At 69.5% G+C, this 97,684-nt stretch carries 96 protein-coding genes and 2 tRNA genes (1 of these 98 running past the window's edge); 42 read left to right on the forward strand and 56 right to left on the reverse strand.

Annotation, left to right across the window (positions count from 1 at the left end):
- From ABZX12_RS40185 to ABZX12_RS40195, 3 genes are all read right to left on the reverse strand, one after another.
- Positions 1 to 186, reverse strand: the 5' portion of a protein-coding gene (locus tag ABZX12_RS40185; protein WP_355700731.1) for a TatD family hydrolase. It extends 726 nt beyond the left edge of the window; 186 of the gene's 912 nt are visible here — the first part of the coding sequence; it begins with the start codon at positions 184 to 186; its stop codon lies off the left edge, out of view.
- A 10-nt stretch (positions 187 to 196) separates the two neighbouring features.
- Positions 197 to 616 carry an SRPBCC family protein gene (locus ABZX12_RS40190; protein ID WP_355700732.1) on the reverse strand — a complete coding sequence of 140 codons (420 nt, stop codon included), beginning with the start codon at positions 614 to 616 and terminating at the stop codon, positions 197 to 199.
- A gap of 62 nt (positions 617 to 678) precedes the next feature.
- Positions 679 to 4,647 carry a WD40 repeat domain-containing protein gene (locus ABZX12_RS40195; protein WP_355700733.1) on the reverse strand — a complete coding sequence of 1,323 codons (3,969 nt, stop codon included), beginning with the start codon at positions 4,645 to 4,647 and terminating at the stop codon, positions 679 to 681.
- Between the two features lie 187 nt (positions 4,648 to 4,834).
- Between ABZX12_RS40195 and ABZX12_RS40200 the strand changes: the two genes are divergently transcribed.
- Positions 4,835 to 5,272: a hypothetical protein gene (locus ABZX12_RS40200; protein WP_355700734.1), complete on the forward strand. Its 438-nt coding sequence runs from the start codon at positions 4,835 to 4,837 to the stop codon at positions 5,270 to 5,272.
- Positions 5,273 to 5,378: 106 nt separating this feature from the next.
- Entirely contained in the window at positions 5,379 to 7,517 is a 2,139-nt protein-coding gene (locus ABZX12_RS40205) for a discoidin domain-containing protein (protein ID WP_355700735.1), read from the forward strand.
- On the opposite strand, the gene ABZX12_RS40210 is transcribed toward ABZX12_RS40205, so the two are convergent.
- A complete protein-coding gene (locus tag ABZX12_RS40210) occupies positions 7,489 to 8,406 on the reverse strand; it encodes a helix-turn-helix domain-containing protein (protein WP_355700736.1) in 918 nt (305 codons plus the stop codon). The genes ABZX12_RS40205 and ABZX12_RS40210 overlap by 29 nt on opposite strands.
- Before the next feature lie 76 nt (positions 8,407 to 8,482).
- Here ABZX12_RS40210 and ABZX12_RS40215 point away from each other — a divergent pair, with 76 nt between their 5' ends.
- The 5 genes from ABZX12_RS40215 to ABZX12_RS40235 are packed head-to-tail and all read left to right on the forward strand — an operon-like array spanning position 8,483 to position 13,702.
- Entirely contained in the window at positions 8,483 to 9,799 is a 1,317-nt protein-coding gene (locus ABZX12_RS40215) for a glycoside hydrolase family 36 protein (RefSeq protein ID WP_355700737.1), read from the forward strand.
- Positions 9,792 to 10,706, forward strand: a complete 915-nt coding sequence (locus ABZX12_RS40220) for a sugar ABC transporter permease (RefSeq protein ID WP_355700738.1) — start codon at positions 9,792 to 9,794, stop codon at positions 10,704 to 10,706. Before ABZX12_RS40215 ends, ABZX12_RS40220 begins: the two co-directional genes overlap by 8 nt.
- Positions 10,703 to 11,512, forward strand: a complete 810-nt coding sequence (locus tag ABZX12_RS40225; RefSeq protein WP_355700739.1) for a carbohydrate ABC transporter permease — start codon at positions 10,703 to 10,705, stop codon at positions 11,510 to 11,512. The genes ABZX12_RS40220 and ABZX12_RS40225 overlap by 4 nt, the downstream gene beginning before the upstream one ends.
- 13 nt (positions 11,513 to 11,525) lie before the next feature.
- The gene (locus ABZX12_RS40230; RefSeq protein ID WP_355700740.1) at positions 11,526 to 12,794 is read left to right on the forward strand and encodes a sugar ABC transporter substrate-binding protein; all 1,269 of its coding nucleotides are present in this window, start codon (positions 11,526 to 11,528) and stop codon (positions 12,792 to 12,794) included.
- Complete coding sequence (locus ABZX12_RS40235) at positions 12,791 to 13,702, forward strand: phytanoyl-CoA dioxygenase family protein (protein WP_355700741.1); 912 nt, start codon at positions 12,791 to 12,793, stop codon at positions 13,700 to 13,702. The genes ABZX12_RS40230 and ABZX12_RS40235 overlap by 4 nt, the downstream gene beginning before the upstream one ends.
- A gap of 30 nt (positions 13,703 to 13,732) precedes the next feature.
- On the opposite strand, the gene metG is transcribed toward ABZX12_RS40235, so the two are convergent.
- Positions 13,733 to 15,298, reverse strand: coding sequence for a methionine--tRNA ligase (gene metG, locus ABZX12_RS40240; RefSeq protein ID WP_355700742.1), 1,566 nt, complete (start codon positions 15,296 to 15,298; stop codon positions 13,733 to 13,735).
- Positions 15,299 to 15,327: 29 nt separating this feature from the next.
- Positions 15,328 to 16,170, reverse strand: coding sequence for a 16S rRNA (cytidine(1402)-2'-O)-methyltransferase (rsmI, locus tag ABZX12_RS40245; protein ID WP_355700743.1), 843 nt, complete (start codon positions 16,168 to 16,170; stop codon positions 15,328 to 15,330).
- A gap of 63 nt (positions 16,171 to 16,233) precedes the next feature.
- Here rsmI and ABZX12_RS40250 point away from each other — a divergent pair, with 63 nt between their 5' ends.
- Positions 16,234 to 17,916: a phospholipid carrier-dependent glycosyltransferase gene (locus ABZX12_RS40250; RefSeq protein WP_355700744.1), complete on the forward strand. Its 1,683-nt coding sequence runs from the start codon at positions 16,234 to 16,236 to the stop codon at positions 17,914 to 17,916.
- Between the two features lie 425 nt (positions 17,917 to 18,341).
- Here the strand turns inward: ABZX12_RS40250 and ABZX12_RS40255 are convergent, their stop codons facing one another.
- From ABZX12_RS40255 to ABZX12_RS40325, 15 genes are all read right to left on the reverse strand, one after another.
- Positions 18,342 to 18,821, reverse strand: coding sequence for a hypothetical protein (locus ABZX12_RS40255; RefSeq protein ID WP_355700745.1), 480 nt, complete (start codon positions 18,819 to 18,821; stop codon positions 18,342 to 18,344).
- 45 nt (positions 18,822 to 18,866) lie between these two features.
- The gene (locus ABZX12_RS40260) at positions 18,867 to 19,538 is read right to left on the reverse strand and encodes a DUF1707 domain-containing protein (RefSeq protein WP_355700746.1); all 672 of its coding nucleotides are present in this window, start codon (positions 19,536 to 19,538) and stop codon (positions 18,867 to 18,869) included.
- A gap of 62 nt (positions 19,539 to 19,600) precedes the next feature.
- Positions 19,601 to 20,818, reverse strand: coding sequence for an MFS transporter (locus ABZX12_RS40265; protein ID WP_355700747.1), 1,218 nt, complete (start codon positions 20,816 to 20,818; stop codon positions 19,601 to 19,603).
- The gene (locus ABZX12_RS40270; RefSeq protein WP_355700748.1) at positions 20,815 to 21,612 is read right to left on the reverse strand and encodes a DUF364 domain-containing protein; all 798 of its coding nucleotides are present in this window, start codon (positions 21,610 to 21,612) and stop codon (positions 20,815 to 20,817) included. Before ABZX12_RS40270 ends, ABZX12_RS40265 begins: the two co-directional genes overlap by 4 nt.
- A gap of 8 nt (positions 21,613 to 21,620) precedes the next feature.
- Complete coding sequence (locus ABZX12_RS40275) at positions 21,621 to 22,376, reverse strand: phytanoyl-CoA dioxygenase family protein (protein ID WP_355700749.1); 756 nt, start codon at positions 22,374 to 22,376, stop codon at positions 21,621 to 21,623.
- A gap of 9 nt (positions 22,377 to 22,385) precedes the next feature.
- Entirely contained in the window at positions 22,386 to 23,444 is a 1,059-nt protein-coding gene (locus tag ABZX12_RS40280) for a pyridoxal-phosphate dependent enzyme (protein ID WP_355700750.1), read from the reverse strand.
- Positions 23,441 to 25,006 (reverse strand): ATP-binding cassette domain-containing protein, encoded by a 1,566-nt coding sequence (locus ABZX12_RS40285; RefSeq protein ID WP_355700751.1) that lies wholly within the window; start codon positions 25,004 to 25,006, stop codon positions 23,441 to 23,443. The genes ABZX12_RS40280 and ABZX12_RS40285 overlap by 4 nt, the downstream gene beginning before the upstream one ends.
- Complete coding sequence (locus tag ABZX12_RS40290; RefSeq protein WP_355700752.1) at positions 25,003 to 25,806, reverse strand: ABC transporter permease subunit; 804 nt, start codon at positions 25,804 to 25,806, stop codon at positions 25,003 to 25,005. Before ABZX12_RS40290 ends, ABZX12_RS40285 begins: the two co-directional genes overlap by 4 nt.
- The gene (locus ABZX12_RS40295; RefSeq protein WP_355700753.1) at positions 25,803 to 26,741 is read right to left on the reverse strand and encodes an ABC transporter permease; all 939 of its coding nucleotides are present in this window, start codon (positions 26,739 to 26,741) and stop codon (positions 25,803 to 25,805) included. Before ABZX12_RS40295 ends, ABZX12_RS40290 begins: the two co-directional genes overlap by 4 nt.
- Complete coding sequence (locus tag ABZX12_RS40300; protein ID WP_355700754.1) at positions 26,742 to 28,274, reverse strand: ABC transporter substrate-binding protein; 1,533 nt, start codon at positions 28,272 to 28,274, stop codon at positions 26,742 to 26,744.
- A gap of 147 nt (positions 28,275 to 28,421) precedes the next feature.
- The gene (locus tag ABZX12_RS40305; RefSeq protein WP_355700755.1) at positions 28,422 to 28,901 is read right to left on the reverse strand and encodes a MarR family winged helix-turn-helix transcriptional regulator; all 480 of its coding nucleotides are present in this window, start codon (positions 28,899 to 28,901) and stop codon (positions 28,422 to 28,424) included.
- Between the two features lie 43 nt (positions 28,902 to 28,944).
- On the reverse strand, positions 28,945 to 29,940 hold the full coding sequence (locus ABZX12_RS40310) for a CopD family protein (RefSeq protein WP_355700756.1): 996 nt from the start codon (positions 29,938 to 29,940) through the stop codon (positions 28,945 to 28,947).
- Positions 29,940 to 30,446, reverse strand: coding sequence for a copper resistance CopC family protein (locus ABZX12_RS40315; RefSeq protein WP_355700757.1), 507 nt, complete (start codon positions 30,444 to 30,446; stop codon positions 29,940 to 29,942). The genes ABZX12_RS40310 and ABZX12_RS40315 overlap by 1 nt, the downstream gene beginning before the upstream one ends.
- A gap of 2 nt (positions 30,447 to 30,448) precedes the next feature.
- The gene (locus tag ABZX12_RS40320) at positions 30,449 to 31,138 is read right to left on the reverse strand and encodes a YcnI family protein (protein WP_355700758.1); all 690 of its coding nucleotides are present in this window, start codon (positions 31,136 to 31,138) and stop codon (positions 30,449 to 30,451) included.
- Between the two features lie 47 nt (positions 31,139 to 31,185).
- Entirely contained in the window at positions 31,186 to 31,704 is a 519-nt protein-coding gene (locus tag ABZX12_RS40325) for a hypothetical protein (RefSeq protein WP_355700759.1), read from the reverse strand.
- Between the two features lie 208 nt (positions 31,705 to 31,912).
- On the opposite strand from ABZX12_RS40325, the gene ABZX12_RS40330 reads away from it, so the two are divergent.
- From ABZX12_RS40330 to ABZX12_RS40340, 3 genes are all read left to right on the forward strand, one after another.
- Positions 31,913 to 32,749, forward strand: a complete 837-nt coding sequence (locus tag ABZX12_RS40330; RefSeq protein ID WP_355700760.1) for an ROK family protein — start codon at positions 31,913 to 31,915, stop codon at positions 32,747 to 32,749.
- Between the two features lie 217 nt (positions 32,750 to 32,966).
- Positions 32,967 to 33,629: a pentapeptide repeat-containing protein gene (locus ABZX12_RS40335; protein WP_355700761.1), complete on the forward strand. Its 663-nt coding sequence runs from the start codon at positions 32,967 to 32,969 to the stop codon at positions 33,627 to 33,629.
- Positions 33,630 to 33,680: 51 nt separating this feature from the next.
- Entirely contained in the window at positions 33,681 to 35,897 is a 2,217-nt protein-coding gene (locus ABZX12_RS40340; protein WP_355700762.1) for an NADP-dependent isocitrate dehydrogenase, read from the forward strand.
- Positions 35,898 to 35,947: 50 nt separating this feature from the next.
- On the opposite strand, the gene ABZX12_RS40345 is transcribed toward ABZX12_RS40340, so the two are convergent.
- Complete coding sequence (locus ABZX12_RS40345) at positions 35,948 to 36,961, reverse strand: metallophosphoesterase (protein ID WP_355700763.1); 1,014 nt, start codon at positions 36,959 to 36,961, stop codon at positions 35,948 to 35,950.
- Between the two features lie 154 nt (positions 36,962 to 37,115).
- Between ABZX12_RS40345 and proS the strand changes: the two genes are divergently transcribed.
- Complete coding sequence (proS, locus tag ABZX12_RS40350) at positions 37,116 to 38,528, forward strand: proline--tRNA ligase (protein WP_355700764.1); 1,413 nt, start codon at positions 37,116 to 37,118, stop codon at positions 38,526 to 38,528.
- Positions 38,529 to 38,536: 8 nt separating this feature from the next.
- Here the strand turns inward: proS and ABZX12_RS40355 are convergent, their stop codons facing one another.
- From ABZX12_RS40355 to ABZX12_RS40395, 9 genes are all read right to left on the reverse strand, one after another.
- On the reverse strand, positions 38,537 to 39,520 hold the full coding sequence (locus ABZX12_RS40355; protein ID WP_355700765.1) for a LuxR C-terminal-related transcriptional regulator: 984 nt from the start codon (positions 39,518 to 39,520) through the stop codon (positions 38,537 to 38,539).
- Positions 39,521 to 39,899: 379 nt separating this feature from the next.
- Positions 39,900 to 41,339: a GuaB1 family IMP dehydrogenase-related protein gene (locus ABZX12_RS40360; protein WP_355700766.1), complete on the reverse strand. Its 1,440-nt coding sequence runs from the start codon at positions 41,337 to 41,339 to the stop codon at positions 39,900 to 39,902.
- A gap of 46 nt (positions 41,340 to 41,385) precedes the next feature.
- Complete coding sequence (locus ABZX12_RS40365; RefSeq protein WP_355700767.1) at positions 41,386 to 42,216, reverse strand: NAD(P)-dependent oxidoreductase; 831 nt, start codon at positions 42,214 to 42,216, stop codon at positions 41,386 to 41,388.
- Positions 42,213 to 44,489, reverse strand: coding sequence for a hypothetical protein (locus ABZX12_RS40370; protein ID WP_355700768.1), 2,277 nt, complete (start codon positions 44,487 to 44,489; stop codon positions 42,213 to 42,215). The genes ABZX12_RS40365 and ABZX12_RS40370 overlap by 4 nt, the downstream gene beginning before the upstream one ends.
- Positions 44,486 to 46,783, reverse strand: a complete 2,298-nt coding sequence (locus ABZX12_RS40375) for a hypothetical protein (protein WP_355700769.1) — start codon at positions 46,781 to 46,783, stop codon at positions 44,486 to 44,488. Before ABZX12_RS40375 ends, ABZX12_RS40370 begins: the two co-directional genes overlap by 4 nt.
- Positions 46,780 to 47,646 carry a carbohydrate ABC transporter permease gene (locus ABZX12_RS40380; protein WP_355700770.1) on the reverse strand — a complete coding sequence of 289 codons (867 nt, stop codon included), beginning with the start codon at positions 47,644 to 47,646 and terminating at the stop codon, positions 46,780 to 46,782. Before ABZX12_RS40380 ends, ABZX12_RS40375 begins: the two co-directional genes overlap by 4 nt.
- On the reverse strand, positions 47,643 to 48,578 hold the full coding sequence (locus ABZX12_RS40385) for a sugar ABC transporter permease (RefSeq protein WP_355700771.1): 936 nt from the start codon (positions 48,576 to 48,578) through the stop codon (positions 47,643 to 47,645). The genes ABZX12_RS40380 and ABZX12_RS40385 overlap by 4 nt, the downstream gene beginning before the upstream one ends.
- On the reverse strand, positions 48,575 to 49,942 hold the full coding sequence (locus tag ABZX12_RS40390) for an extracellular solute-binding protein (protein ID WP_355700772.1): 1,368 nt from the start codon (positions 49,940 to 49,942) through the stop codon (positions 48,575 to 48,577). The genes ABZX12_RS40385 and ABZX12_RS40390 overlap by 4 nt, the downstream gene beginning before the upstream one ends.
- A 78-nt stretch (positions 49,943 to 50,020) precedes the next feature.
- Entirely contained in the window at positions 50,021 to 50,995 is a 975-nt protein-coding gene (locus tag ABZX12_RS40395) for a LacI family DNA-binding transcriptional regulator (RefSeq protein WP_355700773.1), read from the reverse strand.
- 160 nt (positions 50,996 to 51,155) lie between these two features.
- On the opposite strand from ABZX12_RS40395, the gene ABZX12_RS40400 reads away from it, so the two are divergent.
- From ABZX12_RS40400 to ABZX12_RS40420, 5 genes are all read left to right on the forward strand, one after another.
- Positions 51,156 to 52,295: a mandelate racemase/muconate lactonizing enzyme family protein gene (locus tag ABZX12_RS40400; RefSeq protein ID WP_355700774.1), complete on the forward strand. Its 1,140-nt coding sequence runs from the start codon at positions 51,156 to 51,158 to the stop codon at positions 52,293 to 52,295.
- Positions 52,296 to 52,631: 336 nt separating this feature from the next.
- Positions 52,632 to 53,012 carry a hypothetical protein gene (locus ABZX12_RS40405; RefSeq protein ID WP_355700775.1) on the forward strand — a complete coding sequence of 127 codons (381 nt, stop codon included), beginning with the start codon at positions 52,632 to 52,634 and terminating at the stop codon, positions 53,010 to 53,012.
- Complete coding sequence (locus tag ABZX12_RS40410; protein ID WP_355700776.1) at positions 53,006 to 54,016, forward strand: hypothetical protein; 1,011 nt, start codon at positions 53,006 to 53,008, stop codon at positions 54,014 to 54,016. The genes ABZX12_RS40405 and ABZX12_RS40410 overlap by 7 nt, the downstream gene beginning before the upstream one ends.
- Positions 54,017 to 54,041: 25 nt before the next feature.
- The gene (locus ABZX12_RS40415; RefSeq protein ID WP_355700777.1) at positions 54,042 to 54,530 is read left to right on the forward strand and encodes a hypothetical protein; all 489 of its coding nucleotides are present in this window, start codon (positions 54,042 to 54,044) and stop codon (positions 54,528 to 54,530) included.
- Entirely contained in the window at positions 54,527 to 55,156 is a 630-nt protein-coding gene (locus tag ABZX12_RS40420; protein WP_355700778.1) for a hypothetical protein, read from the forward strand. The genes ABZX12_RS40415 and ABZX12_RS40420 overlap by 4 nt, the downstream gene beginning before the upstream one ends.
- A gap of 50 nt (positions 55,157 to 55,206) precedes the next feature.
- On the opposite strand, the gene katG is transcribed toward ABZX12_RS40420, so the two are convergent.
- From katG to ABZX12_RS40435, 3 genes are read right to left on the reverse strand one after another with little or no spacing between them, the layout of a single operon-like run.
- Positions 55,207 to 57,420 (reverse strand): catalase/peroxidase HPI, encoded by a 2,214-nt coding sequence (gene katG, locus ABZX12_RS40425; protein ID WP_355700779.1) that lies wholly within the window; start codon positions 57,418 to 57,420, stop codon positions 55,207 to 55,209.
- Positions 57,421 to 57,456: 36 nt separating this feature from the next.
- Entirely contained in the window at positions 57,457 to 57,882 is a 426-nt protein-coding gene (locus ABZX12_RS40430; protein ID WP_355700780.1) for a Fur family transcriptional regulator, read from the reverse strand.
- 53 nt (positions 57,883 to 57,935) lie between these two features.
- On the reverse strand, positions 57,936 to 58,820 hold the full coding sequence (locus ABZX12_RS40435; protein WP_355700781.1) for an SDR family oxidoreductase: 885 nt from the start codon (positions 58,818 to 58,820) through the stop codon (positions 57,936 to 57,938).
- Between the two features lie 86 nt (positions 58,821 to 58,906).
- On the opposite strand from ABZX12_RS40435, the gene ABZX12_RS40440 reads away from it, so the two are divergent.
- The 3 genes from ABZX12_RS40440 to ABZX12_RS40450 all read left to right on the forward strand — a co-directional run bounded on the left by ABZX12_RS40440 (position 58,907) and on the right by ABZX12_RS40450 (position 61,580).
- Positions 58,907 to 59,482 carry a TetR/AcrR family transcriptional regulator gene (locus tag ABZX12_RS40440; RefSeq protein WP_355700782.1) on the forward strand — a complete coding sequence of 192 codons (576 nt, stop codon included), beginning with the start codon at positions 58,907 to 58,909 and terminating at the stop codon, positions 59,480 to 59,482.
- A gap of 64 nt (positions 59,483 to 59,546) precedes the next feature.
- The gene (locus ABZX12_RS40445; RefSeq protein ID WP_355700783.1) at positions 59,547 to 60,248 is read left to right on the forward strand and encodes a GyrI-like domain-containing protein; all 702 of its coding nucleotides are present in this window, start codon (positions 59,547 to 59,549) and stop codon (positions 60,246 to 60,248) included.
- Positions 60,249 to 60,341: 93 nt separating this feature from the next.
- Positions 60,342 to 61,580 carry an IS481 family transposase gene (locus ABZX12_RS40450; RefSeq protein WP_355700784.1) on the forward strand — a complete coding sequence of 413 codons (1,239 nt, stop codon included), beginning with the start codon at positions 60,342 to 60,344 and terminating at the stop codon, positions 61,578 to 61,580.
- A 13-nt stretch (positions 61,581 to 61,593) separates the two neighbouring features.
- On the opposite strand, the gene ABZX12_RS40455 is transcribed toward ABZX12_RS40450, so the two are convergent.
- The 8 genes from ABZX12_RS40455 to ABZX12_RS40490 all read right to left on the reverse strand — a co-directional run bounded on the left by ABZX12_RS40455 (position 61,594) and on the right by ABZX12_RS40490 (position 67,359).
- A tRNA-Ala gene (locus tag ABZX12_RS40455) sits at positions 61,594 to 61,666 on the reverse strand.
- 72 nt (positions 61,667 to 61,738) lie between these two features.
- A complete protein-coding gene (locus ABZX12_RS40460) occupies positions 61,739 to 62,521 on the reverse strand; it encodes a hypothetical protein (protein WP_355700785.1) in 783 nt (260 codons plus the stop codon).
- A 97-nt stretch (positions 62,522 to 62,618) separates the two neighbouring features.
- Entirely contained in the window at positions 62,619 to 63,236 is a 618-nt protein-coding gene (locus tag ABZX12_RS40465) for a GNAT family protein (RefSeq protein WP_355700786.1), read from the reverse strand.
- Positions 63,236 to 63,724 carry a MogA/MoaB family molybdenum cofactor biosynthesis protein gene (locus ABZX12_RS40470; protein ID WP_355700787.1) on the reverse strand — a complete coding sequence of 163 codons (489 nt, stop codon included), beginning with the start codon at positions 63,722 to 63,724 and terminating at the stop codon, positions 63,236 to 63,238. Before ABZX12_RS40470 ends, ABZX12_RS40465 begins: the two co-directional genes overlap by 1 nt.
- Complete coding sequence (gene moaC, locus ABZX12_RS40475; protein WP_355700788.1) at positions 63,721 to 64,203, reverse strand: cyclic pyranopterin monophosphate synthase MoaC; 483 nt, start codon at positions 64,201 to 64,203, stop codon at positions 63,721 to 63,723. The genes ABZX12_RS40470 and moaC overlap by 4 nt, the downstream gene beginning before the upstream one ends.
- Positions 64,203 to 65,423, reverse strand: coding sequence for a gephyrin-like molybdotransferase Glp (gene glp / locus ABZX12_RS40480; RefSeq protein ID WP_355700789.1), 1,221 nt, complete (start codon positions 65,421 to 65,423; stop codon positions 64,203 to 64,205). Before glp ends, moaC begins: the two co-directional genes overlap by 1 nt.
- A 77-nt stretch (positions 65,424 to 65,500) precedes the next feature.
- The gene (locus ABZX12_RS40485; protein WP_355700790.1) at positions 65,501 to 65,977 is read right to left on the reverse strand and encodes a GNAT family N-acetyltransferase; all 477 of its coding nucleotides are present in this window, start codon (positions 65,975 to 65,977) and stop codon (positions 65,501 to 65,503) included.
- Positions 65,974 to 67,359: a UTP--glucose-1-phosphate uridylyltransferase gene (locus ABZX12_RS40490; RefSeq protein ID WP_355700791.1), complete on the reverse strand. Its 1,386-nt coding sequence runs from the start codon at positions 67,357 to 67,359 to the stop codon at positions 65,974 to 65,976. Before ABZX12_RS40490 ends, ABZX12_RS40485 begins: the two co-directional genes overlap by 4 nt.
- 65 nt (positions 67,360 to 67,424) lie before the next feature.
- Between ABZX12_RS40490 and ABZX12_RS40495 the strand changes: the two genes are divergently transcribed.
- From ABZX12_RS40495 to ABZX12_RS40505, 3 genes are read left to right on the forward strand one after another with little or no spacing between them, the layout of a single operon-like run.
- On the forward strand, positions 67,425 to 67,985 hold the full coding sequence (locus tag ABZX12_RS40495) for a 5-formyltetrahydrofolate cyclo-ligase (protein WP_355700792.1): 561 nt from the start codon (positions 67,425 to 67,427) through the stop codon (positions 67,983 to 67,985).
- Complete coding sequence (locus ABZX12_RS40500) at positions 67,978 to 68,877, forward strand: phosphotransferase (protein WP_355700793.1); 900 nt, start codon at positions 67,978 to 67,980, stop codon at positions 68,875 to 68,877. Before ABZX12_RS40495 ends, ABZX12_RS40500 begins: the two co-directional genes overlap by 8 nt.
- Positions 68,877 to 69,941 (forward strand): serine hydrolase domain-containing protein, encoded by a 1,065-nt coding sequence (locus tag ABZX12_RS40505; RefSeq protein WP_355700794.1) that lies wholly within the window; start codon positions 68,877 to 68,879, stop codon positions 69,939 to 69,941. The genes ABZX12_RS40500 and ABZX12_RS40505 overlap by 1 nt, the downstream gene beginning before the upstream one ends.
- Here the strand turns inward: ABZX12_RS40505 and ABZX12_RS40510 are convergent, their stop codons facing one another.
- The gene (locus ABZX12_RS40510) at positions 69,942 to 72,482 is read right to left on the reverse strand and encodes a penicillin acylase family protein (RefSeq protein WP_355700795.1); all 2,541 of its coding nucleotides are present in this window, start codon (positions 72,480 to 72,482) and stop codon (positions 69,942 to 69,944) included. It abuts the gene before it with no gap.
- Between the two features lie 187 nt (positions 72,483 to 72,669).
- Between ABZX12_RS40510 and ABZX12_RS40515 the strand changes: the two genes are divergently transcribed.
- The 3 genes from ABZX12_RS40515 to mscL all read left to right on the forward strand — a co-directional run bounded on the left by ABZX12_RS40515 (position 72,670) and on the right by mscL (position 74,201).
- On the forward strand, positions 72,670 to 73,026 hold the full coding sequence (locus ABZX12_RS40515) for an FmdB family zinc ribbon protein (RefSeq protein WP_355700796.1): 357 nt from the start codon (positions 72,670 to 72,672) through the stop codon (positions 73,024 to 73,026).
- A gap of 57 nt (positions 73,027 to 73,083) precedes the next feature.
- Positions 73,084 to 73,698 carry an SAF domain-containing protein gene (locus ABZX12_RS40520; protein ID WP_355700797.1) on the forward strand — a complete coding sequence of 205 codons (615 nt, stop codon included), beginning with the start codon at positions 73,084 to 73,086 and terminating at the stop codon, positions 73,696 to 73,698.
- Between the two features lie 116 nt (positions 73,699 to 73,814).
- Positions 73,815 to 74,201 (forward strand): large conductance mechanosensitive channel protein MscL, encoded by a 387-nt coding sequence (mscL, locus tag ABZX12_RS40525; RefSeq protein ID WP_355700798.1) that lies wholly within the window; start codon positions 73,815 to 73,817, stop codon positions 74,199 to 74,201.
- A gap of 26 nt (positions 74,202 to 74,227) precedes the next feature.
- Here the strand turns inward: mscL and ABZX12_RS40530 are convergent, their stop codons facing one another.
- From ABZX12_RS40530 to ABZX12_RS40540, 3 genes are read right to left on the reverse strand one after another with little or no spacing between them, the layout of a single operon-like run.
- Positions 74,228 to 74,767, reverse strand: coding sequence for a GNAT family N-acetyltransferase (locus ABZX12_RS40530; protein ID WP_355700799.1), 540 nt, complete (start codon positions 74,765 to 74,767; stop codon positions 74,228 to 74,230).
- 4 nt (positions 74,768 to 74,771) lie between these two features.
- Complete coding sequence (locus ABZX12_RS40535; RefSeq protein ID WP_355700800.1) at positions 74,772 to 75,413, reverse strand: alpha/beta hydrolase; 642 nt, start codon at positions 75,411 to 75,413, stop codon at positions 74,772 to 74,774.
- Complete coding sequence (locus tag ABZX12_RS40540; RefSeq protein WP_355700801.1) at positions 75,410 to 75,550, reverse strand: hypothetical protein; 141 nt, start codon at positions 75,548 to 75,550, stop codon at positions 75,410 to 75,412. The genes ABZX12_RS40535 and ABZX12_RS40540 overlap by 4 nt, the downstream gene beginning before the upstream one ends.
- A 248-nt stretch (positions 75,551 to 75,798) precedes the next feature.
- On the opposite strand from ABZX12_RS40540, the gene ABZX12_RS40545 reads away from it, so the two are divergent.
- The 6 genes from ABZX12_RS40545 (at position 75,799) to ABZX12_RS40570 (ending at position 80,567) form a co-directional block, all read left to right on the forward strand.
- Entirely contained in the window at positions 75,799 to 76,410 is a 612-nt protein-coding gene (locus ABZX12_RS40545; protein WP_355700802.1) for a hypothetical protein, read from the forward strand.
- A gap of 142 nt (positions 76,411 to 76,552) precedes the next feature.
- A complete protein-coding gene (locus ABZX12_RS40550) occupies positions 76,553 to 77,863 on the forward strand; it encodes an alpha/beta hydrolase (protein ID WP_355700803.1) in 1,311 nt (436 codons plus the stop codon).
- A 92-nt stretch (positions 77,864 to 77,955) separates the two neighbouring features.
- A complete protein-coding gene (locus ABZX12_RS40555) occupies positions 77,956 to 78,474 on the forward strand; it encodes a SigE family RNA polymerase sigma factor (protein WP_355700804.1) in 519 nt (172 codons plus the stop codon).
- On the forward strand, positions 78,471 to 79,076 hold the full coding sequence (locus tag ABZX12_RS40560; protein ID WP_355700805.1) for an META domain-containing protein: 606 nt from the start codon (positions 78,471 to 78,473) through the stop codon (positions 79,074 to 79,076). The genes ABZX12_RS40555 and ABZX12_RS40560 overlap by 4 nt, the downstream gene beginning before the upstream one ends.
- A gap of 93 nt (positions 79,077 to 79,169) precedes the next feature.
- Positions 79,170 to 80,459 carry a hypothetical protein gene (locus ABZX12_RS40565; RefSeq protein ID WP_355700806.1) on the forward strand — a complete coding sequence of 430 codons (1,290 nt, stop codon included), beginning with the start codon at positions 79,170 to 79,172 and terminating at the stop codon, positions 80,457 to 80,459.
- A gap of 35 nt (positions 80,460 to 80,494) precedes the next feature.
- Positions 80,495 to 80,567: transfer RNA gene (locus ABZX12_RS40570), tRNA-Arg, on the forward strand.
- A 74-nt stretch (positions 80,568 to 80,641) separates the two neighbouring features.
- Here the strand turns inward: ABZX12_RS40570 and ABZX12_RS40575 are convergent.
- The 3 genes from ABZX12_RS40575 to ABZX12_RS40585 all read right to left on the reverse strand — a co-directional run bounded on the left by ABZX12_RS40575 (position 80,642) and on the right by ABZX12_RS40585 (position 84,711).
- A complete protein-coding gene (locus ABZX12_RS40575; protein WP_355700807.1) occupies positions 80,642 to 83,536 on the reverse strand; it encodes a sulfatase-like hydrolase/transferase in 2,895 nt (964 codons plus the stop codon).
- Positions 83,537 to 83,732: 196 nt separating this feature from the next.
- Positions 83,733 to 84,119, reverse strand: coding sequence for a hypothetical protein (locus ABZX12_RS40580; RefSeq protein ID WP_355700808.1), 387 nt, complete (start codon positions 84,117 to 84,119; stop codon positions 83,733 to 83,735).
- Between the two features lie 46 nt (positions 84,120 to 84,165).
- Positions 84,166 to 84,711, reverse strand: a complete 546-nt coding sequence (locus ABZX12_RS40585; protein ID WP_355700809.1) for an AAA family ATPase — start codon at positions 84,709 to 84,711, stop codon at positions 84,166 to 84,168.
- A 133-nt stretch (positions 84,712 to 84,844) separates the two neighbouring features.
- Here ABZX12_RS40585 and ABZX12_RS40590 point away from each other — a divergent pair, with 133 nt between their 5' ends.
- Positions 84,845 to 86,143, forward strand: a complete 1,299-nt coding sequence (locus tag ABZX12_RS40590; protein ID WP_355700810.1) for a S8 family serine peptidase — start codon at positions 84,845 to 84,847, stop codon at positions 86,141 to 86,143.
- Positions 86,144 to 86,186: 43 nt separating this feature from the next.
- Here the strand turns inward: ABZX12_RS40590 and ABZX12_RS40595 are convergent, their stop codons facing one another.
- The gene (locus ABZX12_RS40595; protein WP_355700811.1) at positions 86,187 to 86,858 is read right to left on the reverse strand and encodes a TetR/AcrR family transcriptional regulator; all 672 of its coding nucleotides are present in this window, start codon (positions 86,856 to 86,858) and stop codon (positions 86,187 to 86,189) included.
- Between the two features lie 117 nt (positions 86,859 to 86,975).
- Here ABZX12_RS40595 and ABZX12_RS40600 point away from each other — a divergent pair, with 117 nt between their 5' ends.
- The gene (locus tag ABZX12_RS40600; RefSeq protein ID WP_355700812.1) at positions 86,976 to 87,890 is read left to right on the forward strand and encodes an NAD-dependent epimerase/dehydratase family protein; all 915 of its coding nucleotides are present in this window, start codon (positions 86,976 to 86,978) and stop codon (positions 87,888 to 87,890) included.
- Here the strand turns inward: ABZX12_RS40600 and ABZX12_RS40605 are convergent.
- Positions 87,887 to 88,429: a GNAT family N-acetyltransferase gene (locus ABZX12_RS40605; protein WP_355700827.1), complete on the reverse strand. Its 543-nt coding sequence runs from the start codon at positions 88,427 to 88,429 to the stop codon at positions 87,887 to 87,889. The genes ABZX12_RS40600 and ABZX12_RS40605 overlap by 4 nt on opposite strands.
- Positions 88,430 to 88,567: 138 nt before the next feature.
- Between ABZX12_RS40605 and ABZX12_RS40610 the strand changes: the two genes are divergently transcribed.
- The 3 genes from ABZX12_RS40610 (at position 88,568) to ABZX12_RS40620 (ending at position 90,765) form a co-directional block, all read left to right on the forward strand.
- Positions 88,568 to 89,287, forward strand: a complete 720-nt coding sequence (locus ABZX12_RS40610) for a DUF2993 domain-containing protein (protein ID WP_355700813.1) — start codon at positions 88,568 to 88,570, stop codon at positions 89,285 to 89,287.
- Between the two features lie 75 nt (positions 89,288 to 89,362).
- Positions 89,363 to 90,082, forward strand: a complete 720-nt coding sequence (locus tag ABZX12_RS40615; RefSeq protein WP_355700814.1) for a PadR family transcriptional regulator — start codon at positions 89,363 to 89,365, stop codon at positions 90,080 to 90,082.
- Positions 90,079 to 90,765 carry a DUF1707 domain-containing protein gene (locus ABZX12_RS40620; protein ID WP_355700815.1) on the forward strand — a complete coding sequence of 229 codons (687 nt, stop codon included), beginning with the start codon at positions 90,079 to 90,081 and terminating at the stop codon, positions 90,763 to 90,765. Before ABZX12_RS40615 ends, ABZX12_RS40620 begins: the two co-directional genes overlap by 4 nt.
- 12 nt (positions 90,766 to 90,777) lie before the next feature.
- On the opposite strand, the gene ABZX12_RS40625 is transcribed toward ABZX12_RS40620, so the two are convergent.
- Positions 90,778 to 91,161, reverse strand: a complete 384-nt coding sequence (locus ABZX12_RS40625) for a VOC family protein (protein ID WP_355700816.1) — start codon at positions 91,159 to 91,161, stop codon at positions 90,778 to 90,780.
- A gap of 38 nt (positions 91,162 to 91,199) precedes the next feature.
- On the opposite strand from ABZX12_RS40625, the gene ABZX12_RS40630 reads away from it, so the two are divergent.
- Together ABZX12_RS40630 and ABZX12_RS40635 are read left to right on the forward strand one after the other, a co-directional pair.
- On the forward strand, positions 91,200 to 91,379 hold the full coding sequence (locus ABZX12_RS40630; RefSeq protein ID WP_355700817.1) for a hypothetical protein: 180 nt from the start codon (positions 91,200 to 91,202) through the stop codon (positions 91,377 to 91,379).
- A 13-nt stretch (positions 91,380 to 91,392) separates the two neighbouring features.
- Complete coding sequence (locus tag ABZX12_RS40635) at positions 91,393 to 92,214, forward strand: PhzF family phenazine biosynthesis isomerase (RefSeq protein ID WP_355700818.1); 822 nt, start codon at positions 91,393 to 91,395, stop codon at positions 92,212 to 92,214.
- On the opposite strand, the gene ABZX12_RS40640 is transcribed toward ABZX12_RS40635, so the two are convergent.
- Positions 92,198 to 93,247 (reverse strand): lipoate--protein ligase family protein, encoded by a 1,050-nt coding sequence (locus ABZX12_RS40640; protein ID WP_355700819.1) that lies wholly within the window; start codon positions 93,245 to 93,247, stop codon positions 92,198 to 92,200. The genes ABZX12_RS40635 and ABZX12_RS40640 overlap by 17 nt on opposite strands.
- Positions 93,248 to 93,303: 56 nt before the next feature.
- Here ABZX12_RS40640 and ABZX12_RS40645 point away from each other — a divergent pair, with 56 nt between their 5' ends.
- Positions 93,304 to 93,936 (forward strand): hemerythrin domain-containing protein, encoded by a 633-nt coding sequence (locus tag ABZX12_RS40645; RefSeq protein ID WP_355700820.1) that lies wholly within the window; start codon positions 93,304 to 93,306, stop codon positions 93,934 to 93,936.
- A 9-nt stretch (positions 93,937 to 93,945) separates the two neighbouring features.
- Here ABZX12_RS40645 and ABZX12_RS40650 read toward each other — a convergent pair whose 3' ends face one another.
- Positions 93,946 to 94,527: an adenylate kinase gene (locus ABZX12_RS40650; protein ID WP_355700821.1), complete on the reverse strand. Its 582-nt coding sequence runs from the start codon at positions 94,525 to 94,527 to the stop codon at positions 93,946 to 93,948.
- 124 nt (positions 94,528 to 94,651) lie between these two features.
- Positions 94,652 to 95,029 (reverse strand): YciI family protein, encoded by a 378-nt coding sequence (locus ABZX12_RS40655; protein WP_355700822.1) that lies wholly within the window; start codon positions 95,027 to 95,029, stop codon positions 94,652 to 94,654.
- Between the two features lie 160 nt (positions 95,030 to 95,189).
- Between ABZX12_RS40655 and ABZX12_RS40660 the strand changes: the two genes are divergently transcribed.
- Positions 95,190 to 95,939, forward strand: coding sequence for an NAD(P)H-binding protein (locus ABZX12_RS40660; protein WP_355700823.1), 750 nt, complete (start codon positions 95,190 to 95,192; stop codon positions 95,937 to 95,939).
- Here ABZX12_RS40660 and ABZX12_RS40665 read toward each other — a convergent pair.
- Positions 95,903 to 96,781, reverse strand: coding sequence for a DUF3800 domain-containing protein (locus ABZX12_RS40665; RefSeq protein ID WP_355700824.1), 879 nt, complete (start codon positions 96,779 to 96,781; stop codon positions 95,903 to 95,905). The two genes, ABZX12_RS40660 and ABZX12_RS40665, sit on opposite strands and share 37 nt — an antisense overlap.
- Before the next feature lie 233 nt (positions 96,782 to 97,014).
- Here ABZX12_RS40665 and ABZX12_RS40670 point away from each other — a divergent pair, with 233 nt between their 5' ends.
- The gene (locus tag ABZX12_RS40670; protein ID WP_355700825.1) at positions 97,015 to 97,557 is read left to right on the forward strand and encodes a dihydrofolate reductase family protein; all 543 of its coding nucleotides are present in this window, start codon (positions 97,015 to 97,017) and stop codon (positions 97,555 to 97,557) included.
- Positions 97,558 to 97,684 lie beyond the last annotated feature (127 nt).

Genomic DNA, 97,684 nt, shown 5'->3' on the forward strand with positions numbered 1-97,684 from the left:
CGCCTCCGCCGGGCTCAGCCAGTCCCCGTCCTCCCCGTCGGCGATGTCCAGATGGCAGTGCGCGTCGACCACGCTCATCGGCAACGGGTCCGGCACCGCCGGCCGGCTCCGGTCCCGCGACCGCCCGTCCTCCCCCACCGCCGCCCGCTCCCGAGTCGGCCGACCCACCTCCACACCATCACCCATGCGAGCCAGGTTACTGAGTCTCGGCGGCCTCCTTGACCTTGGCCACCAGCATCTCCCACATGTCCTGGGAGTGGTCGGCCTCCTCCTCGGTCGCGTTGTTGTCCTGCTCGAGTTTCAGGTGGGTGTTGCCGGTCAGGGTGTAGGTGAGGGTGTGGTAGTTCTCGGGGACGTCGTCCTGCCCGGTGAGCGGACTGAAGTGGGTGAGCTTCAGCAGGCGTTCGGGCTGCACCTCGAGGATCTCCCCCTTGTCCTGATAGGGCTTGCCCTCCCAGTCGCCGCTCCAGGTGATCGGGCTGCCCACCTCCCAGTCCGTCTCCACCTCGGCGCCGAACCACAGCTTCTTCAGCTCGTCGGGACTCGTCAGCACGTCCCACACCCGCGCCGCCGGCGCGTCGATATCGATCTCGGCCACGGCCAGATACCCAGTCATCATGAACTCCTTTCTCCCCTCGACCGTACGGTTCCCGACCCGCATGCGCTTGGAGAAAAGCGTCAGCACACCGGTTCGTACGGCACACCGGGCAGGTACTTCGCCCACTCGTCGCTCGACACCGAATCCCCACCGGCCGCACAGATCAGGTCGACGGCCCGGCCCGGCTCCGTCTCCCACAACCGGACTGTCCGGTCCGACCCGCCGGTAACGACGGTGTGGCCGTCCGGGCTGAACCCGACAGCCCACACCGCGGCCTGGGATGCGGACAGGATCGCGACCGTGGCCGGCACCTTCGGCCGGCCGATGTCCCAGAACCAGACCTGCCCGTTCCGGGTACTCGCGGCGAGCGTGTGCCCGTCGGGGCCGAACGCGACGCTGGTCACGGTGCCGTCCGGTCCTCTGAGAACGTCGCCGACCGGAGACAACCGCGCCGGGTCCGAGGCGTCCCACAGCTGCACCGTCCCGTCCGCGCTGCCGGTCGCGAGGATCTTGCCGTCGCGGCTGAAGGCAGCCGAGAACAGCAGGTCGGCGGAGCCCTTCACCGAGGGAAAGGCTCGCAACCGGCGCGGGTCGCTCATGTCCCACAAGCGGATCATGCCGTCAGCCGTGACCCCGGCCAGTGTTCGGCTGTCGGGGCTGATGGCAACCATATAGACGTAGTTGCTGTCCGGACCAGGAGCGGTCGGCAGCGGCGTGACGTGCTGTGGATCGTGGACGTCCCACAGGTAGACCTTGCCGTCGTCCGAGCCGGCCGCCAAGGTACGGCGGTCCGGGCTGAACGCGAGCGATTCGACCACCGCAGCCGGCCCTGTGAGTGGTGGCGGCAACACCTTCGGCCGGGCTGGATCTCCGACATCCCACAGAACGACCGAGTTCACCGTCGTACCGCCGGCCGCGGTCTTGCCGTCCGCGCTCAGCGCACCGGCGCCGCTGATCGGCTGGTCGGCAAGCGGCGACAGTAGCGGTGGCGCCAGCGCGGCAGGAGCTCGCGGGCGGGAGACGTTCAGCAGAAAGGCTCCGCCGCCGAACGTCACCAGCGACCGTCCGTCCGGAGTGAACGCGGCCGAGGCAACCGCCGCGGTCGGGCCGGTGATCACCGGCCCGGGGATCGTCCACAGCCGCGCCACGCCGTCGGAGCCCGCCGTCACCAGAGTCCGGTCGCCGTCGGCGAACCCCACCGACGACACCGGCTCCGGATGTGGCAGCGAGGCGACCAGCCGGCCGCTCGCCAGGTCCCAGACCTGGGCGACGTTGTCCGAGCTGCCCAGCGCCATCAGCCGGCCGTCCGCGGTGAGATCGACTGCGTTCACCCAGTTCTCCGGTACCTGGATCTGCACCGGCATCTTGGCCGGCGCCCCCGGCGTGGCCACGTTCCACCGCTGGAACAGACCTTTCGATCCGCCGACCAGCACCTCGTCGTGCCGCGGAACGAACCGTACGACGTTGATCTGGGTGGATCCCGCCTGTGTCCGGCTCAGCAGCCGCGGCGTACGACGATCCGCGACATCCCACAGGTACAACGCACCGGTCGCGTCACCGGCCGCGAGAACCTTGCCGGATGCGCTGAAGGTCACCGTCTGCACGAATCCGCTCAGCGCCGGAATCGCCGTGAGCGGCACGGGCCGGCGTGGATCGTCGACAGCCCACAGACGCACCGATTTGTCCGAGCTCCCCGCCACGAGCGTCCTGCCGTCCGGAGAGAACGCCAGCGAGTAGACCGTGCCGTTCGGACCACCGGGCAGAACCCCCAGGGACATCGGGTGTTCGGGCTCCGTGACGTCCCACAGCCGAATCGTCTTGTCCCGACCACCGGTCGCGAGCAGGCGACCGTCCGGGCTGACGGCCAGCCCGAACACCGGCAGCGTGTGCCCGGTCAACGGTCCGCCGATACTGCGTGGACGGCGCCGGTCGCCGATGTCCCAGATCAGGATCGCGGTGTCGCTGGGTCCGGTACCGGCGGCGTACAGGATGCGGCCGTCCGGGCTGAGTACGACGCTCTGTGCTCCCTTGGACGGACGCACGATCCGTGTCACCGAAGGCGAACCGGTCGCGTCGAGCAGACTCGACCGGGCCTCGACCGTCGGGGCGATCCGGTACGCCGCGAGCGACAACTGTGCCGCCAGTCCCGGGTCGGTCGTCCGCAACCTGTCGGCGGTGATCGCCACCTGGCGGGACATCGCCAAGTCGCGTTCGCGGTCGGCCAGCCGGCGTTTCCAGAACGCATAGACGGTCAGCCCGACGGCCACCAACGACAAGGCGGTCAGTGCCGCGACGAACTTCTGCAGCCTGCGGGTCCCGCGCCGGGCGGCCGCGTGCTCGGCCTCCTCCGCCCGCAGGCTGGCATCGAGAAACTCGGTCTCGAGCGTGTTCAGGTCGCGGTCGGCCATCGTCCAGTCGCGGACACCCTGCAGGTTGCCGCCCCGGTAGAGCGAGCCGGGATCCCGCTGCAGCTCACGCCACTGCCGGGCGGCGTCCGCGAGCTGCCGATGCCGCCGCAGTCCTTCGCGGTCGTTGTCGATCCATCGTCGCAGCCGTGGCCACGCGGTGATGAGCGCCTCGTGGCTGATCTCGACACTGTCCGCGTCCGTGGTCAGCAGCCGGGCTCCGACGAAGTGCTCGACCACTTCGCCGAGATCGGCGCCGCGGCCTTCGAGCTCGCTGCGCATGACCTTGCGCCGGCTGATCGCGAAGTCGTCGCCGAGATTCACCAGCCGGAGGAACAGCCGCCGGGCGAGCGTCTGTTGCGCCGGGTTCAAGTCGTTGTAGACGGCCTCGGCGGTCGCTGCGACCGCGCCCTTGATGCTGCCGGTCAGCAGGTACCCGTGGGTGGTCATGCGCCCCCGCTCGGCCCGCTGCCAGGTCGCGAGCAGCGCGTGCGAGAGCAACGGCAGCGATCCGGCCGTCGAGGGCGCGGCGTCGGCCGGCGCCAGCGCGGGTGACGCGTCCCGGATCAGCAACTCGACAAGCCCGTCGTCGAGTTGCACGGCGGCCTTGGCGGCCGGCTCGACGATCGCCCGGCGCAGTTCGTCCTCGGTCAGCGGACCGACCACGAACTGCGCGCCCTGCAAGGCGGCCGCGATCTCGGGGTACTGCAATGCCTGCGGGTAGAAGTCAGCCCGCAAAGCCAGGACGACGACGGTGGCCACCCCCGATCGCAGCTCCGTCGACTCCCGTGGCACAGGCGCCCGCGTGACAGCGTCCAACGCCGCGACGAAGGCACCGCGTTCCTTCTCGTCCGGACACATCGTGAACAGTTCCTCGAACTGGTCGACGACGATGATCAAGCGATCGAGCGCGGGCACAGCGGCCCCTTCGGGCGCATTGGTACGCGCCGCCTGCACGTACGCCGCCGCCTGCTCGACGACCGCGGCGGGATCACTCGACAACTGCTCGGCGAACACCTCGGACCCGACCCGCGTACCGGCGGTCAGCCTGGACGCCAACTGGCGCAGGGGTTCCGCGCCCGGCGCCATCAAGACGACGGGCCACGCGGGCCGGCCGGGGGCGGCCCGGTCGGTCAGCGCCGGGATCACGCCCGCCCGCACCAGCGAGGACTTTCCCGAGCCCGACGCACCGACAATCGTTTGCATGCCGCCGCCCGCGGCGTGCCGCGAGATGACCTGGTCGACGATCTGCTCGGTCAGTGCCTCGCGACCGAAGAACCACTCGGCATCGGCCGGCTGGAAGCTGCGCAACCCGCGGTACGGCGGGCTTCCGCCCTTCGGCCCGGGCAGCTGCCGCACCCGTCGGCGCGCTTCAAGCCAGCGCTCGATCTCGTCCTCGTCGGTGACCCCGCAGATCCGCAGAACCTCCACGAACAAGGCCTTCGACGCGTCCGACGGCACGCTGCGGCCGGCGAACCACTCGCCGATCGTGCTGTGCGGCTGGGCGCCACCGACCATGGTGGAGATGTTCCGGACGGTCAGGCCCGCCCGGGTTCGTAACACGGTCAGCTCGTCGGCGAACTGCGTCCGGGTCTGGACATGATCCGGTGAAGCTGTCCGCGGCTCGACCATTGGCTCGTCCATGGTGCCCCCCTCAAAGCCCCAACTCCCACAGCGAGTAGTCACGACGCTACACGACGGTGACCGCCGGCGCTGTACGCCGATCTGTACGGCCTTGTACGGAGATCTGCGCGCGCCCGCACGACGTACCGCCTTCGCCGGACCGTGAGAGCTAGACCAGTTTCAGCGCTCGGATGCAGGGGGAATTCACATGGGAGCGATCCAGCCACGCCCACCCGAACCATCCACCAGCCCACGCCGGCCTCGCCGCTATCCAGCCGCCTATCACGGCCGCGCCGTGGTGCGGCAGGCCGCGGACCGGCCGGTCGGACCGCCGATCCGGTTGGTCGTCGGGCCGCTGCCGGTGCGCGTCCTGCGCGCCATCACGCGCGGCGTCCGCCACCTCTTCGGCGGGCCCGACCTCGCACCTCCGGCGCGGGTCGTGCAGGACGCCCCGCGGTGCCTGCACTGCAAGGGACGGATGGCCGAGAAGTACCGCGAACTGCCGGAGCCGTACGGCGTCTGGGCGGTCTTCACCTGCAGCGCCGGCGGCTGCCCGGTCTGCCAAGGGCCCTGCCGGAGCCAGTCCCGGATGTTCCTGCCGGCGCACTGGCAGTCCGGGCCGCCGGGACAGATCACCTATCTCTGATCGACAGCCGGATCGTGCAGGAAGTCAGCATTCGGGGCCATGTTCCGCGCCGGGCGGTGGACAGTAACTTGCAGCGAGGTTCCGCCCCGATCGACAGGAGCAGTCGATGTCCCGGATCAGCTCAGTTCTTGCCCTTCTCGGCCTGGTGGTCGGGTCGACCACGCTGCCGGCCGAGACGTCCGCGCCGATTCCCGTGCAGGTCTTCAGCCTGACGGACCTGCACGGCTATCTGTCCGAGACCGAGAACCTGACCATCGCCGGCCCGTCGGGCACCCAGCAGGTCGGCGGTGCCGGGTACTTGAAGGCGCACCTGGACCGGCTCCGGAAGCCGAACAGCTTTCTGATCGGCTCGGGCGATCAGTTCAGCGGCTGGCCTGACTACACGCAGGCGTTCGCGAACGAGCCGACCATCGAGGTGCTGAACGCCCTCGGGATGGACTTCGACGCGGCCGGCAACCACGAGTTCGACCGCGAGTTCCCGTTCCTGCGGCGGATGACCACCGGGGCCTGCTACGGCAAGCCAGGTTTCGACAGTTGCTTCAAGGACTCCACCGGCCGCAACTTCCACGGCACCGACTACGCGTACCACGCCGCGAACATCGTCGACCCGCGGACCGAGCGGCCGGTGCTCCCGCCGTACTGGATCGCCCGGGCGGGATCGCAGCGGATCGGGTTCATCGGGCTGGGCTTTCCGGGCACGCCGACCGAGACGCTGTCGATCGAAGGCTCCGGATTCGAGTTCCAGGGCGTCGTCGAGGCCGCGAACCGGGCCGCGGCCGAGCTGAAGGCCCAGGGCGTGAACGCGATCGTCGTCAGCATGCACGAAGGCGGGCAGCAGGGCGGCCTGTACGACGAGTGCAAGAACCCGACCGGACCGATCTTCGACGCCGCCCGGACGATGTCGCCGGACATCGACGTGATCCTCGGCGGCCATTGGCACACGGCGTTCAAGTGCATGATTCCGGACCCGAACGGCGTACCGCGTCCGGTCCTGGAGGCGAGCAACCACGGGCGGGTGCTCGGCGAGGTGAACCTCTCGCTCGACCCGTCCACCGGCGAGGTCATCCGGGACGCGACCACCGCCACCAACCACGCGGTCACCAAGGACATCACACCGGACGCCGGGGTTCAGAAGATCGTGAAGTACTGGACGGACAAGTGGGCGGCGCGTCAGCAGGAGCCGCTCACGAAACTCGACCGCGACCTCGACTTCGCACGCACCGCCGAGAGCCGGACGGGCAACCTGGTCGCGGACCTGTACAAGTCGGAGGCGGACGGCGACTTCGCGCTGGTACCGGCCGACCTGGGCGTCGACGTGATCGCCGCCGGGTTGCAAGCCGGGACGGTGACGTACGGCGAGGCGTGGCCGGTCGCCGGGATCTCGCCGATCACCACGTTGTCGATGAAGGGCTCCACGGTCGAGGCCGTCCTGGAACAGCAGTGGATCCCACCGGCGTACGGCTGCAGCCGGCTGTCATCGCTCGCGACCTCGGCGAACTTCCGCTACACCTACGATCTCGGCCGGCCGGTCGGCGACAGGGTCGATCCCGCCAAGGTGCTGATCGACGGCAAACCGCTGCAACTCGGCACGACGTATCGCGTGACGACGAGCGCCGCGATGCCGTTGCACGGCACGCAGTACGGCTATCCGGGCTTCCAGCAGTACACGGATCTCACCAGAGCGCCGCGGATGGGCCAGGAAGTGTTCCTCACCTACCTGCGCACCCACCCGTTGCTCAAGGCACCCAGTCTGGGCCGGGTGACCGCGATCCCCGGTACGCCGCCGCCGGCCGACGGCCCGTTCGGTCCGCTGACGCTGCTGCCGCAGAGCGCGATGACAGCCACCGCCACGAGCCAGGGCTCGGCCGCGTACAGCGCATCGGCCGCGATCGACGGCAGCTGTACGACGATGTGGCACTCGAACTGGAGCCCGCACGCCCCGCTCCCGCAGTACATCACCCTCGACCTCAAGACACCCCGGGCGATCGAGGCGCTCGTCTACACGCCACGCCAGGACGCCGACGTACCGAACGGCCGCATCTCGTCGTACGACGTCCAGACGAGCACCGACGGCGTCACGTTCACCTCGGCGGTGCAGGGGTCGTGGGACGGCACGGTCGACGCGAAGATCGCCCGCTTCCCAGCTGGGACGACGGCACGCTACGTGCGGCTCGTCGGACTGGCCGGCGGTGCGGACTACGCGGCGGCGACCGAGCTCAATATAGCTCTAGCTCCGGCTTCCTGACCGCGTTGCGATGGGCCGTCGGGGACATCCCGTACCGGCGGCCGAACTGCCGGCTCAGGTAATGCGGTGAGTCGAACCCGACCGCGGCCGCGATCTGCGCGACGGACATGTCGGTGGCGCCGAGCAGCTCGGCGGCGCGCTGCAGCCGGAGGGCAAGCACGACGTTCATGATCGAGTCGCCGACCTGCTCCTTGAACAGATGCGCGAGGCGGGACACCGACACCTGCGCCAGCCCGGCCAGTGAGGTCAGGGTGTGCGGGCGGGCCGGGTCCGCGGTGATGGCCTCGAGCACCAGGTGTACGCGCGCGTCCAGGTGCTGCGTCTCCCGGCGCAGGCTGGCGACGGCGGTCAGCAGCACTTCCTCGATACCGTTCATCGTCAGCTCGGTCGCGACGCTCTTCTCCAGCAGGTGCAGCTCGGTGTCGCCGGTCGGGGACAGGCCGGCCCGCTGCGCGTCGCGATGCAGGCGGTCGAACGCCGACACCACGCGATCGGTCTCCGACGACCGGGTCAGCCGTACGTACGACAATCCCGGCATTGCCTGGGGCAACGACAACCACGAGTGCCATGCGCGGCGCGGCTGGAAATGCGCCCACCAGGACTCCGAGTAGGTGCCGACGGTCCCGTAGTCGTGCGGGGTGCCCGGGCTGACCAGTACGACGTCCCCGTGCCGCAGCATCAGCTTGTTCTGGCCGATCAGGTACCGGCCCGTGCCGGACGCCGTGTAGAGCAGGTACCAACTGCCCACACCGTCCGGCCGCACGACCCGGTAGTCGCCGCCGCTGTGGAAGTGGCCGGTCACCAGCTTGCTCGGCGGCGGGATCTCGCTGTACAGCTCGATGAGCACCTGGGTAGCAAGATCGTGCTCGAAGTCAGCAGGCTCCGTCATGGTGGATCCCCTCGTCGGCGCTCCAAGATTAGCGGAACCACAGCAAGATCCTGCACCCGAGCGAATCGAGGATCCCGTGCCCTTCCGCCCCGTCGCCGAGCTCGACCACGACACCGGCACGCTGGTCTTCGAGCACGGGTGGCAGTCGTGGAGCCCGAGCGGCTGGTATCAGCTGGACGGCCGCCCGCCCCGCCCGACTGCGCCGAACCATCACGTGATGGCGTACCGCCCGGGGGTCGAGGCCGGCCGCTTCCAGGGCGAGGGCCTGCTCGCGGTCGCGACCGCCGGCGAGACGGTCGTGGTCGCCGCGCAGACTCCGGATTCCGTCCCCTCGGTCCGTGCCGAAGTCCGCGGCGACACGCTCGTGATCTCGGCCGACGGCGAGGTCGACGTCACGACCAGCACGCCCACCAACCCCAACCAGGCGCTCGCCGACTGGGCCGACGGGTTCGCGGCCGGTGCGCCGCCGGTGCGCGTGTTCGGGCCGTCGTGGTGCAGTTGGTACGCGTACTGGGGCAAGGTCACCGAGCGCGACGTGATGACCGACGTACGCCAGTTCGACCAGCACGACCTGAGCGTCGACCTGGTCCTGCTCGACGAGGGCTATCAGGCCGCGATCGGCGACTGGCTGACACCGCGCGACGACTTCGGCTCGACCGTGCGGCTCGCCGCCGACATCCGTTCGAGCGGCCGCCGGGCCGGCATCTGGGTGGCGCCCTTCCTCGTCGCGAGTGGCAGCGAGACGGCGCGGAAACACCCGGAATGGCTGGTTCCGGGCATTTCCGCCGGCACGAACTGGGGCCAGGAGCAACTGGTCCTCGACGTGACACACCCCGGTGCCATGCGGCACATCCAGGACGTGTTCACCGAGCTGTGCCGCCAGGGGTACGACCACTTCAAGCTCGACTTCCTGTACGCCGGTGCGATCGAGGGACCGCGGCACGAGCCGCTCGGCGGCATCGCGGCGTACCGGCTCGGGCTGCGGCTGCTGCGCCAAGCTGTCGGATCGAACCGGATCCTGCACGGCTGCGGCGCCCCGATCCTCCCGAGCCTCGGACTCGTCGACTGCATGCGGATCTCCCCCGACACCGATCCGTTGGTCGAGCCGCCGTCCGGCGACATCAGCCAGCCCGGCCAGCGCGGGGCCCGGTCCACCTCGGTGGCGCGCGAGTTCCTGCACGGCCGGTGGTGGGCGAACGACTCCGACTGCCTGATCGTCCGGCCCGACGTCCAGGAGCGCGAGCTGTGGGCGCAGCACATCGAGCAGGGCCCCGGCCTGCGGATGTCCAGCGACCCGATCGGCGCGCTCGACCGGTGGGGCATCGACCGCACCCGTGAGCTGCTCGTCCCGAGCTCGCCGCGCCCGCATCCGCTGAAGGATCCCGATGCTTAGGCCGGCACCCCGCCGTACCCGGCGGATCGGCCAGGCCCGGCAGACCGCCGCGGCGTACGCCCTGCTCGCGCCGAGCCTCGTCGGCGTACTCGGGTTCCTGCTCGCGCCGGTCGTCATCGTGCTGGTGGTCAGCCTGTTCGACTGGAAGCTGCTGTCGACGCCGGAGTTCATCGGCTTCGCCAACTACCAGAAGCTCTTCGCCGACGCCGACGTCTGGCACTCGCTGCTGGTCACCTTGTACTACGTGCTGATCTGCGTCCCTGGTACGACGATCCTCTCGCTGCTCCTGGCGCTCCTGGTCGACCGCAAGCTGCGCGGCATGAAGTACTTCCGGGCGCTCCTGGTCATCCCGTGGATGGCCACACCGGTCGCTCTCGGCCTGGTATGGAGCTGGATCTTCGACCCCGGCCGCGGCGCGCTGAACCAGTTCCTCGGACTGTTCGGGATCGACGGCCCGGCATGGCTGTCGTCGCCGGTGCTCGCGATGCCGAGCGTGGCCGCCGTCCACATCTGGCAGTTCGCCGGGTACAACATGCTGTTCTTCCTGGCCGGGCTGCAGAACATCCCGCGGTCGTTGCGCGAGGCGTCGGCGCTGGACGGCGCGTCACCGGTCGCGCACTTCTTCACGATCACGCTCCCGCTGCTGCGGCCGACGATGCTGTTCGTGCTGATCACCAACGTGATCGGCTCGTTCCAGGCCTTCGACACGGTCTTCGTGATGACCGAGGGCGGTCCCGGCGACAGCACCGAGGTCGCGACATACCTGATCTACGACGAGGCGTTCCGCAAGTTCGACTTCGGGTACGCGTCGACGATCTCGGTGCTGTTGTTCGCGGTGGTGCTGGTCGCGACGATCAGCCAGTTCGCGTACTTCGAACGCCGTACGACCTATGAGGTGTCCGGATGAAACTGCGCGTCTTCACCTACGCCGTGCTGGTGATCGGGTGCGTGTTCTCGATCTTCCCGTACTTCCTGACCGTGCTCACCGCGTTCAAAGGCCCCGGGCAACTGTCCGAGACGATGCCGTGGGAGCCCGGACTGCCACCGAGTACGGCGGCGTTCGACCGGCTGTTCGGCTCCGGCTTCGGCGGCTACCTCGTCAACACCGCACTCGTCACGGCCGGCATCACGCTCGGCCAGGTGGTGTTCGCGATCCTCGCGGCGTACGCGTTCGCGCGGCTGTCGTTCCCGGGCCGGGACGCCCTGTTCTGGGTGTATCTGTCGACACTGATGGTGCCGCCGGTGGTCACGATGATCCCGCTGTACCTGATGATGCAGAAGCTCGGACTGGTGGACACCTGGGCCGGCCTGATGCTGCCGACGATGCTCGGCACGCCGTACGCGATCTTCCTGCTCCGCCAGTTCTTCCGCGGCATCCCCGCGGATCTCGAGGACGCGGCCCGGATCGACGGCGCCGGGCGGGTCCGGACGCTGGTGTCGATTGTGCTGCCGTTGTCGAAACCGATCCTGGTCACGGTCACCACGCTCGCCGTGGTGGCGAACTGGAACAGCTTCCTGTGGCCGCTGATCGTCACCAGCAGCGAGGACAAGCGGCTGCTGTCGGTCGGGATCGCCTTGTTCAAGGGGGAGATCGGCGTCGACTACAACGCCGTGATGGCCGGCAGCCTGATCGCGCTTGCGCCGCTGCTGGTGCTGTTCGTCGTCTTCCAGCGTTTCATCGTCCGCTCGGTCGCCGTTACCGGGCTCAAGTAGGTCGGAGACTCTCATGTCGTTGTCCAGGAGGACATTTCTGATCGGCGCCGGCAGTGTGCTCGCGCTCGCCGGCTGCGGCTCGTCCGACGACAAGGCCGCCGGCGGCGGCAAGGTCGAGCTCGTCTACCGGCTGTGGGACGAGCAGCAGGAGGTGGGCTACAAGACCGTCTTCGCCGAGTTCACCAAGGAGAACCCGGACATCACGGTCCGGATGGAAGTGCTGCCGTGGGACCAGTACTGGACCAAGCTGACCACCGAGCTGGCCAGCGGGAAGGCACCGGACGTGTTCTGGCTGACCGTCGACTACTTCCCCGACTTCGCGAGCAAGGGTGTCCTGACGCCGCTCGACGACCTGATCTCGAAGGCCAGCCTGAAACTCGACTCGTACCACCCGAACGTCGTGCAGTCGTACAAGTTCGAGGACAAGCAGTTGGGGATGCCGAAGGACATGGGCATCGTCGGCCTGCTCTACAACAAGGATCTGTTCGCGAAGGCCGGCGTCACAATGCCGGCCGAGCTGACCTGGGCGCCGGACGGCTCGGGCAGCTTCCTCGAGGTCGCCCGCAAGCTGACCGTCGGCAAGCAGTGGGGCTTCTGCTCCTGGAACCACAGCCAGACCCAGTGGCTGAACTGGATCGCGTCGAACGGCGGGCACGCGATGGACAAGCCGTACGGCAGCTTCGACTTCGCCGGGGACAAGTCGGTCGAGGCGCTGCAGTTCGCGGGCGATCTGGTGTTCAAGTGGAAGGTGTCGCCGGACGGCACCCGGACCAACCCGCCGACCGGCCAGGCGACCGAGATGTTCTACCGCGGCGAGGTCGCGATGTTCCCGGCGAACAATGCCTTGCTGCCGTTCGCGCTGCCCGAGGTGAAGTTCCCGATCGGGGTCGCGGCGATGCCGGCCGGTCCGGCCGGCCGGACCGTGGTGATCAACGGGCTCGCCGAGGCGATGTTCGCGAAGACGAAGCACCCCGACGAGGCCGGCAAGCTGGTCGCCTACCTCGGCTCCGAGAAGGCCCAGCGGCTGATGGGCGACGCCGGCTACATCATCCCGGCGCTCAACGACGCCGGCGCCGGGTACCAGGCGTTCTGGAAGAAGAAGAACATCGACGTCCAGCCCTTCCTCGAATCGGCCGCCGGCAGCACCGTCAACCTCCCGATCGCCGAAGGCTGGACCGCGAAGTCCCCCGAGATCAACAAGACCGTCAACGACCTGTACCTGAACAAGCTCGGCGTCGCCGACATCGCCGCCGCCATGGACAAGATCGGAAACGACAATTGAAAGAACTGACGGATTCGTCCGGCGACGTGCTGGATGCGGGCGTACTGCGGGAACGGCTGGCGAGCGACGGATACCTGTTCTTCAGGGGGCTGTTGCCTGCCGATGTGGTGCGGGAGGTGCACGAGCAGCTCGCGCGGATTCTGTACGACAGTGACTGGTTGGCGCGGGATGCCGATCCGTTGGAGTTGGTGGCGTCGGGGCGGGCTGTCGAGGAAGGGTCGGCGGGGTTCTTCGGGGCCTATACGGCGATCCAGAGCACCGAGGCTTTTCACCGGTTGGCGGTGCGGCCGGAGCTGTTGTCGTTGACCGCGCGGCTGCTGGGTGAGGAGACGTTCGCGCATCCGGCGCACATCTGCCGGATCGCTCCCCCGTCGCCGGGCGCGAATCCGACGCCGATCCATCAGGACTACCGGTTCATCCAGGGGTGTGTGGACACGCTCACCACCTGGCTGCCGTTGAGTGCGGCGCCGCCCGAGATCGGCGGGTTGCGGGTGCTGGCCGGGTCGCCGCGGCTCGGCGTGCTGCCGGTGAAGGCGTCGGACGGGCCGGGGATGATGCGGGCCGAGGCCGACGAGAACCATCCGGAGTGGCGGACCACGTCGTACGAGCCCGGTGACGTACTCCTGTTCGGCAGCCTGACGGTGCACGGCGCGATGCCGAACCGGACGAAGCGGCTGCGGTTGTCGGCGGACTTCCGGTACCAGGCGGCGAGCGCACCGATGGCCGTCGACCTGCTCGGCACCGGGAAGCCGCACTACCACCCGGAGGTGCCGGACTTCCCCACCCTCACCCGCGGCTGGACCTCGACGGACTGCGTCGAGATCCCGGCCGGGGTGCGCTTCGTAGATCGCTGGGACCCACGTGTCGACGAGGTACCGACACCGCGGTCCCGGTTCGCGTACGTCTGAGCGCCGGGCCGCCGCGCTCTACCTCGCGGTTCAGGCCTCTTCGAGGCGGGGGAAGAGCGGGTCGCCCTTGGTCAGAGTGGCGCCGGGCGGGAGCTGGCCCCAGGTGCCGGCGTCCTGGACACGCTGGTCCTTCAGGGCGCCGAGCTTCTCCTCTGCGCCGAGCAGCGTCCACAGCTTCGCCGACGTCTTCGGCATCGTCGGGTTGTGCAGGACGGCGACCCCGCGCAGCACCTCGGCGGCGCTGTAGAGGATCGTCGCCAGCCGGGCCCGCTGTGAGTCGTCCTTCGCGACCTTCCACGGCTCCTGCTCGGTGACATACCCGTTGACGGCGCCGACGAGCTCGTTGATCGCCGCCAGCGCGTCATGGAACGCGAGCGAGTCCAGAGCCTTGTCCGCGGTCGCCACGGTCTGCGCGAGCTTGTCCGCGAGCAGCTGCTCGGCCGGTCCGTGGTCGGTCGGCTCCGGCAGCGCGCCGTCGAAGTACTTGCCGACCATGGCCGCGATCCGGCTGGCCAGGTTGCCCAGGCCGTTCGCGAGCTCGGAGGTGTAGACCGCGCTCAGGTGCTCCCAGGAGAACGAGCCGTCCGACCCGAACTGGATCGTGCGCAGGAAGTAGTACCGGAAGGCGTCGGAGCCGAAGTGGTCGGTGATCTCGTGCGGCGCGATCGCGGTCAGCTTCGACTTGCTCATCTTCTCGCCGCCGACGAGCAGCCAGCCGTGCGCGAACACCTGCTTCGGTACGGCGACCTCGGCGGCCATCAGCATGGCCGGCCAGATCACCGCGTGGAACCGGAGGATGTCCTTGCCGACCAGGTGCACGTTCACCGGCCAGAGCTCCTCGAACCGCTCCGGGTCGGTGCCGTAGCCCGCGGCCGTCACGTAGTTGAGCAGCGCGTCGATCCACACGTAGAGGACGTGGTCCTCGTCCCACGGGACCGGGATGCCCCAGTCGAACGTCGAGCGGGTGATCGACAGGTCCTGCAGACCTTGCTTGACGAACGCGATCACCTCGTTGCGGGCGCTCGACGGCGCGACGAAGTCCGGCTGCGACTCGTACAGCTCGAGCAGCTTGTCGGCGTACGCCGAGAGCCGGAAGAAGTAGTTCGTCTCCGAGACCGTCTCCAGCTCGGTGCCGTGGATCATGCACCGCTGGGTGCCGTCGGAGTCGGTGCGGATGTCAGCGGGGAGCTTGAACTCCTCGCAGCCCACGCAGTACAGGCCCTCGTACTCGCCCTTGTAGACGTCGCCCTTGTCGTAGAGCTTCTGCCAGAACTCGCGGACCCGCTCGGTGTGCCGCTGCTCGGTGGTCCGGATGAAGTCGTCGTAGGCGATGTCGACGTCCACCCAGGCCGGCTTCCAGGCCTCCTCGACGAGCTTGTCGGTCCACTCCTTCGGGGTCATGCCCTGGGCCTGCGCGCTGCGCATCACCTTTTCGCCGTGCTCGTCGGTACCCGTCAGGTACCACTTGCGCTCGCCGCGCTGCGCGTGCCAGCGGCTCAGGACGTCCCCGGCCACCGTCGTGTACGCGCTGCCGATGTGCGGCGCGGCCGTGACGTAGTAGATCGGGGTGGTGACGTAATAGACCTTCTCGGACATGTCAACAAGGGTAGTGGCGCGCGCCAGTGCTATTCACCGGGGTCCCGAGCCGCGAGTACGGCGTCGTACACGGTCCGTTTCGGCACGTTGAAGCGCTTCGCGACGTCGGCGATCGCCTGCTTGCGCGGCGTCCCCGCCTCCTCGTCCACGGCCACCTCCCGCGCCAGGTCCTCCGGCGTCATGACCCGGTGCGGGTCGGCGCCCGACACGACCACGGTGATCTCGCCCCGGACACCGTCCTTCGACCACAGGACGAGATCGTCCAGAGGGCCGCGCTTGACCTCTTCGTACGTCTTGGTGAGCTCCCGGCACACCGCCGTCCGCCGATCGCCCCCGAACGCCTCGGCCATCGCCTCCAACGACTGCGTGAGCCGGTGCGGCGCCTCGAAGAACACCATCGTCCGCTGCTCGTCCTTCAGCTCGCCGAGCCGTCGCCCGCGCTCGCCGGGTTTGCGCGGCAGGAATCCCTCGAAGGTGAACCGGTCGACCGGCAGCCCGCTGAGCGCGAGCGCCGTCAGCACCGCCGACGGGCCCGGTACGGCGGTCACCTCCACGTCGGCCTCGATCGCCGCCGCCACCAGCCGGTACCCGGGGTCGGACACGCTCGGCATCCCCGCGTCCGTGACCACGACCACCATCTGCCCCTGCTGGAGCGCTTCGAGCAGTTCCGGGGTCCGCTCCCGCTCGTTCCCCTCGAAGTAGCTGACCACCCGGCCGGCTACCTGGATCGCCAGCTCGGACGTCAACCGCTTCAGCCGCCGCGTGTCCTCCGCGGCCACCACGTCCGCCTCCGCCAGCACCCGCCCCAACCGCGCCGACGCGTCCCCTACGTCCCCGATAGGGGTCCCTGCCAGCACCAGTCGCCCGCTCATCGGCCCATCATCCCAGCCCGCTGCGGGGATCTGAGGAGGCGGTGTGACCGCCGCGTCCGTACGATGGCGGGCGTGGCTGCTGTGATCGAGGACGGTACGGCGCGGCGCAGTGACGCCGGCGCGGAGCGGGAGACGCTCGGGCGGGACGTGCTCGGACGACGGCTGCCGCCGCTCAAGGAGCGGTTGTACCCGGCGATGCCGCGGGACTTCGACGGGGGCTGGATCGCCACCCTGGCGATCACCCTGCTGGCCGGCGTGCTGCGGTTCTGGCACCTGAGCAACCCGGTGAAGTTCGTCTTCGACGAGACGTACTACGCCAAGGACGCGTACAGCCTGCTCAAGTTCGGCTACGCACGGCAGTTCATCGACCAGCCCGAGGGCGCTGCCGACAAGGCGATCCTGGCCGGCAACCTGGACGTCTTCAAGGACACCCCGAGCCTGACCGTGCACCCCGAGGTCGGCAAGTGGATGATCGCGGCCGGTGAGCAGCTGTTCGGGATGACCCCGTTCGGCTGGCGGTTCATGCCGGCCCTGTTCGGCACCCTGACCGTGCTGCTGCTGATCCGGACCGTCCGCCGGATGACCCGGTCGACCCTGATCGGCTGCATCGCCGGCCTGCTGCTCGCGGTCGACGGCCTGCACTTCGTGATGTCCCGGGTCGCGCTGCTCGACATCTTCCTCGCGTTCTGGCTGGTCGCCGCGATCTCCTGCCTGGTCGCCGACCGGGACTGGACCCGCCGCAGGCACGCCGAGACGCTCGACACGCCGACCCCGGACGGCGAGCGTCGAGGTGTCGGCCGGTGGCTGCTGATCCGGCCGTGGCGGCTCGCTGCCGGCGTCTGCTTCGGTCTGGCGCTCGGCACCAAGTGGTCGGCGATCTGGGTGCTCGCCGCGTTCGGCGTGATGACGTTCGCCTGGGACCTCGGCGCCCGCCGCGCCCTCGGCGTCCGGTTCGCGTTCGTGAAGTCGGCGCTGGTCGACGGCATCCCGGCGTTCGTCAGCCTGGTGCTGGTCGCCTGCGTCACGTACGTCGCCACCTGGACCGGCTGGCTGCTGCACGACAACGCCTACGACCACAACTGGGCCGCGAGCAATCCGGCGCACGGGGTGATGAAGGTCGTGCCGGACGACTTCCGGTCGCTGGCCTACTACCACAAGGAAGTGCTCGCCTTCCACACCGGCGACTACATCAAGCACGCCACCCACCCGTACGCCTCGAACCCGGCCGGCTGGCCGATCATCGCCCGCCCGATCGGCTTCGACGCGGTGAACGACATCAAGCCCGGTACGCCGGGGTGTGACGCGCCGGCCGGCACCAACTGCCTGCAGGTGATCTCTGCCCTCGGCACGCCGTTGCTGTGGTGGGGCGGTGCGCTCGCGCTGATCGCCGCGCTGGTGCTGTGGATCGGCGCGCGCGACTGGCGGTTCGGGGTGCCGATCGTCGGGTTCGTGACGTGCTGGGTGCCGTGGTTCGCCTTCGACGACAGACCGATCTTCTTCTTCTACGCCGTCACGATGATTCCGTTCACGGTGATGGCGCTGGCGCTGGTCCTCGGCAAGATCCTCGGCCCGGCCCGCGCCGCGATGAGCACCGCCACGCCGCGCCGCCTGATCGGCAGCGCGGTCGTCGGCGCCTTCGTCGTTCTCGTCGTCCTGAACTTCGCCTACATCTGGCCGATCCTGACCGACAAGGTCCTCCCGCACCCCGACTGGCTCAGCCGCATGTGGTTCAAGTCCTGGATCTAGCCTGAGCACCCCGGACGGGGTGACGTGAGACAAGACGTGGTGTGTGGGGACCTGATATTGCCTGTTCCAGGTCACCGTTGCCTGTTCCGGGTCCCGGGTCGAGGCATCCCGTCGCCCAGCCTGGCCCGCACAGTGCCACCGCTGCCGACCCGCAGCGTCGGGCACAACCCGGCGCGGCCCGGGCCACCAGGTCCGCGCTCCGCACGGAGGCTCGCTACTACGAGCAGGTGAGCAGACCGCAGACTGCCCCCGGCCTCCGCACGGCTCAGGGGTTGACCCCTCAGCTCGCGGGTTGGCCCCTCGCATTCCGAGGGGCCAACCGGCCAGCTCAGGGGTCAACCCCTCGAATGGCCGACTCCGCTCGACCGCCGGAGGCCGGACGTGCGGGGCCGGACGAGCGGGCCCGACGAGCGGGGCCGGGCGGCTCAGGACCTGGACGGGTCTGGGAGCGGCTCTGGTGAGCGGGACGCGTAGTCGATGGATTCGAACGGCCAGTCCTGCGTCAGCCAGGTGCGTACGGTGTCGTGCAAGGGCTTGTCGAGCGCGGCACGGTCGCCGCGTACCCAGGAGCGGACGGCGGCGATCCGCTCGTCCTCGCGGGACGGATAGATGTACACGCACCCGATCACCTCGCCGGTCCCGGGCTCGAGCACCGTGAACGTGAAGCCCCGGCGTCCGGCGAAGTCGTCGGCGTGACGCTGCAGGTCGGCGAGGTTCCGCTCGAGCGACATGCCGTCGGCCGGTGGCCAGCTCCCCTGGAACCCCGGGGTCGCGCGGACGTGGTCGATGCTGCCGGTCCACGCGGCGTGGTCGGAGACGTTGTGCTCGGGACCGAGCGGTTCGAGGCGGAACCGCGGCGTGATCAGTTCGGTGGGCACGTCGAAATCGGCCGGCACGAAGTCCATGGCCGAAGGTTAGGTCGCGTCGGCGCCGGGCCGCACCCGAATTGCTCAGTGCAGCTCGTGGTGGCCTTTGCCCTTGTTCTTCTTGCCGTGGCGCTTGACCGAGGACTGGCCGCCGACACCGCCGAACAACGCCAGGCCCTTGACCACCACGACGGGAGCGTTCGGGTCCGGGTCGTCGCTGCCGCGGGCGCCGAAGCCGCCGAAGATGCCGACGCCCTCGTTGCGCACCGTCACGCCCTCGGGCACGGTGATGTCGATCCCGCCGAACACCGCGAACGCGTAGATCGTGACCTCGCGGCCCTCGAAGACCGCGTTGGTCATGTCCAGGTCGTGCCCGCCGAAGACCGCGAACGCGTTCGTCCGGCGCTTCACCCGCCAGCGGCCCTTCCGCTCACCGCCGCCGAAGATCGCGACCATGGTGTCGAAGCTCTGCGACGGGTCGGCCGGCTCCTCGATCGGGACCAGGCTGGTCGACGCGGCCGGCACCGGCTGTGCGGCGGGCAGCGGCTGACCGGGGACGACGAGGTCGCGGGTGATCGGCTCCAGCTCGCCGAGGGTCTTCGCCCCCAGCGTCTGCTCGAGCCGCTCGGCGTGCTCGTCCTGCGTCAACCGGCCCGACATCAGGGCCTCCCGCAGCACGTCGACGACCTGGTCACGATCGGTGTCGGACGCCCGCAGATGCGCGTGCGGGTGCGGGCGGTCGGGCAGGTTCTCCATAAGACCGAACGATATATCGTCAGCGGCTCGGTGAGGACCCCGATTGATCCCGGAACCGGCCCCTACCTGGCGATCTTCCGGCGCTGTACGCGCAGTGCGCACCCCACCGCGACGAGTGTGATCGCGGCGAACGTGATCGCCGTACCGGGGTAGCCGCCGAGGCCCAGGCCGAGGCCGCCGATCGCGGCGCCGAGGAACGTGCCGAGGCTCATCCCGGCCGCGTTGACGCTGAGGGCGGAACCGCGCAGCGCACCGCTGCGGTGGACCAGCAGGGTGGTGACGCAGGCCGCAACCGTCGCGTGACTGGCGCCCATGACGGCGGTGAGCAGCAAGGTGAGCGGCAGTGTCGGTGAGAAGTAGAACGCGGACACAGCGATCAGCGCGACGATGATCCCCGCGAGGAGCAGCCGCTCAGGGACGATCCACCGGCGTGCGGTGGCCAGGTACCGGCCGGCGAACAGGTTGCCGAGGAAGAACGACGCGCCGCTCAGCGACCAGACCAGCGCGAACCAGCCGGGCGCGAGGTCGAACTTCTCGTCGTAGAACGCGGCCAAGTACGCGAGGTAGCCCATGAAGGCGGCCGTCCTGAGCATCGCCACGGCCAGCAGCGGCAGCGCACCGGGGATCCGGGCGAGCTCGCGGTACGTCGCCAGATAGCTGACCCGCTCCTTGCCGGTGATCGGGGCCTTCCGGCCGCGCCCGCGCCAGAAGAAGGCCGCCGCCAGGGTGAGCGAGATCGCCGACGCCGCCAGCAGGTTGCCACGCCAGCCCCAGATCAGCCCGGGTCCGGCCAGCACCGGAGCCGCCAGCATCGCCATCGCCGAGGTCGTCGCGGACACCAGCGTCGCCGCGCGCCCGGCCGCGGCCGGCGACCTGAAACGGTCGGCCGCGGCGGCGCCGATCGACGGTGCGAGGATCGAGGTCGAGGCGCCGATCAGCAGACAGAACGCGGCCAGCGCGAAGACGTTGCCCACAGCCCCCAATGCCGCGGAAACACCGAGCAGAGCCAGGCCGCCGGCCGCCACCAGCTCGCGCGGCGCCCGGTCCATCAGCGGCGCGAGCAGGACCCCGACCGCCAGTGCCGCCAGCCCGCCGAGCCCGCGCAGGCCGCCGATCTCCGCCACGCTCCCGCCGGCGGCATCCGCGATCGGAACCAGGTACATCCCGAACACCGTGAACGGGATCAGGCTCACCGTCGAGGCCAGCAGGAACGGCCACAGCCGCTTGGCCATCCGGAGGTCACCCGGCACCTCGGCGGTGACCGGCTGGGTCTGTGTCATGTGTCCGTCCTGTAGCGATAGAGGCTGCTCGGGCGGGAGCTGAACTGGGAGAAGGGAAACGGCTCCGCCGACAGCGCGGTGACGCCCGCCCCGAGGAACGCGCGGGCCACGGCGCTGCCGGTCTGAGCGTAGACCGCGAGCGGCTTCGATTGCTCACGGCAACGAGTCAGGAGGAGATCGAAGCTGCCGTTGGACAGCGTCATCCCGGTGGCGACGACCGCGTCGGCGGCGTCGACCACCTCGGTCATGTCACGGGAAACGGGCAGGCCGGACGCGGTTTCGCGCAGGTTGAAGTCGCACGGCAGACAGCTGCCGCCGCGCTCGGTGATCGCGTCGACGAGCGGGTTGACGACGCCGATCAGCGCGACCTTGGTGCCTTCGGCAACGTCGAGCAGTCCGGCGACGGCGGCGTCGCGGGCCCGGGCGCGGACATCCGGCGTCCCGGCGGGCAGGACGATCTCCTCGGCGTACGGCGAGGTGTAGTGCGGCTCGACCGCGGCCAGGTACGCGTCCAGCGCCGCGATGCGGACCGGGAGTGGATCGCCGGACGAGAGTACGTCGGCGAGCGTGCGGCCGGAGGTGTCGGCGCAGTACGCCGGGTCGAGCTCGCCGGCCTCGAACGAGCAGGCACCGAAGACCTCGCCCACTCGCAGCAGCACGTAGTAGTTCCGGTAGGTGACGTCGGCGCCGGGCAGCCGGGTGGTGTGGTGCAGCCAGAACGCACTGGTGACGTCGAACTCTGCCGGTGAAGGACCACGCGATCCGGCCAGAACGGAAGCGATGAGATCAGCCACGTGAGCGGTCATGGGAGATCGGCCAGCCTTTCGGGGTTGTGGTGCAGGGCGTACAACTCGGGACGACCGGCGGGCTGGAAGCAGTAGAGGAGCGAGCGGCGGTCGGTGGGTGTGCGGTTCGGGGCGGATCGGTGGACCATCAGTCCGGGAAACATCAGGACGGAACCAGCAGGCGCCTCCACGGTGACCGCGCAGCTCTCGTCGACGGCCGTCGGGTCGACCAGCAGACCGGTCGGGTCCAGCGGGTTCCGGCGGACCGGGCCTTCCGACGGGCTGCCGGGGATCAGCGTCATCGCGCCGTTCGCGGCGGTGTTGTCGTCGAGCATCACGATCGCGGTCGCGATGTCGTACGCCGCCGCGCCGCAGCAGCCGTACCAGTACGGGAAGTCCTGGTGCCACGCGAACCCGGACCCGACCCCGGCCCGCTTGAAGTTCAGCTTCGCGACGAACCGCCCAGCCGTTGCCCCGATCAACGAATTCATCGGCCGGGTCAACCGCGGCTCCGACCACAGCGCCTCCAGCGCCGGATGCAGGTGCGCCACCGGCGACAGACTCCGCACCGCCTTCCCGACCGCGCCCGGCTCCCAGTGGATCGTTGTCCCGCGCACCGTTTCCAGCCGGTGCCCGTCCGGCCAGACGTTCACGGTCGTCTCGCCGGCCTCGGCCGCGAACAGGACGTCCGCATGCACCTGCTCGACAACGTCCCGCAACCGGTCCACCTCGGTCGCCGTGAACAACTCCGGCAGCAGCAGGTACCCACTCACAGGACCACATTAATGCGACGGGGTCGCAGATGGAAACTCCGCGCGCCGAGCCTGCGCGGACTCCCGCCGGTCCCAGGACATCGCCGACCAGGGCACCGCGAGTTCGTCCAGCGAGTCGATCTCGCGCGGCCGCATCGACGCCAGCGGCCGCGCCTCGGCGTGCCGCGCGAACGCGGACTCGACGTACCGCGTCCCGGTGTCCGCGGCCAGGAAAACGTGTTTCCGGCCGCGGTCGCAGCTGTGCTCCCACAACGCCGACAGGTACGCCGCACCGGCGGAAAGTCCCGCGAAAACGCCGGACGTGCGGAGCAGATCCACCGCCGCCGACATCGCGTAGTCGAACGAGACCCAGTGCAGCCGGTCGTAGAGCTCGTGCCGCACGTTCCGGAACTCGATCGAGCTGCCGATCCCGGCGATGATCATCTCCGGGTCCTGCGTGTGCCCGGCCCCGAACGTGACGCTGCCGAACGGCTGCACGCCGACCAGGTTCACGTCCCGCCCGCGCTCACGCAGGTAGGCGGCGATCGCGCCGGTCGAAGCTCCGGTCCCGACACCGCCGACCAGGCACAGCGGCCCCGCAGGAACCAGCCGCGCCACGAGATCCGCGACCGCGCCGTAGCCGAGATAGTGGATGTCGTCGTGGTACTGCCGCATCCAGTGGTACGACGGGTTGTCGCGGAGGATCTCGCCGATCCGCCGGACCCGGAGGTTCTGGTCGAGCTGCAGGTTGTTCGACGACGGCACCTGCTCGACGGTCGCGCCGAGGATCTCCAGCTGGATCCGCAGCGTCCGGTCGACCGTGGTCGAGCCGACGATGTGGCACTTCATCCCGTACCGGTGGCAGGCGAGGGCGAGCGCGTGCGCGTAGATCCCGCTCGAACTGTCGATCAGCGTGTCGCCGGGCCGGACCTGCCCGGTGTCCAGGAGATGGCGTACGGCGCCGAGCGCGGAGTACACCTTCATGGTCTCGAACCGCAGGCAGATCAGGTCGTCGCCCGCGGCGGAACCGACCCGGATCGGATCGGGATCCTTGATGGCCTCCGCCAGGTGGTCGTGCAGTCGCGTCATCGGCGCGGTTCGCTCCTTGTGTCGATGGATGGCACGGGCGGAGCTGAGGGGTGACCGATCCGGGCAGCCGCGACGAGTTGGCGGGTCAGGGCGTGGCGCGGTTCGGTGGTGAGGGTTTCGGGCGGGCCCTGCTCGACCACGCGGCCGGCGTCGAGGACCATGACCCGGTCGGCGACGGCCGCGACCAGGCGCAGGTCGTGACCGATCCAGATCAGCGCCGTACCGCGCTGCTTGAGCTCGGTCAGGAGGTCGAGGACCAGCTCCGTACCGCGATCGTCGAGGGCGGTGGTGATCTCGTCGCAGATCAGGACGTCGGGGTGCGCGAGCACTGCGCGCGCGAGGGCGGCCCGTTGCAGCTCGCCGCCGGACAGACGGCTCGGCGGACGGGCGGCGGTGATCGCGGCGACGCCGAGCCGGGCGAGCGTGGCGACGGCCCCGGCGTGGGCCCGGTCCGGCGCGAGTCCGCGCAGGCGTTGCGCCGTACGGGCGACCTGCTGGTCGACGGGACGGCGTTCGTCGAAGGAGCCGCGGACCTCCTGCCAGACGTACTGGACGCGGCGGTGCTGGTCGCGGGTGCGCTTGCGCAGGACGGGCAGCGGCTGGTCGTCGAGCAGGATGCTGCCGGTGTAGCGCTCGTGCAGTCCGGCCACGCAGCGCGCCAACGTGGTCTTGCCGCTGCCGGAACGCCCGACGATGCCGAGGCAGGCGCCTGCTCGGACGGACAGATCGGCCTCGTGCAGGACGACGTCACGGCCGCGCGGACGCAGCGAGGCAGACAGATTCATTGCCGTTAGCAACGGATTGCCAGCGGTGGAGGTTCCCGGGATGCTCAGGTCCGGCGTTCGCGGGAGTACGTCGGGGGTGCCGGCGGCGATCACCCGACCGGCGTCGAGGAGGACCACGCGAGTGGCGAGCGCACGGACCAGGTCGAGATCGTGACTGAGCAGCAAGATGCCAAGACCGGTGGCCATGAGCCCCCTCAGCTCGTGGACGAGCTGCAGCCGGGTGACCGAGTCGAGGCCGGTGCTCGGCTCGTCGAGCACGAGCACCTCGGGGCGGCAGGTGAGCGTCTGCGCGAGCGCCACGCGCTGCCGCTGACCGCCGGAGAACTGGTGCGGAAAGCGTTTGAGCACGGCGTCATCACCGGGCAGCTGCGCCTGGCGGACAGCCTCCTCGGGATCGCCGCCGTGCAGCTTCGCCAGCTCCCGCAACGTCGCACCGATCCTCCGCGCCGGGTTGAGCGCGCTGCCCGGGTGCTGCGGCATATAGGCAACCACCCGGCCACGCACCGTCGCCGCGGCAGCAGTCACGCCGTTGCCGTCGACAACCACTCGCCCACCGACTTCGACCCGCCCGCTGAGCCGGACACCGTCGCCGTGCTCCCCCAGCAGTGCGAGCGCAGACGTCGTCTTGCCCGACCCGGACGCGCCGACGAGAGCAGTCACCTCCCCCGCGACAACCTCGAACGACACCCCGTCCACCAACACCCCCGAGCCGGCAACCGCGGAAAGCCCGACCACCGTCACCAAGGCTTGATCGACAGCCGACTTCTGCGGATTCATGCGGCGCTCCGGGCCGGGCGGCGGGAGCGGTGGACGAGGCGGTCGGCGAGAAGGTTGAAGCCGAGGGTGAAGGACACGAGGAGAAGGGCGGGGGCGAGCACCGACCAGGGCTGGACGAGCAGGCCCTCGCGGTTGCGGGAGACGCTGACCGCCCAGTCGGGCGCGGTCGGACTGAGGCCGAGGCCGAGGAAGTTGACCGAGGCGACGAGGAACACCGCGAGCGTGATCCGCGTGCCGAGATCCGCGGCGACCGGCCCGAGGACCGAGCGGCCGACGTACCCGAGCTGGATCGTGAACCACGATTCCCGCTGCATCCGGAGCGCCTCGACCACGGGTCCGCTGGCCGCGTCCAAGGCCGCTGCCCGGACCAGCCGCGCGACGGTCGGCACGTTCACCATGGCGACGGCCACTGTGATCGCCGGCGCGGACGCCTGCCAGCCGACTGCGACCACGCTGATCACAAGCAACGACGGAAGCGGCAGCAGGACGTCGAGGGGCCGCATCATCCCCTCGTCCAACCAACGGTGCCGGGTCGACGCGGCCGTCAGGCCGACCAGCCCGCCCACGACGTACGCCAGCACCACCGCGCCGAACGCCATGCCCAGCGCTGTCCGCCCACCGGCCAGCAACAATCCCAGCACGTCGCGCCCCAGCCCGTCCGTCCCGAGCAAACCCTCGGAGGAGTAGGGCAGCCCAGCGCGCGCCTCGTACGGCAGGAACGGCCCCACCACAGCCACCGCCAACGGCACCGCACACAGCGCGATCGCCACCCATCCCGCGGCCCCGCGCAGGACGCTCATCGGAGCGCCTCCGTCCGGGGTACGAGCCGGTTGCAGACGAGGTCCGCACCGAGGTTGATGAGCAGCGCGGCGACGGCCAGCACAAGCGTCAGGCCCTGCACCGTCGGGACGTCCCGCGTCTCCACACCGTCCACGAGCGCCGTCGCGAAGCCCGGGATCGCGAAGATCGCCTCGACCACCAGCACTCCGCCGAGCAGCGTGTCACCGGTCCGCGCCAGCTCCTGTACGCCGGGAACCGCCGCGTTCGGCAGGACGTGGCGAAGCAGCAGCTGACGCCGCGGAACGCCCAACCGCCGGGCTTGTGCGACGTACTCCGCGTTCAGCGCCGCGACCGTCCCCGCCCGGACCTGACGCGACAACAGGCAGACCGTCCGGCCGAGGAGCACCCCGACCGGCAGGATCAGCAGAGCGGGCGCGGCCAGCAGATCCCCGCCGACCCAGGTCGCGGGCAACCAGCCGAGTTTCAGCGCGAACACCGCGACCAGGACCACCGCGATCACGAAGTCCGGAATCGCCGACAACGCCAGCGTGACGGACGTGATCGCCCGGTCCAGGCGCCCGTTCTCGCGCGTGCCCATCACGATGCCGAGGGCAACGGCCAGCGGTACGACGACAGCGAGCGTCGTCAGCGTGAGCACGAGCGTCGCGCCGATCGAGTCCCGCACGATGCCGGCCACCGGTCCCCCGCTGATCAGCGACGTCCCGAGATCACCCGTCAGCACGTTCCCCAGCCAGTGCACGAACCGCTCGGCCGGCGGCTGGTCGAGACCGAGCTCGGCCCGGAGCGCAGCGACCTGCGACGGCGTCAGCGTCTCGGTGAACCGCATCTCCGCCGCATCCCCCGGCAGCAACGAGGTCAGCACGAACACCAGCACGGACAGCACGGCCAGCTGCACAACCGCGAGCCCTGCCCGCTGGACGGCGTAGGACCGCATTCAGGCCAGCCACACCTTGTCGAACCGGCCTTGGTCCAGCGTGTTCGGTGGCACCGCCTGCACCCCCTGGACCTTGGCCGACACCGCGATCAGGTAGTCCGGCAGGCCCCACGCGAGGATCCCGCCCTCGTCGCGCACCGTCTTCTGCAGTACGCCGTACTTGGCCGACCGCTCGGCCTCGGACGTGACCGCCCGCGCCGCCGCGAACGCCGCATCGAACGCGGGCCGCCGCCAGTGCGTCACGTTGAACGGCGAGTGCGACAGCAGCCGGTCGGTGACGTACTGCGGGATCGGCATCGCGCCGGACCGGTGGTTGCCGATGGCGCCCTTCGTGAGCAGGTCCTTGGCGTAGGTCTGCGGACTCCCGGTGGTCACCTTGAGCCGGACGCCGGCCTCCGCGACCTGCTCCGCGAACAGCGTCGCCGCCTCGACGAACCCGGCCGACGCGTCCGCGGTGAAGATCTGGACCTCCTTGCCTGCCAGCCCAGCCTTCGCGAGCAGCGACCTCGCGCGGTCGACGTCCCGCTCGAGCTGCGGCAGGTCGGCCGGATAGTACTGATATCCCTTGCCGAACAGGTCGTTCCCGACCTCGCCGCGCCCGGCAAGCACCACGTCGACCAGCCGCTGCCGGTCTGCCGCCAGCTTGAACGCCAGCCGTACGTCGGGGTTGTCGAACGGCGGCCGGTCGACCTTCATCACGAACGCCTGCATCGTGCTGGCCTTCGACGCCACGATGCGGACCGTCTTCCCGGCCTCCGCGGTGCGCGCGAACGTCGCGGTCATGTCGTTGGCATATTCCGCCTGGCCGCCCTGGACGGCGTTCGCCCGCGCCTCGGAGTCTGCGGACAGGATGTGCAGCTCCTCGATCCGCGCGGGCTCGTCCCAGTACCCGTCGTACCGCGAGGCGACCAGCGAGCGCCCGGCCTCGAACGACACGTGCCGGAATGCGCCCGTGCCGATCGGCTTGGCCGGATCCTTGAACCCGGCCCGCACGATCTGGGTGCCGATGCCGGCCAGCAGCGCGGGGAACTCCGCGTTGGGCTGCGTCAGCACCAGCTCGACCGTGGAAGGGCCGATCGCCTTGCTGCGCTTGAGATCCAGCGTCGCGAGCGAGGACTGCGCGACCCGCTCCGGCACGGCGGGATCCACGATCCGGCTCAAGCTGTACAGCACGTCGTCCGGGACCAGCTTGGCGCCGTCGTGGAACGTCGCGTCCCGCAGCGTGAACCGCCAGGTGGTCGCCGTGGCGTCGTGCTCCCACGTCGACGCCAGCCGGCCCACCGGCCGCAGATCGGGCCCGAGCTCGACGAGCTTGTCGTAGATCGCCTTGTGCCGCGCGATATCCACGAACAGGCTCTGCACGTGTGGGTCGAGCACCTCCTTCGCCCCGCCACCGGCGTACACAGCGCGTAGCCGCCCGCCCTGCTTGGGCTGCGCCGCCACACCCCCGTCCGCCCCACAGCCGGCGATCGCCGCCAGCCCGGCACCCCCGGCCATCCCCAGGAACCCACGCCTACCCAAAGCCTCGGACACGCGCCACATCCTCACCTTAGTGAAAACGATTGTCAAATCCAGCGCGCATCCGAACCCGACGCGATCATTCTTTCGGGGGCATGCCGGAACCCGCCCGCCGTAACGGCGTGTCACCGGTACGGAAGCAGAGAAGGTGCAGAGTCCGCGTCAGTCGCAGTCGGGCGTGGCGCACGTGCTGGGGATGCCGGCGGAGATGCGGGCCAGGAGGGTGGCCAGTTGGGCCTGGTCCTCGGGGGTCAGGCGGTCGACGAAATAGGCGCGGACCGCGGCGACGTGGTCGGGGGCCGCGGAATCGATCGCCTTGCGGCCGAGCGGGGTGAGGCGGACCATCGACCCGCGGGCGTCGGAGGTGCACTCCTCACGGCAGACCAGGCCGCGTTTCTCCATCCGGCTGACCTGGTGCGACAGGCGGCTGCGTTCCCAGCCGACGGACCGGCCGAGGTCGCGGGTGCGCAGCACGCCGTCCTCGGCCTCGGACAGCGGGTGCAGCAGGGCGTAGTCGGCGCCGGACAGTCCCGAGTTCGTGATCATCCGCGCCTCGAGGGCGCGCATCAGCTCACGATGCGTGTCGCGGTACGACTGCCAGAGTGCGGCCTCCTGCTCGCCGAGCCACCGCGGTTCCACCATCTGCCCATTGTACGGACAAAAGTTGACATGTCATCGACTCGCGCTAGGGAGTGCGCGAGAGGGCAACGGCCAGGCCGACGGTGCCTGCCATGACGAGGAGCTCGACCGCGGCCAGCCGTCGGAACGCGGCCGGGTTGCCGGCGGTGAGCTCGGGCAGCGTCGTACGGCGATGCCACCAGCCGATCGTCACCAGGATCGCGAACGCGACGGCCTTCGCGAACACCAGCGCGCCGTACCCGGTCGTCACCCACTGCGTGACCAGGCCCCAGCCGCTCTGCCGTCCGTCGAGGTGGATCTCGGCGGTGAGCAGTCCGGTGATGCCCATCGTCACCGCGCACCCGAGGGCGAGCGTGCTGAAGATCTCGACGGCCTCGCGCGAGCGGGTGTAACGCAGCACCGCAGCCAGACCCCCGATCCACGCGGTCGCGGCGACGACGTGGACGACGAGCGAGGATGTCGCGAGGACGGACCACAGGTCGGTGCGGTCGAGCGCGCCGTGGCCGGTGAGCAGGGGGCCGGTCAGAGCCGCGATCGTGAGTACGGCGGCCAGCCGCGCGGTACGGAGCGTCTTGGTTCCGCTGAGGACGACGGCGAGTACGGCGGTGAGCACGACGGCCACCGCGAGCGCGCGGACCTGGCTCAGCCGGCCGGCCGGTTCGGCGTGCTCGGCGAGGTGGGACAGCGGGATGCCGAGAATCACCGTCGCGGTCGCGACCAGGCCGCCGATGCTTGCGACCGCCCAGATCCCGGCGGCCAGCGCGGCGTCCTGACAGGCGCGGATCGCCTTCGCGCCGAGCATCCCGTCCTTCGCCGGCAGGAAGAGGATCACCGCCACCACGGCCCCGCCGGTCGCCACCGCGGCCGCGTCCGCGAGGAACCGCAGGACCGGGACCGCCCAGGAGACACCGAGCGAGGCGCCGAGGAGACCGTCGGACGGCTTCCTCGGCGCACCGCCGGCGGCGAGCAGCGCGACCAGCATCACACCGATGCCTGCAGCAACCATCGCCAGAACGAGCAGTCGGGGACGTCTGATCTCCATCAGGCGGCCGGGCGGCGGCGGACGATCACGACGGCCAGCGCCACGACGACGAGCATCACCAGGCACATGGCGACGATCGTCACGACGTTGGAATTCCCCTCGGCCTGGGGCGGGGCGCCGGCCGGCTGGGTCGCCGGGTGACCGGCATGCGTGACCGTGAAGGACCCGGAAACCGTGATCGGGTGGCCGTCGGCCGAGACCACGCGCCCCTCGACCGTGTACTTGCCGGCCTCGATCATCGCGCCCACCGGTTGCGTGACGGTGTTGTCGACAACCTGGACGTCGCCGGTCGCGACGTTCGTGCCGCCCGGCGACTTCACCTGGACCTGCGTCCCGGTGGCGCCGACCGGTTCGTTGAAGGTCAGCACCACCTTCGTCGGCGGCGCGGCCATCGACGAACCGTCGGTCGGCGTCATCGACTCGAGCTTGGCGTGCGCCGCCGCCACGCCGGTGGAGACCACCAGCGCGACCAGCGACGCGACCAGTACCGCGATCAGTCGGCGCACGGCTACCGCTTCTCCCCTGCGACCGCTGCGGGCCGGCGGGACCGGAGCCCGAAGGCGAGACCGAGCAGTCCGGCCACCAGTCCGCCGATGCCCAGCCACCGCGCGACAGTGTCGGAGGAATCGGTCGACGTCGTCGCCGCGACCGGCGTGACCGCCGCGGTCAGCTTCAGCGCCGGCGCCGGGTGCTCCGGCTCGTCGGCGCCGTCCTTCGCGACGTCGGCCCATTTCAGCAGCTCACCGTCGCTGTACGTCTGCTCCGCCGGGAAACTCAGCGAGTCCACCCCTTCGGGCAGCTTGCCGACCGACAAGGCGAACTCGTCGAAGTCGTTCGCCGGGATCCCGCCCGCGGTCGCGGTCCAGGTGACCGTGGTGATCGCCTTGGTCAGCGTGACGTCTCCGACCTTCACCGCAGCGGGCAGTTTCGTCTCCTTCTTCTCCACCTTCCACCCGTCCTTCACCTGCGCACCGACGTGCGCGAACGGATGGTCCGTGGGCAACGAGACGACGAGTTTCGTGGTACTGGCGTCGTCGGACTCGGTCGGCACGCGGAACACGAGCTTGGCGTACCCGCCGGGCCTGGCGTCCGGCGACGACACCGTGACATGGGCCGACGCCGAACCGGCGGCGCCGATCACGACGAGTGCGGACGCCGCGCCGATCGCGGCGGCACGCAGGGCGAATCTCCTGGGCATGAGAGAACCTTTCGGGGCATACGAGTAGTCCGGCGCTGTCGGCCGGTTCAGGCAGCAGCAATTCCTCGTACGCCGGGAGGCCCCCGCCCGGACAGGCTCGTGCCGAGCGTGGATCCGCTCGGCGTCCAGGCCGCGAAGAAGCCGTGTTCCGCCGCGATCCGCCGTACTGGGCGGAGCACCGGCAGTTCGGGCAGCAGGCGCGCGAACACCCGCCGTACCCGCTGCAGCCGGCTGTGCGCCCCGCCGATCGCGAGAACGCCCGCCAGCAGCGCGGCGAGATGCGCCGCGGTCATCAGCCCGCTGGTCGCGAGAGACATGCCGTGGTGCATGGTCACCGAGTCCAGCGTGACGTGGACGAACAGCTGCACCCCGGCGAGCACCAGGCCGGTCAGCAACCGCTCGCCTGCCAGATACTCACCCAGCAGCCAGCAGACACCGGCCAGCGCGGCCAACGGAGGCACGACGCCGAGCGGCACGCCGCCGCCCCCGACCAGGGCATGACCGACCACCGCCACCGCGACGCTCAGCGCCGCGACCACGGACGTCGTCCTGCTCTCGGTCGGCATCTCATCCCCTCGCAGCCACTGTACGGTCGGGAGCGCGCGGGACTATGTCGAGTTCGCGAACCCATCATGCCCACTCTCTGTGCCGAACTGCTTACCTTCTGCGCGGGCCTGGCACCGGCCTCGGACAGCACGCGGACATCAGCATGGACGACGGCGCCGGGAAGCAGGTGTTCCGGGCGGAGTACTGACCTGCTGCGATGATGTGCGGATGGACGTAGCTGTGCTGGAGATCGGGGGAAGCCACGTCACGGCGGCCGTGGTGGCGCCCGGAACGTGGGACGTGACCGAGGTGCACCGGGCCGAGCTCGAGTCCCGGGCCGCCGCCGGAGCGGTGGTCGCGCAGCTCGCGGACACGGCCCGGAAGTTGCCGCTGGCAAACGGTCTGGCGATCGCGCTGCCCGGCCCGTTCGACTTCGCCACCGGCGTCGCGTGGTACCGCGGGCAGGGCAAGTTCGACCAGCTGTACGGGTTCAACCTCGGCGCCGCCCTGAGCGACGAGCTGGGGATCGACCGGCTGCTGTTCATGAACGACGCGGAGGCGTTCGCGGTCGGCGAGTGGACCGCGGGCGAGGTCCGCGGCGCCGCACGCTGCCTCGGCGTCACGATCGGCACCGGTATCGGTACGGCGTTCCTGGCCGACGGCCAGGTGGTGCGCGAGGGCGACACGGTCCCGCCGGGCGGTGAGCTGTACAAGACGTCGTACGCCGGGAAGCCGCTGGAGGACTCGATCTCCGCCCGCGCGATCCTGCGCCGGTACGCCGAGAGCACCGGCACCGAGGCCCCCGGCGTCAAGGAGATCGCCGACCAGGCCCGCGCCGGCGACCAGGCCGCCCACGCAGTGCTGACCGCGTGCTTCACCGACCTGGCCAACGCACTCCACCCGTGGCTGGCAGTGTTCGGAGTGACCCACACCGTCCTGGGCGGTTCGATCTCAGGCGCCTTCGACCTGGTCGCCCCAGCCCTCGACTTCCCAGCCTCCCCGACCGAGGACACCGAACACTCAGCTCTGATCGGCGCAGCGGCCCATTACCTGCGCAGCGTTTGACGGATCGCCACGCCATCACAATCCGCCGCCCCGGGCTGCGGCCCGCTCGCGACCGAGGCGGAGCCCTGATTGTGATGGGCCGGCGGTCCGGCACCACTCAGCAACCAGGGCCGAAGGCCGGTTTCTGGGCCGGCCGAGCGTCAGCCGGGCGGGCGCCGGCTGGTTGGTGAGCTCTGGACGTCTGCCCTTGTCGGTGCCCCCCGCTACGGTCGGTGGCGTGAAGATCGCCGCACCCCGCCTCCGTGCCCAGCTCGAGTCCACCGTGCCGGACGAGATCGAGGACGAGGAGCGTCTGCTCGACCTCGAGCTGGACGACGTGGACCTGAGCGACCTGGAGGCCGAGCACGTCGAGATCGGCGGCTGCCGGCTGACCCGGAGCAAGCTGGCCGGGTCCGACCTGGAGAAGCTGATCCTGGTCGACACCGAGCTCACGCAGTGCGACCTCGCGAACTCCAGATGGGCCGATGCCGCCCTGACCCGGGTCACGATCGCCGGCTCGCGGATGATCGGGTTCGCCGGTCCAGGCGCGGTCCTCCAGCACGTGACGATCCGCGACACCGTGCTCGACTTCGCCTCGTTCCGGTTCGCGAAGCTCGCCAAGGTCGAGCTGAGCGACTGCCGGTTGCAGAACGCCGACTTCGTCTCCGCCGACCTGACTGGGGCGGTGTTCCGCCGCTGCGACCTGTCCGGCGTCGAGTTTTCCCAGGTCAAGGCCGCCAAGGCGGTGTTCGTCGACTGCAGCTGGGACGGCGCCAAGGGCCTGGCCTCGCTGACCGGGGCGACCGTGGCCGCCTCCTCCCCCATCGACACGCTGGCGTTCACCAGCGCGGTCACCGTCGCGACCGGCATCACCCTGGCGCATCCCGACGACCTCGAGTGAGCGTGATCCGGCCCACGGCTGAGTCCGATGTCCGCCGGATAAGGTGGGCCCGTGACTGACTCGACGATCATCTACACCCACACCGACGAGGCTCCGGCGCTCGCCACGTACTCGTTCCTCCCTGTCGTCCAGGCGTACGCCGGCCAGGCCGGTGTCGGCGTGGAGACCCGGGACATCTCACTGGCCGGCCGGATCCTGGCGGTGTTCCCGGAGTACCTCCGAGACGACCAGCGGATCGCGGACGCGCTCGCCGAGCTCGGCGAGCTGGCCAAGACGCCGGCCGCGAACATCATCAAGCTGCCGAACGTCTCGGCCTCGATCCCGCAGCTGAAGGCCGCGATCGCCGAGCTGCAGTCGCAGGGCTACGCGCTGCCGGAGTACCCGGACGAGCCGAAGACCGACGAAGAGCGGGAGATCCAGGCCCGCTACGACAAGGTCAAGGGCTCCGCGGTGAACCCGGTGCTGCGCGAGGGCAACTCCGACCGCCGCGCCCCCGCCTCGGTGAAGAACTACGCCAAGACCCACCCGCACCGGATGGGCGCGTGGAGCGCCGAGTCGAAGACCAACGTCGCGACGATGGACACCGACGACTTCCGGGCCACCGAGAAGTCCGCGGTGATCGAGGCCGACGGATCGCTGCGGATCGAGCTGGTCGGCGACGACGGCACCACGACGATTCTGCGCGAGTCCGTCCCGGTGCTCGCCGGTGAGGTCGTCGACGCCTCCGTCCTGCACGTGGCCGCGCTGCGCGAGTTCCTCACCGCACAGGTCGCCCGGGCGAAGGCCGAGGACGTGCTGTTCTCGATCCACCTCAAGGCCACGATGATGAAGGTCTCCGACCCGATCATCTTCGGCCACGTCGTCCGGGCGTTCTTCCCGGAGACGTTCGCGCAGTACGGCGATGTGCTCGCCAAGGCCGGCCTGACGCCGAACGACGGCCTCGGCGGCATCCTGCACGGCATCGCGTCGCTGCCCGAGGGGGCTGCGATCAAGGCCTCCTTCGACGCCGAGCTCGCGGCCGGCCCGAAGCTGGCGATGGTCGACTCCGACAAGGGCATCACCAACCTGCACGTCCCGTCGGACGTGATCGTGGACGCGTCGATGCCGGCGATGATCCGGACGTCGGGTCACATGTGGGGCCCGGACGGCGCGGAGCACGACACGCTCGCGGTCCTGCCGGACCACAGCTACTCGGGCATCTACCAGGCGGTCCTCGACGACTGCCGCGCCAACGGCGCCTTCGACCCGGCCACCATGGGCTCGGTGCCGAACGTCGGCCTGATGGCGCAGAAGGCCGAGGAGTACGGCTCGCACGACAAGACCTTCGAGATCCAGACCACCGGCAGCGTCCGCCTCGTCGACACCGCGGGCACCGTCGTCCTGGAGCAGGCCGTCTCCGCGGGCGACATCTTCCGGGCCTGCCAGACCAAGGACGCCCCGATCCAGGACTGGGTCAAGCTGGCCGTCAACCGGGCCCGGGCGACCGGCGACCCGGCGGTGTTCTGGCTGGACGAGACCCGCGCGCACGACGCGAACCTGATCACCAAGGTGCAGAAGTACTTGTTCGACCACGACACCGAGGGCCTGGACATCCGCATCCTGGCGCCGGTGGACGCGATCACGTTCTCGCTGGAGCGGATCCGCCGCGGCGAGAACACCATCTCGGTGACCGGCAACGTGTTGCGTGACTACCTGACCGACCTGTTCCCGATCCTCGAGCTCGGCACCAGCGCGAAGATGCTGTCGATCGTCCCGCTGATGGCCGGCGGCGGTCTGTTCGAGACCGGCGCGGGCGGCTCGGCGCCGAAGCACGTGCAGCAACTGGTCAAGGAGAACTACCTGCGCTGGGACAGCCTGGGCGAGTTCTTCGCGCTCGCCGCGAGCTTCGAGCATCTGGCTCAGGCGACCGGCAACGCCCGGGCGCAGATCCTGGCCGACACGCTCGACCGGGCGACCGCCACGTTCCTCAACGAGGACAAGTCCCCGACCCGTCGCGTCGGCGGGATCGACAACCGCGGCAGCCACTTCTACCTGTCGCTGTACTGGGCGCAGGAGCTGGCCCAGCAGACCGACGACGCCGATCTGGCCAAGGCGTTCGCCCCGCTCGCCGAGACGCTCGCGGCGAACGAACAGACCATCGTCGACGAGCTCCTCGCGGTCCAGGGCACCCCCGTCGACCTCGGCGGCTACTACCAGCCCGACCCGGCGAAGGCCGCCACCGTCATGCGGCCCTCCAAGACCTGGAACGACGCGCTCGCTTCGCTCTGACGTAGTACGGCAAGACGCCCGGCGACCTGCTCGCCGGGCGTCTTGCCTTGTCAGGAGGTGAACGGGACGCGGGTCCAGCTCAAGACCGCGGGGTTACGGGAGTCGATCGTGACGCGGAGGTAGTCGTTGTCACCGGTCGAGCCGTCGACGGTGATCCGGGACAGGTTGTCCACCGGCGCGGTCACACCGTAGAACTTCGTCCACGCCGACGTGGCCGCGAGCGGCTTGTCGCTGTTGTAGACGTGGCTGTCACCGTTGAACAGGTACACCGGGCCGCGGAAGTTCGCCGCCTCCCGGGCGATCTCCTGCACGATCGGCTGGAACGCGTAGTAGTCCGCGAACGACGGCGACGTCACCGTCGGGTCGAACATGTCCGCCTGGGTCAGCAGTACGACGGCCTTGTCGTGCTCGGCGCGCGCCTGGGCGAACGTGTCGCGGATGCTCTGCATGACCGCCGCCGTCCGGTTCAGCACCTCGGCCGTCTGCTCCGGCGTCGGCGCCGTCCTGCCGGTCCACGGCGCCATACTGTTGTTGCTGCCAACGATGTGCAGGGCGGCGAACGCCACGTCGCCGCGGGTGAAACGGACGTCTTCCGGAATGCCCTGCGCGACCTGGCTCTCGACCTTCACCGAGTGCCGCCCGAGAGTGCGGCCCGGCTCGGGGAAGAACACCTTGCGAATCCTGGCCAGGCGCTCCAACGGGTTGTAACCGCCGTTGTTGACGCGATGGCAGTCGGTCCACTCGTTGTCGCCGACGGTGTAGACGAGCGGATCCGCGAAGCGGTCGAACTGGGTCTTCACCTGCGCGAAATACTCGTCGCTGCAGACCGAGGAACCGTCCTTGATGTCGCCGAGATGCGTCACCAGCTTCACCGGCCGGTCCGCGTTGATCTGGTCGACGACCGCCGGGAAGCGGGCGATCTGCGCCGGGCCGTACGGGATGTCGCCGATCACGGCGAAGGTGTAGGTCTGCGGACCGCTGTCCGCGGCGGCGGCGGGACCGCCGAGCGCGAGCCCGATGAGCGCCAGACAGACGGAGATCACCGGCGTACGACGTACTCTCACAACTCCTCCAAGTCCACGGGGAACACGCGCCAACTTTTCGGCCCGACGATGAACGACCGTGGACCGCGACGTGAATTCCACCGACTGAGTTTCGGCTGAGCGGCCGGCGGAAATGCGTGGCCGGGCCCACGATCGAGTTCCTACACTGGCCGGCATGACAGCTTCCCGTTCCGTTCTCGCATCGCAGGAGACGGACTACCCACGATGGTTCCAGGACGTGATCGCCAAGGCCGAGCTCGCCGACAACGGGCCGGTCCGGGGGACCATGGTCGTGCGACCGTACGGGTACGGGATCTGGGAGCTGTTGCAGGAGGCAATGAATCGGAGGATCCGGGCGACCGGCGCGCAGAACGCGTACTTCCCGCTGCTGATCCCGCAGAGCTACCTGCAGCGCGAGGCCGAGCACGTCGAGGGATTCAGCCCCGAGCTCGCGGTCGTGACGCACGCCGGCGGCAAGCAACTCGAGGAGCCGGCGGTGATCCGGCCGACGTCGGAAACCGTGATCGGCGAGTACATGGCGAAGTGGGTGCAGAGCTACCGTGACCTGCCCCTGCTGCTCAACCAGTGGGCCAACGCGGTCCGCTGGGAGCTGCGTCCGCGGCTGTTCCTGCGGACCACGGAGTTCCTGTGGCAGGAAGGCCACACCGCCCATGTCTCCGCCGAGGACGCGCGCACCTTCGCGACCAGGATCCTCTACGACGTGTATCGCGACGTCATGGTCAACGTCCTGGCGATCCCGGTCGTGGCCGGCCGGAAGACCCGGCGGGAGCGGTTCGCCGGCGCGATCAACACGATGACGCTCGAGGCGATGACCGGCGACGGCAAGGCGCTGCAGATGGCGACCTCGCACGAGCTCGGGCAGAACTTCGCGCGCGCCTTCGACATCGGCTACCTGTCGGGCGAAGGCCGGCGTGAATTCGCCTGGACGACCTCCTGGGGCAGTACGACGCGCATGGTCGGCGGACTGATCATGGTGCACGGCGACGACGCCGGCCTCCGGGTCCCGCCCGGCGTCGCTCCGGTACAGGTCGTCGTCCTCGCGGTGAAGGACGAGGCGACCGCCGCCGCCCGGCGGATCGCCGACGAGCTGAGCGCGGCCGGTCTGCGGGTCGGCCTGGACGATCGCACCGACCAGCCGTTCGGGCGACGCGCGGTGAACTGGGAGCTGAAGGGCGTCCCGGTTCGTATCGAGCTCGGCCCGCGCGATCTCGCCGCCGGCACCGCAACCGTCGTACGGCGCCTGCGCGACTCCGCCAAGACCGCGGTCGAGCTGTCGGGGCTCGCGATGACGGTGGTATCGGCGCTCGAGGCTGATCAGGCGCACCTGCTGGCCGAGGCGACCGCTCATCGGGACGCTCGTATCACGGCCGTCTCGACCGTGGACGAGGCGATCGAGGCGGCCGCGTCCGGCTGGGCGACCCTGCCGTACGACGCGGTCGGCGAGAAGGGCGAGGACCGGCTGGCCGAGTCCGGCGTCACGGTCCGTTGCCTGCAGCGGGCCGACGGGGCACTCCCGTTGAGCGACGACGAGCCCGGTGTGGTCGCGTACGTGGCCCGCTCGTACTAGGGCATGCCCTAGCGGGCGAGGTACTTGCGGACGTCGTCGGCCACCTGGGACCGGCTGTGGAAGTCGTACTTGCGGAGGATCGCGCTGAGGTGGGTCTTGACGGTGTTGAGACTGACACCGAGCTCGACGGCCAGCTGGTCGTTGTCGAGCCCGTCGGCCAGCAGCAGCGCGACCCCCTGCTGCGCCTTCGTGAGGCTGGTGAACCGGCGTTCCGGCGCCTCGTCGGTCTCCATCAGCATCTCGATCAACTCGGACTGGATGTGCTCGGCGGTGTCCACGATCCGCTCCAGATGAGTGCGGACCGGTGTCCCGACATCCGGCTCGTCCAGCGCCTCGGTCGCGATCTCCCGGATCGACGCGACCCGGTGCGTCAGGTACTCCATCACATGGTCGGACGTCAGCAGGTTCGGGCCGACATCGCCCGCGGGCAGGCGGCGCAGGGCCTCGCGGTCCTCGCCCTCCCGGGTCAGCACCCGTTCCACCACCTCGCACAGCCACTCGAACGCCCGTACCGCGTTGTCGTCGTACGACTTCGAGATGTAGCTCTGCATCGAGAGCAGCCCGAACAACTGGTCGGGCCCGTCCTTGGCCGGCCGGAAGATCGGTACCGTGACCGCGTCCCGGGACCGTCGGGCCGGGTCGCCGACCGGGACGCCGGCGTTCAGCGCGGCACCGTCGTCGTAGGCGAAGCGGTACGTGTGCCGGTGCTTGAGCAGCCAGGCCGTCTGCCCGTCCGGACCGAAGATGTGGGTGTCCGGTGTGACGTAGTCGCCGTCGTCGTACCCGTACGGGTACCGCACCCGGTTGCTGCCCTGGAGGAAGCCGACGAAGAACGCGTCGACATGCGCGATCTTGCCGGCCACCACCCGGACGTAGTCGTACAGGCCGTAGTGGTCGGATCTGAACAGCGCCTCGATCTTGTGGTACGCCTCGCGCAGGATGATCGCCGTCTCCGCGTCAACCCGCAGCGGGACGGCCCTTTCTCCCTCCACGACGGCGACTCCCCACAACCCGTGCGGTATCGATCACTCGACTATGCGCCGTCACCCGCAGGTGATCAAGGGCCGTCCACCGCACAGCGGTCGCGGGCGGTGGATACGGGCCCCCGAGTCGCCCTCCCAAGCCTCGGTCGAACCTCTGCCACCACCCGCGACCACGAGCAGGACACCGGTGACTGTTGAGCCCCCGCGTCGATCGGACCCGCTGCCCCCAGCGAGATCCCCGACCCCCCGACGGATGGTTCCGGTGCCCTTCCTCCCCCTGTTGCCTACAAGGTCCCACCGATCGCCGACCGTCACCATCGCCCGGGGCATGATTCCGGCGGGCCCGCGATCTCATCCTGGGGATGAGGGCGGTGCCCACGGTTCACGATTACAGCCAGCTGGTGTCGAGCGGCTTGCCCTCGGCGTACCCGGCGGCCGTCTGCAGGCCGACCACCGCACGCTCGTGGAACTCGGGCAGGGTGGCGGCGCCGACGTACGTGCACGAGCTGCGGATGCCGGAGACGATCGAGTCCAGCAGGTCCTCGACGCTCGGCCGCTCCGGGTCCAGGTACATCCGGGCGGTCGAGATGCCTTCCTCGAAGATGGCCTTGCGGGCCCGCTGGAACGCGGAGTCGTCGGCCGTCCGGGACCGGACGGCGCGGGCCGACGCCATCCCGAAGCTCTCCTTGTAGATCCGGCCCTGGCTGTCGCGGTGCGGGTCGCCGGGCGACTCGTAGGTGCCGGCGAACCAGGACCCGATCATCACGCTCGACGCGCCCGCGGCCAGCGCCAGCGCGACGTCGCGCGGATGCCGGACGCCGCCGTCGGCCCAGACGTGCTTGCCGAGCTCCCGCGCGCGGGCCGCACATTCGAGCACCGCGGAGAACTGGGGCCGGCCGACCGCGGTCTGCATCCGCGTCGTGCACATCGCCCCGGGCCCGACGCCGACCTTCACGATGTCCGCGCCGGCGTTCACCAGGTCGGTGACGCCTTCGGCGGTGACGACGTTGCCGGCCACGATCGGCACCCGCGGCCCGAGGGCACGGACCTGTTCGACCACCTCGAGCATCCGTTCCTGATGGCCGTGGGCGGTGTCGACGACCAGGACGTCGATCCCGACCTCGAGCAACGCCTTCGCCTTCTGTTCCGCGTCGCCGTTGATCCCGATCGCGGCGGCCACCCGGAGCTTGCCGTTGCCGTCGAGCGCCGGGTCGTACAGGGTCGCCCGGAGCGCGCGCTGGCGGGTGAGGATCCCGACGATCCGGTTGCTGGCATCGACCACCGGGGCGAGCCGGTGGCGGCCGTCGTGCAGCAGCTCGAACGCGGCCTCGGGATCGATCCCTTGGGGCACCGTCAGCAACTCGCGCGACATGACCGCGTCGAGCTGGGTGAACCGGTCGGCCCCGGAGCAGTCGGCCTCGGTCACCACGCCGACCGGCCGGCCCTGGTCCACCACGATCACCGCGCCGTGGTTGCGCTTGGGCAGCAGGTTCAGCGCCTCGCCGACGGTCCCGGTCGGCGGCAGCGTCAGCGCGGTGTCGTGGACCGGGTCCCGCTCCTTGATCCAGGCAACGACCTCGGACACCACGTCGACCGGGATGTCCTGCGGGATCACCGCGAGGCCGCCGCAGCGCGCGATCGTCTCGGCCATCCGCCGCCCCGACACCGCCGTCATGTTCGCCGCCACGACCGGAATCGAGGCTCCCGTCCCGTCACTGGTGGAGAGATCCACATCCAGTCGCGACGTCACGCCGGACCGGTTGGGAACCAGGAACACGTCACTGAAAGTGAGGTCTCCCGCCGGCTCCCGATCATGGTGAAACCGCATGTCAGACCCCTTCCGCCCGTGTCCGAACGCGACCAGCGTAGCGCCGTTACACCGTGTGTTCGGCGGTGAACCCGAGCAGCTCGCGCGCGGGCCCGAGGTCGAGCGGGGTGGTACGGCCGGGCAGGTCGGCGCGGATCGCGGTGCTCGGGTGGTAGCGGCGGAGCAGGTCCAGGGTCGGGTACGGCGCCAACGTGTCCGGGGCCGCGACGTGGAAGACGTGCGAACCGCCGTGGACCCCCAAGGCCAGCACGGCGGCGCGGGCGGCGTCGCGGGTCTCCAGGTACGACCACAGGTCGGCGGCGCCGAGTGCCGGGTCGGCGGCGACCTTGCGGGCGTGCTCCTCGAGGCGTTCGGCGAAACCGCCGACGAACGGGTACCGCAGCGCGACCACGGTCGTCCCGTGCCGCCGCGCCATCATCGCGGCGGTCTGCTCGTCGGCGAGTTTCGACAACGCGTACGGATCCTCGGCCTGGCTCGGCACCGCCGCGTCGAGCGGGACGTACGCCGGGCTGAGCGGGCCGGCCGCGAACGGCAGCCCGTTCGCGGCCAGACTGCTCGCCACCACTGCGTTCCGGACCCCGGCGCGCCCGGCCTCCTCCAGCACCGTGAACGTGCCGAGGGAGTTCTCGCCGAACACCTCGTACGGCGTCCCGCGGTGCGGCGCCGGCCGCGCGGCGAGGTGGACGACACCGTCCACCCCGGCCATCGCGGCCCGCACCGCGGCCACGTCGCACACGGACCCCTCGACCAGTCGATCCGCCTGGCACGGCGTCCCCGGCAGGACCAGGGCGGTGACCGCGACGCGGCGTAGCTGCAAGGCGTCCACCACGGCTCGCCCGATGCGGCCGCCGGCTCCGGTGACGAGGACCCGGTTCACGCGAGCCGGAGCTGCTGTTCAGGCTGCGCGGACAGCCCACGGTACAGCTTCGGCGCACCGTCGAGGGTGAGCATGATCCGCGATCCGCTCAGGGTTCGGCGGCGTCCGATGCAGTCGATCTCGACCAGTTCGCCGCCGCGGACGGTGAGGTGGGTCTTGGTCGGCCAGTCGTCCTCCCACACCTCCGGGTGCGGGTAGTACGCCTGCCCCTCGGTGTGATCGACGTTCAGCAGGTACCCGTCCTTGCGGCTCCACAGCACCGACAGCGGCCCGTCCGGCGTCATGAACAGCAGGCCCTGCAGGTGCCGCTCGACCTTGGAGAGGTCCAGCCAGCGCACGAACTCGGCTTCCTCCAGCACCCGGGTGCCGGTCGCGAACGCCAGCAGTGACGGCTTGGCCGACAGGTCCCGGTTCATCAGGCCGAAGTGGTACTCCGGGTTCGCCGGATCGGCCTCCTGCGGATGGTGGATCGTGCTGTCGTACAGCTGGTACCAGTTCACGCCGTCGACGCCTTCGGCCTTCGCCAGCGCCATCGTGAGCAGCACGTTCTCCGCGGCCTGGCGCATGGTGTCGTTCCACCACTGGTTCGGCCGGGTACACGCGTACGCCTCGGTCAGCCACAGCTCCTTGCCCCCGCCGTACTCGCGGATCCGCCGCTTCGCCTCGCGGACGCCGCCGAGGAAGTTCCAGTAGCTGCCGTTGGACCCGGTGACCCACTCGTCCGGGGTCGGCGCGTAGTCCGGCGTGAAGTTGCCGCGGCCCGGGTGGAACGCGAACGCGTCGATCAGGTCCCAGCCGCCGTGCGCGTGGAAGCTGTCGACCCAGTTCACGTCCATGCCGCCGAGGCCGTTGTTCATCACCTTCACGTCGGACCCGACCTCGGCGAGCCGCTCGACCACCGGGCGCAGGCCGTCGCGGATGTACTTGTCGGCGTACAGGCCGGACATCCACGGCTGGTTGCGTTCGTTGTCGACCTCGAAGTACCGGGCGCGGGCGTCCACGACCACGTCGACCAGCTCGGCGGCCCAGGTTTTCGCCTGCTCCGGGGTCGCGTCGAACACCACGTCGCCGTGCTGGATGTTCGGCGTGATGCCCAGCGCCTCCAGCTCGGCCGGCGGGATGCCGGGCGCGCCGTTGTAGGCGATCCGGACCGACGCGACGCCGATCTTCTGCAGCAGCGTCGCCACGTCCGCCTTGCTCGGCTCGAGCAGCCAGGGATAGTTCGCGATCCCGAACATGCCGCCGCCCTGGTAGTCGTACGACGGGAGCACGGAAAGCGTGGTCCGCGCGAATGTCTCGCCCGCCTGCACCTCCAGGAAGGCGACGCCCTGCTGCTGCAGCGCCGGTACGACGATCCTGTGGTCGGCGCTCTGGCCGGGCGCCAACGTGAGCACGGTCGATCCGCTCGTCAGCGTCGTACCGTCGAAGTCGCGGGCGAACCAGCTCAGCGTCACCGGCGCGGTGACAGTGCTGCCGGCAACGACCTGCACGTTGACCGGCATCGCGTGGCCGGTCGCGTACCAGAGGTTGAACGGCTGGTCGGTCCACACGTCGAGGCCGACCGGGCGACCGAGGGCGGCTGCGTTGGCGGAAACTTCGCGGAGGTTTCCGAACACGAGATCCGCCTCGTGCCGCAGGACGCCGAGCGCGTCGTACGTGCCGACGATGTGCATCCACGAGGCCGTCGTCCAGTCGGGGCGGCTGGACTGGAGCCGGAAGTACGCCTTCGTGTCGGACCAGGTCTCGGTGTAGAGGATGCCGTCGTTGGTCTCGTACGGCACGCCGCCGCCGGCGTCGCGGTTCCAGCGGGTGACCGCGGTCGAGTACTCCGCCTCGGCCGGGCTGATGACGGTGCGGGTGAACTGCGAGTTCAGGTACATCTGGTTCGAGCTGGTCGCGTCCCAGCGCATGTGCAGCCGCCGGGCGGTGACGTCGAAGGTGCCGGTCACCGTGATCGTCTTCGCGGCGGCGCCCATCACGTAGTCGACGCGGATCGCCTGGCGGCCGTCCGGGAGCGTGACCAGCGACGGCTTGCCGCCGAACGTGCGCTGCCCGCCGAGCACGGTGTCCTTGACCTGGAAGTGCGCGATCCGGATCCGCTCGGTGCCGTCGCCGACGACGATGGTGCCGTCGGTCTCGGCGGACACGGTGATGCCGTCCGCGGTGATCGTGTACGCCGTCGCGGCGCGGGCGACGCCCGCGGGGAGCAGGCCGCCGGCCACCCCCGCGGCTGCGAGCGATCCGGCGACGAACGTCCGCCTGGTGGGTTTCATGACAATCCTCCGGTGGTCTGGAGAGGCAGGGAGAGACCGATGAAGATCCGCGGTGCGCCGTCGAGGGCGACGGTCACCTGCGAGTTGCTTGCCTGATGCGTGCCGACGTCCATGCCGAGGCAGTTCAGCTCACGGACCGACGTGGTCGCGGCCGGCGTCGGGACGGTGACGTTCGTCTTGGTCGGCCACAGGTCTTCCCAGGCCTCGGGACTGCGGTAGTAGGCAGGGCTCGCCTGACTGCGGCGGACCGGGTCGTTGTTGAGGATGTAGCCGTCCTTGCGGGACCAGAGCAGGTTGACCTTGCCCGACGGGGTGTTGAACACGAGCCCGAACAGGTCCGGATCACCCAGGTCGGCCCAACCGGCGAACGTGGACCGGTCGAGCCACCGTGCGGCGGTTGCGAAGGCCAGCAGCGAGGGTTTCGCGCCGAGGTCGCGGTGCAGCAGCCCGTGGTGGTACTCGACGCTGTCCGGATCGGCTTCCATCGGCTGTTGCTGGATCGAGTCGTTCAGCGTGTACCACGTCACGCAGCGGACGCCGTACGCCTTGGCCAGCGCGAGTTGGAGTAGAACGTTTTCCGGGGCGTTCCGGTGGTTGTCGGTCCACCAGCGGTTCGGCTGCGTTCCCGCGTACGCCTCGGTGAGCCAGAGCTCTTTCGTGCCTTTGGCGGCGATCGCCTTCTTCAGCGTGCCGAGGAAGTTCCAGCGGGTCTCGTTCGTCCACGGTTCCGCGGGCTGGTAGTCGGCGGTGTAGTTTCCGCGGCCCGGGTGGTACGCCAGGACGTCGACGTGGTCCCAGCCGCCCGCGGCGCCGAAGTCCTGCACCCACTGCTCGGGGTATCCGGCAAGGCCGCACGTCATCACCTTGAACGTGGCGCCCTTGGCGGTCATTGCCGTGCGCAACGGTTCGAGGACGTCACTCACGTACTGAGCCGGGGTCTTGTCGGACGCGGTCAGGTTGAGCTCGTTGGCGCATTCGTAGTACCGGGCGCCGGAGTACGTCGCCCGGCCGACCATGTCGTCGGCCCAAGCGGCGCCGTCCGCACCCCATGGGAGCGTGCCGGCGAGCTGCATGTTGTGCAGGAAACCAGCCTGGTCGAGCGCTTCCACGGTCGGCCCGGGCGAGGCCGGCAGCGTGTTGTACGCCCGGTACGCCGTCCGGATCCACTGGATGCCGGCGAGCTTCATGAGCCCGAGGACGTCCGTGCTCGACGGCTCCGCAAGGTAGGCGAAGTTGCCCATCCCGAACATGCTCTGCTCGGAGTCGCCGTAGGTGTGGGCCGACAGCACGGAAAGCGTTGTTCGGGCGAACGCCGCCTCGGTCGCGCCGTCGGACACGACCGCCTCGACGAAACGGATGTCGCGGGCGCCGAGGGTGACGGCGAAGTTCCCGGTCCAGACCGCACGCGGCCCGACCGATGCACTCGCCGTACCGCTGGTCGAACCGCCGTTCCAGTCCCGCGCGACCCAGTCGACGCGCACCGTCCGGGTGCTCAGCGCCGCGTTCACCACCTCGAAGTTCACGGTTCTGGCGCCGCCGGTGTTCCAGAGGCCGAACGGCTGGGTGGTCCACAGGTCGATCCCGAGGTCGCCGTCACGCGCGATCACGCCGGCCGAGTGCGGCCGCATCGGGCCGAGCACGACCGTGCTCTCCAGGAAACCGCTGTCGTCGCCGATCGCGTGCAGGTAGCCGTTGTTGCTGAAGGCAACTGTGCTTTGCGGAAAACGGATGACGGCACGGTTGTCGGCCCAGGCGTAGGAGTAGCAGATACCGTTCGTCGTCTCGTACGGCACACCGCCGCGCAGCGCGCCGGTGCCCGGATCCCGGTCCCGGTTCCACAACACGACCGGGTCGAAGTGCTCGGTCGCCGTACCCGTCACGACCCGCGCGACGCGGAAACTGTCGGTCCGCAGCTCCGTCACGCCGGTCACGTCCCAGCGGATGCGCGCTTTCCGCAGGCCGACCGTGAATGTGCCGACGACCTGGCCGACCGGCGCGCCGTACGTGACCGTGAACTGCTGCCCGCCGTTCGCCTCGATCTTCGTGATCCCGGTGGTCCGCACGACGACCTTGCTCGTGCCGGTCCCGTACGCGTATTCGAACGTCGTCAGGGTGAGGCGCTGGATCCCGCCGCCGTCGAGCACCTTGACCTCACCAGTGTCAGGTGCGCCGATCAGCGTGATCGTGTTCGCGGTGTCCGTGATCTGCAGATCGGCCGCATACGCCGGACTCGTCGCACTCCCGGCGGCTGCCGCGGCCACGGCGCCGCCGAGGACTGCTCGCCGGCTGATCATCCCTTCACCCCCGTGAATCCGAGGCCCGCGACCACGTAGCGTTGCAACACGAGGAAGACCAGCACGGGCGGCGCCAGTGCCATCGCCATCGCCGCGATCAGCTCGTCGAGCGGCGCCGAGTCGACCAGGTTCGCCAGCGCGACGCTGATCGGTTGCAGCCGCGGGTCGGAGATCACCACGAGCGGCCAGATGAACTCCTTCCAGGAGTGCATGATCGCGAGCAGGCTGATCACCGCGATCACCGGCCGGCTCATCGGCAGCACGATCCTCGTGAGCAGCTGCCAGGTACTCGCGCCGTCGACCTTCGCGGCGTCGTACAGCTCCTGCGGCAACGCCTCGAAGAAGCGCGTCGCGAGCAGCACGTTGAACGCGTTCGCTCCCGCGGGCAGCCAGATCGCCCAGTAGGTGTCGAGCAGGTTGACGTCCAGCACGGTCAGGAACAGGCTGACCAGCGAGACGGTGTACGGCACGAACATGGTCGCGAGAATCGCGCCGTACACGTACCGGCCGATCCGCGGGCGGATCACCGCGAACGCGAACCCCGCCGTCATCGCCACCAGCAACTGCACCGCCCAGGAGCCGATCACCACCGTCACCGTGTTGGCCAGGTAGCGCCCGACGTGGAGCTCGGTGAAGGCCCGGGAGAAGTTGCCCAGCTCGGCCTCGGCCGGCCACAGCCGCAGCGGGTTCGTGACCATCTCGGTCGGCGACGACACCGCGCCCTTGACGGTCCAGTACAGCGGCCCGATCCCGATCGCCACCAGGCCCAGCAGGGTCAGCACCTGGACCGCCCGGAGCGCGAACGCCGTCCCCGGTCTGCGCAGGTCGTTGCTCGACGTGAACGTCGTCATCGGTTCGCTCACTTGGCGCTCCAGCTTCGGGTCAGGCGGAGGTAGACCGCGGACAGCACAGCGAGAACGAGCGCCAGCAGGACGGACAACGCGGCGGCCTGCCCGTAGCGGCCGTCCTGGAACGCATACCGGAAGATCAGCAGCAGGATGGTCAGCGTGGCGTCGTCCGGACCGCCCTGCGTGAAGATGTACGGCTCGGTGAAGACCTGGATCGTGCCGATCAGCTGCAAGAGCAGCAGCAACCCGATCACCGGACGCAACTGCGGCAGCAGCACGTGCCAGATCCGCCGCCAGATCCCGGCTCCGTCGCTCTCGGCAGCCTCGTAGAGCTCTGCGGGGACGCCGGTCATTGCCGCCAGGTAGATCAGTGCGGCACCGCCCATCCCGGCCCACGTCGCCTCGAGCACCAGGCTCAGCATCGCCGTGTGCGGCGACTGCAGCCACGGGTACGGGCCGAGCCCGACCAGGCCGAGAAGCTGGTTGAACAGGCCGCTGCCCGGGTCGTAGAACCATTTCCAGAGCAGGATCGCGACCACCGGCGGTACGACGACGGGCAGGTAGACGACGACGCGGTACACGCCGGCGAACCGCCGTACCGTCGACATCACCGCGGCCAGCACGATCGGCGCGGGGAAGCCGATCACCAGCCCGAGGCCGACGAACAACAGGGTGTTCGTCATCGCCTTGCCGACCAGCGGGTCGGTCAGCACGGCCTGGAAGTTCTCCAGGCCGACCCACACCGCCGGGTCGACGAGATTGGTGTCCTGGAACGAGATCAGCAGACCGCGCACGATCGGCCACCAGGAGAACAGTCCGAAGACCAGCAGGGCGGGCGCCAGGAAGAGCAGGCCGAGGAGTTCCCGGCGTACGCCCGCCCGCCGCCGGGAGGTCACCGCCACAGGTTCGGCTTTGGCGACCTCCGGGCGCTCGAGCAGTGTTGTCACTTCTGCTCCGCGGCGAGCATCTTGTCCGCGTCCGCCTGCGCCTTGGTGAGCAGCGCGTCCACGTTCGCGTCCTTCTTGGTGAGCACGGACTGCACGACGGTGTCGAGGATCGTGTAGAGCTTCTGGGCGGCGACCGGCGGCTCGGGCTTCAGAGTGAGCTTCGGCGTACCCTCCAGCCAGGGCCGGAAGTGCTCGAGCTCCACGTTCACGTACGGCTTGATCGCCGCGTCGATCTTCTGCTGCTGCGCGGTGCTGAACATCGGCAGCGTCGGTACGCCGACCGCGGCCTTCGGATCCTTGGCCAGCTCCTTCGCGCGCTCGGCCGCGACCGCCGGCTCGTACTGCGCCTCGGCCTGGGCGAACAGCAGCCACTTCACGGCCGCGTCGACCTTCTCCTTCGGCACCGACGCCGGAACCATGAACACCTCTGCGCCGCCGAGTGTCGCGTTCCCGCCGGCCTGCGGCAGTGACGTGACGCCGTAGTCGGCCGTGCTCTTCATGCCGAACTTCGTCTTGGCCAGCTTGTACGTGCCCGGCGTACCCATGAACATACCGACCTGACCGGCCGCGAACTGCTTGACCACGTCGTCCTGGTCCATCAGCTGGTTCTGGCCCATCGAGTTGTCGGTCCAGCGCATCGCCTTCAGCAGCTCGAGCGACTGCTTCGTCGCCTGGTCGTTGACAGCAGCAACGGCCTTGCCGTCCCGCTCGGTCTCCATCGAGCCGCCGTGGGTGTAGGTCAGCATGGTCAGCTGCCAGCCGCCCGTGTTGCCCTTGGACTCGTGGACGAACCCCGCCTTGCCGGTCTTCACACTGATCTGCTTGGCGGCCGCACGAACCTCGTCCCAGGTCGCCGGCGGTTTGTCCGGGTCCAGACCGGCCTGCGTGAACAGCTTCCGGTTGTAGACGAGCCCCTGGGCGAACGGCGCCTGCGGGATGCCGTACACCTGCTTGGCGTCGTCACTCAGCGGCTGCAGGACCTGCGGGTTGAACTCCTGGTAGTGCGTCCACTGCTTCAGCTGCTCGGTGATCGGCTGGACGTGCTTGCGGGCGATCAGGCCCTGCGGCTCGGTCAGCGGAACCTGGATGACGTCCTCGATCGTCTTGCCGGCCAGCTTGGCCGAGAACGTCAGCGGATCCCAGCGGTTCTCGCTGCCTTCGATCGTGATGCCGGGATTCTTCGCCTCGAAGTCCTGCACCAGCCGGTTGAACTGGGCCAGCGCGGCACTGTCCGTCGGCGCCGGCATGCCCTGCACCCGCAGTACGACGTCGGCGCCGGCATCGTCCTCGGCAGGGGTGAGTCCCGCACAGCCGGTCAGTGCCAGCCCGGTCGCGGCCGCCACCAGGGCAGCACGAACACGCATGGGTGTAGCCATTGAATGTCTCCAGGAGGGATCGGTACGGCGGGGCGGCGCGCCGTACTGTGGTGGGTCCTGCTCGGGTCAGGCGCGGTGTGGCGCGGGACCTGTGGAGGCGCGGGGAATGAGCCGCGAGCCGACCTCGGCGGACTGCGGCTCCGAGCCGTTGATGGTCTCGACGATCAGATCGGTGGCGTGGGTGGCCACCGTCTGCGGCGAGATCCGGATCGTGGTGAGGGCCGGGATCGACATCGCGGCCAGCAGCGTGTCGTCGATGCCGATCACGCTGACCTGACCGGGCACGTCCACCCCGGAGTGGGCGAGTTGGTGCAGGATGCCGATCGCGACCAGGTCGTTGTGCGCGAGGATTGCGGTGGCGCCGTTCGCCACAGCCAGGGTCGCGGCGTGCAGTCCGGTCTCGAAACGCGGCTCGTACGGGCCGAGCTCGACGACCGACAGCCCCTGGGCGTCGAAGGTTTCTCTTATCGACTTGCCCCGCAGGTGCTCCGGCCGCGAGCAGTTGACGAAGACACAGCTGGTGTGACCGAGCGCGCGCAGGTGTTCGGCGGCCTGGCTGATCCCGGACGTCAGCGAGATGTGCAGCTCGGGGATCCCTTTGACCTGCCGGTTCACCAGGACGAGCGGGATCTCCCGGGCCAGCTCCTGCAGCCGGCCGTCGGACAGGGTCGAGGCCCACAGCACCAGACCGTCGACCTTCTTCACGATCGCGTCGATGGTCTCCAGCTCGTCGGACTCGCGCTCGTCACAGTCGGCGACCAGCAGCGTGTAGCCGTGGTTGCGGGCCCGCGCCTGCATCGCCTTCACGATCGGCGGGAAGAACGGGTTCGCGATGTCCGGGACGACCAGGCCGAGCGACTCCGTGCGGCCGCTGCGCAGCGTCCTGGCCGCGGGGTCGGGCCGGTACCCGAGCTGCCGCGCGGCGTCGGTGACCCGCTGCCGGGTCGCCTCCTGCACCTGGTCCGGCGCGGTGAAGACCCGGGACACCGTCGACGGGGACACACCCGCCAGTTGCGCGACTTCCCTGACCGTGGCGGCCATCCGGATCTCCTTGCTCTCGGACTCAGCGTTGAAACATGTTTGCAATCGTTCCTGGTTGTGTCAACAGCTCGTTTCTGTTTCCTCACAGAGGCTCTGGCGTACGCCTGAAATTCTGGGATACGGTGCGATGACAACGTTCCTGAAACAAGGCAGAGGTCAGATGAAGATCACGGGCTGGGAAGTGCTCACCCTCCCCGACCGGGGCGACGCGATGATGCTCGTCGTGGTCGACACCGACGAGGGCATTCACGGCATCGGCGAGGTCGGCCTGCGGTCCCGGCAACAGGCCGTGGCCGGCGCGCTGTCCCATCTGGGCGGCCTGGTGCTCGGCGAGGACCCGCTGCGCACCGAGCGGCTGTGGCAGCTGATGTTCCGGTCCGGGTTCTACCCCGCCGACCGCGTGATCGCGTCCGCGATCGCGGCGATCGACGTCGCGCTGTGGGACATCCGCGGCAAGGCGTACGGCGTCCCCGTGCACGAACTGCTCGGCGGACAGGTGCGGGAGTACGTGCCGTGTTACGTCCACCTGGGCGACGGGATGGCGGACCGGCCGCGCTTCCTCGAACGGTGCCGCACGCTCGTCGCCGACGGTTGGACGCACCTACGATTCTCGGTGCCGCACGACGGCGACGTCCTCGACGAGCGCCGGACGCTGCGGGACGGAATCGCGCTGTTCCACGAGGTCCGCGACGTCGTCGGCGACTCCGTGGAGCTGATCCTCGACGTCCACACCCGGCTCGACCCGCCCGAAGCCGTCACCCTGTGCCGCGAGATCGAGTCCGCCCGCCCGTACTTCGTCGAGGACGCGCTCCGCGCCGAACACCCCGACTCGTACCGCATGCTGCGCGCGCGAACCGGCGTACCGCTGGCGGCCGGCGAACAGTTCGCCTCCAAGTGGGAGTTCGCGCCCCTGATCGAGAACGAACTCATCGACTACGCCCGCGTCGACATCGCCATCGCCGCCGGCCTGACCGAAGCCCGCAAGATCGCCGCTGCCTGCGAAACCCACTACATCAAACTGGCCACCCACAACCCCCTGGGCCCCGTCACCGCCGCCTCATCCCTGCACCTCAACCTCACCACCCCCGCAGCCGCCATCCAAGAACACCAGTCGGACCCCGACGACGCTCTGGCCCGCTTCTTCACCCACCGCCCCACCATCACTCCCGGCCGAGTACTCCCCTCAACCACCCCCGGTCTAGGCATAGACATAGACCGCGAGCTAGCCCGCTCCCAGTCCATCCCCTCCCGCCCCGTCCCCACCGTCCACAGACCCGACGGCTCTCTCACCAACTGGTAACCCGCAACGACGGTCGCCGCCGACGATGCTTGCAGGAACCTGCAGCTCTGTGGATATCCGGCCCGGCGAACACCCTCCGTATGCGACGCTTACACCACCAGCACCCAGAACGGAGCCTCCATGCCCCGCCATCCGGCCCTCGGACCCACCGCCGCAGCGCTCAGCGCCCTCCTGGCGCTGACCGCCTGCCAAGGCTCCCCTGAAGCCGGCCAACCGAACACTGCCCCGCCGTCGCCTACCTCGTTCCCTGCCTCGCCTCCCACTCCTTCTCCGACTCCCAGCGACACTCCTGAGGAAGCAGCCGTGGCCGCAGCTTCGGTCGCGTACCGAGGATTCGTGGCCGCGACGGACGCCATGTACAGGAGCGGAGGCCGCAACGTGACAGGGCTGAGTAGGTACGCGAGCGGCGTCATGCTGAAGGCCGAACTCGTCGAGGCAGAGAAGTTCCGAGGGTACAAATGGCACTCCGTCGGAAGCCTGCAGGTCATGTGGATCAAGCCGCTGAGTATCGGCAAACCGAATGCCAGTGGTCAGATCGACAACCTGATCCTCAGCGCGTGCGTCGACTCCTCGAAGGCCGGCGCCGTGGACTCCACAGGCAAGAGTGTCAGGGTTCCCGGAACACCGAACCAAACTGTTGACGAGATGCGCATGCGCCACGTCCAAGGCACTTGGAAAGCTGACTTCGCGCAGAGCAGGAAGCCTGCGACATGCTGATACGCAAACTCCTCGGCGTCGCCGCGATTCTGTCCGTCATCGGATCACCCGTTGCGTTCGCTGACCCGACACCCGGCTCACCCGGCTGCGTCATCGGCTGGAGCGCTGGACAATGCGTCTACTCCGTGGGCGATGACGGCCATCCGCCGACCACCTCCGTCAAGACGACCCCCGGAGCCAAGAAGACCGGTGAGTCTGCCTGCGTCTGGGAAGGGCAGGTTGTGCCGTGCCGGGACGCAGGCGGGTTCTTTGACGCAGCATCAGGATGCTATCTGCATCCGATCGCCGGGCCGCAGTCTTTGGTCTCCCCGAGCAAGGTCAGCGATTATCCGCCGGGTACAAGGTTCTACGAGTGCTGGCTGATTCTTGCAGTCGACGACGGGTGGCCAGTCATCCAGGTGGTGCCTGAGTCTGTGAACCGGCCGCCAGGTGAGACGCGGACGATCGATCCCCGCGTCGCGGCTCGGCAGGTGGTGGAGACGATGAGCTTCGTGGCGCCGCAGCTGGGTGTCTCGCCGTATGTGCAGAGTGCGAATCGTGTCGGCATCGTGAATGTGCCGATCTGGATGTGGGTCACGGATCCAGGGCCGACGACGACCGGACCGCAGACGAAGACTGCGACGCTCGGCGGTGTCTCGATCACCGCGACCGGCACCGTCGACCGGATCGAATGGTCCATGGGCGCGGGCGAGACCGTGTCGTGCAAAGGCGCCGGCACGCCGTTCACTCGCGAGATGGCAGCCGGCAAGTCCCTGAAAGACATGCCCGCTTCACCGACCTGCGGGTTCCGATACGCCAAGTCCTCCCGCTGCGAGAAGTCCGGCACCTATAACGTCACAGCAACGGCGTACTGGACCGTCCACTGGACCGGCGGCGGCATGCAAGGCGACATCCCGCTCGACTTCAGCCGCTCCATCCCTCTCCAAGTGACCGACCTGCGGCCCGTCCTGGTCGACCCCAACGGCAGCCCGCCCTCAACCGCGCCCCGCACCTGCAGCGGCTGACTCCAGATCTGGAACAGGTTCAAGCATGAGCAACTGGCCATCAGTCGACGCGATCCGATCCGATCTCGCGGAGGTCCTCGCGAGGTTCCGCAGGGGACAGACGCGCGCGTTCAGCTTCGGCGACCGCGGACCCGAGGCGGTCATCCTGACGTACGACGAATTCGAGGACCTCGGTGGCGAGCACAGGTTCACCGGTCTCGACGCCGTAGTGGATCCGGAGGCGCTCGCCGCGCGGCTGACTGGTTTGCTCGCCGCGCCGACCGGTCTCCCTGTCGTCTGGGGCGAACACGGCGAGCCAGAGGCTGTGGTGATGTCGACGACGCAGTACAGGGATCTCCGCGGGGACGACCAGCCGCCCGCCGGAGTCGTCGACGACCCGACCGTCCGCACGTACGCCACCGAACCGCTGCCCACCAGCACGCCTCTCGACCTGGACGACTGGGCCGCCCGCATGGGGCCGGAGACCCAGGAACTGCTGGAGGAGCTGCGCCGCGAGGACCGCGAGGACTCGTGAGCCGCGGCGTCGGGTACCGGTTGGTGGCAGGACCTCAGTTCGACCTCGATTATCGCCGGATCGACGCCGCAGCACGCAAGAACCCATCGGGCCCCGCAGCCGCGCTCCGGCGACAGGTGCTGCGGACGATCCTCGCCCTCGCGAGTGGCAAGTCCGATGGTCACCACGCGCTCAGCTACGCACCCGGACAGGGCGATCTGCGGGACTGCGTGACGGCGTACATCCGATCGGATCCACAACGCCCCGCGGACTACAGGCTGGTGTTCCGCGAGATCGCTTCGGAAAGACCTGGCGAACTCGCGCGCCGTGAACTACTGGCCGTTCAACCCCGACGCGGGCGAACCAACGTATACGTCCAGGTCTGTGCCCGGCTCGCGCGTCATCCGCAGGATCGTCAGCCCGGTCTCAATCGCTTCGACGAGGGCAACGATCCCAACAAGCAGACAGAGCTTGATGCCAAGCGCGCGATCGCTCATGCGTGGAGCGGTCAGCAACCGCTTCGCGCTGCACGACCGCTCGTCGTCGGAGCACCGCCGGGTTCCGCACCGGCGATGACGACCACCAGGATGCACGGATCCGTCCGCGGACGACCAGGTCCTACCGGCTGGCCGGAGCGCAACCGGTAAAACTGAACCGGCTCCCCCTGACGGAGGAGCCGGTTCGGGGTTGTGGTGGGTCAGCGGTGCAGGTCGAAGCGGTCGAGTTCCATGACCTTGTGCCAGGCGGCGACGAAGTCGTTCGCGAAGCGCTCCTTGGCGTCGTCGCTCGCGTAGACCTCGGCGACGGCGCGGAGTTCGGAGTTCGAGCCGAAGACCAGGTCGGCGCGGGTGCCGGTCCACTTGACCGCCCCGTCGACGGTGGCCTCGAACGTCTCCTCGCTCTCGTCGGTGGCGTGCCACTCGGTGCCGAGGTCGAGCAGGTTCACGAAGAAGTCGTTCGTGAGCGTGCCCGGGTTCTCGGTCAGTACGCCGTGCTTCGAGCCGTCGTAGTTCGCGCCCAGGACACGCAGGCCGCCGACCAGCACGGTCAGCTCCGGCGCGCTCAGGGTGAGCAGGTTCGCGCGGTCGAGCAGCAGATACTCGGCCGGCAGCCGGTTGCCCTTGCCGTAGTAGTTGCGGAACCCGTCCGCGACCGGCTCGAGCGCGGCGAACGAGTCCGCGTCGGTCTGCTCCGCCGAAGCGTCGACCCGGCCGGGCGTGAACGGTACGACGACGTCGTACCCGGCGTTCTTCGCGGCGATCTCCACACCGACACCGCCGGCCAGGACGATCACGTCCGCGAGCGAGACAGGCTTCGCGAACGACTGCTGGATGCCCTCGAGCGTACGCAGTACCTGCGCAAGCTCGTCGGGGTTGTTGACCTCCCACCCGCTCTGCGGCTGCAGGCGGATCCGCGCACCGTTGGCGCCACCGCGCTTGTCGCTGCCGCGGAACGTCGACGCGGATGCCCACGCGGTCGAGACCAGCTGCGACACCGACAGGCCCGACGCCGCGATCGCGGCCTTCAGCGCGGTCACGTCGGCGTCGGTGATCAGCTCGTGGTCGACGGCCGGGAGCGGGTCCTGCCAGATCAGCACCTCGCTCGGTACCTCCGGGCCGAGGTACCGCACGATCGGGCCCATGTCGCGGTGGGTCAGCTTGTACCAGGCCCGCGCGAACGCGTCCGCGAACTCGTCGGGGTTGTCCTTGAACCGCCGCGAGATCGGCTCGTAGATCGGGTCGAAGCGCAGCGACAGGTCGGTGGTCAGCATCGTCGGCAGCTTCTTCGGGCCGTCGTACGCGTCCGGGATGATCGCTTCGGCGTTCTTGGCGACCCACTGGTTCGCGCCGGCCGGGCTCTTGCTGAGCTCCCACTCGTAGCCGAACAGGATCTCGAAGAAGTCGTTCGACCACTGCGTCGGCTTCGAGGTCCAGGTGACCTCGAGGCCGCTGGTGATCGCGTCCTTGCCCTTGCCACTGTTGTACGTGCTCTTCCAGCCCAGGCCCTGCGCCTCGATCGGCGCGCCCTCCGGCTCCGCGCCGACGTTCTCGGCCGGGCCTGCGCCGTGGGTCTTGCCGAACGTGTGGCCGCCGGCGATCAGCGCGACGGTCTCCTCGTCGTTCATCGCCATCCGGCCGAACGTCTCGCGGATGTCGCGGGCCGCCGCGACCGGGTCCGGGTTGCCGTTCGGGCCTTCCGGGTTCACGTAGATCAGGCCCATCTGGACCGCGCCGAGCGGACGCTCGAGGTCACGGTCACCGGAGTACCGCTCGTCGGCGAGCCAGCTCGTCTCCGGGCCCCAGTACACGTCGGTCTCCGGCTCCCAGACGTCCTCGCGGCCACCCGCGAAGCCGAAGGTCTTGAAGCCCATCGTCTCCAGCGCCACGTTGCCGGTGAGGATCATCAGGTCGGCCCAGGAGATCTTCTGGCCGTACTTCTTCTTGACCGGCCACAGCAGCCGGCGGGCCTTGTCCAGGTTGCCGTTGTCCGGCCAGCTGTTCAGCGGCGCGAACCGCTGCTGACCGGCGCCGGCGCCGCCGCGGCCGTCGTGGATCCGGTACGTGCCGGCGCTGTGCCAGGCCATCCGGATCATCAGCGGGCCGTAGTTCCCGAAGTCGGCCGGCCACCAGTCCTGCGACGTGGTCAGCACCTCGGCGATGTCCGCCTTGACCGCGGCCAGGTCCAGCGTCGCGAACTCGGCGGCGTAGTCGAACTCCTCCCCGAGCGGGTTCGACACCGGCTGGTTCTTGGCCAGGATCTTCAGGTTCAGCTGGTTCGGCCACCATCCGCGGTTGGCGTTCCCGCTGGTCGGGTGGACGCCCTGACCGTGGTTCACCGGGCAGCCGCCGGTCTCGGTGCCGCGGCTCTCCGCGGAGGCTTCGCCGGGCAGGGGCTCATGGTTCTCGGACATCGGATTCCTTCCAGGACTGGACGTTTGCAAAGGAAGTCAGGTACGTCGTGCGCAGTCCGCGCACAGGCCCCAATAGATGACCTCGGCCTCGTCGATGACGAACCCGTGGTCGTCCGACGCGGTCAGGCAGGGCGCATGCCCGACCGCGCAATCGACATCGGCGATGGCGCCGCAGGAGCGGCAGACGACATGGTGATGGTTGTCCCCCACCCGCGATTCGTACCGCGCCACCGACCCCAGCGGCTGGATCCTCCGCACCAGTCCCGCCGCGGTCAACGTGTGCAGCGAGTCGTACACCGCCTGGTGCGACGCCTGGGGCAATTCGTTGCGCACGGCACCGATAATCGAGTCGGTGTCCGCATGTGGATGCCCGTACACCGCGGCCAGCACAGCCAGCCGCGGCCGAGTCACCCGCAACGACGCTCCACGCAACAACCCCTGGAGCTCATCCACTGTCGGCACGCCCGCAGTCTTCCGCGTTTTCTGGAATGAGTCAAGATTAGCTGCCGCGTTTCCTATCCCGGCTGGATGTTCTCCAGGTCCTTCAGCAGGCTCGGGTGCCGCGGCTGCCAGTCGAGCGCCTGCCGGGTGTGGGCGCTGGACGCCGACTGGTCGGCGGCGAAGATCGGGCCGAGCGGGCCGAAGGTCTCCTCGGGGACCGGCTGGACCGGGAGACCCAGCCGCCGACCGATGACGGTTGCGATGTCGCGTACGGCGTCGCCTTCGTCGTCGACGGCGTGCCACGCGGTCCCGGCCGGCGCGTTCTCGAGGACCAGCCGGAAGAGTACGGCGGCGTCGAGCGCGTGTACGGCGGGCCAGCGCTGCGCGCCGTCTCCCGGGTAGCCGGAGACACCCGTCTGGCGCGCGATCTGCGTCAGCAGGCCGGCGAATCCTCCGTCGCCTTGGTTGTGGACCGTGCGCGGCATGCGTACGGCGGCGCTTCGCACACCGCGCTCGGCCAGCGCGAGGGCTGCCATGACGGACCGACCTCGCCCGCCGACAGGCCCCTCGGTCGGCAGCGGATCAGTTTCGGTCGAGGCGCGGCCGGGAATCCACGGCGTACCCGACACGGTCACGAGCGGACGATTGCTGCCCACCAACTCCTCCCCCATGGCCGCGAGCGCGGCACTCTCCTCCGCGATTCCCGCCGCGAGCGCCTCCGGGCTGCTGAAATCGTTGCTGAAGGCAAGATGGATCACGCCGTCGGACTTGGCCGCGCCGGCGCGCAGAACGTCCAGGTCGGCGAGCCCGCCACGGACGGCGTCCGCGCCGGCGGCTTTCAGCGCCGCTTCGGACGCGCCGGAACGCGCGAGCCCCAGGACCGTGTGGCCGTTGTCGAGCAGTTCGCGGACGACGGCGGACCCGATCAGCCCGGTACCGCCGGTGATGAAGACCTGCATGGAGATGCTCCTCTGGAGTGATGAGACCTTTGTCCCATCACGGTAGCACCTGACGGGACAAAGGTCCCATCACCTAGAATGGCCGCATGGCTCGATGGGAACCCGGCGCGCGCGATCGGCTGGTCCTGGCCGCGGTGGACCTGTTCGCCGACCAGGGCTACGACGCGACGACGGTCGCCCAGATCGCCGAACGCGCCGGCGTCACCAAGAGCACGTTCTTCCGTCACTTCCCCGACAAGCGGGAGCTCCTGGTAGCCGGCCAGGAGACGTTGTGCCGCCTGCTCATCGAGGGCATCGCCGAAGCACCAGAGACAGCCAGCCCTCTCGAGGCGGTCGCCGCGGGCCTCGAACGCGCCTCGAACGCCATGGGCCCGATGAACCGCGAGCTCGGCCCGCGCCTCAAAGCCGCCATCGCCGCCAGCACCGAACTCCAAGAACGCGACACCCTGAAACGCGTAGGCCTCGCCACCGCCATGACCGAGGCTCTCCTGTCCCGAGGCGTCCCCGACCCCCTCGCCCACCTGGCCGCCGAGCTAGGCGTCCTGGCCTTCAAACGCGGTTACACCGACTGGACCGATCTGGACCACGACGACACCGGCCTGGCCCCACACGTCCTAGCAGCCCTGGAAGACCTCCGCGCCGCCACCACCTCACTGACCTGAGCCCCAGCGCCGAGCCGGTCTTTAGCCCCTGGCCGGCCGCCGTCGGCACAGCCAGGCTGATGTCATGGAGACCTACGAGATCCTCGACGAACTGCGGCGGGAGCAGCACACAGCCGTCGCATCCGCGACGCTGGACGTGACGGAGATCGGCCCTTGGTTGTCCACCGTGTACGACGCCGTCGCCCGCACGATCATCACCCAAGGCACCTCGATCACCGGCCCCCCGTTCGCCCGCTACCACGCACTGGGCGACGCCCGCTTCGACGTAGAAGCCGGCTTCCCCGTCACGGCACCCATCAACTCGACCGACGAGGTCCACCCCTCGTCCCTGCCCGGCGGCCCGGCCGCCTGCACAATCCACGAAGGCCCGTACGACTCGATGGAGCCCGCCTACCAGGCCCTGACCACCTGGCTGACCACCCAGAACGCTGCGGCCGCCGGCGACCCCTGGGAGATCTACTTCAGCGACCCCACCACCAACCCAGACCCCAGCACCTGGAGGACCGAAGTAGTCCAGCCCTACACCCCCACTGACCCCTCCAGAGCCAACCGAACCACCAGTCCCGCGCCGACTGCCCAACCCAACCCAGTCCCGCGCCGACTGCCCAACCCAACCCAGGAGCCGAGCGAAGCGAAGGCGCAGGGGGTGCGGGTGGCGGAGCCCCCGCCCGCGGCAAGCGAAGCGCAGCCGCACAACACGACGAAGGCGAGGCGGCCAGCGCAGGAACTGCGCGGCACACCTCGCCTATCGTCTTCGTGGAGCTGAGGGTGTCCTCCGTCAGGACATACCGGACAGATCTCTCAAGACATGCCGGACTGGTTCTGAGGGTTTGGTTGGCGTGGTGTTGAGGCTGCGGATGTGTCCAAAGCCCGGCTGGTTGTCACCGCGATCGAGATCGAAGGACGTAGCGTCGCCGAGGTCGTTGCCGCGTACGGGGTGTCTCGCTCGTGGGTCTACGAACTGCTGGCCCGTTACCGCGCCGAAGGACAGGCGGCGTTCGAACCACGCTCACGCCGACCCAAGACCAGCCCGACCGCAACACCGCAGTCGACGGTCGACCTGATCATCACCGTCCGCAAACAGCTGACCGAGTCCGGCCTGGACGCCGGCCCGGACACGATCGCCTGGCATCTGCGGCACCGCCACCAGGTCACCGTCTCGGTCAGCACCGTCGCTCGCACCCTGACCCGCCAAGGCCTGGTGACACCGGAGCCGAAGAAGCGCCCGAAGAGCTCCTACCTGCGGTTCGAGGCCGAACAGCCCAACGAGACCTGGCAGTCCGACTTCACCCACTACCCACTCGCCGACGGCACCAACCACGGCACCGACACCGAGATCATCACCTGGCTCGACGACCACTCCCGCTACGCCCTGCACGTCTCGCCCCACCGCCACGTCACCGGCCAGATCGTGCTCGCCACGTTCACCGAAACCGCAGCCCAGCACGGCTATCCGGCCTCCGTGCTCACCGACAACGGCTTCGTCTACACCACCCGCTTCGTCGGCGGCCGCAACGGCCTGGAAACCGAACTCCGCCGGCTCGACATCATTCAAAAGAACTCCCGGCCCAACCACCCCACCACCTGCGGGAAAGTCGAACGGTTCCAGCAGACGATGAAGAACTGGCTGGCCGCACAACCCGACCAGCCCGCCGACCTGGACGAACTCCAGGCACTCCTCGACACCTTCGTGCAGATCTACAACCAGGCCCGCCCGCACCGGTCACTGCCTCACCGCGCGACCCCGGCCACCGCCTACCAGGCCCGCCCCAAGGCACGCCCCGGCGCCGACCGAAGCACCGACACCCACTACCGCGTGCTCCACGACGTCGCCGACCCAGCCGGCAAACTCACCCTGCGCCGCGCCGGCCGTCTCCACCACATCCCCATCGGCACCGAGCACGCCCGAACCCCCGTCCTCAAGCTCGTCGACGACCTTCACATCCGCATCATCAACGCCGCCACCGGCGAACTCCTCCGCGAGCTCACCCTCGACCCCACCCGCGACTACCAACCCCTCGGCCGACCCCCAGGCCCACCACCCAAAAACAGAAAACCGGACCCCCGACAGGGGTCCGGTCCGTCCGGGATCTCTTGAGAGATCACATTCGTGGAGCTGAGGGGATTCGAACCCCTGGCCTCTTCGTTGCGAACGAAGCGCGCTACCAACTGCGCCACAGCCCCGAGCTGGTCACCTGGTTTCCCTGGCGACCGCGAAACTCTAACACGTAGAGGCCCGCAGACTAAAACCGGATATCAGTCGCCGACCGCGCGCTTCACCTCGGGCAGTTCTTCGGGCTTGGGGGCGACGGTTTCGGCGATCGCGGGCTTGTCGGCGGGGTCCGTCGTGCGGGCGCTGGAGAAGACTTCGTCGTCGGTCAGCGAGATCGTCCGGACGGTGCGGTCGGGGGCCTTCTCCTTGAGCACGTACGTCGGCAGCGTCACCGGCACCGGGTCCCACAGGCCCTCCGACGGCTGCTTGACCTCGGGCTCCGGAGCAGGCTCGGCGGGGAGCTTGACCTCGATGGTCATCTCCTCGTCGGGTGTCGGCGCGGGCTTGCCGGCGGGACCGCGGTCGTGGCGTGCCTGGGCGCGGGCGCGCCGTTCCGCGGCGGCTTCCGCGCGGGCGCGGGCCTGGCGTCGCAGCTGCACCCTGGTGAGGACCACGAAGGCGGCGATCGACGCGCCCGGGATCGCCACCGACCACCACGGCAGCATCGCCAGTCCGGCAAGGGCGACGACGGACAGCAGCGAAAGCGTCAGGATCGACAGCACCCGCCGACGGCGCATCGCGGCCACCCGGCGGGCTCGGTTGGGAACGTACCGCTTGGGTGGCGACGGGTCGTCGGCGGCGGTCGAACCGGCCGGGCGTACGACGTACCGCGGCCGCGACGGGTCACGGGACAGGACGCGCGCTTCGGCGGACGACGGCACCACCGGGCGGCGCCGCGCTTCGTCGCCCCGCTTCAGCCACATCGGGACGAGGTAGGCGGCCCACGCGGCGACGATCGCCACATAGATCAGCCCTGTCGTCCCCATGCGACGACGCTAAGGCGCGGCGGGGGCCAGATGAGGTACGTGAGTCGGTGTGTCGCAAGAAGACTCGTGTGACTGATGTGAATAGCACGCAGGGTAATCAGCGCAGTCGCGCTACGAGACCGGGTCCGACCTCTTCGACGTTGAGCGCGAAGATGCGGTGATCGCGCCAGTCGCCGTCGATGTGCAGGAACCTCGGCCGCTCGCCTTCGTACCGGAAGCCGAGCTTCTCCACGACGCGCAGGCTGGCCTTGTTCTCCGGACGGATGGCTACTTCGATCCGGTGCAGGCCGAGGGTGAACCAGCAGTGGTCCGCGGCCATCGCGACCGCGGTCGGCACGATCCCGCGACCGGCGTACTGCTCGTCGACCCAGTAGCCGAGGTTCGCCCAGCGCGCCGAGCCGTACGTGATCCCGGACACGGTGAGCTGCCCGACCAGCGGCCATTTCGCCCGCGCGCCGGCGCCCGCGGCACCGCCGTACGTGATGACGAACGGCAGCATCCGCCCATACCGCGCCTGCCGGTTCCAGTCGCGTGCCATCGCGCGGAACGTCCGCGCACCGTCGTCCGCACCCGGCGGCTGCGTCGCGTCCCACGGCCGCAGCCAGCTGACGTTTCGCTGGCGTGCGGCGGCCCACTCGCTACCGTCGGCGGCTCGCAGTGGTCGCAGCCCGACCTGGCCGTGCTTCAGCTCGACGGGCCACTGGACAACTGCCATCAGTCGCCGTCCGTCCGGACGTGGTCGCCGCCGTGCACCTGCTCGACCGCGTGGCGCAGCAACGGCTCCAGCACGGCGAGGCCGTCCTTCACACCACCCCGTGAACCAGGCAGGTTGACGATGACCGTGCGACCGGCGACTCCCGCCAGCCCGCGGGACATCGAGGCCGTCGGTACGCCGTTGGCCACGCCGTACGCCCGGATGGCTTCGGCGATGCCCGGCACGACCTTCGTCAGCACGGCAGCTGTCTGCTCGGGTGTCTCGTCCGTCGGGGAGATCCCGGTGCCGCCGGTCGTCAGCACAACGTCGTACGAGGCCTCGACGGCCGCGCGAAGCGCATCACCGACCGGCGCGCCGTCGGGCACGACCTCAGGCCCTGACACGTCGAAACCCCACGATGCGAGCCGCGACGCGATCAGCGGACCCGTGGTGTCGGTGTAGACCCCAGCGGCCGCCCTGTTGGAGACGCTGACGACGAGAGCTCTCACGGCCGCTCCCAGTGCCCGGTCTTACCGCCTTCTTTCAGCTCGACCCGCACGTCGGTCAGCACCGCGGCCGGATCCAGCGCCTTCACCATGTCGATGACAGCCAGCCCGGCGACAGCGACCGCGGTCAACGCCTCCATCTCGACGCCGGTCCGGTCGGTGGTCTTCACCTGAGCCTGGATCAGCACAGCGTCGTCGGCGACCTCCAGGTCGACCTTGGCGCCGGTGATCGCGATCGGATGGCACAGCGGGACCAGATCGGGTGTCCGCTTCGCGCCCATGATGCCGGCGATCCGCGCGACCCCTAAAGCGTCGCCTTTCGGTACGCCGTCGCCGCGCAGCGCCGCCACCACCTCGGCCGAGACCAGAACCTTGCCGCTGGCAACAGCTCGCCGCGCCCCGGTCTCCTTCGCCGACACGTCGACCATCCGCGCGGCCCCGGTCTCGTCGACATGGGTCAGGCCCGTGGGCGGCTCGGTCATCAGACATCCCCTAACAGCATCAGCTCGACCTGATCGCCGGCGCGGACCGAGGTCACGTCCTCGGGCACCACGATCAGCGCGTTCGCCCGGCTCAACCCGCCCAGCAGGTGTGAGCCGTGCCCGCCGACTGTACTGGCCATCCAGCCCTCGTCGCCGGACGTGGCCGCCGCGCGGACGAACTGCCGCCGCCCCGCGGGCGAGCTGAACCCGTCCAGCGTCACGCCCGGGACCAGCGCCCGCCGGTACGGCATCTGTCCCATCATCTTGCGCAGCGCGGGCCGCACGAACACCTCGAACGAGATGTACGCCGAGACCGGGTTGCCGGGCAGCGTGAAGATCGGGATCTCGTCCTCCCCGATCACCCCGAACCCCTGCGGCTTCCCCGGCTGCATCGCGACCTGCGGAAAGTCGACCGTGCCGAGTTTGGAGAGCTCCTCCTTCACGATGTCGTACGCGCCCATGCTGACGCCGCCGGTGGTGATGACCAGGTCGGCGCGGACCAACTGGTCGGACAGCGTGTCCATGATCCGTTTGGGGTCGTCGTCCACGATGCCGACGCGATACACCACCGCCCCGGCGTCCCGCGCGCACGCTGCCAGGGTGTAACTGTTCGAGTCGTAGATCTGCCCATCGCCCAAACGGCTGCCCGGCTCGCGCAGCTCGGCGCCGGTCGAGATCACCACGACCCGCGGCCGCGGTCTCGCCTTCACTCGCGCCCGGCCGACCGCGGCGAGCACGGCGATCTGCCGCGGGCCGAGGACCGTGTCGCCGTCCAGCACCTGCGCCCCGGCCGTCACGTCCTCGCCCGCACGCCGCACCGACCCGCCGAGCGGCGGCTGCTGCGTGATCCGCACGCTGACCGTCCCGCCGTCGGTCCACTCGACCGGCACCACACTGTCCGCCCCGCGCGGCATCGGCGCACCGGTCATGATCCGCACACAGGTCCCGGGGGTGACCACGATCGGCTCGCTGTGCCCGGCCCGGAACTCCCCGACCACCGGCAGGGTGATCGGGTTCTCGTCCGAGGCGCCGGCCAGATCGGCCGCCTGAACGGCATACCCGTCCATGGCGGAGTTGTCGAAGCCCGGCAGGCTCACCCCCGAGACGATGTCCTCGCAGAGCACCAGCCCGACCGCGTCCATCAACGGCTGGTCGAACGCCGGCAGGGCCGCGACCCGACCGAGTACGACCTCTAGATGCTCATCCACACTTCGTCTCACGAGCTCGACCCTAATCCACGGATCCGCCGTTCCAGGGGATAGTTCCGGGAGGGTGCGCCAAGAAGTCCGGCCGGGTTCTAGGTCCGGTCCGCCTCCGGGTGGCGACCCCACACCATGCGGATGTCCGGGGCGCGTTCCTCGTTGGCCGCGCCGTCGGTACGGCGAACCTCCTGGAAGCCGTGCCGCGAGTAGAAGGCCTGTGCGCGCGTGTTGCTCTGGAACGTCCACAACGCCAGACCGCCGGGCCGCAGATCCTTGGCCAGCTCGACGAGGGCCGAGCCGATGCCCTGGCCGGCCGCCTCCGGGGCGACGTACAGCTGGTCGAGGTCGTCGCCGTCGAGCGTCAGCACCGCGACGATCCGGCCGTCGTCGAGCGCGAGCCACGTCTGCCCGTCCGGCAGCAGTACGTCGGCGAACCAGGTGGCGACCTGCTCCGCGGTATGGATCGCCGGCGGCAGCTGAGCCCCGTCGGCGTGGCGGGACCGCCACCACAGCGCGGCCGCCTCGCCGGTGTCGGACGGCTCCAGCGGACGCACCAGGAGGTCGTCGATCAACGCAGTTCGGTTCCGTCCGGGATCACCCGGCGCTCGCCGTCGGGCGCGGTCACCTCGACGTCCCCGACCACCACCACGTCCTTGCCGAAGGCAACATCGCCGCGGACCTCCAGCCGGTCGGCGCGGACCAGCGACGGCACGCCGGCCGCGAACCGGGCGTCGAAATCGGCGAGGATCTTGAAGTACTCGGGGTCCAGGTCGACGTACGGCTCGTCGCCCTCGTGGGTCGTGGTCAGGTCGCCGGCCTCGTCGAGCTCGTACACGTCCGAGCGCAGCACCAGCAGGTCGTTGGTGGTCTTGACCGGCTTGAACCTGCTGCGGTCGACGACCACGGCCTGCGATCCCTCGAAGGTCTCGATCGCGGTCCCCATCCCGGTCTCCAGCTGGATCACCTTCGGCGAGGACGGGTCGGCCGGGTCGACGGTCTTGCGGTTCACGATGATCGGCAGCCCGAGGATCCCGTCGTGCCCCGCCATCAGCTCGGCGAACCGGTCCAGGTCGATCCAGAGGTTGTTGGTGTTGAACATCTTGTGCCGGGTGATGTCCTGGAAGTACTGCGTGTCCTCGTCCGCGACCTGCGCGCTGTCGCGCAGGATCAGCCGGCCGTCGGAGGTGCGGACCGCGACGTGACCGCCCTTGCGGTCGGACCGCGTCCGCCGGCAGACCTCCATCCCGAACGGCACGTCGTGCTCGGCCATCCAGGCCGCGATCCGCGCGTCCGGGGTGGCGCCGAGGTTGTCGGCGTTCGAGATGAACGCGTGCCGGAAACCGCGTTCCCGCAACGCGTCGAGGGTGCCGGAGGCGACCAGGGCGGTGAACAGGTCACCGTGCCCGGGCGGGCACCAGGCGAGCTCCGGGTCCGCCTCCCACTCGGCCGGCGTCAGGTCGTCGGCGAGCAGCTTCGGCTCCATGTTCTGCAGGAAGTCGAGCGGCAGGCCGTCGACCGCGAGCCCGTCGTACTCGCTCAGGATCTGCAGCGACTCGGTCCTGGTACGGAACGAGTTCATCAGCACCAGCGGCAGCGGTACGTCGTAGGCCCGCCGGGTGCTCAGGATCTGGCGGGCGATGATGTCCAGGAAGCTCAGCCCGTTCTTCACCGGCAGCGCGGACTTCGGGCCGGTGACGCCCATCGACGTACCGAGGCCGCCGTTGAGCTTGATGACCACCGTCTCGGCGAGCGCGGCGCGGAGCGCGTCCGGATCGGTGTCCAGGTGGTCCAGGTGTGGCAGCTCGCCTACCGGCTCGATGTCGGCCTCGCGGATCTTCCCCTGCTGACCGGACTCGAGCAGCTGGTAGTAGTGCGTGAAGACGCGAATCGCGACGTCGGCAGCGCCGGCCGCGCGCATCTTCTCCTGCGCTTGTCTGAGACCCACCTCACCCATGCACCAACCCTAGGGGACGCACGGTAATCCCAGTGTTGCGCGCGTCACGCTCATACGATCGGACTGTGTTCCAGACGAAGGCCGTGGCGCGGCAGCATTTCCTGGCGGCGCGGGGGCAGCGGCCCCGCGCGGAGGGACTGCTGGCGAGCGCCCAACAGGTGCTGCCCGAGGTGTACCGAGTCGCGCTCTACGTGTCCAGGGGGCCGGAGCCCCAGACCGGCGCACTGATCGACTGGCTGCTCGCGACGCACCGCGAGGTGCTGCTGCCGATCCTGTACGCAGACAACGACCTGGGGTGGGGCGTCGCACCCGGCGCAGCTGATCTGGTGCCCGGTCGGCTCGGTCTGTCCGAGCCGCCGATCGACCTGGGCTCCGACGCGATCGCCACCGCCGACCTGGTCATTTGCCCGGCCCTGGCAGTCGCCCGCGACGGCGCGCGCCTCGGCCGCGGCGGCGGCTCGTACGACCGTGCGCTCGCCCGCGTCCGCCCCGGTACGCCGGTGTGGGCAGCCGTCTACGACACGGAGATCGTCGACGCCCTCCCCTGCGACACGCACGACCAGCCGGTCGACGCCGCACTGACGCCAAATCGGTTGATCCCGCTGCGAAGATCAGGAGATGACTGAGACCGCGGTTCAAGCCGCAGCCACAGCCGCACGTTCCCTCGGCCTCACGGTCACCGAGCCGACTGTCCTCTACGAGGCGTTCTCGACAGTCGTGCACCTGCAGCCGTCCCCTGTCGTCGCGCGGGTGCCTATGAACCTGCCAGGCGACCTGCAACAGGAACCAGAGCGCCAGCAGCGCGAGCTCGACGTGGTGACCTGGCTGGTGGACCAGGGTGTGCCCGTGGTGCCGCCGAGCCCTCTGGTACCGCTGAAACCGGCGGAGCAGGACGGGCTGACCATGACCTTCTGGACGTACGTCGAGGTCGACAAGGCCGCTGAACCGGACTACATCGCGGCGACGGCGCGAGTACCGGAGCTACACGCTCAGCTCGCGGGCTACCCGGGCGAGCTGTCCTGGATGACTCCGCTGCGGTTGATCGGATCCGGTCTGGCGACAGCTGAGGCGGTGCCGGGTCTGCTCGAGCAGGACGACCTGGACCGGGCGAGAGCCGAGTGGAAGGTGCTGGAGCCGGTCCTGACCAGCAGGTCCGGCTTCGCGGCGGTCTTTCCGTCCGCGACCGTCCAGCCGCTGCACGGCGACGCCCCGTCGTGGAACCTCATCACCACCGTCGACGGGCCGCTGTGGGCCGACTTCGAGGACGTGTCCGTCGGTCCGCTCGAGTGGGACCTCGCCGACTTCGGCCCGGACCTGTGCCACGCGTACGACGAGGGCGCGCGCTCCCGCGGGCTCCCGACGCTGGACCCCCGCGTCCAGCAGGTGATGGACCTGGCCCGCGCGCTCCAGGTTCTGGTGTGCACCCCACTGGTCCCGCAGTTCCCCGGATTGGCCGACGGCATCCGTATGTTCGCTGGGCAGTGGCGGGAGATGCCGTTCGCTGCTGGACTGAGCTGATGCTGCAGAGATACGTCGACAGCGGCGTGGTGCCCGGTCTGATCAGCCTGTTGAGCCGAGGCGACGAGACACGCGTCGAGGTGCTCGGTAGGACGGCGTACGACGGCCCGGAGCTGCAGCGCGACAGCCTGTTCCGCATCGCGTCGTTGACGAAGCCGATCGTCGCGGCCGCGACCATGGTCCTGGTCGACGAGCTTCGGTTGTCCCTGGACGCACCAGTTGGCGACGTACTGCCGGAGCTGGCGCACCCCGTCGTACTGCGGGATCCGGACGGACCGCTCGACGACACAGTGCCGGCGGAGCGGCCGATCACGGTCAGGGACCTGCTCACCTTCCGGCTCGGGCTGGGCGAATCGGACAACGCTTCGCTGCGGCAGCGAGAGGAGGAACTGGAGCTCCACACCTTCGGACCACCTGTGCCGCGGACGCCGCTTGAGCCGGGCGAGTGGATGCGGCGGCTCGGAACGCTGCCGTTGCAGTACCAGCCGGGTGAGCGCTGGCTGTACTCGACGGGATCGCATGTGCTCGGCGTACTCATCGCACGGGTCACCGGTCAGCCCCTGGAGGACTTCCTGCGCGAGCGGATCTTCGAGCCGCTGGGGATGCGCGACACCGGGTTCACGGCGGTGGATCCGGGGCGGCTGACCACGGCGTACGTCGGTGAGGATCTGCTGGACCCGGCTGCGGACAGCGAGTGGCTGACGCCGCCGTCGTTCCCTGATGCGAGCGGTGGACTCGTTTCGACGGTCGACGACTTCCACGCCTTCGCCCGGATGCTGCTCACCGGCGGCGCCGGTGTGTTGTCGCCGGCAGCGGCCGCCGAGATGACGACCGATCAGCTCACCCCGAAGCAGCGTGCCGCGGCCGCTGACTTCCTCGGGCCGGAGACCGGCTGGGGATACGGGGTGTCCGTCAGCGCCGACCGGTACGGCTGGGCAGGCGGTCTGGGAACGCTGTGGTCGACCAGCCCGGTCGACGGGACCATTTCGATCCTGCTGACCCAGCGGGCGCTCTGGACCTGGCCGGAGGAGCTGTTCGCCGAGGCCGTCGCGCCCGCCTGGTGACTACCGGTCCGGTCTCGTGAACGTCAGGGAGTGCTTGCGGGTCGCCTCTACAGCGCCCTTGGTGTAGGCCCACTGCAGGGTTTCGCCCTTGACCCACAGGTCGGTCTGGTCGGTGTAGTTCGACGAGAACGCGTGGCCCGAGACACCGGTCAGGTTGACCCAGCGGGACTTGTCGAAGTCCGACAGGTCGACGACCATTCGCATCGACGGGGTCGCCGTCACGGCGTACCCCTCAGCGGCGTCCCAGCCGGTGGCGTCGACGATCGACGCGCCGCCGCCCAGCTCGTACGGCCCGCGGTTGAAGATCTTCCGGACCAGGCTGATGTCCGACGTCCCCAGCGTCTGGTTGGTCAGCGTGAGCTTGTGCAGCCGGCCCCACTGCCAGTTCGACGGCTCCCGCGCCATCTTCTGGGTGATCTCGGTCCGCGCGTTGATCAGTGCCTCGCGCAGGATGTCGTCGCGGCTCTCCCGCTGCGGCGTCCCGATGTTGTCCCACCAACTGCTGTTCTGCTGCGCGATCAGCGTGTGAATGACCTCGAACCACCTCGATCCGCCGTCCGGCCAGGTGCCCTCGGGCATCTGGTCGTGGAAGGTCAGCGCGAGCAGGTTGCGCCAGACCACGTTGAAGTAGGCCGCGGCCGCGGAGTCCGGCGGCTGGGTGAAGTCCCAGTTCCGCAGGGTTTCCTGGCCCTGCTTGTCGAACGCGTCGTCGATGCTGATCCGGAGCAGGTACGGGACGATCATCTCGGCGATCTTGTTCTTGGTGTCCAGCTGGATCGACGCCATCGCGTTCGCGTCCAGCTTTCCGGCCGCCTTGATCCGGTCGAGGATCTGCTGCGACCGGTAGCCGTAGTCCCAGGAGTTCGTCAGGTAGTAGCTGTACGCGTTCGGCACCACGGCCTGGTTGGCGGTGACGATGATGCCGTCCGGCGGATCGAACTCGGTCGGCAGCGCGTCGAACGGGACGTATCCCTTCCAGGCGTACTTCGGGTCCCAGCCCGGGACCGGCCAGTCGCCGCGGCCGGTGGTGCGGATCGGGACCAGCCCAGGCGCCTGGTAGCCGATGTGGCCGTCGGTGTCGGCGTACACCAGGTTCTGCGAGGGCACCTCGAACTGCTGCGCGGCGGCCCGGAACTCGGTCCAGTTCTGGGCGATGTTGATCGCGAACAGCGCGTCGGCGGTCCGGCCCGGGTTCAGCGCGGTCCACTGCAGTGCGACGCCGTACGGCGTCGGGTACTTCGCCTGCGCGGCGGCGGACTCGCCCACCTTGCGCTCGTCGTCGCCGACGTCGGAGATGAGCGGACCGTGCCGGGTCTCGCGGACAGTGATCTTCACCGGCTCGTCCTCGCCGGCCAACTTGAACGTCTCCTCACGGGTGGCCATGGCGCGCCACTTGTTGTTGTAGAGGACGTTGTTGCCGTCGATCCGCTCCAGGTACAGGTCCTGGACGTCCGGGTCGAGGTTGGTGAAGCCCCAGGAGATCGCGTTGTTGTGCCCGATCACTACGCCGGGCAGACCGGAGAAGCTGAAGCCGGAGACGTCGAACGGACAGCTCCTGCCGACGTTGTTGCAGTGCAGGCCGACCTGCGTCCAGATGCCCGGCATGGTCGCGCCCAGGTGCGGGTCGTTGGCCAGCAGCGGCTTGCCGGTCGTCGTGTGGTCACCGGAGACCACCCAGGAGTTCGAGCCGACGCCGTCGCCCTGGCCGAGCAGCTCGGGCAGGCCTTTCGCGACCTTCTGCACCGAGTCCAGCGACTTCAGGAGGTCCTGGGTGAGCATCCCGCGGCGGAGCTCCGGGCTGACCGGCGCGGTGGTGAACTTACCGTCCTTGCCGATCGAGCCGCCGGACAGGATCGGCTGGTTCCGGTCGTACGGGTACTGCGGATAGAGGCTCTCCACGTTGCGCGCCGGGAACGCCGACAGCAGCTTCGTCCGGGTGACCTCCTCGTCCAGGTTGCCGCCGAGGTCCCACGCCATCGCCTTCAGCCACGCCAGCGAGTCCGCGGCGGTCCAGGGCTCGGGGCGGTAGTTCTTCGGCCCGCCCGGCTGGAGGGAGAGGACGCCGTACTCCAGGCTCAGACCTGAGCCGCTGTGCGTGGCGAGGTAGGCGTTGACGCCCCGGGCGTAGTCGTCGAGGTACTGCCGGGTGGTCGGGCTGAGCAGCGGCAGTTCCTTCTCCGCGACCCGCCGCCAGCCGAGGGTCCGGGTGAACTTGTCCGTCTCGAGCGCTGTCTTGCCGAACAGCTCGCTCAGCCGGCCGGACGTGACGTGCCGGCGGAAGTCCATCTCGAAGAACCGGTCCTGCGCATGCACGTACCCCTGCGCGGCGAACAGGTCGGCCGGGCTGTCGGCGTAGATCTGCGGGATGCCGTTGGCGTCCCTGACCACACTGACGTCGGCGTCCAGGCCGTCCAGCTCGATCGTTCCGTCGTACGTCGGGAACGAGTGGCGGACGACGAAGACGACGGTTCCCGCGATCACCAGGAGGACCGTGGCGAGGGCGATTCCGCTGATGATGACGACTCGAAGCAGGCGACGCACGGACCAACCGTAGAGAATCCCTCCGCCCTCCCCAAATGGGGTCCCTCACAACTTTGCGTTGCTCTGCGTCGGCTGGACATGGACGCAGAGTTGAGGTAGGTGGACACGGGTTTGGAATACTTCGGGCGGCTGACGCATTATTAGCAGTCGGGTAGTAGGAGTGCCAGCGGCCTGAAGGGAACCGACCGTGCCGACGTACCAGTACCAGTGCACCGACTGTGGCGAAGCGCTCGAGGTGCGCCAGAGCTTCACGGACGATGCTCTGACCGTGTGCCCGAACTGCCAGGGCAGCCTGCGCAAGGTCTTCAACGCCGTGGGCGTCGTGTTCAAGGGCTCCGGCTTCTACCGGACCGACAGCCGGTCGTCCGGCAACGGCTCGGCGCCGGCGAAGGCGGAGTCGTCCGCCTCGTCGTCCGGCTCGTCCTCGTCCTCTTCTTCGTCGACCTCTTCGTCGACGTCCTCGGGATCGTCGGCCACCGGGTCCTCGGCATCGTCCTCGTCCTCGAGCAGCTCGTCGTCGTCCTCGGGCTCCAGCGCGGCCTGACCGCCGCCTGTGGATAACTGAAGGGCGGTTGCCGGAGAAACTCGTACCTTCTCCGGCATGAAAATCCCTTCCTTGCGTGACCTGCTCCGGGCCGCCCGGTGGCACCGTCGGTTGCTCGCCGGCGTCGCCGCCGCGGCCGCCGTGTACTTCGGGCTTCTCGCCCTCTCCCCCGCGCCGCCGCCGACCGTCGCGGTGCTGGCCGCCGCGCGCGACCTGACCGGCGGCGTCACCCCGGCGCGCGACGATCTGCGGACCGTCGACCTGCCAGCCGGTGCGGTGCCGACCGGTGCGCTCAGACCGGGCAGCGAGCTGACGAATCGCGTCCTCAGCGGACCGGTCAGAGCCGGGGAACCGCTCACCGACGCCAGATTCCTGGTTCCGTCGGCCGTGCCGTCCGGCTCGGTCGCCTACCCGTTCCGCGTCGACGACTCCGACGTCACCGCCCTGCTCCGGGTCGGCGACCGCGTCAATCTGTACGCCGCCGCGAGCACGACCGCCGACGCTGCCACCGTGGTGGCCCGTGCCGTTCGCGTGGTTGCGCTGCCGGCGCCCAGGTCGGCCACCTCGGGAGCGCTGATCGTGGTCGCTGCCGCCCCGGACGTCGCAGCCCGACTGGCCCAGTCCGGTGCGAACTCGCGTATCACCGTGGCGCTGGCGCCGGACACGAGTTGATCACTCTTCGGACCTGTTGCGGCACGATGTGTCACCGTGCGGCGCGGTCGCTCGCTCTGATGAACGCGCAGCCCTAACTTGTCCGGGTACAACCACCCGCTTCGTGGAGGCACCACATGCTCAAGGGCTTCAAGGAATTCATCATGCGCGGCAACGTCGTCGACCTCGCGGTCGCCGTCGTCATCGGCACAGCGTTCGGCGCGATCGTGACCGCACTCGTGGAGGGGCTGATCAACCCGCTGGTCGCCGCGATCTTCGGCAAGGCCGACATCAGCAAGGTCTGGAACTTCGACGTGAACGGCGCGCACTTCTCGATCGGCAAGATCCTGCAGGCCGGTCTCAACTTCCTGTTCGTCGCGGCAGCCGTCTACTTCTTCATCGTGATGCCGCTGAACAAGCTGGCCGAGCGTCGCAAGCGCGGCCAGGAGCCCGAGCCGGCCCCGCTGACCACCGATCAGGAACTGCTCACCGAGATCCGGGACCTGCTGAGCGCCCGCCGGTAACTCCCGCGGCAGGTGGACGCAATCCCTCAGCCCCTGAGCTCGCCGACGTCCACCTGCTCACCGGCACCGGTCAGACCGCCGGGCTCACCGGCGTAACGCATCCAGCGGTACGGCACCGGCTGACCGTCGTTCCACTCCTGCATCAACGCGGCGGGGACGTCGACGAAGCCGCTGCCGTGGTAAGCCCGGATCGCCGCGGCGTTCTCCGGGCGGACCCGCAGGAACACCTCCGAGTAGCCGGCATCCAGAGCCGGCCCGAGCAACGCCCGCACGAGTTTCCCGCCGACCCCACGACCCCGGACCTCCGGATCGACGATGATCCGGGCGAGTTCGACCTCGTCCTCTTCGTCGTCCAGCCAGACCTCGCCGTACCCGACCGGTCGCTCGCCGTCGAACAGCAGATAGGAGTGGATGTCGGAGTCGACCGTCCACCAACTCGCCAGCAGCTCGTCGGGGAACGGGTAGACCACCCGCCCGGACAGCAACGCCACTTCCTTCTCGTCCAGCGCCCAGCCCGCGACCTGGACGCCGTACCCGTCGTCGAACCCCCGAAGCTCCACGCTCATCCCCTCAGTTGACGAACTCCACGATCGTTCGCAGCAGCTGATCCAGGTACGGCGGGCCGTTCCGGTCACGGAACGCGGGCGTCGGCGGTTCCGGACACCCGGCCAGCTCACGACTCCCCCGGATCGACCGCAACAACGCGTCGACCGTCTTCCGCTGATGCGACGGATTCTCCGGCACCGACGGCAGGACCGCCACCCGAATACGCTCCAGCGACGCCAATTCGTCGTCCGCCAAGCCCCGCAGGACGCCGCCCGCGAGCAGCTCGTCCGCGGCGGCCGGCGGACACCCCCGACTCACCATCCCGGCCCGGGCACGCTCGTTCGCGGCGGCGTCGTCACCCGTCGCGGGCCAGGCCAGCAGGAGGCGATCGACCAGCTCCGGAAACCTCAGCGCCAGCAGGACCGCGACGGTACACCCATTGGAGGCTCCAACGATTCTCACCGGACCGGAACGTTTAGCCAGCTGTTCACCGAGGGCCTCGACCTCGGCATCCCATCGGCTCGCGTATCGGGGCCGGTCAAGGGCTAGTACCTCGGTGTCCAGGGCGGCGCGCAGTCCTTCGGTGATGCCCGTCGTACCCCAGAACGCGTCTGCGTCCATGGCTTCCCAGAGGCCGCCGTGGACGAGGAGCACCGCCGCGGTCATCCGTGGTGCGGGGGGACCTCGTTCAGGATGCGATCGTCGTCGTCACTGCCGAAGTCGTTGTCACCCCAGGTCCGCGGGTCGTCGTCGCGCGTCTGGTCCGGCAGCAGCGGCTCGTCGTCTTCGTACGGGCTCGTCATGCCTCCAGATTACCGAGTCGGCGCGACGGTCCGGGATCGAGTTCGCCGCCAGCACATCCGCCTACGGATCGTCGGCGGCCGCACGGAGCGGCGGTTGCGGCCAGTGCCCGGACGTTACAGCTGCGCCTCGGTTGGGGCTCGATCCGGCGACGTGACCGGATAGACGCGCCGCCGTGATGTTCCGGCACGCGCGACGTGACCCCGTTCCACCATGATGGTGGACCTTGCCAACCCGGAAGGACCGAGTCGTGAGTGCACAACGGACACGGGGCCTGATCGGTGCGACGCTCGTCGTGGCTGTGCTCGGAGTTGCCGCCGCCTGCGGCACCGAGGACGCCTCGTCCCCGCCCGCCGCCCAGCCCACCCCATCGCCGACCCCGTCGCCCACACCCTCCGCCAGCCCGACAGCAAGCCCGAGCGGTACGCCGAGCATGGATTGCCCGGACACCATCGCGGCCGTCCGGGCCGCCACCGACAAAGCGGTGTGGGGCCAGGGTGCGGCCGCCTCGAAGTTCAATCCCGTCAGCGTGGCGATCTGCCAGTACGAACCACAGGCGACCGGGCAGGACTACGCGACGGTCACCACCAAGCGGATGGGCAAGCAGGCCACGGAACTGCTCGCCTTGATCGACGCCGCGAAACCCGTCGCGAAGAAGCCGGCCGTGTGCACCAAGGAGCTCGGCCCCACCTACGTCCTGCGGTTCACCGACAACGACCGCGGTGTGCTGTCGTTCACCGCCGAGGCGTTCGGGTGCCGCCGCCTCGTGGCGACCTCCCTGGAAGGCCAGGGCAAGCCTGGCGCCCTGCCGGCGCCGCGCCAGGTGACCGCCGAGCTGACCAAGTCACTCGGCCTGCGCTGACCTCGCGCGCGGACGCGCACCCCGAAGCCGTCCGACGTGGGGTCAATCCGCGCCTGCCTTGCGGGTCCCCTTCGAGGTCGACCCGCGAGGCAGGTTGCGGCGGTCGCCGCTGTGCAGCACCCTCTGCCTGAGGGAGGGGTGCATGCGAACGATCCGGCTGCTGTGCGCACTCGCCCTGGCCTGCACGGCCTGCTCGGCTCGGGCACCGGCACCGGGGGACAGCCCCTGCACGCAAGGTTTCACCTGTACGACGCTGCACGTCCCGCTCGACCGGCAACGCCCTGACGGGCCGTCACTCGACCTGTCCGTGATCGCCGCCGACAACGTCGACGCGCCACGTGGCGCTCTCCTGCTCCTGACCGGTGGTCCCGGCCAGCCCGGCGTGCCGCTGCTCCGCAACCTGCAACGCAACGTGCACCCGGACGTGCTGCGCGAGTACCGACTCGTCATGCTCGACCAACGGGGCACCGGGTCCAACGGCATCAACTGCCCTGCACTCCAAAAGACTGTCGGTGGCTCGGACTTCCTCACCCCGCCGGCCGAGGCCGTCGACGAGTGCGCCCAGCGCATCGGACCTGGCCTCGGGTACTACGGCACGCCGGACACCGTCGAGGACATCGAACAGCTGCGCCAGTCCCTCAAGGTCGACCGGCTGACGCTGGACGGCACGTCGTACGGCAGCTTCACCGCGGCGCAGTACGGACTCAAGTACCCCGACCACGTCCAGGCGCTCGTGCTGGACTCCGTCGTACCGCACAAGGGCTTCGACCCGCTGGGTGTGGATCTCATGGCAGCGTCCGGTGAGGTCCTCAAGGCAACATGCCGCCAGGACGTCGCGTGCACGACCGATCCGGTCGAGGACCTGGCCTGGCTGGTACAGAACGGTGTGAGTGGCACCGACCTGATGGAGACGCTGTCGGTCGCCAGCCTCAATTCGGTCAACCCGTCCCTCAAAGGCATCCCCGCGATCCTGCACGCGGCCCGCAACGGCGACGACGCCGGTCTGAAGCAGCTCTTCTACAAGACGACCAGCAAGGGCCTGACGTACGACACGCTGTCCGCGGGCCTCCACATGGCAACCCTCTGCTCGGACCTCCGGTTCCCCTGGTCCGGCAAGCCCGATCGCAAGGCCGCCCTCGACGACGCAGTACGCCGCTTGGACCCGAAGAAGCTGTACCCGTACGACGTGGCGACCGCACGCAACCAGCTGATGATCCAGGGCTGCCTGCGCTGGCCGGCCGGCCGGGTGTCGACGTACCCGCCCGGGCAGGAGCTCCTGCCGCGCACCCTGATCCTGCATGGGACCAATGACCTGTTCTGCCCACTGGACTGGGCCAGATGGGAAGAGGCGCACGCCCGCGACGCCAAGCTGGTCGTCGTGCCAGGCAGCGGCCACAGCGTGCAGCGCGATCCGCGCGGGCAGGAGGAGGTCCGGGAGTTCCTGCTGCACTAGTGATCGAACTGTGTACGAACGGTTGCATCAGCTGGGCGACTCGATGCGTCTAATAGACGTGAGGAGTTGTACGCCCAGCCAGGGAGTGGCGAGTGGAGTTCGAGGAGTACGTGTCCGCCCGTGGACAGGAACTGGTTCGGCTCGGGTTCACGGTCTCCGGCGACTACCAGCGGGCGGAAGATCTGGCGCAGATCGCGCTGATGCAGGCGTTCCGTTCCTGGCGGAAGGTGCGCACCGCGCACGACCCGCACCACTACGTCCGGCGGATCCTCGTGAACGAGTACCTCTCGATGACGCGGCGGCGCTCGTTCAGCGAGGCGCCGACGGCCGACCTCGAACCGCACCGCACCGTGCCGGACCACGCGACACACGTCGTCAACTCCGACGACCTGTGGCGCGCGCTGGCGACCCTGTCCGCCCGGGAACGGGTCGTGCTCGTCCTGCGCTACTACCAGGACCTGGACGACCAGACGATCGCCGACATGCTCGGCATCAAACCGTCCTCGGTGCGCGCGACCGCCAGCCGGGCGCTCGCCTCGCTCCGCAGAGCCAGAGACTCCACCCGAGACTCCACCAGAGACTCCGACCGTGTTGATGAGAGGTTGTCGTGAGCAACACCGATCTCGAGGATGACCTGCGCGGGACCTTCGAACGGGCCGCGGCCTCGGTGCCGCAGGCCGACGGGCTGACCGAGCGCGCCACCGCCGGCGCCCGCCGCGCCCAGCGGCGTACCTGGATGGTTTCCGGCGCTGCCGCTGCCGCCGTGGCGGCGATCGCCGTCGCCGGATTCGGGCTCGCCGGCTCACAGAACAAGCCGACGCAGCCGCCGGTGGCGACCGGCGAGGCGACCGCTCCGGCGAGGGCGACAGCGCAGGCGCTGTCCGCCCAGGCCGTGGCCGGCAAGTGGCGGGCCACGGCGATGCTCGGCACCCGGACTCTCAAGTCCTCCCGGCCCGAGGACCCGGTGCTGGTGTTCAAGGCCGACGGGACCTGGACGGGCTCCGACGGCTGCAACGGGCTGCAGGGGACGTACACCATCGGTCAGCGGGGCTCGTTCACGGCGACGGTCGGTCCGCAGCACCTGGTCGGCTGCGAGAACGTGCCGCACACCGGCGTACTGCACGCCGCGAAGCGGATCGCGGTCAGCGGCGACACGCTGCAGTTCTTCGACGCCGACGGGCGTCAACTTGCCAGCTACGCTCGCGCACGGTAGTCAAATCTGTTCGCGGACGGTGATCAGGGCTTGACGGAACGGAGTTCCTGACCGGACCATCTAGTGGTTTGGTCCACCGATCTGGGGAGCTTTGTGCGACTCTCTGTCACCGTCCCGCTCGTCACACTCGGCTCCGCTTCACTCTTCGCAGTCGCCCTCACCGTGCCCTCCTCGAGCGCGGTGACGGGGGCCGTGGCGTGCTCCCACGCCCAACCGAGCACCAGCTCGACCGAGGCGAAACGGCTCGCGCAACCGACGTCCGCGTCCGACGCGCGACCGCTCGGCGAGTCCCTCGGTGACGGCATCTCCGCGGCGGTCCGATCGCTCGAGCCGCTGGATGCGACCGGCCGGCCGACGTCCGGCCTGCCCTACGGGCTGAGCCAGGGCGTGATCGGCGTGGTCGGCTCGGCGACGAGCGGCTACAAGGTCGTCGTCGACTCCGCGAAGCTCGACGCGAAGAAGTACCAGTCCGCCATGGCGCGCAACGTGCCGGCGGCGGGCAAACCGCTGGTCAAGGTCGAAGCCAGCTGCCGCTCCGCGCAGTCGATCGCCGACGCCTGGAACGCGGTCGGCGAGCGCGCGTGGTCCACCGACGCGTCGCGGACGACGTACTCCGCAGACCTCGACCCGGTCAGTGAGAACGTCGTCGTCGAGTACGACCAGGCGACCATCTCTCCCGCGTCGCTGGCCGGGCTTCACAAGCTCAGCGGCGTACAACTGGTGGCGGGGTCGCTCGCCCGGACGTCGCGGCTGAGCGACACCCCGAAGGGCGGTCACTGGGGTGGGGCCCGGATCACCTCGTCGCTGAAGAACTGCAGCGCGGGCTTCTCCGTTGTACGGCGCTCCAACGGGCAGCGCGGGTCGGTTACCGCAGGCCACTGCGGCGCACCCGGCACGGTCTGGAAGTCAGGCCCCAACTACTACGGCACCACCACGGTCCGCACGAACTACCCGGACTACGACCAGGCCCTGGTCACCGGCAGCGCGTACGGCGCGAAGATCTGGACGGACGGCCCCGGCGACACCGTCAACACCCGCACCGTCACCGGAGGCGGCGACCCTGGCGTCGGCACGGTGGTCTGCCAGTCCGGCAGCTTCAGTACGTCGCTGTGCAACCTCACGGTCCGCTCGACGTCGGCGAAGTACTGCGATGCCGACGGCTGTACGACGTACGTCATCCGCGCCACCCGCGGCGGTCTGGTCGCGATCATCGGCGGCGACTCCGGCGGCCCGGTCTACTCACGCCGCGGCACCAGCTCCGCCACCGTCCGGGGCATCACCTTCGCCGGCGCCGGCTGCGCCGCCTCCCGCTGCACCACCCTCTACGCCGAACGCTACAAGTCCATCACCGGCCACCTCGGCGTCACCGCCCTGACCGGCTGACCCGTCCCCCAACTCCGCTAAGCTGTCCCGCGTGCGCCCCCGTAGCTCAGGGGATAGAGCGTCGGTTTCCTAAACCGTGCGTCGCAGGTTCGAATCCTGCCGGGGGCACCTCAGAAACGCGGGCAGTGGATGTTCGCGTGGAAGCTACGTCGGTAGGCGGCGGTGCCGGCTCGTTGCGTCTCCTAGCCATGGACTCCCTGTGCGACGGCGACGTGGGTGAGGTGCCTGTGCAGTTCGTTCTCGTTGTCGGATGTCGGGGCCGGCTTGAGGTCGAACACCACTTTGTTCACCGTTCCGGTGAATGCGTACGGGGCTTTGTCCTCGTAGGCGAGGTCGACGACCCCGCCGTTGTCGCGGCCCACATCCATGCCGGCGTACGTCGTGAAGGCGAGTGCGATCGAGTTGGGCATCGTGCCCTCGCCGATCTGCCTGTCGTTCGCCCACAGCGTCACCGTGCCCCCTGAGCCCGGCCTGAACTCATCGGTCTCGAACAGCATCTTGACCGTCACGTCGCCGGTCGGGATCGGCTCGGTCGACGTCTGCTTGTAGGTGTCGATGCCCAGGAACTGGTAGGTGTGGTTGAGCAGGCCGCGCTCGTCGACCCAGAGCGCGAAACCGCCGATGAAGTCGGCGAACGCGACGATCACGCCTTCGGCCCCGCCGTCGGGGACGTGCACATCGCCCTCGATGGCGTACGAGCGGCCGTAGATGCGCGGGATCATCGTCGTCTGCACGTTCTGGACGGTGCCGCCGAAGGTGAAGCGCGTGACGGTCGGCAACGGCGGAGGGTTGCCCATCAGGATCGCGAACGCGCCGAGCAGTGGCAGGACGTTGTTCCGCTCCGCTTCCTGCCAGAACAGCTCCTTGAGCTCCTCGACCTTGTCCGGGTGCTGCGCGGCGATGTTCTTCGCCTGCGAGAAGTCGTCCGGCAGGTAGTACAGCTCCCAGACGTCCTTGCCGGGGTCGTACTTCCCGGGGCCGAAGCCTGCGAGTGTCTCGGCCCGCCAGTCCCACGGCAGCTTGTCGAGCTTCGAGCCTGCCCACCAACCGTCCTTGTAGATGGCGTGGCTGCCGAGCATTTCGAAGTACTGCACGGTGTGACGTTCCTCGGCTCCGGCGTCGTCGAGGGTGTAGGCGAAGCTGGTTCCGTCCATCGGCTCCTGCTCGATGCCGTCGACGTGGGTGGGCTCGGGGAGCCCGACGAGCTCGAGCACCGTCGGAACGACGTCGATGCAATGCGTGAACTGGGCCCGCAGATCGCCGTTCGCCTTGATCCGCTTCGGCCAGGCGACGACCATCGGGTTCCGGGTCCCGCCCAGGTGGCTCGCCATCTGCTTTCCCCACTGGAACGGCGCGTTGCTGGCGTGCGCCCACGCGGCCGCGTAGTGCGGCGCGGTGTGAAAGCCGCCGATCTCCTCGATCCCGCCCCACTTCTCGATGATCTCGAGTTGCTCGTCGGCTTCGAGGACGACGCCGTTGAAGAACGTGGTCTCGTTGAACGAGCCGGTGAGGGTGCCCTCCAGACTCGCCCCGTTGTCACCCCAGATGTAGAAGATCAGTGTGTTCTCGAGGTCGTCCAGCTGTTCGACTGCGTCGAGCAGGCGCCCGACGTTCCAGTCGGCGTTCTCCTGGAATCCGGCGATCACCTCCATCTGGCGCGCATACAGTTTCTTCTGCGCATCCGAGAGCGAGTCCCACGCGGGGAAGAGCTCAGGCCGCTCCGACAGCTCTGTGTTCTCCGGGACGACCCCGAGCTTCTTCTGACGCTCGAGCGTCTCCTCGCGGTAGACGTCCCAGCCCTGATCGAACTTCCCCTTGTAGCGATCTGCCCATTTCTTCGCGACATGGTGTGGCGCGTGGGCGCAGCCGGTCGAGTAGTACATCATCCAGGGCTTCTCGGCGTCGGCGGCCCGTACCGCCTGCAGCCACTCGATCGCCTTGTCGGTGAAGTCGTCGGGGAAGTAGTAGGGCTCACCGTCCTTGCCCTCCGGCACGCCGATCGTCGTGTTGTCGAGGGTGATGAGCGGGTCGTACTGCCCGGCGGCGCCGGTCAGGAAGCCGTACCAATGGTCGAAGCCCCAACCCAGCGGCCAGTGGTCCTTCGGTCCCGCTTCGCCCATCTGGCTCCCCGGAGTCAGGTGCCACTTGCCGAACCCGGCGGTCGTGTAGCCGTTCTCACGGAGGATCCGCGGAAGCGCCGTACAACTACGTGGCCGTACGCCGGTGTAGCCGGGGTACGGACCGGGCAGCTCCGCGACCGTACCCATACCGACGCGATGGTGGTTGCGTCCGGTCAGGAGCGCCGCGCGGGTCGGGGAGCACACAGCGGTCACGTGGAAGCGGTTGTAGCGCAGGCCCATCTGTCCGACGCGGGTCAGGTTTGGTGTCGAGACCGCGCCGCCGAAGGTATCGGCCGCGCCGAAGCCGGCATCGTCGATCAGGACGATCAGGACGTTCGGGGCGTCCTGGGGTGCCCTCGGTCCCGGGATGATCGACCAGTCACCCACCGACTTCTCCATCGTGCGCCCCATCGTCCCGCCGAAGTTCCGGTCCGGGATCGGGAGCCTCGTCCGGTCGGGGACGAACTTGCCCATCGCCTCGGCGAGGCCGTCCTTCAGGGCCCGGACACCTTGTTTGCCGGTCTGCACGATCGACTTGGCGAGCGCGTTCGGGAGCAGTTGCTCGATCGCGAGGCGCTGTGAGTCATCGAAGACGGCGATGATGCCGCCGGTGCCGGGCGGGAGGTTCTCGCCGATCTTGTCGTGCATCTGCGTCTCGGTGCGTTTGTCGACGAACCTGCCGACAAGCCCGCCCGCGACGGCGCCGACCGCCGTCGTCGCGAGCAGCGGTGGCGCCGCGAGGCCGACGAGAACGCCTACCGCACCGCCCCACTCGACACCCTTGCGCCCACGGTGGTCGGCCGTCTGCTGGACGTTGACGGTGCCGTCCTCCGCGCGCGTGACGAGGATCGCGGCATCGAGCGCCACGTGCTTGCCGGCCACCGCCCGGGCCAGGTCGTCGAACTCCGACGCCGCGGCCTCGAGGTCGCTGTAGCCACCGACGAACACATCCGTCATCTCAACCATCGTGTCCCCCTCGTTCACGCCTGCCCGTCGGCGCCTCGTCGTCACGCATCGACGAGAAGGCCTCGAGTCCGCAACGGACCGCCGTTGCAGCGCCATCGTGTGGCGCGACACGGAAAACCGCCATCACCCCCCTCGGATGATCTGAGCGGGCGCGGCCGTGTCCGCCCGGGCGAGGCCGGGGTCGGGTCTAGGTCACCCAGGCTTGCAGCGACTCACTGAGTGCGACCGCGACGGGGAGTCGCCGCAGTACGTCCGCGTCGGCGTCGACGCCGTGTCGGCGGAGGATGCCGGCCAGGTACGCCCAGTGGGCGGCCGCCATCTGGTCGTGCGTCGTGCCGTCGCTGGGCTCGTCGGGCCCGACGACCGTCAGGGCGTCGTTCTCGATGTCCGTTGCGGACAGCCTGTCCCGGAGATCCGCGGGACCCGAGCAACTCCACCCGCGATCGTCGAGCAGGACCACGGTGCGGCCGTCCGTCAGCACTGCCTCGAGCCGGGCCGACACCGACAGGCGCGAAGCATCCGTGGCTTGCTCCTCCAGGTCCACGTGAGTGACCAATCGGGCCACAGCAGTCATGGTGCCCCCGATCCTGAAGTTGGTTGCCTCGAGCCACAGAGTACAACTAGGCCTTCAGGTAGGCGTCGATCTCCGGTACCAGGTCGGCCAGGGGGCGGTGCATGTCCAGTGCGAGGTATTCGGTCGCCGGACGTTCGATCCGGGTCATCCATTCGCGGAACAGAGCTTCGCCGTCCACCGGATCGCCTGCAACGTCCTTCGGTAAGTCGTTGAGGGTCGGGCGGTGGCTTCTCAACCGCGGGCGTCGGCGCAGTCGCTCGTCGACGACCTGCAGATCGGTGACCTGGCACTCGATGTACTTGTACGTCGCGCCCTGGGCAGCGGCGATCGACATACCCTCGGTGACGATGCGGGGCCAGAAGCAAGGGCTGTCCATGACCACGTGATGACCCTGCGTGAGCAGATGCCGTGCCAGCCCGTACATGGTCTCGTAGGCCGCCTTCGTGCTGGCGGCGAGATCGAAGCCGGCGTCGAGGATGGCGCTCTTGATGACGTCGTAGTCGACGGCGACCGCTCCGTGGGCTGCCACGACGTGGGCGGCGACCGTGGACTTCCCGGAACCCGGGACGCCGGACATCTGCAGAAGAAACATAATGACGAACCACCCTAGCAACGGCGGAACCTGGTACCCATCGCCGAGTCGTTGCGCAGTCCCCGGAGCCGACCGATCATGAGGCATCGATCGGGCGGTGTGTCGTCACCGCCTTGGGGGAAGGGGATTCGGAATGAGAAAGCTTGTGCTGCTCGTGGGGGCTGTGCTCGCGCTGATGCTGGGGTTGATCACTCCAGCGGCGGCCGCCACCCCGGGCGCCTTGACGCCGGCACAGGCGTCAGCGAACTGCGCTGCCTTCTTCGGCGTCGCGCAGGGTCCCGAGCCGTTGTCGGCCTGTCAGTGGGACATGCGGCGGATCGGGGTCGGTGCGGCGTCGTACGCCAACGCCACGGGTGCCGGCGTCGATGTCGGGGTGATCGACGGTGGCGTCGATCTGACCCATCCCGACCTGACCGGGCATCTGGACGTAGCCCGGTCCTGCTCGTTCATCTTCTCGACCACGCCGACGGCCGATCCGCAGGAGATCGCGAACGGCAACTGCGCCAACAAGGCGGCGGTACAGGACCTGCAAGGCCACGGCACCCATGTGGCCACCACGATCGCCGGGCGGCTCAACGGTGTCGGCATCGCCGGGGTGGCCCCCAACGCGACGATCGTCGCGATCAAGGCCTGCACGATCGCGGGCTACTGCTTCGCCGACTCGGTGGCCGCCGCGCTCCGGTACGCCGGTGATCAGCGCCTCGACGTCGTCAACCTGAGCCTGTTCGCCGACCCGTGGCTGTACTTCTGCGGTAACGACGCCGAGCAGCGGGCCCTTCTGCAGGACCTGCAGAGCGCTGCCCGGTACGCGCAGCAGCGTGGCGTCGTGATCGTGGCCGCGGCCGGTAACGAGGCGCAGGACCTTGGGCACCCGACGACCGACACCATCAGCCCGGACTGGCCGCCGGACGCGGCAGTCGAGCGCATCGTGCACAACAACTGCCGGGTCGCCCCGGCTGAACTCCCCGGTGTCGTTGCGGTGTCGGCGTCCGGCGTGAGCACGCTTGCCAGCTACTCCAACACCGGCGGTCCGACCGTCGACGTCACCGCACCTGGTGGCGACGCGGCCCAGACCCCGGGTACGACGTACGGCCGGATCCTCGCCGGCTGGTCGAGCACCGACGGGACCGGCCAGTGGGAGGCACTGGCCGCTGCTGGACGTGGTGTCGAGGACGCGAACGGCGCCCGCTGGGTCTGGATCAGTGGGACGTCCATGGCATCGCCGCATGTAGCGGGCGTGGCAGCCCTGATCCGGCAGCTCCACCCGAACTGGAGCCCGGGTGCCGTGGCGGCGGAGCTTCGCCGTACGGCGACACCTACCGCCTGCCCGGCCAACTGGCCGGCCGATGACGTCCGTCAGTGCACCGGCGGACCGTCCAGCACCACCTTCTACGGCGCCGGCATGGTGAACGCTCTGGCGGCCACTTCCTGACGTCGACCCATCCAGTGGGGCGGGACACGGTCCCGCCCCACTGTCAGGTCGGGAGCCCGGCCAGGTCGGCCATCAGGTGCATGTGGTGGTCGAAGTAGTCCGAGCGGGCTTCGATCATGCTGTCGAGACGACCGAAGACCTCGAAGTTGAGGACGCCGTACAAGTGCGTCCAGGCGACCAGCACGCGGTCGAGCTGATCCTCCGGCATGGTGCTACCGCGGCCCGCGATGAGGCGATGCAGATCATCGTGCAGCGCCGAGGGCAGGTCAGCCGACGGCGGAGCGGCGTCGGCGACGATCGCGGCCAGCAGCAGGATCACCTTGGTCGCCGGCTCGACGGTGTCCTCCGGTGCCGCGTACCCGGGCACGGGGCTGCCGTAGATCAGGCCGTACTCGGCCGGATGCGCGAGTGCCCAGTCACGGACGCCGCGGCACACGGCGAGCCACCGCCCGCGGAGGTCGTCGCGCGGTACGGCGGACTCGGCGGCGCCCGCGGCATCGGCGAGGTCGTCGTAGGCGTCGATGATCAGCGCGGTGAGGAGCGCATCGCGGCTCGGAAAGTACCGATAGAGCGCCGAGGCGACGATGTCGAGGTCGCGGGCCACCGCGCGCAACGACAGGTCGGCGCCGTCGGTCGCGAGGTGCCGCCGGGCAACGGCCTTGATCTCCTGACTCATCTCCGATCGGACGCGGGCGCGGAGCGACGATGCTGACATGACCCCAGTCTGGCACAGACCGAGAACGCTGATGCGTATCGAGAACACTGTTCTTGACAAGACCATCGCAGTGCAGTGAACTGTTCCGAGAACAGTGTTCTCGAACGGAGGGGTCCCATGTCTCTGCAGATCGTCGTCGGCGCCGGGCCGGTCGGGACGGCCACCGCGCGCCGGCTCGCCGAGCGGGGCGACCAGGTCCGTGTCATCACCCGCTCCGGCAGCGGCCCGGACGGCGTCGAGCGGATCGCGGCGGACGCGACCGACGCCGAAACGCTGAAGCGGTACGCCGAGGGCGCGGCGACGATCTACTCGTGCGCGGGCCCGCCGTACCACCGCTGGCCGACCGACTGGCCGCCTCTCGGCGCAGCACTCGTCAAGGCGGCCGAGGCCACCGGGGCTGTGCTCGTCACAACCGGAAATCTCTACGGGTACGGCGCGGTGGACAAACCCATGACCGAGGACATGCCGCTGCGGCCCAACTCGATCAAGGGTCAGGTACGGGTCAAGCTGTGGAACGACGCGCTGGAGGCACATCGCGCCGGGCGGATCCGGACCGCCGAGGTGCGCGGCTCGGACTATCTCGGCGCCGGCGCGGTGACGTCGTTCAGCGTGATGGTGCTGCCCAAGGTGATCGCCGGCAAGCGCGCCTCCGCACCGGCCGACCTGGACGCGCCGCACACCTGGACGTACGTCGGCGACGTCGCGCGCGCCTTGATCGCGGTGGGCGACGACGAGAGCGCGTGGGGTCGCGCGTGGCATGTACCGAGCGCGGAGCCGGTGACGGTCCGCGCCCTCGCCGCCCGCGCGGCCGAGTTGGCCGGCGCACCGCCCGCCCGGGTCGCCGCGATGCCTCTGATCGCGTTGCGCCTGGCCGGTCTGTTCAACCCGACGGCGCACGCGCTGGTCGAGACGCAGTACCAGTGGCGGCGCCCCTTCGTCCTCGACGCGACCGCCGCGACTGTTGCCTTTGGCATCAAGCCCACGCCGGTCGACGACGCGCTCCGCGAATCCATCGAGGCACTGCGACGCTAACGCGTCGCTGGCCGGCGTTCGATGCGGAACAACACGTTCGGGCGCAACGGCCCTTCGGGCTCGGTGGGGTTGTCGAAGTCGTCGGCAGGGTCCCGGGTCATACCGATGCGGCGCATCACCGCCTGCGAACGGAGGTTGGTAGCCGTTGTGACGGCAAGGATCTCGGGAAGTTCGAGCGTCTCGAAGCCGTAGTCCAGCACTTTCAGCGCGGCCTCGGTCGCGTAGCCGTGACCCCAGGCCGACCGGGCGAGCCTCCAGCCGATCTCCACTCCGGTGAACGGCATGCCGTCATCCACCCGGTCGAGGCCCGCGAAACCGATGAACTCGCCCGTGGCCTGCACCTCGACGGCCCACCAGCCGTAGCCTCGCTGGTCGAACTCGGCCTGGAACGCTGCCACCGAGGCATCGCTCTGTTCGCGGGTCAGCAGGTCGCCCAGGTGCTCACGGACCTCGGGATCGGCATTCATCGCCGCCCATGGTTCGAGGTCGGAGTCTCGCCATCGACGCAGGACGAGTCGATCGGTACGCAGTTCAGCCATGCCGTCCAGCCAACGCGAGCCGTGCCCGTCGAGGCAATCGTTTTTCCTGGAACGGCGCCGGCACGAACCGGGTGCGGCCGGCCGGAGTCTCACCACCGGGGTTCTAGGCTGTGCGCGTCGACCGGGAGAAGGGCAGTGATGAGTTCCAGGAGACCAAGCCGGTGGTTCCGCCGGCTCGTCGTCACGCTGGTGGTGCTGGCGGTCTTGGCGATCGTCGTCGATCGCGCCGCCGCGTACGTGGCGGAGAACCAGCTCGCGTCGATGGCCGAGCAGGAGGCCAAGCAGTACGACGTACGCTCGGCCGGCACGTCGGTGAAGATCGGCGGCTTCGGGTTCCTGCCGCAGCTGGCGAAGGAGGACTTCTCCAAGGTCACGCTGACGATGGAGAAGCCGACGTTCTCCGGCGTCCCTGGTGAGGACCTGAAGGTCGAGCTGCAGAACGTGCACGTCCCGCGGTCGCTGCTCACACAGCAGTCCGGTGCGGTGACTGTCGACGCGACCGACCTGCGACTGCAGTTGTCGCCGCGCGAGTTGGGCCGGCTCGCAGTCAAGAGCACCGGTCTCGAAGGCCTCACGATGACGGTCGTCGACGGCAGGCTGCACGTGAAGGCGGCGGTCCGCAGCTTCACCGTCGACGTGCCGATCACGCCGGAGGTGAAGGACGGCCGCGTCGCGTTGACGCTCGGGAAGCTCGCCGACTCGATCCCGGCGCCCGTGCAGGACGCGATCCGCAGCCAGCTCGCCGGCGGCATCACGGTGCCTGAGCTGCCGTTCGGCGCGCAGCTCACCGGGATCAGCGTCGTCGACAATTCCGTGGTGCTGACCGCGGTCGTGAAGGACCTCAAGTTCAACGCCTGAGTCCCTTGGGTCGCGATGGTTCGCGATATATCGTCGAACTATCGCAATCACTTTCGTGAGGGACGGGTGGTCCAGATGACCGGATCGGCGTACGCCGCGGGCTGGCCGTGGCAGGAGTTCGTGCGGCAGTTCGAGCGACAGTTCGAGCGACAGTGCGGAAGCTTCGACGACATCAAGCAGGAGTTGCGCGCGGCGATGAGCGGTCACCGCGGGCACCAGGGGCACCGGGGGCATCAGCAGAACTTCGGGCCGCCGTGGGGGATGTTCGGCGGCGGGCAGATGTTCGGGCCGCCGTGGGGACCGCCGCCGCGCTGGCGTGGACCGAAGGCGCGCCGCGGCGATGTCCGGGCGGCGATTCTCGCCGTGCTCGCCGAGCAGCCGATGAACGGCTACGGGATCATCCAGGAGATCGCCGAGCGCAGCGGCGGCGTGTGGAAGCCCAGCCCGGGCTCGATCTACCCGACGCTGCAGCAGCTCGAGGACGAGGGTCTGGTGACCGCAGACGCGGAGGTCGGGCGGCGGACGTTCCGGCTGACCGACGAGGGCCGCACGTACGTCGCCGAGCACCAGGACGAGGTGTCCGCGCCGTGGGAGGCGATGAGCGCTCCGTCGGGTGACGACGAGAACGGGTTCAAGCCGCTGTTCGGGCAGGTCGCGACGGCGATGTGGCAGATCCTGGCGAGCGGTACACCGGAGCAGCAGGCGAGGGCCCGCGAGGCGGTCGCCGATCTGCGCCGGAAGCTGTACGGCATCCTCGCCGAGGAGGACGACGGCACCGAGCAGGACCGTTCATGAGCTCCGCCGATCGGGACCGTCCCCGGCGAGGCGGTCCCGGCAGCCGGCAACGCCGGCGCGGCCAAGGCTGGGACGGACAGGTCTGGAACGGGCAGGGCTGGAACGGGCAGGGCTGGTTCGGTGAGCCGGGCGGTCGTCCGCAGCAACACGGCTGGGGCGGCGACTGGCACGGCCGCGGTTGGAGCGGCGAGTGGCGAGCCGCCGCCTGGAACACCGAACGCCCCGACGCCGCCTCGGATGATGCCGGCCGCGACACACGCTGGGACGACGCCGGCCGCAACGACGCGCCCCCGGAGCAGCCGCGAAGCGGCCGGAAGCGGGTGCGCATCGGCGACGCCGAGCGGGACCGCGCCGTCTCGATGCTGAGCGAGCACTTCGTGGCTGGCCGGTTGACCCAGGCCGAGTTCGAGGAGCGGAGCGAGGTGGTGACGCGGGCACGGTACGCCGACGATCTCGAGCCGTTGTTCGACGACCTGCCGGCGTCGACGGAACTGCAGGTCGCGCCGGCCCCGGCCGCCCTCCGCCGTCGTCCCGGTCCGCCGCCGCCGTTCCTGATGCTGGCGCCGTTCCTGATGATCGGCCTGGTGGTCACGTCGGTTGCGCTTACCGCGCCCTGGCTTCTGTGGGGCATGTTCTGGATCATCCTGATCAGCGGTATGTCCCGCAGGCGTCACTACCGCTGACCTATCGCTGACCTAGAGCCGCCCCCGGGTCCGCGGGATCTCCTCTGCGAACTCCACGACGAACCCGTCCGGGTCGGCGACGTGGACCGTCCGGTGTCCCCACGGACGGTCCGCCGGCCCGCTCAGCACCGGTACGCCGGCCGCCCGCAGCCGTTCGGCGTACGCGTCGACGTCGTCCACCGGCACCACCACTTCCCCGCCCGCTCCCGGCGTCACCGCCCGCCCGGTCAACCACTCCGCCCGCCGGCGCTCGTACAACGCGAAACGCAGCCCGCCGGCGTCGAACTCGGCGTACCCCGCATCCGTGAACTTGTACGCCAACCCCACCACGTCGCGGTAGAACCGCACGGACACGTCCAGGTCCTCGACGTACAAGATGACGTACCCGATCTCCATACCGGCCATTGTCGGCGCCAGGCCGTATCTTCGCCCGCATGTACAGCGGAGCGTTGATGGGGTGGTACGCCGGCTTCCATGACGAGCACGAGATCTTCGTGGTCTTCCCGGAGCGGATCTTCCGGTACCGGCGCGGTGACGACGCGGCACGCGAGCAGGCGAAGGAGTTCGGGCGGACGCTGGCGATCCCCGAGCCGCAGCTGGACCGGACGCGGTGATTGGATGACCCGTATGGCGACCGTTCTCCGCTACGCGGCTTTCACGTCCGATCCGGCCGGGGGCAATCCGGCCGGTGTGGTGCTCGACGCGAGTGGGCTCGACGACGCTGCGATGCAGGCGATCGCGGCCGAGGTCGGGTACTCCGAGACCGCGTTCCTCACCGGCAAGGGCGACCCCCGCCCGGTGCGGTACTTCTCCCCCAAGGCCGAGGTTCCGTTCTGCGGTCACGCGACCGTCGCGACCGCCGTCGCGCTGGCGGAGCGGACCGGCCCCGGCGAGATCGTGTTCGCGACGCAGGCCGGTGAAGTCCCGGTGACGGTCGACGGCAACCTGCGCGCCACACTCACCAGCGTCGAGCCGTACGTCGAGTCGGCCGGCGAGCTCGGCGACGTGCTCGACATCCTGCGCTGGTCACCCGGCGATCTCGACCCCGCCCTGCCGCCGCGAATCGCGTACGCCGGGGCGCGGCATCTCGTGCTCAGTACGGCGACCAGGCAACGACTGGCCGACCTGGACTACGACTTCGACCGCCTGCTCGCGTACATGCTGGACCGCGACCTGACCACGCTGCAGCTCGTCTGGCGGGAATCGCCGGCCGTCTTCCACGTGCGCGACCCGTTCCCGGTGGGCGGTGTGGTCGAGGACCCGGCGACCGGCGCCGCCGCGGCCGCGTTCGGCGCCTACCTGCGGGAGCTCGGCGAGGCACGGCCCACGATCACCCTGCACCAGGGCGCGGACCTCGGGCGGCCGAGCCGCATCACGGTCGAGCTCCGCCCGGACGACAACCGCGTGCGGGTGAGCGGCAACGCCGTACCGATCACGGCACCCGCGTGAGCCACTCCTCGGTGCCGAACTTGGCGCCGACCCGCTCCTCGGCCTGCGCGACGGTGCCGGCCGAGATCACGCCGTCCGCCAGCCCGTAGCGGTTCCGGAAGGTGCCGACCATCCGCGAGATCACGTCTGCGCGGTCGAGACCGGTCTGGCTGCGCAGCGGGTCGACCCGCTTGTTCGCGCTGGTGGTGCCCTTGTCGGACAGCTTCTCGCGGCCGATCCGCAGGACCTCGAGCATCTTGCCGGCGTCCATGTCGTAGGCCATCGTCACGTGGTGCAGCACCGCGCCGCCGGCGAACCGTTTCTGCGCGGCACCGGCGATCTTGCCCGCCGGCGAGGTGATGTCGTTGATCGGCTGGTACGTCGCCGCGATGCCGAGATCGTTGAGCGCGCCAATGACCCAGTCGTCGAGGAACGCGTACGACTCGACGAACGACAGGCCGGACACGAGCGACTCCGGCACGTACAGCGAGTACGTGATCGTGTTGCCCGGCTCCACGAACATCGCGCCGCCGCCGCTGATCCGCCGGACGACGGTGACCTCGTGGCGGGCCGCGCCGCCCAGGTCGACCTCGTTGCGCAGCGACTGGAAGCTGCCGATGATGACCGCGTTCGACGCCCATTCCCAGACCCGCAACGTCGGCGGCCGCTGCCCCGACCCGACCTCTTCGGTCAGCACCTCGTCGAGCGCCATCTGCAGCGCCGGATCCCGCGGTACGTCGTGCACGAACTCCCACGCGTGGTCGCGCCAGCCGGTCGCGCCGGTCACCGCCCGCCGGACCGCGACCGCGACGGCCTCGGGCGAGAACCCGAGCATCTCGACGCCGTCCCCGAGCGCGCCGCGCACCCGGGCCGCGATCTGGGCCGCGGACGTGTCCACCTGCAGACCGGCCAGCGCCCCGTTGATCCGCTCCAGCGCGTCGTCGGGCTCCAGGAAGAAGTCTCCGGAGATCTGCGCGTTCCGCACGTGATCGTCGACCAGATCCAGGTCCGCGACGACGAGCTTCCCGCCCGGGACCTTGTACTCACCATGCATATTCAGCACCAACTTGCTCTGGTCAACAGTTGTTCCCGGGACGGATACTCCCACCCATGGGGGAGATGAGCATGAACAAGGCGATCCATGCCGCTGTCCGGCGGGATCTGGATCGGTTCCTGGACGCACTGCAACGGTTCCCGGCCGGGGACCGCACGCGGGCCGTGCAGCTGGCCACGGCCTGGCAGAACTTCGACAGTCAGCTGACCCGGCACCACGAGGGCGAGCACGAGATCGCGTGGCCGGCGCTGGAGAAGCTCGGCGTCAATCGGGACCTGCTGACGCAACTGGACGCCGAGCACGACACGATGGCGGCCGCCCTGGCGGCGTCGCGGACCGCGATGGGTAGGTTGCGACGCACGGCGAGCGCGGAGGACGCCGCAGCCGCACACGCAGCGATCCAGGAGCTGCAACGGGTCACCGTCGAGCACCTCGAGCACGAAGAGGCCGAGATCGAACCGGTCTACCTGGCCAACGAGGGCTCGCCCGAGCTGAAGGCGATGGGTCGCGAGTTCGCGAAGGTCGGCCCGGCGCAAGGCGGGACTTTCTTCGCCTGGGCGCTCGACGGAGCCACCCCGGCGGAATCCGCCGCCATCACCGGCACGGTCCCGAAGCCGGTCCTGGCCGTGATCGCCGGCGTCTTCGGCCGCTCCTACCGCAAGACGGTGGCCCCGACCTGGCGCGCCTGACGACGGAGGCTACGCGGCCGGCTTGAGGCGTACGGCGACCTGCCAGACGCGGGCGCGGACCGTGTCGATGTCGGACGACGCGTCGACCTCGTGGTGGATGCCGCGGCCGCCGTAGAAGTGGATCAGCGGAGCGGTCTGCTCGTGGTAGACCTCGAAGCGGCGGCGGATGACGTCCTCGGTGTCGTCCGAGCGGTGCTCGATCTCGGCGCGCCGGAGCAGCCGGGCGACGAGCGCGTCGGGCTCGACCTGCAGCACCAGGGCCGCGTCGAGTGAGCGCCCTTGTCCGGCGAGGATGTCGTCCAGGACGCCGGCCTGCTCGAGCGTGCGCGGATACCCGTCCAGGACGAATCCCGGACGGGCGTCGGCGGCCGCGAGGCGGTCGCGGACCATGGCGTTCGTGACCTCGTCGGGCACGTACTCCCCGGCGTCGAGGTAGCGCTGCGCGGTCCGGCCGAGCTCGGTGCCGTCCTTGATGTTGCGGCGGAACAGGTCACCGGTGGAGATGACCGGCACCCCGAGATGTCCGGCCAGGTGACCCGCGTGCGTCCCCTTGCCCGCGCCCGGCGGTCCCATCAACAAGACAGTCGTCATGGCGCCCCTCCTGACCCCTGGTAAGTCCCCCAGGTTATGGGACCGGCCGCGCCCGCGGTACGGCGTACGTCACTCCAAAATCCCGTCCTACGTCACATCCGCGCGTTACTGTCCGCAAGCGTCGTCAGAACTCCATCTCCGGGCGCAGCTCGATGACATCGCCCGGACCCGCGAACTTGGCCGCCAACTCCTCGGCCCGCGCCCGGGTGGCGCAGTCCAGGACGAAGAAGCCGGCCAGCTGTTCCTTGGACTCGGCGTACGGGCCGTCGGTGTTCACCGGACGCTTGCCCTCCCAGCGATAGGTCCGGGCGGTCGATGGTGCGTCCAACGCCAGACCGGTGACCAGCTCGCCGGACGCGGACAGCTCGGTGAGCATCTCGTCGAACTCCTTGCCCATCGCGGCCCGCTCGTCCGCCGGGATCGCGCGGCCGACCTCGGTGAAGTCGATCGTCGGGTGACCCCACGGCTGCGGGGTGGAGTGGATCAGGACCACGTACTTCATGACAGAACCTCCTGTGTCGGTATCCCGTGCACCCCGGACGTCGGAGGCGCCGGCAGGCCCTCGACATTCTGCCCCGATGTATTCCAGCTCACATTCGGTCACACTCCGCCCACCGGGCTCCGTCAGCGCTGCAGAGACACAACGAGGAACGGAGAAGCTCATGATCCTGGTGACAGGCGGTACCGGAACGATCGGCCGTCGGGTGGTCCCGCTGCTGCAGGCGGCCGGCAGCAAGATCCGCGTCGTCAGCCGGCACGCGGACGACCGCGGCGACGGCGTCGAGTACCAGGCCGTCGACCTCCTGACCGGTGAAGGGCTGGACCGGGCCCTGGACGGCGTGGACATCGTCCTGCATCTGGCCGGCGGCCCGAAGGGCGACGAGATCGGCACCCGGAACCTGGTCGCGGCGGCCGAGCGCGCGAAGGTCGGGCACCTGGTGCACATCTCGGTGACCGCGGTCGACCAGCTGCCGCTCACGTATTTCAGGTCGAAGCTCGGCGCCGAGCAGGCGGTCCGCGGGTCCTCGGTGCCGTGGACCGTGCTGCGGGTCGCCCAGCTGCACGACTTCGCCTGGAACGCCGTACGGACGATGGCGAAACTGCCCGTCCTGCCGGTACCCGGCGGCCTCCGGTTCCAGCCGGTCGACAGCCGGGACGTGGCCGAGCGGCTCGCCGAACTCACGCTCGGTGAGCCGCAGGGCCTCGTCCCCGATCTCGTCGGACCGAAGGTCTACAGCCTGGCGGAGCTGGCCCGCGACTACCTGCGAACCACCAGGAAGCACCGGCTGTCACTGCCGATCCGCGTCCCCGGCAAGGCAGGCAAGGTGTACCGCGCGGGCGGCAACCTCACGCTCACCGGCGCCACCGTCGGCACTCACACCTGGGAGGAGTTCGTGGCGGCACAGGTGTAGGGCTCGAGCAGTTCCGCCAGGTCCGGCGTCCGCCGGCGCGCGATCCCGGCCAGGAAGTCGGCGACCTGGACCCGCGGATCGGATCTGGAGTCGACCTGGACCAACGACCGCAGCGGCCCCCGCTCCGCCCCCGCGGCGAGGAACGCGCCCAGCCTGGCCACCCGGCCCGGTGTCAGCGCACTCTGCTCGTCGTGGACCACGGCAACTTGGCGACCGTCGGCGCTCCAGTACAGCACCGTCTCGGCGAGCGCCGGGACCAGCGGCTCCAACGGCGGCGGAAGCTCCGGGTCCTCGTCGATCAGCCGCTGCATCACCTCCTCGACGCGGGACCGCGTCAGCCCGCCCAACGCCGGGACGTCGGCCGGCATCGTCGCGAAGAACCGGTCGACGGCGGCGTGGTCCATCAGCCGCACCCGTTTGGTCCGGGCCAGGTCCACGAAGGCGGCCAGGAAGCCGGTCCGGTGCCGCAGCGCCGCGACGAGCTCCGAGTGATCCGCGCCGAGGCTGGTGCCGGCGCCGTACGACGGCTCCTCGGTGAACAGCTCGACCACGCGCGCGGCGACGTACGCGGTCTTGTCGATGACGTGGACATGGGCGTGCCCCCGCAAGGTGGTGAGCAGCCACTCGAGGGCGGGCCGCTGCTCGGGCCGCAGCAACTGGTTGGACTTGTACTCCGTCCTGCGGTGCAGCCGGGCTCGCAGGACGTCGATCACGTCGGCGGCCGCGGGGACCGAGAGATCGACACTGGCATGGGTGATGACGGGTGAGGCGGGGTCGAGCAGGTTGGTTCCGGAGAACCCCGACTCGTCACACGCGACCTCGACCCAGGACTGAGAAGTCATGGAAAGACCGGCTCCAAGGCTGATGGACTGCACGCTGAGGGGCCCGTCCACGGGACGGGCTTGATCGGACGCGCCAGGAGTCATCGGGCGCGGTGACGATCAGTGAGCGGCAGCAGCCTTGGCAGACATGCGACCCATCATGGTCCGGGTGCTCGCCGGACACCAGCGAATTCCTGCCGATGAGTTTCACCCGCCTCGTTCGTCTCAACACCACCCGAACGAAAGGAACGACGATGGCGAAGGTTCTGTACTCGGTGACGATGTCGGTGGACGGCTTCATCACCGGCCCGGGCGGCGACATGCAGTGGATGCGCCCGTACCTCGGCCCCAACCCGGAGGTCGACGCCCTGATCCCCCGGATCGGGTCGCTGCTGATCGGGCGCCGGTCGCACGACGGCGACGATCCGCACAAGGGCGAGGCCGGCGAGGGCGAGGCGTTCGGCGGTGGCTGGAGCGGACCGGCGTACGTCGTCACGCACCGGCCGCCGTCCGCGCCGGAGGCTGGCGTCACCTACGTCGACGACTTCGCGAAGGCACTCGCCGAGGCCCGGGAGGCGGCCGGCGACAAGTACGTCAACGTCATCGGCGCGAACATCGCCAAGCAGTGCATCGAGGCCGGTGCGCTGGACGAGGTCCTGCTCCTCTACGCCCCGGTCATGCTCGGCGACGGCACCCGCCTCTTCGACCACCCAGGCGGCCGCACCGTCCGCCTCGAACGCCTCAGCAGCACCGAAACCCCACTCGCCACCAGCCTCTGGTTCAAGGTGCTCAGGTAAGCCGATCACTGCCCTGTTCCGGGGTTGACCCCTGAGACGGCGGCTCCTGGTCGTCCACCTCGCCGCCGTCGCGCCCGCCCTAGGCGCCGAGAGCGGCACCGAGGAGCCCGCGGACGACGCAGCTGTC

The organism is Kribbella sp. NPDC003505 (assembly GCF_040610875.1).
GTDB lineage: Bacteria > Actinomycetota > Actinomycetes > Propionibacteriales > Kribbellaceae > Kribbella.

Coding starts and splice junctions, on each gene's coding strand:
- ABZX12_RS40640 (WP_355700819.1), bottom strand. CDS start 93,247: ATGCATGGTGAGTACAAGGTCCCGGGCGGGAAGCTCGTCGTCGCGGAC.
- ABZX12_RS40520 (WP_355700797.1), top strand. CDS start 73,084: ATGAAAATCCCTTCCTTGCGTGACCTGCTCCGGGCCGCCCGGTGGCAC.
- ABZX12_RS40595 (WP_355700811.1), bottom strand. CDS start 86,858: ATGTCAGCATCGTCGCTCCGCGCCCGCGTCCGATCGGAGATGAGTCAG.
- ABZX12_RS40590 (WP_355700810.1), top strand. CDS start 84,845: ATGAGAAAGCTTGTGCTGCTCGTGGGGGCTGTGCTCGCGCTGATGCTG.
- ABZX12_RS40660 (WP_355700823.1), top strand. CDS start 95,190: ATGATCCTGGTGACAGGCGGTACCGGAACGATCGGCCGTCGGGTGGTC.
- ABZX12_RS40250 (WP_355700744.1), top strand. CDS start 16,234: ATGGCGGGCGTGGCTGCTGTGATCGAGGACGGTACGGCGCGGCGCAGT.
- ABZX12_RS40210 (WP_355700736.1), bottom strand. CDS start 8,406: ATGACGGAGCCTGCTGACTTCGAGCACGATCTTGCTACCCAGGTGCTC.
- ABZX12_RS40635 (WP_355700818.1), top strand. CDS start 91,393: ATGGCGACCGTTCTCCGCTACGCGGCTTTCACGTCCGATCCGGCCGGG.
- ABZX12_RS40445 (WP_355700783.1), top strand. CDS start 59,547: ATGGAGACCTACGAGATCCTCGACGAACTGCGGCGGGAGCAGCACACA.
- ABZX12_RS40205 (WP_355700735.1), top strand. CDS start 5,379: ATGTCCCGGATCAGCTCAGTTCTTGCCCTTCTCGGCCTGGTGGTCGGG.
- ABZX12_RS40550 (WP_355700803.1), top strand. CDS start 76,553: ATGCGAACGATCCGGCTGCTGTGCGCACTCGCCCTGGCCTGCACGGCC.
- ABZX12_RS40410 (WP_355700776.1), top strand. CDS start 53,006: ATGCTGATACGCAAACTCCTCGGCGTCGCCGCGATTCTGTCCGTCATC.
- ABZX12_RS40290 (WP_355700752.1), bottom strand. CDS start 25,806: ATGAGCGTCCTGCGCGGGGCCGCGGGATGGGTGGCGATCGCGCTGTGT.
- rsmI (WP_355700743.1), bottom strand. CDS start 16,170: ATGAGCGGGCGACTGGTGCTGGCAGGGACCCCTATCGGGGACGTAGGG.
- ABZX12_RS40310 (WP_355700756.1), bottom strand. CDS start 29,940: ATGGAGATCAGACGTCCCCGACTGCTCGTTCTGGCGATGGTTGCTGCA.
- ABZX12_RS40390 (WP_355700772.1), bottom strand. CDS start 49,942: ATGCGTGTTCGTGCTGCCCTGGTGGCGGCCGCGACCGGGCTGGCACTG.
- ABZX12_RS40505 (WP_355700794.1), top strand. CDS start 68,877: ATGCTGCAGAGATACGTCGACAGCGGCGTGGTGCCCGGTCTGATCAGC.
- ABZX12_RS40415 (WP_355700777.1), top strand. CDS start 54,042: ATGAGCAACTGGCCATCAGTCGACGCGATCCGATCCGATCTCGCGGAG.
- ABZX12_RS40375 (WP_355700769.1), bottom strand. CDS start 46,783: ATGATCAGCCGGCGAGCAGTCCTCGGCGGCGCCGTGGCCGCGGCAGCC.
- ABZX12_RS40220 (WP_355700738.1), top strand. CDS start 9,792: ATGCTTAGGCCGGCACCCCGCCGTACCCGGCGGATCGGCCAGGCCCGG.
- ABZX12_RS40600 (WP_355700812.1), top strand. CDS start 86,976: ATGTCTCTGCAGATCGTCGTCGGCGCCGGGCCGGTCGGGACGGCCACC.
- ABZX12_RS40370 (WP_355700768.1), bottom strand. CDS start 44,489: ATGAAACCCACCAGGCGGACGTTCGTCGCCGGATCGCTCGCAGCCGCG.
- ABZX12_RS40625 (WP_355700816.1), bottom strand. CDS start 91,161: ATGGAGATCGGGTACGTCATCTTGTACGTCGAGGACCTGGACGTGTCC.
- ABZX12_RS40460 (WP_355700785.1), bottom strand. CDS start 62,521: ATGGGGACGACAGGGCTGATCTATGTGGCGATCGTCGCCGCGTGGGCC.
- ABZX12_RS40655 (WP_355700822.1), bottom strand. CDS start 95,029: ATGAAGTACGTGGTCCTGATCCACTCCACCCCGCAGCCGTGGGGTCAC.
- ABZX12_RS40530 (WP_355700799.1), bottom strand. CDS start 74,767: ATGAGCGTGGAGCTTCGGGGGTTCGACGACGGGTACGGCGTCCAGGTC.
- ABZX12_RS40605 (WP_355700827.1), bottom strand. CDS start 88,429: ATGGCTGAACTGCGTACCGATCGACTCGTCCTGCGTCGATGGCGAGAC.
- ABZX12_RS40200 (WP_355700734.1), top strand. CDS start 4,835: ATGGGAGCGATCCAGCCACGCCCACCCGAACCATCCACCAGCCCACGC.
- proS (WP_355700764.1), top strand. CDS start 37,116: ATGACAGCTTCCCGTTCCGTTCTCGCATCGCAGGAGACGGACTACCCA.
- ABZX12_RS40265 (WP_355700747.1), bottom strand. CDS start 20,818: ATGACACAGACCCAGCCGGTCACCGCCGAGGTGCCGGGTGACCTCCGG.
- metG (WP_355700742.1), bottom strand. CDS start 15,298: ATGTCCGAGAAGGTCTATTACGTCACCACCCCGATCTACTACGTCACG.
- ABZX12_RS40500 (WP_355700793.1), top strand. CDS start 67,978: ATGACTGAGACCGCGGTTCAAGCCGCAGCCACAGCCGCACGTTCCCTC.
- ABZX12_RS40360 (WP_355700766.1), bottom strand. CDS start 41,339: ATGCGGTTTCACCATGATCGGGAGCCGGCGGGAGACCTCACTTTCAGT.
- katG (WP_355700779.1), bottom strand. CDS start 57,420: ATGTCCGAGAACCATGAGCCCCTGCCCGGCGAAGCCTCCGCGGAGAGC.
- ABZX12_RS40620 (WP_355700815.1), top strand. CDS start 90,079: ATGAGCTCCGCCGATCGGGACCGTCCCCGGCGAGGCGGTCCCGGCAGC.
- ABZX12_RS40645 (WP_355700820.1), top strand. CDS start 93,304: ATGGGGGAGATGAGCATGAACAAGGCGATCCATGCCGCTGTCCGGCGG.
- ABZX12_RS40195 (WP_355700733.1), bottom strand. CDS start 4,647: ATGGACGAGCCAATGGTCGAGCCGCGGACAGCTTCACCGGATCATGTC.
- ABZX12_RS40285 (WP_355700751.1), bottom strand. CDS start 25,006: ATGAATCCGCAGAAGTCGGCTGTCGATCAAGCCTTGGTGACGGTGGTC.
- ABZX12_RS40585 (WP_355700809.1), bottom strand. CDS start 84,711: ATGTTTCTTCTGCAGATGTCCGGCGTCCCGGGTTCCGGGAAGTCCACG.
- ABZX12_RS40190 (WP_355700732.1), bottom strand. CDS start 616: ATGACTGGGTATCTGGCCGTGGCCGAGATCGATATCGACGCGCCGGCG.
- ABZX12_RS40320 (WP_355700758.1), bottom strand. CDS start 31,138: ATGCCCAGGAGATTCGCCCTGCGTGCCGCCGCGATCGGCGCGGCGTCC.
- ABZX12_RS40260 (WP_355700746.1), bottom strand. CDS start 19,538: ATGGAGAACCTGCCCGACCGCCCGCACCCGCACGCGCATCTGCGGGCG.
- ABZX12_RS40325 (WP_355700759.1), bottom strand. CDS start 31,704: ATGCCGACCGAGAGCAGGACGACGTCCGTGGTCGCGGCGCTGAGCGTC.
- ABZX12_RS40435 (WP_355700781.1), bottom strand. CDS start 58,820: ATGCAGGTCTTCATCACCGGCGGTACCGGGCTGATCGGGTCCGCCGTC.
- mscL (WP_355700798.1), top strand. CDS start 73,815: ATGCTCAAGGGCTTCAAGGAATTCATCATGCGCGGCAACGTCGTCGAC.
- ABZX12_RS40575 (WP_355700807.1), bottom strand. CDS start 83,536: ATGACGGATGTGTTCGTCGGTGGCTACAGCGACCTCGAGGCCGCGGCG.
- moaC (WP_355700788.1), bottom strand. CDS start 64,203: ATGACCGAGCCGCCCACGGGCCTGACCCATGTCGACGAGACCGGGGCC.
- ABZX12_RS40280 (WP_355700750.1), bottom strand. CDS start 23,444: ATGACGCGACTGCACGACCACCTGGCGGAGGCCATCAAGGATCCCGAT.
- ABZX12_RS40490 (WP_355700791.1), bottom strand. CDS start 67,359: ATGGGTGAGGTGGGTCTCAGACAAGCGCAGGAGAAGATGCGCGCGGCC.
- ABZX12_RS40465 (WP_355700786.1), bottom strand. CDS start 63,236: ATGGCAGTTGTCCAGTGGCCCGTCGAGCTGAAGCACGGCCAGGTCGGG.
- ABZX12_RS40255 (WP_355700745.1), bottom strand. CDS start 18,821: ATGGACTTCGTGCCGGCCGATTTCGACGTGCCCACCGAACTGATCACG.
- ABZX12_RS40395 (WP_355700773.1), bottom strand. CDS start 50,995: ATGGCCGCCACGGTCAGGGAAGTCGCGCAACTGGCGGGTGTGTCCCCG.
- ABZX12_RS40535 (WP_355700800.1), bottom strand. CDS start 75,413: ATGACCGCGGCGGTGCTCCTCGTCCACGGCGGCCTCTGGGAAGCCATG.
- ABZX12_RS40225 (WP_355700739.1), top strand. CDS start 10,703: ATGAAACTGCGCGTCTTCACCTACGCCGTGCTGGTGATCGGGTGCGTG.
- ABZX12_RS40665 (WP_355700824.1), bottom strand. CDS start 96,781: ATGACTTCTCAGTCCTGGGTCGAGGTCGCGTGTGACGAGTCGGGGTTC.
- ABZX12_RS40650 (WP_355700821.1), bottom strand. CDS start 94,527: ATGACGACTGTCTTGTTGATGGGACCGCCGGGCGCGGGCAAGGGGACG.
- ABZX12_RS40305 (WP_355700755.1), bottom strand. CDS start 28,901: ATGGTGGAACCGCGGTGGCTCGGCGAGCAGGAGGCCGCACTCTGGCAG.
- ABZX12_RS40400 (WP_355700774.1), top strand. CDS start 51,156: ATGAAGATCACGGGCTGGGAAGTGCTCACCCTCCCCGACCGGGGCGAC.
- ABZX12_RS40330 (WP_355700760.1), top strand. CDS start 31,913: ATGGACGTAGCTGTGCTGGAGATCGGGGGAAGCCACGTCACGGCGGCC.
- ABZX12_RS40440 (WP_355700782.1), top strand. CDS start 58,907: ATGGCTCGATGGGAACCCGGCGCGCGCGATCGGCTGGTCCTGGCCGCG.
- ABZX12_RS40295 (WP_355700753.1), bottom strand. CDS start 26,741: ATGCGGTCCTACGCCGTCCAGCGGGCAGGGCTCGCGGTTGTGCAGCTG.
- ABZX12_RS40670 (WP_355700825.1), top strand. CDS start 97,015: ATGGCGAAGGTTCTGTACTCGGTGACGATGTCGGTGGACGGCTTCATC.
- ABZX12_RS40540 (WP_355700801.1), bottom strand. CDS start 75,550: ATGACGAGCCCGTACGAAGACGACGAGCCGCTGCTGCCGGACCAGACG.
- ABZX12_RS40610 (WP_355700813.1), top strand. CDS start 88,568: ATGAGTTCCAGGAGACCAAGCCGGTGGTTCCGCCGGCTCGTCGTCACG.
- ABZX12_RS40230 (WP_355700740.1), top strand. CDS start 11,526: ATGTCGTTGTCCAGGAGGACATTTCTGATCGGCGCCGGCAGTGTGCTC.
- ABZX12_RS40615 (WP_355700814.1), top strand. CDS start 89,363: ATGACCGGATCGGCGTACGCCGCGGGCTGGCCGTGGCAGGAGTTCGTG.
- ABZX12_RS40630 (WP_355700817.1), top strand. CDS start 91,200: ATGTACAGCGGAGCGTTGATGGGGTGGTACGCCGGCTTCCATGACGAG.
- ABZX12_RS40580 (WP_355700808.1), bottom strand. CDS start 84,119: ATGACTGCTGTGGCCCGATTGGTCACTCACGTGGACCTGGAGGAGCAA.